Source organism: Scandinavium sp. UTDF21-P1B (assembly GCF_040750395.1).
Lineage (GTDB): Bacteria > Pseudomonadota > Gammaproteobacteria > Enterobacterales > Enterobacteriaceae > Scandinavium.
In genome coordinates, this window is record NZ_JBFLVD010000015.1 from 56,528 (window position 1) to 170,014 (window position 113,487).

111 protein-coding genes and 4 pseudogenes (2 of these 115 only partly in view) are annotated in these 113,487 nt (G+C 55.5%); 53 read left to right on the forward strand and 62 right to left on the reverse strand.

Annotated elements, in window-relative coordinates; translation table 11 throughout:
* The 9 genes from glsB to AB1287_RS12505 all read left to right on the forward strand — a co-directional run.
* A protein-coding gene (gene glsB / locus AB1287_RS12465) for a glutaminase B (RefSeq protein ID WP_409438232.1) crosses the window boundary here: on the forward strand, positions 1–104 show its 3' end. It extends 817 nt beyond the left edge of the window; only the last 104 of its 921 coding nucleotides appear in the window; its start codon lies off the left edge, out of view; the stop codon is at positions 102–104.
* Positions 104–463, forward strand: coding sequence for a DUF4186 domain-containing protein (locus tag AB1287_RS12470; RefSeq protein ID WP_312626431.1), 360 nt, complete (start codon positions 104–106; stop codon positions 461–463). The genes glsB and AB1287_RS12470 overlap by 1 nt, the downstream gene beginning before the upstream one ends.
* 115 nt (positions 464–578) lie before the next feature.
* Positions 579–2,015 (forward strand): GGDEF domain-containing protein, encoded by a 1,437-nt coding sequence (locus AB1287_RS12475; protein WP_312626432.1) that lies wholly within the window; start codon positions 579–581, stop codon positions 2,013–2,015.
* 194 nt (positions 2,016–2,209) lie between these two features.
* Positions 2,210–3,202 carry a diguanylate cyclase gene (locus AB1287_RS12480; protein ID WP_435618174.1) on the forward strand — a complete coding sequence of 331 codons (993 nt, stop codon included), beginning with the start codon at positions 2,210–2,212 and terminating at the stop codon, positions 3,200–3,202.
* Between the two features lie 67 nt (positions 3,203–3,269).
* Positions 3,270–4,250 carry a sensor domain-containing diguanylate cyclase gene (locus AB1287_RS12485; protein ID WP_435618175.1) on the forward strand — a complete coding sequence of 327 codons (981 nt, stop codon included), beginning with the start codon at positions 3,270–3,272 and terminating at the stop codon, positions 4,248–4,250.
* A 70-nt stretch (positions 4,251–4,320) separates the two neighbouring features.
* Positions 4,321–4,848, forward strand: coding sequence for a GNAT family N-acetyltransferase (locus AB1287_RS12490; RefSeq protein ID WP_435617965.1), 528 nt, complete (start codon positions 4,321–4,323; stop codon positions 4,846–4,848).
* Positions 4,849–4,964: 116 nt separating this feature from the next.
* Entirely contained in the window at positions 4,965–6,416 is a 1,452-nt protein-coding gene (locus AB1287_RS12495) for a tagaturonate reductase (protein WP_435618176.1), read from the forward strand.
* A gap of 334 nt (positions 6,417–6,750) precedes the next feature.
* Complete coding sequence (locus AB1287_RS12500) at positions 6,751–7,665, forward strand: bestrophin family protein (protein WP_435617966.1); 915 nt, start codon at positions 6,751–6,753, stop codon at positions 7,663–7,665.
* Positions 7,666–7,674: 9 nt separating this feature from the next.
* Positions 7,675–8,115: an N-acetyltransferase family protein gene (locus AB1287_RS12505; RefSeq protein WP_435617967.1), complete on the forward strand. Its 441-nt coding sequence runs from the start codon at positions 7,675–7,677 to the stop codon at positions 8,113–8,115.
* A 156-nt stretch (positions 8,116–8,271) separates the two neighbouring features.
* On the opposite strand, the gene tam is transcribed toward AB1287_RS12505, so the two are convergent.
* The gene (gene tam / locus AB1287_RS12510; protein ID WP_435617968.1) at positions 8,272–9,033 is read right to left on the reverse strand and encodes a trans-aconitate 2-methyltransferase; all 762 of its coding nucleotides are present in this window, start codon (positions 9,031–9,033) and stop codon (positions 8,272–8,274) included.
* 223 nt (positions 9,034–9,256) lie between these two features.
* Between tam and AB1287_RS12515 the strand changes: the two genes are divergently transcribed.
* Positions 9,257–9,871, forward strand: a complete 615-nt coding sequence (locus tag AB1287_RS12515; RefSeq protein WP_435617969.1) for a DapH/DapD/GlmU-related protein — start codon at positions 9,257–9,259, stop codon at positions 9,869–9,871.
* Positions 9,872–9,924: 53 nt separating this feature from the next.
* Here the strand turns inward: AB1287_RS12515 and AB1287_RS12520 are convergent, their stop codons facing one another.
* The gene (locus AB1287_RS12520; protein WP_312626439.1) at positions 9,925–11,199 is read right to left on the reverse strand and encodes a Glu/Leu/Phe/Val family dehydrogenase; all 1,275 of its coding nucleotides are present in this window, start codon (positions 11,197–11,199) and stop codon (positions 9,925–9,927) included.
* Between the two features lie 308 nt (positions 11,200–11,507).
* Complete coding sequence (locus tag AB1287_RS12525; protein ID WP_435617970.1) at positions 11,508–12,146, reverse strand: class I SAM-dependent methyltransferase; 639 nt, start codon at positions 12,144–12,146, stop codon at positions 11,508–11,510.
* Positions 12,147–12,265: 119 nt separating this feature from the next.
* Between AB1287_RS12525 and AB1287_RS12530 the strand changes: the two genes are divergently transcribed.
* Positions 12,266–12,703: an RrF2 family transcriptional regulator gene (locus tag AB1287_RS12530; RefSeq protein ID WP_312626442.1), complete on the forward strand. Its 438-nt coding sequence runs from the start codon at positions 12,266–12,268 to the stop codon at positions 12,701–12,703.
* A 1-nt stretch (position 12,704) separates the two neighbouring features.
* Here AB1287_RS12530 and AB1287_RS12535 read toward each other — a convergent pair whose 3' ends face one another.
* Both AB1287_RS12535 and AB1287_RS12540 read right to left on the reverse strand, forming a co-directional pair.
* Positions 12,705–13,343: a TetR/AcrR family transcriptional regulator gene (locus tag AB1287_RS12535; RefSeq protein WP_312626444.1), complete on the reverse strand. Its 639-nt coding sequence runs from the start codon at positions 13,341–13,343 to the stop codon at positions 12,705–12,707.
* A gap of 14 nt (positions 13,344–13,357) precedes the next feature.
* On the reverse strand, positions 13,358–14,557 hold the full coding sequence (locus tag AB1287_RS12540; protein ID WP_435617971.1) for a TCR/Tet family MFS transporter: 1,200 nt from the start codon (positions 14,555–14,557) through the stop codon (positions 13,358–13,360).
* A gap of 112 nt (positions 14,558–14,669) precedes the next feature.
* Here AB1287_RS12540 and AB1287_RS12545 point away from each other — a divergent pair, with 112 nt between their 5' ends.
* Both AB1287_RS12545 and AB1287_RS12550 read left to right on the forward strand, forming a co-directional pair.
* Positions 14,670–15,284 carry a class I SAM-dependent methyltransferase gene (locus AB1287_RS12545; protein WP_435617972.1) on the forward strand — a complete coding sequence of 205 codons (615 nt, stop codon included), beginning with the start codon at positions 14,670–14,672 and terminating at the stop codon, positions 15,282–15,284.
* A 184-nt stretch (positions 15,285–15,468) separates the two neighbouring features.
* Entirely contained in the window at positions 15,469–16,653 is a 1,185-nt protein-coding gene (locus AB1287_RS12550; protein WP_435617973.1) for a PLP-dependent aminotransferase family protein, read from the forward strand.
* Positions 16,654–16,715: 62 nt separating this feature from the next.
* Here AB1287_RS12550 and AB1287_RS12555 read toward each other — a convergent pair whose 3' ends face one another.
* Positions 16,716–17,063: a winged helix-turn-helix transcriptional regulator gene (locus AB1287_RS12555; protein ID WP_312626450.1), complete on the reverse strand. Its 348-nt coding sequence runs from the start codon at positions 17,061–17,063 to the stop codon at positions 16,716–16,718.
* 123 nt (positions 17,064–17,186) lie between these two features.
* Between AB1287_RS12555 and AB1287_RS12560 the strand changes: the two genes are divergently transcribed.
* Entirely contained in the window at positions 17,187–17,930 is a 744-nt protein-coding gene (locus tag AB1287_RS12560; protein ID WP_435617974.1) for an SDR family oxidoreductase, read from the forward strand.
* Positions 17,931–18,371: 441 nt separating this feature from the next.
* Positions 18,372–18,944, forward strand: coding sequence for a thioredoxin family protein (locus AB1287_RS12565; RefSeq protein WP_435618177.1), 573 nt, complete (start codon positions 18,372–18,374; stop codon positions 18,942–18,944).
* Here AB1287_RS12565 and AB1287_RS12570 read toward each other — a convergent pair.
* The 4 genes and pseudogenes from AB1287_RS12570 to AB1287_RS12585 form a co-directional block, all read right to left on the reverse strand.
* Positions 18,875–19,162 (reverse strand): annotated as a pseudogene (locus AB1287_RS12570) (DUF4354 family protein); the annotation flags it as partial. The gene AB1287_RS12565 and the pseudogene AB1287_RS12570 sit on opposite strands and share 70 nt — an antisense overlap.
* A 258-nt stretch (positions 19,163–19,420) precedes the next feature.
* Positions 19,421–19,666, reverse strand: a complete 246-nt coding sequence (locus AB1287_RS12575; RefSeq protein ID WP_312626457.1) for a DUF2543 family protein — start codon at positions 19,664–19,666, stop codon at positions 19,421–19,423.
* Between the two features lie 268 nt (positions 19,667–19,934).
* Entirely contained in the window at positions 19,935–20,966 is a 1,032-nt protein-coding gene (locus tag AB1287_RS12580) for a methionine synthase (RefSeq protein ID WP_312626458.1), read from the reverse strand.
* Between the two features lie 27 nt (positions 20,967–20,993).
* Complete coding sequence (locus tag AB1287_RS12585) at positions 20,994–21,974, reverse strand: DUF1852 domain-containing protein (protein ID WP_312626459.1); 981 nt, start codon at positions 21,972–21,974, stop codon at positions 20,994–20,996.
* A 335-nt stretch (positions 21,975–22,309) separates the two neighbouring features.
* On the opposite strand from AB1287_RS12585, the gene AB1287_RS12590 reads away from it, so the two are divergent.
* From AB1287_RS12590 to AB1287_RS12610, 5 genes are all read left to right on the forward strand, one after another.
* A complete protein-coding gene (locus AB1287_RS12590) occupies positions 22,310–22,585 on the forward strand; it encodes a hypothetical protein (RefSeq protein ID WP_435617975.1) in 276 nt (91 codons plus the stop codon).
* A 74-nt stretch (positions 22,586–22,659) separates the two neighbouring features.
* Complete coding sequence (locus AB1287_RS12595; RefSeq protein WP_435617976.1) at positions 22,660–23,223, forward strand: hypothetical protein; 564 nt, start codon at positions 22,660–22,662, stop codon at positions 23,221–23,223.
* A gap of 309 nt (positions 23,224–23,532) precedes the next feature.
* Entirely contained in the window at positions 23,533–23,958 is a 426-nt protein-coding gene (locus AB1287_RS12600) for a hypothetical protein (RefSeq protein WP_435617977.1), read from the forward strand.
* Positions 23,943–24,839, forward strand: a complete 897-nt coding sequence (locus AB1287_RS12605; protein WP_435617978.1) for a response regulator — start codon at positions 23,943–23,945, stop codon at positions 24,837–24,839. Before AB1287_RS12600 ends, AB1287_RS12605 begins: the two co-directional genes overlap by 16 nt.
* 114 nt (positions 24,840–24,953) lie before the next feature.
* Positions 24,954–26,141, forward strand: a complete 1,188-nt coding sequence (locus AB1287_RS12610) for a histidine kinase dimerization/phospho-acceptor domain-containing protein (protein ID WP_435617979.1) — start codon at positions 24,954–24,956, stop codon at positions 26,139–26,141.
* Here the strand turns inward: AB1287_RS12610 and AB1287_RS12615 are convergent.
* From AB1287_RS12615 to AB1287_RS12625, 3 genes are read right to left on the reverse strand one after another with little or no spacing between them, the layout of a single operon-like run.
* A complete protein-coding gene (locus tag AB1287_RS12615) occupies positions 26,060–26,692 on the reverse strand; it encodes a hypothetical protein (protein ID WP_435617980.1) in 633 nt (210 codons plus the stop codon). The genes AB1287_RS12610 and AB1287_RS12615 overlap by 82 nt on opposite strands.
* A gap of 53 nt (positions 26,693–26,745) precedes the next feature.
* On the reverse strand, positions 26,746–27,252 hold the full coding sequence (locus tag AB1287_RS12620; protein WP_435617981.1) for a CS1 type fimbrial major subunit: 507 nt from the start codon (positions 27,250–27,252) through the stop codon (positions 26,746–26,748).
* 22 nt (positions 27,253–27,274) lie between these two features.
* A complete protein-coding gene (locus AB1287_RS12625; protein WP_435617982.1) occupies positions 27,275–28,006 on the reverse strand; it encodes a molecular chaperone in 732 nt (243 codons plus the stop codon).
* Between the two features lie 262 nt (positions 28,007–28,268).
* Between AB1287_RS12625 and AB1287_RS12630 the strand changes: the two genes are divergently transcribed.
* Complete coding sequence (locus tag AB1287_RS12630) at positions 28,269–28,436, forward strand: hypothetical protein (protein WP_435617983.1); 168 nt, start codon at positions 28,269–28,271, stop codon at positions 28,434–28,436.
* Between the two features lie 2 nt (positions 28,437–28,438).
* On the forward strand, positions 28,439–29,104 hold the full coding sequence (locus AB1287_RS12635) for a hypothetical protein (RefSeq protein WP_435617984.1): 666 nt from the start codon (positions 28,439–28,441) through the stop codon (positions 29,102–29,104).
* Between the two features lie 149 nt (positions 29,105–29,253).
* On the opposite strand, the gene yjjJ is transcribed toward AB1287_RS12635, so the two are convergent.
* The 3 genes from yjjJ to fusA form a co-directional block, all read right to left on the reverse strand.
* A complete protein-coding gene (yjjJ, locus tag AB1287_RS12640; RefSeq protein ID WP_435618178.1) occupies positions 29,254–30,558 on the reverse strand; it encodes a type II toxin-antitoxin system HipA family toxin YjjJ in 1,305 nt (434 codons plus the stop codon).
* 181 nt (positions 30,559–30,739) lie between these two features.
* A complete protein-coding gene (locus tag AB1287_RS12645) occupies positions 30,740–31,033 on the reverse strand; it encodes a VF530 family DNA-binding protein (protein WP_435617985.1) in 294 nt (97 codons plus the stop codon).
* A gap of 167 nt (positions 31,034–31,200) precedes the next feature.
* Entirely contained in the window at positions 31,201–33,303 is a 2,103-nt protein-coding gene (gene fusA, locus AB1287_RS12650) for an elongation factor G (RefSeq protein ID WP_312626469.1), read from the reverse strand.
* Positions 33,304–33,515: 212 nt separating this feature from the next.
* Here fusA and AB1287_RS12655 point away from each other — a divergent pair, with 212 nt between their 5' ends.
* The 3 genes from AB1287_RS12655 to AB1287_RS12665 all read left to right on the forward strand — a co-directional run bounded on the left by AB1287_RS12655 (position 33,516) and on the right by AB1287_RS12665 (position 35,881).
* Positions 33,516–33,833, forward strand: coding sequence for an ArsR/SmtB family transcription factor (locus AB1287_RS12655; protein WP_435617986.1), 318 nt, complete (start codon positions 33,516–33,518; stop codon positions 33,831–33,833).
* Positions 33,834–34,113: 280 nt separating this feature from the next.
* Positions 34,114–34,464, forward strand: a complete 351-nt coding sequence (locus AB1287_RS12660) for a ProQ/FINO family protein (RefSeq protein WP_435617987.1) — start codon at positions 34,114–34,116, stop codon at positions 34,462–34,464.
* A gap of 85 nt (positions 34,465–34,549) precedes the next feature.
* Positions 34,550–35,881 carry a glycoside hydrolase family 10 protein gene (locus AB1287_RS12665; RefSeq protein WP_435618179.1) on the forward strand — a complete coding sequence of 444 codons (1,332 nt, stop codon included), beginning with the start codon at positions 34,550–34,552 and terminating at the stop codon, positions 35,879–35,881.
* A gap of 67 nt (positions 35,882–35,948) precedes the next feature.
* Here the strand turns inward: AB1287_RS12665 and AB1287_RS12670 are convergent, their stop codons facing one another.
* From AB1287_RS12670 to AB1287_RS12685, 4 genes are all read right to left on the reverse strand, one after another.
* Positions 35,949–36,506, reverse strand: coding sequence for an RNA polymerase sigma factor (locus AB1287_RS12670; RefSeq protein WP_435617988.1), 558 nt, complete (start codon positions 36,504–36,506; stop codon positions 35,949–35,951).
* On the reverse strand, positions 36,503–36,958 hold the full coding sequence (locus AB1287_RS12675) for a hypothetical protein (RefSeq protein WP_312626475.1): 456 nt from the start codon (positions 36,956–36,958) through the stop codon (positions 36,503–36,505). Before AB1287_RS12675 ends, AB1287_RS12670 begins: the two co-directional genes overlap by 4 nt.
* A 176-nt stretch (positions 36,959–37,134) precedes the next feature.
* The gene (locus AB1287_RS12680) at positions 37,135–37,650 is read right to left on the reverse strand and encodes a hypothetical protein (protein ID WP_312626476.1); all 516 of its coding nucleotides are present in this window, start codon (positions 37,648–37,650) and stop codon (positions 37,135–37,137) included.
* A gap of 117 nt (positions 37,651–37,767) precedes the next feature.
* Positions 37,768–38,673 (reverse strand): LysR family transcriptional regulator, encoded by a 906-nt coding sequence (locus AB1287_RS12685; protein ID WP_435618180.1) that lies wholly within the window; start codon positions 38,671–38,673, stop codon positions 37,768–37,770.
* A 125-nt stretch (positions 38,674–38,798) separates the two neighbouring features.
* On the opposite strand from AB1287_RS12685, the gene AB1287_RS12690 reads away from it, so the two are divergent.
* A complete protein-coding gene (locus tag AB1287_RS12690; RefSeq protein ID WP_435617989.1) occupies positions 38,799–40,223 on the forward strand; it encodes an MFS transporter in 1,425 nt (474 codons plus the stop codon).
* Between the two features lie 93 nt (positions 40,224–40,316).
* Here AB1287_RS12690 and AB1287_RS12695 read toward each other — a convergent pair whose 3' ends face one another.
* The 3 genes from AB1287_RS12695 to AB1287_RS12705 all read right to left on the reverse strand — a co-directional run bounded on the left by AB1287_RS12695 (position 40,317) and on the right by AB1287_RS12705 (position 42,524).
* Positions 40,317–40,856 carry an NUDIX hydrolase gene (locus AB1287_RS12695; RefSeq protein ID WP_312626478.1) on the reverse strand — a complete coding sequence of 180 codons (540 nt, stop codon included), beginning with the start codon at positions 40,854–40,856 and terminating at the stop codon, positions 40,317–40,319.
* Positions 40,857–40,997: 141 nt separating this feature from the next.
* On the reverse strand, positions 40,998–41,426 hold the full coding sequence (locus AB1287_RS12700) for an OsmC family protein (RefSeq protein WP_312626479.1): 429 nt from the start codon (positions 41,424–41,426) through the stop codon (positions 40,998–41,000).
* A gap of 51 nt (positions 41,427–41,477) precedes the next feature.
* The gene (locus AB1287_RS12705) at positions 41,478–42,524 is read right to left on the reverse strand and encodes an NAD(P)-dependent alcohol dehydrogenase (protein ID WP_435617990.1); all 1,047 of its coding nucleotides are present in this window, start codon (positions 42,522–42,524) and stop codon (positions 41,478–41,480) included.
* Positions 42,525–42,788: 264 nt separating this feature from the next.
* On the opposite strand from AB1287_RS12705, the gene sra reads away from it, so the two are divergent.
* The 4 genes and pseudogenes from sra to adhP form a co-directional block, all read left to right on the forward strand.
* Positions 42,789–42,929 carry a stationary-phase-induced ribosome-associated protein gene (gene sra / locus AB1287_RS12710; RefSeq protein ID WP_312626481.1) on the forward strand — a complete coding sequence of 47 codons (141 nt, stop codon included), beginning with the start codon at positions 42,789–42,791 and terminating at the stop codon, positions 42,927–42,929.
* Between the two features lie 205 nt (positions 42,930–43,134).
* A complete protein-coding gene (locus AB1287_RS12715) occupies positions 43,135–44,832 on the forward strand; it encodes an NAD-dependent malic enzyme (protein ID WP_435617991.1) in 1,698 nt (565 codons plus the stop codon).
* A gap of 328 nt (positions 44,833–45,160) precedes the next feature.
* The gene (locus AB1287_RS12720) at positions 45,161–46,879 is read left to right on the forward strand and encodes an ABC-F family ATP-binding cassette domain-containing protein (protein WP_435617992.1); all 1,719 of its coding nucleotides are present in this window, start codon (positions 45,161–45,163) and stop codon (positions 46,877–46,879) included.
* Between the two features lie 63 nt (positions 46,880–46,942).
* Positions 46,943–47,050: pseudogene (gene adhP, locus AB1287_RS12725) on the forward strand (alcohol dehydrogenase AdhP); the annotation flags it as partial.
* Positions 47,051–47,136: 86 nt separating this feature from the next.
* Here the strand turns inward: adhP and AB1287_RS12730 are convergent.
* The gene (locus AB1287_RS12730; protein WP_312626484.1) at positions 47,137–47,646 is read right to left on the reverse strand and encodes an RrF2 family transcriptional regulator; all 510 of its coding nucleotides are present in this window, start codon (positions 47,644–47,646) and stop codon (positions 47,137–47,139) included.
* A gap of 132 nt (positions 47,647–47,778) precedes the next feature.
* Between AB1287_RS12730 and AB1287_RS12735 the strand changes: the two genes are divergently transcribed.
* The 3 genes from AB1287_RS12735 (at position 47,779) to AB1287_RS12745 (ending at position 49,759) form a co-directional block, all read left to right on the forward strand.
* Complete coding sequence (locus AB1287_RS12735; RefSeq protein ID WP_435617993.1) at positions 47,779–48,981, forward strand: NAD(P)/FAD-dependent oxidoreductase; 1,203 nt, start codon at positions 47,779–47,781, stop codon at positions 48,979–48,981.
* Between the two features lie 209 nt (positions 48,982–49,190).
* Positions 49,191–49,469 (forward strand): type II toxin-antitoxin system RelE/ParE family toxin, encoded by a 279-nt coding sequence (locus AB1287_RS12740; RefSeq protein ID WP_435617994.1) that lies wholly within the window; start codon positions 49,191–49,193, stop codon positions 49,467–49,469.
* Positions 49,469–49,759, forward strand: a complete 291-nt coding sequence (locus tag AB1287_RS12745; protein WP_435617995.1) for a HigA family addiction module antitoxin — start codon at positions 49,469–49,471, stop codon at positions 49,757–49,759. The genes AB1287_RS12740 and AB1287_RS12745 overlap by 1 nt, the downstream gene beginning before the upstream one ends.
* A 39-nt stretch (positions 49,760–49,798) precedes the next feature.
* On the opposite strand, the gene fdnI is transcribed toward AB1287_RS12745, so the two are convergent.
* Genes fdnI through fdnG form a run of 3 tightly spaced genes read right to left on the reverse strand, consistent with a single transcriptional unit; the run spans position 49,799 to position 54,382 of the window.
* A complete protein-coding gene (fdnI, locus tag AB1287_RS12750; RefSeq protein ID WP_312626490.1) occupies positions 49,799–50,446 on the reverse strand; it encodes a formate dehydrogenase-N subunit gamma in 648 nt (215 codons plus the stop codon).
* Complete coding sequence (gene fdxH, locus AB1287_RS12755) at positions 50,439–51,323, reverse strand: formate dehydrogenase subunit beta (RefSeq protein ID WP_312626491.1); 885 nt, start codon at positions 51,321–51,323, stop codon at positions 50,439–50,441. The genes fdnI and fdxH overlap by 8 nt, the downstream gene beginning before the upstream one ends.
* A gap of 11 nt (positions 51,324–51,334) precedes the next feature.
* Positions 51,335–54,382, reverse strand: a complete 3,048-nt coding sequence (gene fdnG, locus AB1287_RS12760) for a formate dehydrogenase-N subunit alpha (protein ID WP_435617996.1) — start codon at positions 54,380–54,382, stop codon at positions 51,335–51,337.
* A 197-nt stretch (positions 54,383–54,579) separates the two neighbouring features.
* Here fdnG and yddG point away from each other — a divergent pair, with 197 nt between their 5' ends.
* Positions 54,580–55,458 (forward strand): aromatic amino acid DMT transporter YddG, encoded by an 879-nt coding sequence (gene yddG / locus AB1287_RS12765; protein WP_435617997.1) that lies wholly within the window; start codon positions 54,580–54,582, stop codon positions 55,456–55,458.
* Here the strand turns inward: yddG and AB1287_RS12770 are convergent, their stop codons facing one another.
* On the reverse strand, positions 55,459–56,949 hold the full coding sequence (locus tag AB1287_RS12770) for an MFS transporter (protein WP_435617998.1): 1,491 nt from the start codon (positions 56,947–56,949) through the stop codon (positions 55,459–55,461).
* 118 nt (positions 56,950–57,067) lie between these two features.
* Between AB1287_RS12770 and AB1287_RS12775 the strand changes: the two genes are divergently transcribed.
* The 6 genes from AB1287_RS12775 (at position 57,068) to narI (ending at position 65,980) form a co-directional block, all read left to right on the forward strand.
* The gene (locus AB1287_RS12775) at positions 57,068–57,643 is read left to right on the forward strand and encodes a TetR family transcriptional regulator (RefSeq protein WP_435617999.1); all 576 of its coding nucleotides are present in this window, start codon (positions 57,068–57,070) and stop codon (positions 57,641–57,643) included.
* A 185-nt stretch (positions 57,644–57,828) separates the two neighbouring features.
* Entirely contained in the window at positions 57,829–59,220 is a 1,392-nt protein-coding gene (locus AB1287_RS12780) for a NarK family nitrate/nitrite MFS transporter (protein WP_312628136.1), read from the forward strand.
* A 106-nt stretch (positions 59,221–59,326) separates the two neighbouring features.
* Positions 59,327–63,067, forward strand: coding sequence for a nitrate reductase subunit alpha (locus AB1287_RS12785; RefSeq protein ID WP_435618000.1), 3,741 nt, complete (start codon positions 59,327–59,329; stop codon positions 63,065–63,067).
* Positions 63,064–64,608: a nitrate reductase subunit beta gene (gene narH / locus AB1287_RS12790; protein ID WP_435618001.1), complete on the forward strand. Its 1,545-nt coding sequence runs from the start codon at positions 63,064–63,066 to the stop codon at positions 64,606–64,608. Before AB1287_RS12785 ends, narH begins: the two co-directional genes overlap by 4 nt.
* The gene (gene narW, locus AB1287_RS12795) at positions 64,608–65,303 is read left to right on the forward strand and encodes a nitrate reductase molybdenum cofactor assembly chaperone (protein ID WP_435618002.1); all 696 of its coding nucleotides are present in this window, start codon (positions 64,608–64,610) and stop codon (positions 65,301–65,303) included. Before narH ends, narW begins: the two co-directional genes overlap by 1 nt.
* Complete coding sequence (gene narI / locus AB1287_RS12800) at positions 65,300–65,980, forward strand: respiratory nitrate reductase subunit gamma (RefSeq protein WP_312628132.1); 681 nt, start codon at positions 65,300–65,302, stop codon at positions 65,978–65,980. The genes narW and narI overlap by 4 nt, the downstream gene beginning before the upstream one ends.
* Positions 65,981–66,092: 112 nt before the next feature.
* Here narI and nhoA read toward each other — a convergent pair whose 3' ends face one another.
* Positions 66,093–66,938, reverse strand: coding sequence for an N-hydroxyarylamine O-acetyltransferase (gene nhoA / locus AB1287_RS12805; RefSeq protein ID WP_435618003.1), 846 nt, complete (start codon positions 66,936–66,938; stop codon positions 66,093–66,095).
* Positions 66,939–67,092: 154 nt separating this feature from the next.
* On the opposite strand from nhoA, the gene AB1287_RS12810 reads away from it, so the two are divergent.
* Positions 67,093–67,665, forward strand: coding sequence for a flavin reductase family protein (locus AB1287_RS12810; protein WP_312628129.1), 573 nt, complete (start codon positions 67,093–67,095; stop codon positions 67,663–67,665).
* A gap of 77 nt (positions 67,666–67,742) precedes the next feature.
* Here AB1287_RS12810 and AB1287_RS12815 read toward each other — a convergent pair whose 3' ends face one another.
* The 12 genes and pseudogenes from AB1287_RS12815 to AB1287_RS12870 form a co-directional block, all read right to left on the reverse strand.
* Positions 67,743–68,570 (reverse strand): lysostaphin resistance A-like protein, encoded by an 828-nt coding sequence (locus AB1287_RS12815; RefSeq protein ID WP_435618004.1) that lies wholly within the window; start codon positions 68,568–68,570, stop codon positions 67,743–67,745.
* Positions 68,571–68,709: 139 nt separating this feature from the next.
* Positions 68,710–68,940, reverse strand: coding sequence for a tautomerase PptA (gene pptA, locus AB1287_RS12820; RefSeq protein ID WP_312628127.1), 231 nt, complete (start codon positions 68,938–68,940; stop codon positions 68,710–68,712).
* 48 nt (positions 68,941–68,988) lie between these two features.
* Positions 68,989–69,621, reverse strand: coding sequence for a glutathione S-transferase family protein (locus AB1287_RS12825; protein ID WP_435618005.1), 633 nt, complete (start codon positions 69,619–69,621; stop codon positions 68,989–68,991).
* Positions 69,622–69,668: 47 nt separating this feature from the next.
* On the reverse strand, positions 69,669–70,565 hold the full coding sequence (locus tag AB1287_RS12830; protein ID WP_436799835.1) for a transporter substrate-binding domain-containing protein: 897 nt from the start codon (positions 70,563–70,565) through the stop codon (positions 69,669–69,671).
* The gene (locus AB1287_RS12835; protein ID WP_435618006.1) at positions 70,562–71,338 is read right to left on the reverse strand and encodes an amino acid ABC transporter ATP-binding protein; all 777 of its coding nucleotides are present in this window, start codon (positions 71,336–71,338) and stop codon (positions 70,562–70,564) included. The genes AB1287_RS12830 and AB1287_RS12835 overlap by 4 nt, the downstream gene beginning before the upstream one ends.
* Positions 71,322–72,248 (reverse strand): amino acid ABC transporter permease, encoded by a 927-nt coding sequence (locus AB1287_RS12840; protein ID WP_435618007.1) that lies wholly within the window; start codon positions 72,246–72,248, stop codon positions 71,322–71,324. Before AB1287_RS12840 ends, AB1287_RS12835 begins: the two co-directional genes overlap by 17 nt.
* A gap of 9 nt (positions 72,249–72,257) precedes the next feature.
* The gene (locus tag AB1287_RS12845) at positions 72,258–72,767 is read right to left on the reverse strand and encodes a GNAT family N-acetyltransferase (protein WP_312628123.1); all 510 of its coding nucleotides are present in this window, start codon (positions 72,765–72,767) and stop codon (positions 72,258–72,260) included.
* Positions 72,768–72,777: 10 nt separating this feature from the next.
* Positions 72,778–75,050: pseudogene (locus tag AB1287_RS12850) on the reverse strand (NtaA/DmoA family FMN-dependent monooxygenase).
* Positions 75,051–75,084: 34 nt separating this feature from the next.
* Complete coding sequence (locus tag AB1287_RS12855) at positions 75,085–76,206, reverse strand: amidohydrolase (protein ID WP_312628122.1); 1,122 nt, start codon at positions 76,204–76,206, stop codon at positions 75,085–75,087.
* Positions 76,203–77,204, reverse strand: coding sequence for an MsnO8 family LLM class oxidoreductase (locus tag AB1287_RS12860; protein ID WP_435618008.1), 1,002 nt, complete (start codon positions 77,202–77,204; stop codon positions 76,203–76,205). Before AB1287_RS12860 ends, AB1287_RS12855 begins: the two co-directional genes overlap by 4 nt.
* Before the next feature lie 91 nt (positions 77,205–77,295).
* Positions 77,296–77,743, reverse strand: a pseudogene (locus tag AB1287_RS12865) (AAA family ATPase).
* A gap of 82 nt (positions 77,744–77,825) precedes the next feature.
* Complete coding sequence (locus tag AB1287_RS12870; protein WP_312628120.1) at positions 77,826–78,224, reverse strand: (R)-mandelonitrile lyase; 399 nt, start codon at positions 78,222–78,224, stop codon at positions 77,826–77,828.
* A 370-nt stretch (positions 78,225–78,594) separates the two neighbouring features.
* Between AB1287_RS12870 and ansP the strand changes: the two genes are divergently transcribed.
* A complete protein-coding gene (gene ansP, locus AB1287_RS12875) occupies positions 78,595–80,091 on the forward strand; it encodes an L-asparagine permease (RefSeq protein WP_435618009.1) in 1,497 nt (498 codons plus the stop codon).
* Positions 80,092–80,224: 133 nt separating this feature from the next.
* Here the strand turns inward: ansP and AB1287_RS12880 are convergent, their stop codons facing one another.
* On the reverse strand, positions 80,225–81,292 hold the full coding sequence (locus tag AB1287_RS12880) for a YncE family protein (protein ID WP_435618010.1): 1,068 nt from the start codon (positions 81,290–81,292) through the stop codon (positions 80,225–80,227).
* Between the two features lie 255 nt (positions 81,293–81,547).
* On the opposite strand from AB1287_RS12880, the gene pqqU reads away from it, so the two are divergent.
* A complete protein-coding gene (pqqU, locus tag AB1287_RS12885; protein ID WP_435618011.1) occupies positions 81,548–83,653 on the forward strand; it encodes a TonB-dependent receptor PqqU in 2,106 nt (701 codons plus the stop codon).
* A 61-nt stretch (positions 83,654–83,714) separates the two neighbouring features.
* On the opposite strand, the gene AB1287_RS12890 is transcribed toward pqqU, so the two are convergent.
* The 3 genes from AB1287_RS12890 to AB1287_RS12900 form a co-directional block, all read right to left on the reverse strand.
* A complete protein-coding gene (locus AB1287_RS12890) occupies positions 83,715–84,374 on the reverse strand; it encodes a GntR family transcriptional regulator (RefSeq protein WP_312628116.1) in 660 nt (219 codons plus the stop codon).
* Between the two features lie 261 nt (positions 84,375–84,635).
* The gene (locus tag AB1287_RS12895) at positions 84,636–85,673 is read right to left on the reverse strand and encodes an NADP-dependent oxidoreductase (RefSeq protein WP_435618012.1); all 1,038 of its coding nucleotides are present in this window, start codon (positions 85,671–85,673) and stop codon (positions 84,636–84,638) included.
* Positions 85,674–85,736: 63 nt separating this feature from the next.
* Positions 85,737–86,312, reverse strand: a complete 576-nt coding sequence (locus AB1287_RS12900) for a helix-turn-helix domain-containing protein (protein ID WP_312628113.1) — start codon at positions 86,310–86,312, stop codon at positions 85,737–85,739.
* Positions 86,313–86,669: 357 nt separating this feature from the next.
* Between AB1287_RS12900 and AB1287_RS12905 the strand changes: the two genes are divergently transcribed.
* The 3 genes from AB1287_RS12905 to AB1287_RS12915 all read left to right on the forward strand — a co-directional run bounded on the left by AB1287_RS12905 (position 86,670) and on the right by AB1287_RS12915 (position 88,761).
* Entirely contained in the window at positions 86,670–87,188 is a 519-nt protein-coding gene (locus AB1287_RS12905) for a GNAT family N-acetyltransferase (protein ID WP_312628112.1), read from the forward strand.
* Positions 87,185–87,634 carry a DMT family transporter gene (locus AB1287_RS12910; protein ID WP_435618013.1) on the forward strand — a complete coding sequence of 150 codons (450 nt, stop codon included), beginning with the start codon at positions 87,185–87,187 and terminating at the stop codon, positions 87,632–87,634. Before AB1287_RS12905 ends, AB1287_RS12910 begins: the two co-directional genes overlap by 4 nt.
* Positions 87,635–87,753: 119 nt before the next feature.
* Positions 87,754–88,761 carry a zinc-binding alcohol dehydrogenase family protein gene (locus AB1287_RS12915; protein ID WP_435618182.1) on the forward strand — a complete coding sequence of 336 codons (1,008 nt, stop codon included), beginning with the start codon at positions 87,754–87,756 and terminating at the stop codon, positions 88,759–88,761.
* Between the two features lie 89 nt (positions 88,762–88,850).
* On the opposite strand, the gene AB1287_RS12920 is transcribed toward AB1287_RS12915, so the two are convergent.
* The 5 genes from AB1287_RS12920 to AB1287_RS12940 form a co-directional block, all read right to left on the reverse strand.
* Positions 88,851–90,140, reverse strand: coding sequence for a TcdA/TcdB catalytic glycosyltransferase domain-containing protein (locus AB1287_RS12920; protein WP_435618014.1), 1,290 nt, complete (start codon positions 90,138–90,140; stop codon positions 88,851–88,853).
* Positions 90,141–90,152: 12 nt separating this feature from the next.
* A complete protein-coding gene (locus AB1287_RS12925; RefSeq protein ID WP_435618015.1) occupies positions 90,153–90,431 on the reverse strand; it encodes a hypothetical protein in 279 nt (92 codons plus the stop codon).
* A 47-nt stretch (positions 90,432–90,478) separates the two neighbouring features.
* Positions 90,479–90,745, reverse strand: coding sequence for a hypothetical protein (locus AB1287_RS12930; RefSeq protein WP_435618016.1), 267 nt, complete (start codon positions 90,743–90,745; stop codon positions 90,479–90,481).
* A gap of 425 nt (positions 90,746–91,170) precedes the next feature.
* The gene (locus AB1287_RS12935) at positions 91,171–91,404 is read right to left on the reverse strand and encodes a DUF2526 family protein (protein WP_435618017.1); all 234 of its coding nucleotides are present in this window, start codon (positions 91,402–91,404) and stop codon (positions 91,171–91,173) included.
* Positions 91,405–91,413: 9 nt separating this feature from the next.
* Positions 91,414–93,021 (reverse strand): ABC transporter substrate-binding protein, encoded by a 1,608-nt coding sequence (locus AB1287_RS12940; protein WP_435618018.1) that lies wholly within the window; start codon positions 93,019–93,021, stop codon positions 91,414–91,416.
* Positions 93,022–93,293: 272 nt separating this feature from the next.
* Here AB1287_RS12940 and AB1287_RS12945 point away from each other — a divergent pair, with 272 nt between their 5' ends.
* Genes AB1287_RS12945 through AB1287_RS12955 form a run of 3 tightly spaced genes read left to right on the forward strand, consistent with a single transcriptional unit; the run spans position 93,294 to position 99,741 of the window.
* Positions 93,294–94,622, forward strand: coding sequence for an SrfA family protein (locus tag AB1287_RS12945; protein ID WP_435618019.1), 1,329 nt, complete (start codon positions 93,294–93,296; stop codon positions 94,620–94,622).
* Positions 94,623–94,624: 2 nt separating this feature from the next.
* A complete protein-coding gene (locus tag AB1287_RS12950) occupies positions 94,625–97,606 on the forward strand; it encodes a virulence factor SrfB (RefSeq protein WP_435618020.1) in 2,982 nt (993 codons plus the stop codon).
* Positions 97,603–99,741: a virulence factor SrfC family protein gene (locus AB1287_RS12955; protein WP_435618021.1), complete on the forward strand. Its 2,139-nt coding sequence runs from the start codon at positions 97,603–97,605 to the stop codon at positions 99,739–99,741. The genes AB1287_RS12950 and AB1287_RS12955 overlap by 4 nt, the downstream gene beginning before the upstream one ends.
* Before the next feature lie 39 nt (positions 99,742–99,780).
* On the opposite strand, the gene AB1287_RS12960 is transcribed toward AB1287_RS12955, so the two are convergent.
* Positions 99,781–100,545, reverse strand: a complete 765-nt coding sequence (locus AB1287_RS12960) for an alpha/beta fold hydrolase (RefSeq protein ID WP_435618022.1) — start codon at positions 100,543–100,545, stop codon at positions 99,781–99,783.
* Positions 100,546–100,608: 63 nt separating this feature from the next.
* Complete coding sequence (locus AB1287_RS12965) at positions 100,609–100,782, reverse strand: GhoT/OrtT family toxin (RefSeq protein ID WP_435618023.1); 174 nt, start codon at positions 100,780–100,782, stop codon at positions 100,609–100,611.
* Between the two features lie 182 nt (positions 100,783–100,964).
* Here AB1287_RS12965 and yncL point away from each other — a divergent pair, with 182 nt between their 5' ends.
* Complete coding sequence (gene yncL, locus AB1287_RS12970; RefSeq protein ID WP_435618024.1) at positions 100,965–101,057, forward strand: stress response membrane protein YncL; 93 nt, start codon at positions 100,965–100,967, stop codon at positions 101,055–101,057.
* A gap of 54 nt (positions 101,058–101,111) precedes the next feature.
* Here the strand turns inward: yncL and AB1287_RS12975 are convergent, their stop codons facing one another.
* The 4 genes from AB1287_RS12975 to AB1287_RS12990 form a co-directional block, all read right to left on the reverse strand.
* Positions 101,112–101,360, reverse strand: a complete 249-nt coding sequence (locus AB1287_RS12975; RefSeq protein ID WP_435618025.1) for a hypothetical protein — start codon at positions 101,358–101,360, stop codon at positions 101,112–101,114.
* A 63-nt stretch (positions 101,361–101,423) separates the two neighbouring features.
* Complete coding sequence (locus AB1287_RS12980) at positions 101,424–102,011, reverse strand: GNAT family N-acetyltransferase (protein WP_435618183.1); 588 nt, start codon at positions 102,009–102,011, stop codon at positions 101,424–101,426.
* A 134-nt stretch (positions 102,012–102,145) separates the two neighbouring features.
* Entirely contained in the window at positions 102,146–102,370 is a 225-nt protein-coding gene (locus AB1287_RS12985) for a hypothetical protein (RefSeq protein WP_435618026.1), read from the reverse strand.
* 249 nt (positions 102,371–102,619) lie between these two features.
* Positions 102,620–103,045 (reverse strand): hypothetical protein, encoded by a 426-nt coding sequence (locus tag AB1287_RS12990; protein ID WP_435618027.1) that lies wholly within the window; start codon positions 103,043–103,045, stop codon positions 102,620–102,622.
* Between the two features lie 358 nt (positions 103,046–103,403).
* On the opposite strand from AB1287_RS12990, the gene AB1287_RS12995 reads away from it, so the two are divergent.
* Entirely contained in the window at positions 103,404–103,673 is a 270-nt protein-coding gene (locus tag AB1287_RS12995; protein WP_435618028.1) for a hypothetical protein, read from the forward strand.
* A gap of 177 nt (positions 103,674–103,850) precedes the next feature.
* On the opposite strand, the gene patD is transcribed toward AB1287_RS12995, so the two are convergent.
* The 6 genes from patD to AB1287_RS13025 all read right to left on the reverse strand — a co-directional run bounded on the left by patD (position 103,851) and on the right by AB1287_RS13025 (position 110,944).
* Positions 103,851–105,275: an aminobutyraldehyde dehydrogenase gene (gene patD, locus AB1287_RS13000; protein ID WP_435618029.1), complete on the reverse strand. Its 1,425-nt coding sequence runs from the start codon at positions 105,273–105,275 to the stop codon at positions 103,851–103,853.
* Positions 105,276–105,296: 21 nt separating this feature from the next.
* The gene (locus tag AB1287_RS13005; protein ID WP_435618030.1) at positions 105,297–106,103 is read right to left on the reverse strand and encodes an ABC transporter permease; all 807 of its coding nucleotides are present in this window, start codon (positions 106,101–106,103) and stop codon (positions 105,297–105,299) included.
* A complete protein-coding gene (locus AB1287_RS13010) occupies positions 106,093–107,034 on the reverse strand; it encodes an ABC transporter permease (protein WP_312628091.1) in 942 nt (313 codons plus the stop codon). The genes AB1287_RS13005 and AB1287_RS13010 overlap by 11 nt, the downstream gene beginning before the upstream one ends.
* Before the next feature lies 1 nt (position 107,035).
* Positions 107,036–108,049, reverse strand: a complete 1,014-nt coding sequence (locus AB1287_RS13015; protein ID WP_435618031.1) for an ABC transporter ATP-binding protein — start codon at positions 108,047–108,049, stop codon at positions 107,036–107,038.
* 16 nt (positions 108,050–108,065) lie between these two features.
* Positions 108,066–109,211 (reverse strand): putative ABC transporter substrate-binding protein YdcS, encoded by a 1,146-nt coding sequence (ydcS, locus tag AB1287_RS13020; protein WP_312628089.1) that lies wholly within the window; start codon positions 109,209–109,211, stop codon positions 108,066–108,068.
* A 317-nt stretch (positions 109,212–109,528) separates the two neighbouring features.
* Positions 109,529–110,944 (reverse strand): PLP-dependent aminotransferase family protein, encoded by a 1,416-nt coding sequence (locus AB1287_RS13025; protein ID WP_312628087.1) that lies wholly within the window; start codon positions 110,942–110,944, stop codon positions 109,529–109,531.
* Positions 110,945–111,091: 147 nt separating this feature from the next.
* Between AB1287_RS13025 and AB1287_RS13030 the strand changes: the two genes are divergently transcribed.
* Positions 111,092–112,486 carry a cytochrome ubiquinol oxidase subunit I gene (locus AB1287_RS13030; RefSeq protein ID WP_435618032.1) on the forward strand — a complete coding sequence of 465 codons (1,395 nt, stop codon included), beginning with the start codon at positions 111,092–111,094 and terminating at the stop codon, positions 112,484–112,486.
* Positions 112,486–113,487 carry the 5' portion of a cytochrome d ubiquinol oxidase subunit II gene (gene cydB, locus AB1287_RS13035; protein WP_435618033.1) on the forward strand. The gene runs 9 nt beyond the window's last position, so 1,002 of the gene's 1,011 nt are visible here — the first part of the coding sequence; the start codon lies at positions 112,486–112,488; its stop codon lies beyond the right edge, outside the window. Before AB1287_RS13030 ends, cydB begins: the two co-directional genes overlap by 1 nt.

Sequence of the window (113,487 nt, forward strand, 5' to 3'; positions counted from 1 at the left end):
CGATTGCGGTCTGGAGCCCTCAGCTCGATGCGGCAGGGAACTCCCTGGCGGGGATCGCGGTGCTCGAGAAGCTTTCCCAGCGTCTGGGGCGGTCGATTTACTGATGGTTTCTCTGGAAAGCTTATTCGGTCGACTTTCCCGTTCGCCGTTTCGTGCCCGCTTTCGTTTAGGCGAGAAAGAGCGGCAATACTGTTGGGATAAAGGCGCGGAAGTTATCGACCAGCACGCCGCCGATTTTGTCGCAAAGCGTCTTGCACCTGCCCATCCGCATAATGACGGCAAACAGACGCCCATGCGCGGTCATCCGGTATTTATCGCTCAGCATGCCACAGCCACCTGCTGTCGGGGCTGCCTCGCGAAATGGCATAACATTGACGCGGGCAGGGAACTCACTTCGCAGGAACAGCACTATATCGTCGGGGTCATCCACCACTGGCTGGTATTGCAAATGAATAACAAATAACTAACACGGAGAATTGTTAATACGCGCATTGTGATCAATAGTAGATACTATTACCGATCATTTACCTGTAATTCCCTGAATAATTGCCCCTCGCGATTATATGGAAAGATAATTAATGCGTTCGATTTCCGTCCCCCGGTTTACCGTATTCAGCGAAGCACACGCCCTGCGTAATGCCTTTTTCCTGTTTGTTATTACCACGCTGTTTTACGCCGTTGGGGCCATGCTTCGGCTTGTGCAGGAGCTGTCGCTATTCTGGCCGTTGAACGCAGTTATGGCGGCAATATTTGCCCGCTACGTTTGGCTGAACCGCTGGCATTATTACGCCATCTGCTATGGCGCGATGCTGCTCTTTGACGTGATGACCACGCAATGGGGGCTGGCGTCGCTGGTGATTAACGCCTCGAATATGGTGTTTATCGTTATGGTGGCGCAGCTGGTGATGCGCGATAAGCGGCAGGCGGGAACGGAGCCCGGGCCAATGAATGCGCTACGGCTGTTCTATTATTGCCTTATTTCAGCCGTCTTTTGTGCGCTGTTGGGGGCATTAGGATCCGAGGGGATCGATCGGCAATCCTTTATGCCGCTGTTTGCGGACTGGTTCAGCGAGCAATTTTCTACAGGCGTGCTGATTTTGCCTTGCGTAATGACCATGACGCTGCCGCATGAAATTCCTCGCATTCGCTGGAATCTGCTTCTTCCGGCGCTAACGCTGGTGCTTTCCGTGGTAGCGGCCATCGCCGTGGGCGGCGCGGGGAGCCTTGCTTTTCCACTCCCGGCGCTTATCTGGTGCGCCATTCGCTACCCGCTGCCGGTAACCTGTGCGCTGACGCTGGTGACGGGCGCAAGTGAAATCATCCTGGTGGCGAACTCGATTATCAACCTTGCGGTTTCCGGGCCCCTGCAAACCCCACAGCTGTTTTCCACGCGTCTGGGTATCGCCACGCTTGCGATTAGCCCGGTGATTGTCGCGACCAGCGTGGCGGCCATCAATAACCTGATTCGTCAGGTATCGCTACGTGCCGATTTCGATTTTCTGACCCGTGTTTATTCACGTTCAGGTCTTTATGAAGCGCTGAAAAACCAGTCGGGAAGCGCCGGACAGCACCTGACGGTGATGCTGCTGGATATCGACTTCTTCAAAAGCGTGAACGACAACTATGGCCATGAATGCGGCGATTACGTGCTGGCCGCGTTTGCCCGCCAGGTACATGATGCGGTCGGAGATGAGGGGCTGGTGGCTCGAATGGGGGGAGAAGAGTTTGTGATAGCGGCCAGAACCGACAATCCGCTGAACGGTTTTCATCTGGCAGAGAAAATTCGCCTGCGCATTGAGTCTTATGTCTTCCAGTGGCGACAGCAGCCGCTGCGCGTGACGGTCAGCATTGGTACCGGCAACGGAACGCAGGGAGACAGAGCGGTGATTGACGTCTTTAACGAACTGCTGGTGGAAGCCGATGAATACCTTTATCGCGCTAAAAAAGCAGGGCGAAACAAAACCTGTGCCCGACACCTCGCTGAAGAGGGTGTCCTGAATTCAGTCGCCTCCTGATGCAGGGTGACACTGTCACCTTCAGGCTTGATAATCGAGCCAAAACAGTCAACTATCTCAAGTGATAGCGTGTGGGCTCAGGTCAAAGAAAATACGATAACGCTGACCTCTCATCGGAAAAGTTGCATTCAATGAACGATTTTGACCAACAGAATACGAATGATAAGGTCCCCGGAATGCGGTTCGTTCGCCGTATGTATCTGATGCGCATTTTGGGTACATTTCTCTGTTTTTTCCCCATTCTTTCCACTCTCGATGAACTCGATCGTGCGCTCTGGCTGCGTGTGCTGCTGACCGTGAATGCTTTCGTCTGGCCGACGCTGGCTTATCTGCGCGCCCGCAATGCGCGCGTGCCGCTGGTGGCTGAACATCAGAATCTGCTTATCGAGGCCGGCGCGGGTGGGTTCTGGATAGCCATAATGGCGCTTAATCCTCTGCCTTCCGTAGTGATTGCCACGATCCTTCTCGCCGATCGCATGGCGGCGGGAGGCGTGGTGCTGATGCGTAAAGCCGCAGTGATAATGCTCAGCGTTTTCGCCGTTACCTGGCTCTGCACTGGAATGGACATTCGCCCTGACGTATCGCCGCGAACGATGTTTGCCACGCTGCCGCTGATCGCCATTTATCTGCTGGCGCTGTGCACATTAACGGACATTCTGGCGGCTAAGCTCAGACAAAAAAGCCAGGAGCTGGAGCGGATTGCGATGAAGGACCCACTGCTAGACATTGCCAACCGTCGTCTGCTGGAGAAACGTATCGCCTGGGAGCTGAGCCGCCTGCAAAATGCCTGCGGCGATTCGGCGCTGGTGTTTATCGATCTGGATAACTTTAAGGACGTAAACGATCGTTATGGTCATAAAGTGGGTGACGCGATGCTCCAGACGGTATCGCAGATTTTACACGTTGCCACCCGCAGCACCGACACGCCGGCCCGGCTTGGCGGCGATGAATTTGTGGTTTTGCTCCCTGATACCTCGCAGGAAGAGGCCGTCATGATTGCCCACCGCATTATGGAAGCGACCGCCGTCATTACCGTGCTGCCGGACAGCAAGCTACCGCTGACGTTGAGCATCGGTGTGGCCTGTGCGCGGCCGGATATGGAGGACGTCGACGCCTGGCTGAAAGCCGCCGATGACGCCCTTTATGAAGCAAAAAGACGTGGGAAGAATCAAATCTTCGCTCACTGATTTTCCGTTCCCGTAAAAACGATTCAATCCAGGCTAAGCTGTTAATACTTCTGCATGAGGAGAGATGATGAAGAGTCCAGATATCCCGGCAAATGAAGTCCAGCGCCTGACCTCTCTGCGGGAGTCTGGCATTCTCAATACGGGTGAACCGGCTCGTTTCGATCGCCTGACGCGCCTTGCCCGTCACCTTTTCAACGTGCCGATGGCGATAGTGAGCCTGGTGGATGCCGAATCGCTGGTGTTTAAGTCCTGTGACGGGCTGTGCTATGCCACATTGCCGCGTCAGCTCTCTTTTTGCGGCCACGTTATTCTCAGCGACAACCCGCTTATTGTGCCCGATGCAATGCAGGATTCGCGCTTCAGCGATAACCCGCTGGTGACCGGCGATCCGCATATCCGCTTTTACGCTGGCCATCCGCTGAGACTGCCTGACGGAGCCATGGTTGGGGCGTTCTGCTTACTCGGCCATGACGCACGTTCGTTTAGCGGCGAAGAACAGGCGCTGCTGCACGATCTGGCGGCGATTGTGGAAGATGAATTTAAGGCGATAAGCGAAGCCACCACCGATTCCCTGACCGGGTTATTCAACCGTCGTGGCTTCGAGCATCTGGCGAACTTCGCCATTGCCTCCGCGGAACGTCGCGCTGAACCGCTGACGCTCGGCTGGCTCGACCTCGACAAATTCAAACAGATTAACGATCGCTATGGTCATGCTGAAGGCGATTGTGCGCTGAGGGAAATGGCGAGGCTGCTGACTAAAGCGTTTCGTAATACCGATTTGCTGGTCCGCCATGGTGGCGACGAATTTGGGATTTTGTTTTCCGATACGGACGAAAGCGGGGCATGGATCGCGATGCAGCACCTGACTGAAGAAGCCAATGCGTTCAACCAGACGTCCGGCAAACCCTGGGAGCTGGCGTTTTCCTGGGGAGTGAGTGAAGTCAACCATGATGATGTTCGCGACGTATCAGGCCTGCTGCGCACGGCGGACAAACGCATGTACGCCATGAAGCAGCAGCATGAAGCCGACTTGCCGATGAATAAGTAATCCCTCTGGCTGAAACGTTGTGTTATCAAACTGTTAAGTAGATAGTGAGGGGTCTTCATAAGGAGCCCTCATGACCTCGTCCATTCGTCTGATTTCCCTTTCACAATCTGATATTTTACAGCGCCTTCCTGAACTGACCGGGATGCTTATCGATAGCGTTATCGGCGGGGCCTCCGTCAGCTTTATGCTGCCGTTCCATCCCGATAAAGCCGTGGCCTTCTGGCAGAAGGTTGCGCAAAGCGTTGCCGCCGGTGAACGCACGGTTCTTGCCGCTGAACAGGCTGATGGCACTTTGGTAGGGACGGTGCAGCTGATCACCGATCTGCCTGAAAATCAACCCCATCGGGCCGAAGTGGCAAAGCTGTTGGTCCACTCTCGCGGTCGTCGGCAGGGCATTGCCCGTAAGCTGATGGCTGAGCTGGAAGCTGAAGCAAAGCGGCAGGGGAAAACGGTGCTCGTGCTGGATACTTCAACCGGCAGCGGCGCGGAGCATTTCTATCAACAGTGCGGCTGGCAAAAGGCCGGGGAAATCCCACGCTATGCGCTGATGCCGGAAGGGGAACTCACCGCGACCTCGGTGTTTTACAAATTTGTTTAAACCGCGCAGAAAAGCTGCCGCCCTTTGATCAAAACAGGGTTTCCTGGTTTTAAAGTCTGCTAAGTTATTGGACCAATAACGAAAGCTGTATGACCAATAAATAAGGGAAACCCATGATGAAAACCGTTAACCGCCTCGACTTTCCCGGCGCTCAGTACCCTGAACGCATTATTCAGTTTGGCGAAGGCAACTTTTTACGCGCGTTTGTCGACTGGCAAATTGACCTTCTGAACGAACACACCGATCTCAACGCTGGTGTGACGGTGGTTCGTCCTATCGACAGCGACTTTCCGCCGTCGCTCAGCACCCAGGATGGCCTCTACACCACCATTATTCGCGGCCTGAACGAGCAGGGCGAAGCGGTCAGTGAGACAAGACTTATCCGTTCCGTTAACCGTGAAATCAGCGCTTACCGCGATTACGCCGAATTCCTCAGGCTGGCCCACAACCCGGACATCCGTTTCGTGTTCTCTAACACCACGGAAGCGGGCATTAGCTATCACGCGGGCGATAAGTTCGATGACGCGCCGGCCGTGAGCTATCCGGCAAAACTGACCCGGCTGCTGTTCGAGCGCTACAGCCACTTTAACGGTGCCGTAGATAAAGGCTGGATCATCATTCCGTGTGAACTGATTGATTACAACGGTGAGGCGCTGCGTGAGCTGGTACTGCGCTACGCACAGGAATGGGCGCTTCCGGCAGAATTTGTGGCATGGCTGAATACCGCTAATGCGTTTTGCTCCACGCTGGTCGACCGTATCGTGACGGGTTATCCGCGAGAAGAGGCTGCCCAGCTTGAAGCAGAACTGGGTTATAAAGATGCCTTCCTTGATACCGCTGAACATTTCTACTTATTCGTTATTCAGGGACCAAAAACGCTGGCCAGCGAACTGCGGCTTGATAAATTTCCGCTCAACGTGCTGATTGTTGATGACATCAAACCGTACAAAGAGCGCAAAGTGGCGATTCTGAACGGCGCTCACACGGCGCTGGTGCCGGTCGCTTATCAGGCCGGGCTGGATACCGTCGGTGAGGCGATGAACGATGCGCAAGTGTGCGCGTTTGTTGAAAAAGCGATTTGTCAGGAAATCATCCCGGTGCTGGATTTACCGCGAGATGAGCTGGCGTCGTTCGCCAGTGCGGTGACGGGGCGTTTCCGCAACCCGTACATTAAGCACCAGCTTCTGTCGATTGCGCTTAACGGCATGACCAAATTCCGCACCCGTATTTTGCCGCAGCTGCTGGCAGGGCAGGCTACAAACGGAAAACTCCCGCCACGCCTGACCTTTGCGCTTGCGGCGCTGATTGCGTTTTACCGGGCTGAACGTCACGGTGAGGGCTATCCCGTTCAGGATGACGCCTACTGGATCGAGCGCTATCAACAGCTCTGGATGCTACACCGTGATAAGCAAATCAGCACCGCATCGCTGGTTGAGTCGGTACTGGCGGTGAAAGAGCACTGGGAGGAGAATCTGACGCAGGTACCAGGGCTGGTGCAACAGGTCACCCACGATCTGGATGCAATCCTCACGCAGGGTATGCGGGAAGCCGTTAAGCTGCTTTGTTGATAACACACCCGGCCATCGTGCCGGGTTTAAAACAGAACTAATTAGTTACAACATACATTTTGTTTGCTTTACTATTACTCATCAAACTCCTCTGCAAATATTCGTCTGGAAGGGCGTCATGAACCGAATCGGCATTTTATTTGGCTCAGCCTGAAAAACGAATCTGATAGCGAGTATTACGCCCGCCGCCAGACAGTTTTTCGAGTAGCCCCTGTTACGGCAGAAAGTAAAAATTTATCTTGTTATTAAAATGTAGCGAAATGTCGATATAAACTTGAAAGAGTGATTTGGATCACGTTAAAGTAACGCGCTTCCTTTTTGCAGAACCTCACTCATGATCCTCAGACCTCAAGAACACTGGCTGTCACGCATCTTCGTCTGGCATGGCTCGGTGCTATCGAAAATTTTCTCACGCCTGCTGCTGAATTTCCTGCTTTCCGTGGCCGTTATTGCCATGCTGCCGTGGTATACCTCGCTTGGCGTGAAGCTGACCGTCGCACCGTTCAGTATTCTTGGTGTGGCAATTGCCATTTTTCTCGGCTTTCGCAATAACGCCTGCTACGCACGCTACGTCGAGGCCCGTTTGCTGTGGGGGCAACTGATGATCGCCTCGCGCTCATTGTTGCGTGAAGTGAAAAATACGCTGCCGGATAATACAGACTGCGGACCGTTTGTCAGGCTGCAGGTTTCTTTCGTGCATTCGCTACGTATGCAGCTCCGTCGTTTACCGCAGGAACAGACGCTGGCGAAATACCTGACGGACGAGCAGCTCGCGCAAGTTGTGGCGGTACAGTCACCCGCGAACCACATTCTTTTGTTGATGGGAAACTGGCTGGCGGAATACCGTCAGAAGGGCGCGCTGTCGGATATTCTTTTCCATAGCCTCAACAACCGCCTGAATGATATGTCAGTCGTGCTGGCGGGCTGTGAGCGTATTGCGAACACGCCCGTACCGTTCGCCTATTCGTTAATTCTGCACCGTACCGTGTATCTGTTCTGCATCATGCTGCCGTTTGCGCTGGTGAGTGACCTCCACTACATGACACCGTTTGTCTCGATGCTAATTTCTTACACCTTTATCGCGCTGGACGTTCTGGCAGAAGAACTTGAAGAACCGTTCGGCGTGGAAAATAATGATCTGCCGCTGGATGCCATCAGCAACACCATAGAAATCGATCTGCTGCAGATGAACAACGAAACCCATATTCCGGCGAAAATCCTTCCCGACAAATGCTATCAGCTGACTTAAGGACTTCCGATGGACGTTGTGATTCGCGAAATTCAGGCCGCAGATAAAGCTCAGTGGCGCACGCTGTGGAACGGCTATAACCAGTTTTATGCGTCAACCGTCAGCGAAGCGATCACCGAAAAAACCTGGCAGCGCATGCTGGATGAACGTTCATCCATTTATGGCCGGGTTGCGGTAGTGAACGGGGACGTGCAGGGCTTTGCCCATATTGTGCTGCATGAAGGAACGTGGGTCATCGCCCCCATTTGCTATCTTGAGGACCTGTTTGTTGCTCCTGAAACGCGCGGCCGCGGTCTTGCACGAAAGCTGATTCAGTCTTTGGTTGATGAAGGTAAAGCGGAGGGTTGGTCACGGCTGTACTGGCACACGCGGGAAAGTAACCCTGCCAGAAAGCTGTATGACCAGTTTACCGACGTTGAGGATTTTGTGCTTTATCGGATGAATCTATAGCCGTAGCCTTTAAGAAATCATTAAGATTTTCACTGTGTAATGGTCAACGGGCCATCAGGAGAATCATCATGGAAAAGAAAATAGAGACCGTCGTAAACATCATTATTTTTGTTTCCCTGTTTGCGACGGCCTGGGACCTCTCGTTAGTACGCGACTTTAGCTGGTAACCCGTCTTGCAATGATAAACAGGCGCGGGAACGCCAGCAGGATCTGACCGTTTTGTTGACGAGGATAGTGCTCTTCCAGCAGTTGCAGATAGCGCTTCAGAAACGCCTGCTGGCTGACGTTGTCCAGATCCTGCAAATAAGGCCGCAGTCCGGTTGCGCTCAGCCAGTCAATAATTGCCTGATGCGACGCCATCGGATGGAAATAGGTCGTTCGCCAGATATCCACCTCACAGCCGTTACTGCTCAGTAAATCGTAATACGTCTGCACGCTCTCAAGCGGAACCCTGCCGCGCGCCGGATGCCCCAGCTCGCTTGCCGTCTGCCGCATCGATGCGTGCGATGGCTCCTGCCAGTTATCCGGCATTTGCACCGCCAGAACACCTTCATCACCGAGCAAAGTGGTCAGGTGCGGGAACAGCGTTGAATGATCGCTCAGCCATTGCAGCGAGGCGTTGGCGTAAAGGACATCCAGAGGCTGCTCTGGCCGCCACTGATTGATATCGGCGTTGACGAACTGGCAGTCCGGGAGTGCCTTTTGCGCTTTTTCCAGCATCGCCGGAGAGTTATCCACGCCGGTTATCACTGCTTCTGGCCAGGCTGCACGCAGCAATTCCGTGCTGTTACCCGGGCCGCAGCCCAAATCCGCCACATATTTTGCCGCGGGTTTCGCAATGCGGGCGAGTAGCTCTGCCGCCGGGCGGGTACGTTCAGATGCAAACTGCAAATACAGAGAGGGATTCCAGTCGGCCATTTTCGTTCCTCGAGGCTTGTTGAGACGAAGCAAATCTTAGACCAGCGATGCTTTAAGATAGCCACAAAGTTTGCAGCACGCCGAAAGAATTCTGACCATTCAGGCGAAAAAACCTGAATCACCCTGTACGTCGACTGAGATCGGGCAAGGCGTGCTGCTTCGTCATTATCCGTTAATAAATGCGCAATAGAGTGGCTGTATTTGTTACCGGAGTGACCCGTTCATGAAAACCGTAAAACTGGCAGAAGCGTCTATCGACAGCAGCGTGCGTCTGCGTGAGTGCCGCATTGGCCAGCAGTGCGAAGTACTGGCGCACAGCGTAATGGAATATGCATCGTTGGGAGATTTTTCGTACGTCGGGGAATATTGCACGATTGCCGATGCGCAGATTGGTCGGTTTGTGGCGATCGCCAACCAGGTGCGTATTGGCGCGCCTAATCATCCGATGCAGCGAGCTTCACAGCACCGTATTACATACTGTCCGGAATACTATTCTCCGGATGCCACGCGCGACCATGATTTCTTCGCGGCACGCCGACAGGACACGGTCGTGATTGGCCACGACGTCTGGCTCGGTCATGGGGTCATTGTCCTGCCGGGCGTCACAGTGGGTGAGGGTGCCGTACTTGCGGCGGGAGCCGTAGTAACGAAAGACGTTGCGCCTTACAGCATTGTCGGAGGTGTCCCGGCTAAAGTGCTGCGCATGCGTTTTTCTGAAGAGATCGCTAAGGAGCTGCAGCGTATCGCCTGGTGGGACTGGCCGCTGGAGACAATTATCGGACGACTGAGTGATTTTCAGCAGGATGACGTTTCGCGGTTTTGTGAGAAATATCGCTGAGCGTCAAACAGAAGCGACGGTGAGCCGCAAAACGACTCACCGGTGTGCAGGCCTTAGCCTGGATAGATACCGCGATCTTTACGCGCCAGCAGAATACGCTCACAGGCCACGATATATGCGGCGGTACGCAGGGAGCAGGATTTTTCCGCCGCTTTTTCCCAAACGTGAACCATGGCATCGGTCATGATTTTGTCCATGCGCTCGTTGATCTCTTCTTCACTCCAGAAGAAGCTCGCCATGTCCTGAACCCATTCGAAGTAGCTGACGGTGACGCCGCCGGCGTTACAAACCACGTCCGGTACGACGATAATGCCGCGGCTGGCCAGTACGTCGTCGGCATCCGGGTAGGTCGGGCCGTTTGCGCCTTCGAGGATAAGCTTACATTTCAGTACTTCGGCACGGTGGCGGGTGATCTGACCCTCCAGCGCGGCCGGAATCAAGATATCCATATCCACATCCCAGAAAGCTTCGCTGGCGATGGTGTCCGCGCCCGGGAATCCGGCGATTTGTTTATGCTCAATCTGCCAGGCGGTGAGGGCGTTCATGTCAATACCCGTCGCGTTGAACAGCGTCGCGGTATGGTCCTGAATAGCCACCACGCGAGCACCGGATGCGGCGAACAGACGTGCGGCTTCGCTGCCGACGTTACCGAAACCTTGCACTGCCACGCGAGCGCCTTCTACCGGAATATTGGCACGACGCGCCACTTCACGACCGCTGATCCATACGCCACGGCCGGTGGCTTTTTCACGTCCCAGCGAGCCGCCGAGGTGAATCGGTTTGCCCGTTACAACGCCGGTAATGGTGGTGCCGTGGTTCATGGAATAGGTATCCATCATCCACGCCATAACCTTGCCGTTGGTGCCGACGTCCGGCGCAGGAATATCTTTTTGCGGCCCAATAATGATGCCGATTTCGCTGGTATAGCGGCGGGTCAGACGCTCCAGTTCACCTTCAGAGAGCTTGAACGGGTCGACGCGAATACCGCCCTTTGCGCCGCCGTAGGGCAGGTTCAGCGCCGCACATTTAATGGTCATCCAGGCAGAGAGCGCCATTACTTCGTTCAGATCCACATCCGGGTGGTAGCGAACACCGCCTTTGCCCGGGCCGCGGGAGAGGTTGTGCTGCACGCGATAACCTTCAAAGTGACGGATGGTGCCATCGTCCATCTGAACAGGAATATCCACAATCAGGGCGCGCTTCGGATGACGAAGCGTATCAACCCAGCGGGAAAGTTCGCCGAGGTGAGGGGCAACGCGCTCGATTTGTTGCAGGTAGGTATTCCAGGCAGATGTGTTGCTATCTGAAGCGTAAGATAACTTATCCATGATGAACCTTAGTTTTGTAAGTAATATGTTCTTAATTAGCCGTGGAGCATAGTGTTACTCACTATGTGAGTATAAATTTAACACTTTTTTAAAATTTAGCATCAGGCGAAACGCGGAAATGAGAGGGGGTGGAATTAATTTTTGACAGAGGAATTGAATAGTTATCCAGCCTGAAAAGGCGTTATAGCCCCTTTTCAGGCCCAAATTCATTCACTTTAAGTGCATAATAAGCGCTGGCGGCTATTTACCAGAAGTATGACGCACCTCAAAAAGTAAATATAATGATAATTAACTGTGTTGACTTTGTTTCACGATCGGCGAAGAGCCTGACGCCGCTTCAGCAGCAGCACGGTATCAAGAATCTTACCCGTTTCACCAGCAGGCCCGGTCGCCAGCCGTTCAATATTTCCGACAAAAACCGATTCCCATTCCCCGGCGTCAAGCTGCAGTTCCGCCAGTGCTTCTTCAGGTGTGGGGAAGGGCGTATGCCGATGGTCGGACCATGTTGCCGCCGAACCGTGAGAGGTGATGAGCAATGAACCCCCTTGTGCCACAAGGGCTGCGGCCTTTCTCAGCACCTGCGGACGGCCAAAGTCGACGGGAGATTCAAGAAACGAGGCGGTGACGAGATCATATTCTCCCTCTGGAAAAGTTTGTGAAAGATCGTGTTGTTCGAAGCGGATGCGTCCGGCGACCTCATTTCGACGAGCATTGTCGGCGGCATAGGCCAGCGCCTGTTGGGCAATATCGACCGCTTTTACCTGCCACCCTTGCTTTGCAAGCCAGACAGCATCATCGCCACGGGCGCAGCCTAATTCCAGCGCACGGCCTGCGGGGAGATGCTCAGTGAAACGCACCAGCACCGTTCCGGGTTTGCCGCTGGAATGCGGGGAAGCGCTGGCGTAGCGATCGTCCCAGAACCGGGCTGAGGTAAGTGATTGGGTCATGACGTTCTCCAGTTGCAGAGTGATTATTTCACGTGACTTATAAAATCACATGAGTTCTGACCTTGTCAATCTCACGTAGCATTGTAAGATACATGAAACGTTAACCGGAGGGACTGACCATGCGTCAGGACAACAAACTTTCACGCATGCTGCACGTTCTGCTGCACATGGCCAGAAACAACGAAGCGTACACTTCAGAACAGATCGCAATGATGCTCGGCAGCAACAGCGCGGTTGTCAGGCGCACCCTGGCAGGCCTGCGCGATGCGGGTTTTGTCGCGTCGGAAAAGGGGCATCATGGCGGCTGGCGAATTGCCCGCGATCTCAGCGAGATAACACTACTGGATATTTATCAGGGGGTCGGCATAAAGCAGCTTTTTGCCATCGGCCGTGGAGACGAACACCCGAACTGCGCCGTCGAAGCGGCGGTAAATGAAGAGTTGGGCAGCGTGCTGGCAGAGGCAGAACAGAAGCTACTGACGAAGTTCGGCGAAATTACCCTGGCGAACCTGGCTGAACGCTTTGATAAGCGTGCAGCATCAGAGTTCGCAGAGTGATTCAGGCGTAAGGCGTCCCAGCCAGAGCCGCTTTTTGTCCGGCGGCGCCTTTGTCTATCAGAGCCAGAAACGTGGCGGCGGCCTGTTCTGCATCTCGGCTTTCGCCGTACTCTGTATGGGCACGAGTCAGCGCCACGCTCCACGTTGCCAGCAGCAGGGCGGCGGCCAGCTGCGCGTCGGGGTCAGTTTCGTCCCGGCCTGCTCCGCGAGCCAGCTCTGCGGCAATGCCGTTCGCCACCTCATCTCGAATGGCCCTTGCTCTGGCTTTCAGGGTTTCGCTGGCGGTAATAATGGCAATAAACCCCTGGCTGTCTTCAGAGAACTGCAGGTAAGGGCGCTTTTCGGCGACCAGACGGTGTGCCAGCAGGCGCAGCGATTCCAGCGGCGATTCTGCCGGTTTTCGCTGATGCAGCGCTTCGGCAAGCGTCGTGCGGATCTCCTCGTCACGGTCGAAAAACATATCTTCTTTACGCGGGAAATGGTTAAACACCGTCATGCGTCCGACGTCGGCCGCGGAGGCGATCTGGTCGATGGTGACGTTATCGAACCCTTTTTCAGCGAACAGTTGCGTGGCGGCCCAGGAAATAGCCCGACGGGTTTCCAGGCGTTTTCTGGCGCGACGATCGGCGAGGTCACTCATCTTTTCTCCTTTTATTAAGCGACAGGGGCAGATTCCGCAGGTGGAGCCTTGCGGGTGCCAAGAATAATCAGCGGTACAGCCAGCGCATACACGCCGACCACGGAAAGCCAGATAGCGCCCGGCCAGCTCTGCTGAACCAGGTAGTAAATGGCTGAAAAACCGAGCGGGGCGACGATCGACGCCAGGCTGATAGCCGATCCTAACACGCCCTGGAATTGCCCCTGGCGATTTACGTCGACCTGACGAGTCGCGAGCGCCTGCAGCGCCGGTGTGCCAATCCCACCCAGCGCAAACAGCGGCATAATGGCAAACACAATCCAGCTTTGCTGCGTGAAGGCAAGAATGGTCAGCGCTACGCAGGAACAGGCAACACCAACGAGCACGGCACCGCGCTCCCCGAAAAGGCGGGCCGCAGGGCCGGGCAGAAAGGCCTGCACCAGCGCCTGACAGAGCCCAAAGGCACACAGCGACAGGCCAATCCACATGCCGTTCCACTGGAACGTGTCGGTTCCCCAAAGCGCCCAGCAAATGCCGTACACTTCGCCAATACCGCTCAGAATGAAAAACACGGCGACAAGAGGCAACAGCTTGCGCATCGAGAACGCCCAGCGCAGCGGTTTCAGCGGGTTGAATGCCGCCAGATGAAGGCTATGATGCGTCGGGGTGCGCGACTCCGGCAGAATGAACAGCGCCATCAGCAGATTCACGCCCGTCAGCACGGCGGCGACCAGAAACGGCAAGCGGATCCAGATATCCCCCAAAATTCCGCCCAGCACCGGACCGATAATAAAACCGACGCCAAACATGGCATTGAACAAACCAAAGCGGCGAGCGCGTTTGTCCGGGGGAGTAATATCTGTGATGTAGGCTGTGGCAACGGACATATTGGCGCTGGTGAGACCGGCGATGGCACGCCCGATAAACAAAATCCACAGCTGCGGCGAAAAGGCCAGAATCAGGTAGTTCACCGCGGCACCTGCCAGCGAAACCAGCAGGACTGGGCGGCGCCCGTGATTGTCGCTCAATGCACCGAGCACCGGCGCGAAAATAAACTGCATCACGGCGTAAAGCGCCGTCATAATGCCCATCCAGGGCGCAATGTTGCTGGCATGCACCACATCTTCCAGCAGGCGGGGAAGGATCGGAATGATGAGGCCAATGCCGACCGCATCAAGACAGATTGTTGTGAAGATAACAATCAAAGATTTATTCATAGGTGTCCCGAAAGAAGTAAGAAAGTATACTCAGAACAAAAATGTACTCAGTACAATTTAATTCTGTGCGATCGTTGACCGCTTGTCAACGCCAGTCTGAAAAGGGCAAACAATGGAACGCGATCATCCGTCGGCGGAAAACATCATCGCGCTGTACCACGAAGGGGCGGAAGCCTGGGACAGCGTGCGAAAGGGGAACTGTATCGAGCTGGCGTGGCTCGAACGCTACCGTGCCTTGCTGCCGGCAAAGGCACACATTCTGGATTTGGGCTGCGGCGGTGGCGATCCGATTGCCGGATATTTCGTGCAGCACGGCTATCACGTCTGTGGCGTCGACAGCTCAGCGCCGCTGCTTGCGCTCTGCCAGCAGCGTTTTCCCGATGCCGAGTGGCATCTGGCGGATATGCGGCGTATTGCATTGCGTAAAACGTTCGGCGGCATTCTCGCCTGGGACAGCTTTTTCCATCTGACGCGCCGCGATCAGCGCCACATGTTTTCCGTTTTTCACCATCACAGCGAACAGGAAACGGTGCTGATGTTTACTTCCGGACCCGACAACGGCGAAGCTATCGGCGAATTTATGGGGCAACCTCTTTATCATGCGAGTCTCGATCACGATGAGTACCGGCAGCTGCTGGCAGATAATGGCTTTCGCGTTTTGAGGCAGGTAACGGAGGATCCTGACTGCGGTGGGCGAACGGTTTGGCTGGCGCAAAGAGGGAAGTGAGGCTGCCCCGAATATTTCCAGGGCAGGCTCGTTAACGCCTGGGAGGTTTTATCATGTCAGGACAGGCCACTGCCGGGATCGAAAAGCACATCAGCACGGTTTTTTGCTTTTGTTGGTCAAAGGCATTGCTTATTCATTTGCGGGCTATGTATATTTCAAATGAATAAAAACCAGAGAAAACAATATGAGCAAGAGCAACCACCTCGCAGACCGTATCCAGCAGCTTCAGCCTTCCGCCATCCGTGAATTACTCAAACACAGCAAAATGCCGGGTGTCATTTCCCTGGCGGGCGGTATCCCCTCAGGCGAATTATTCGATAAAGAAGGGCTGGCAAGCGCCACTCAGCGCGTGCTTGATGAAAGCTTCGCCGACGCCTTCCAGTATGGCCTGACCGAAGGCAACGTTGGGCTTCGTGAGCAGCTGGTCGGGCTGTGCAAAGCGCATGGAATGACAACTTCGGTAGACCAGCTACTGATCACTTCCGGCTCGCAGCAGGCGCTGGATCTGCTTATTCGTGCGCTGGCAAATCCGGGTGATGTGTTCGTGGTTGAGCGCCCGACGTATCTGGCTACTTTGCAAATTTTAAGTCTGACAGACGCCACCGTTCAGTCGGTTGGCAGCGATGCCGACGGCATGATCGTCGATGAACTTGAAGCGCTGCTCAGCACCACGCGTATTAAAGCGGTGTATATCGTCCCCACCTTCGGTAACCCAAGCGGTACAACGTTAAGCGCCGAACGTCGTGAGAAACTGGTTAAACTGGCGGTAAAACACGACTTCGTGATTATTGAAGACGATCCGTACGGCGCCATCAGCTTTACCGAAGAGCGCCAGAAAACCCTGTTCCAGACCGCCGCTGAAATGGGCGATCGTGACAGCGTGGTGTACACCTCAACGTTCTCGAAAATTCTCGCACCGGGCCTGCGCGTGGGCTGGATTATTCTGCCGGAATGGATGAAGCAAAAAGTGGCGATCGTGAAGCAGGCCACCGACCTGCACGCGAACTCCTTCGCTCAGTCTCTGGTCGCGGCGTATCTCTCCACCAACCGACTCGAACCGCAGATCGCACTGATTCGCGAAGCCTACAAGCAGAAGTGCCAGGCGCTTTCCCGCTTCCTGAAGGCGGAGCTCGACGAGCACATCACCTTCAACCAGCCGCAGGGCGGGATGTTCCTGTGGGCGCAGTTCCGTTACGATTTTGACACCACGAAGTGGCTGCAGCAGACGCTGGAAAAAGGCGTTGTGTATGTACCGGGTGAATTTTTCTTCAGCGATCGTGCCGACAAGAAAACGCTGCGTTTCTCCTACGCAACCGCGACTGAAGAACAACTGTTTGAGGCAGTACAGCGTTTGAAATCGGCGCTGTAATCCCGATTGTCGTGTGGCCTGACTTTGTAGGTCGGGCCCGCGTCAGCGCCACCCGGCAAGATTTAGCCCATCTCACAGGCATTAACCCGCATCCAGTCGGCCAGTGAATCCAGCGTCGGACGCAGTGATTTTCCAAGCGTTGTTATCTGATATTCCACTCGCGGCGGGACCTCCGCATAAACCTGCCGATGAACCAGACCTCGCGCTTCAAACTGGCGCAGCTGTCTGGTGAGTTCTTTCTGAGTGATAGGCTCAACGGCACGCTGCAATTCGCTGAAGCGGACCGGTCTATCAATCATGATCAGACGATACAGGATTGGGATAGCCCACTTTCCGGCGATGAGGTTCACAAAACTCACCATCGGACATGCCTGTTCTGTACCAGGCATAAGAGAAATTTTTTTTGTCATTCAAACTCCCGCTATTCGGCAATGCATTCCACGATGCGCCTTAGTATCCAAAAGGTGCCTACTACCCAAAGGATACTATAGCGGAAATAATGCCTTCACCAATACAAAGTGAGAGAGGCAGCAATGGGCAGACTCAGCGGCAAATATGCATTAATCACTGGCGGCACCAGCGGAATCGGGCTGGAAACCGCGCGGCAGTTTCTGGCCGAGGGCGCAAAAGTGGCGATTACCGGTCGCAGTGAAAGGGCACTGGAGGAAATACGACAGCAGCTTGGCGATGTGCTTGTTTTTCAGAGCGATGCGGGGAATGTCTTTCAGCAGCAGGAACTGATTAAAACATTACAGGCGCAGTGGCCGAGGCTGGATATTCTTTTCGCCAACGCTGGAGACGTCACGCATCGCAGCCTGGAGGAGTGGGATGAGGCCGCCTATGAGCGACTGATGAATACGAACTTCAAAGGGCCACTTTTCCTCATTCAGTCGGCATTGCCTCTGCTGGCGAACCCGTCGTCGGTGATTGTTTGTGGCTCGGTCAGCGCCCGAATCGGGCTACCGCAGAGCAGCGTCTATGCGGCGAGTAAAGCGGCTATTCTGTCGCTGGCGCGTACGCTCTCGGCAGAGTTACATCCGCGTGGCATTCGCGTCAATGGCTTAAGCCCGGGCCCAACGGAAACGCCGGCGCTGGGGAAACTCGGCAACGGCGTGGAAGATGACAAACTACGCGAAGAAATCCGTTCACTGGTCCCGATTGGGCGGCTCGGCACCGTTACGGAAATGGCGAAGGCGGCCGTGTTTCTGGCATCTGATGAGTCGGCATATGTGGTCGGTACCGATTTACTGGTCGATGGTGGAGTAGGGAATTTGTAAGCCCATCGGCTATGCCCGCCAGTTATCACAAAAAAGTGATTATTTGGCGAGGATCCCGTAATCACTCTGCGGCTACAGTCAGGGCATCAACATCCCGTTGCCCTGACTGAGGCCTTTACCATGCTGGTTATTATCCTTGCTTATCTCGGCGGTCTGCTGACCATTGCCAGCCCGTGCATCCTGCCGGTGTTACTTTTTGTTTTCGCGCGTTCAGACCAGCCTTTTGTCCGTTCCGGGCTTCCGCTGCTGTTAGGCGTGGCGGCGATTTCACTCGGTCTTGATACTGGCGTGCTGGCGAGGCTGTCTACCGTGTCCACAGGCGGTATTGAGCAGACGTTGGTCGAAAAGCTGAAGCCACAGAGCACTCTTTCCCCGGCCGCGCCGCCGGTTTCGCTGGCAGCCGCCAGTTCCGATTCGCCGCAGTTGATTGATGCTGGCATGATGCCGCCACTGAGCGGAGCCGTGCAGTGGCTCAACTCACCGCCGCTGACGTCGGAATCGCTGCGGGGCAAAGTGGTATTGGTGGATTTCTGGACATACTCCTGCATCAACTGTCTGCGTACGCTGCCTTATGTTAAAGCCTGGGCTGAAAAGTATCGCGACCAGGGCCTGGTGGTGATTGGCGTGCATTCTCCTGAGTTTGCCTTTGAACGCGATATCAGCAACGTTACGAAAGAGGCCAAAAAGCTCGGCGTGACGTATCCGATTGCCATTGATAACAACTTCAGCATCTGGCAGGCGTTTAACAACCAGTACTGGCCTGCGCACTACTTTATCGACGCCAACGGGCATGTCCGCTATATGCATTTTGGTGAGGGGAACTATGCCGAATCGGAACGCGTCATTCAGGAACTGCTGCGCCAGGCTGGAGCAAAGAACGTTAACGATACAGAGTCATCGTCGCTGACGAACGAGACTTCGCCTTCTTTAGCACCTTCCTTCAGCGTTCCCAGCAGGTCTGCCTGCACCATACGCTCATCAAATTCCTTGCCTTTATCATCAAATGCTTTGTAGCAACCAACAAAACCAGTTAATTCAATCGGCTGTTTAATTTTAGTATATACAACCACCTTGAACGTTTTTTCGTATTTCGGATGCCCTTCAACTACCACCGTTCCCTCGGAGGAGGGGATGGCTTGTATGATCAATTTACTATGCAAATCTTCAGCCGCTACTGAAGAAAATGAGAGTAGAACAAGCGAAGAAATAAGAACTGTACATACCTTTTTCATTGAAAATATCCTTTTATGAGACACTGGTTATTTATTCCGCAACCAGATTACGTACTATAACCTAAATCAGAACTTAATGATTATTAAGTTCTGTAAGGCCCAACGTCGTCGAAAGTGGACAATCTTGAGCAGCTTCCTTCCGGATGAAATCGCCCGCAAACAGAAGGCAATGAAAGGCCTGCAGCCGCAAGGCGAAGCGACGAGCGCCCAGACCGGGGCCGTGATAGCCGCGGACGCCGGACGCACGGCAATCAACGTTTACTCATTTCCCCACTGATTCAGGAAGTTTGCAATATCGTCGATGCGGAAGTCAGCAATCCCGGCTTCGTGGGCAAGTTCGCCCTGGGTCTCTTCACTGATTTCTTCATTGTTGTTCAGGCGGGTGATCAGCGCCTGGAAATAATGGGCGAGCGCATCGCGCTCGGCGTCTTTCACCGGCGTGGCGGTCTCGTCTGAATATTCGTCAACGATGTCGTAAAACTTCAGCGGGATTGCATTGTTCATTTTCGCGTCCTTTTAAGGCGATTCAGCGGATGTGCGTGCTATTTTAGCATTGTTAGCAAGGCGGCAGCATCCCGTTGAATGAAAAGAGCAGGGCGGACCTTACTGCATCGAGGCGGGTAAAAACGCGACGGGACCCGTCAGCACATCCCGTAATACTAAGTGAGAGCCTGGGTCATGAAATGGCGATTGCGACCCGGCTCAGTTGAAATATCTGCTCAGAACCCAGGACTGATATAACGTATCAGCGCCGTTCTCTTATCAGGTGACATTATTTTCCTGACAGTTCCCGGCGAATAATGTCGGCGCCTGCGCTTAATGCATTAAGTTTTCCAGTTGCGACCTTTCGGGACAACGGCGTCATGCCACAATTGGTTGAAGGGTAGAGTTTATCAGCATCAACAAATTGCAGTGCTTTACGTAATGTATCCGCGACTTCCTCAGGGGTTTCGATATTATTCGTCGCCACGTCGATCGCTCCAACCATCACTTTTTTACCGCGAATAAGCTCGAGCAGGTCCATTGGCACTCGTGAGTTATGGCACTCCAGTGAAACAATATCGATATTGGACGTTTGCAGTTTAGGGAACGCTTCTTCGTATTGTCTCCACTCTGAGCCCAATGTTTGCTTCCAGTCGGTATTGGCTTTGATGCCATATCCGTAGCAGATATGCACAGCCGTTTCACATTTTAGCCCCTCAATGGCTCTTTCCAGTGCGGCAATACCCCAGTCATTGACTTCATCAAAGAAAACATTAAAGGCAGGCTCATCAAACTGAATAATATCAACGCCAGCTGCTTCTAATTCTTTTGCTTCCTGATTGAGGATTTTGGCAAATTCCCATGCCAGTTTCTCGCGGCTTTTATAGTGGGCATCATAAAGCGTATCAATCATCGTCATAGGCCCAGGGAGTGCCCACTTGATGGGTTTGTTGGTTAACTGACGTAAAAAACGAGCATCTTCAACGAATACCGGTTTTTGGCGTTCAACTGCACCAACGACCGTCGGCACGCTCGCCTCATAACGATTACGGATTTTAACGACTTCGCGTTTTTCAAAGTCGACACCGCTGAGGTGCTCGATAAAGGTCGTGACAAAGTGTTGACGCGTTTGCTCGCCGTCGCTGACGATATCAATCCCCGCGCGCAGTTGATCAAACAGGGCAAGGCTCAGCGCATCTTTTTTCCCGTCAATTAACTCTTCATTTTGCAGTTTCCAGGGGGACCAAAGTTTCTCCGGTTCCGCAAGCCAGGAAGGTTTCGGTAAGCTGCCAGCGGTGGACGTGGGAAGTAAGATTGTCATAATAAAGCGCCTTGTATTTCCGGTTAATTAAAGAGCGTAGTGAGTAGACCAGGACTCAAAAACATGCTTGTAAGGTTTAATAAAGTGCTCTTCAGTAAATTGTCCCTGAATAATTGCCAGCTGGCTGCGTTCTTCCCGATCGTAAACAATTTTTGTTAATGAATGATCCTGATGATTCAGGCTGGGTTGATAAACCAGGCCTGCCGCCGAATTAGCATTGTAAATTTCCGGGCGGTAGATCTTCTGGAAGGTCTCCATCGTACTGATAGTGCCGATCAACTCCAGTGAAGTGTAATCGTGAAGTAAATCACCGGTAAAATAGAATGCTAACGGCGCAACGCTGTTTTTAGGCATAAAATAGCGAACCTGCAGCCCCATTTTACTAAAGTATTGTTCAGTTAAAGATGCGCCTGTTTTTTGCTCATACTCGATGCCCAATATCGGATGTTCATTTCCTGTACGGTGATAAACCTCTTTGCTTGAAATACTCAGGCAAATTACCGGGGACTTTTTAAATCGCTGTTTGTACTCGTTTGAATGGATGAAATGTTTGAAGATATTGCCATGCAAATCACCAAAATCATCCGGGATGCTGAAGTCACGCAGGCCTTTATTGTGATCTAACAATAATACGCTGAAGTCATAATCACGGACATAGGAGGAGAAGTTATTACCGACAATGCCTTCAATACGTTCATTCGTTTTTTTATCAATGATGCAGGTTTGTAAAATTTCAATTGCCGGGAAACTTTCGCCAGTCTCGCCGAGATTCAGTTCAGCTGAAATAATATCAAGTTCGACGCTATAGCGATCGCTTTTAGGGTTATCCCAATAAGCTAAGCTGTTGAAACGATTGTCGATCATCACCAACGTGTTGCGCAGATTTTGCTGGCGGTTTTGTCCTCTGGCCAGATTCGCAAAATTGGTCGTAATACGCGTATTCTCAGAAGGGTTATAGTTCTCGTCGAAACGGCTGCTTTTAATCGTAAATGTGATATCTGTTTTCATGGTGACGCGGCATCCTGAGGATTAAACAGAAAATGGCGCTGGTTTTCTGCTTACCCGTACGTGATGGGAGCAGTAGCGCAATGTCATTTTCTTGTTATCAATTAATTAACATATGTCTTTTATGCCAGAGCCAGTGGCGGAGTGAAAGCGACTAAATTTCAATGCTGCATGAGCCAACTTCATCATGAGCAATGCGACGTAATGTGAGCGTACGGTTTGCCGCCGCAGAGATGGCGATGTAACCAAAGTACGCATGGTGTGTGACGAAAAGACGGCTCAGTATTTTATGAACGGAACAAGCAGTATGCTCGTCAGCACGTTCTGGCAAACGAAAGATGATGACAGGGCACGGGGGGATCCACATCGGGACGTCATCGTCTCCGGCCTCGGTGCTGAATCAGGACACGCCGGAAAAATCCGTGCCGCTCCAGTTCATGATGGACGGCGAGGTGGTGGCATGGCGGGTTAACCGCGATTACGCGGCTATCGAGTGTTACCAGGAACGCCCCCTGCACCAGTCCGGCACCTTTGTGCTGGTCAAATCGGTGTACAAACCCGACGAACAGGATGTATTGGTGAAAATGGAAGCCAGGCTGGTAAAACCAGCCTAGCGTCCAGTTTTGAGGCGTTAGAGAATAAAATTAAAGTCGAAATCACTCCGTGGCTAAAGGAATCGTTTGCCATTATGGAGAGTGAAAAAGCGTCGCTGGAGAGGGCGAAAATATCGGCCAAAGCGAAACTGGATGAAATAAATATCCGAGAGCGGGAAGCGAGTCGTGTCAGGAAACAACAAGCTGCTGAGGCACAGGCGAGGAATGCCGCCGCTCAGTACGCACAGTACGAGATAAGTAGAGAGCAGAAAATTGTAGCTTATGAACAGATGTCCCTGGAGAGGAAACTGCGTCAGCAGGAAAAAACCTCCCATTGGAAAGGGGCGGCATCCGTCGCGGCTGAATCCTGGGCCGCTGCAGCCCCAAAACAAAGCGGTGCTTCATCAGCCTCAGTCATAGCTCAACAGCCGACTGCCACTGGAGAACATCCGCAGGATAAGAACATGCAGGAACGTCTGGATGAACTCCGTTCATTTAGGAAAGATTATGAGTTGGAACAGAGGTGGAAGGCTCTTCATTCATTCGCTGGAAACCTTGATACAGAACATTTGCAGGAAAGGTTTAATCGACTTCGTGGCAGCGACGAAAGCAGGCAAACCCGAAGCAAAACACTCGCGCCGCCGCTCGAAAGGGACTGAGCCGTACAGGAAGGGCTGCGTTTGGGAACCGTACAATAGATAAGCAGGCCGCAGCGAAGCGGCCTGCTTACACAGAACGTTATAGTGCAAATCTCAAGTCTCAGTCATCGTCCGGTTCTGGCTCTTTTGCCAAAATAAATGTCGGTGCGCATAATGTATATTATGTTAAATGATATGGCACATGAGCAATAAGCTCATGCACTACATCCCGGTGACCAGAAATCATGCATTAAAATCCCAACCATATCGCCTCCTCCTCTGTAATAATGATAAGTATCAATGCGTTCTGATAAACCTTAAAGGGAAAGTATGTCTAAGTTTCCGCTGTTCATGTTGATCATGTTCTGGAGCCTGACGCTTCGGGCCGAGCCTCTGTTCACTCAACAGGAGCAGTCCTGGATAGCGGCTCACCCGCGCGTCTATTACACGGTCAAAGATCTGTGGCCCCAGGAAACGGTACGCAATGGTATCCACAACGGAATCAGCCGTGAAGTTCTGGATGCGGTTTCCCAGCGCACCGGCCTGACGTTTGTGTTTGTGCCGCCAGATAAAATGGCAGAAACGCCGGTGATGATGGTCAGTGCGGTTAACGATAACTTACTTACTGATGAAGAACGGAAAAAATGGCTATTCACGTTTCCGTGGGCCAATACTATGCCGATGATCGTCAGTAAAAAAGAGGCTGTTCAGAGGACACGGGAGCCGGTATCTCGCCAACGGTGCAAAAGCGTCTGATGCAGGCCTGGCAACAGGGTGAGCATCAGGCTGGCGGCAGCGGGCTTGGGCTCTATATCTGCCGATCGCTGGTAAAGCAGATGCAAGGCACGATGGAACTGGTGAGTGAACCAGGCAAAGGAACGCGCGTAGCAATCGTTTTACCTCTACAACACTGCACCACCCCGGACGATAGCGCAAAGCCGGACTCGATGACACTCCCTGATTTCGCCGGGCAATGTTCCATATTAGTGGTGGAAGATCACGCAGCCAACCGCCAGATGTTGACCGCTCAGCTGGCCCGTCTGGGGTGTCATTTTGAAACCGCCGAGGATGGAGAAAGCGCACTTTTGCTGCTTGAAGACGAAAACTACTACGACATTATCCTGCTGGACTGCGGCCTGCCGGGTATCGATGGCTATACCACTACCCGGAAGATCCGCATGCTTGAACAGCAACAAAACCGGGAGGCCATGATTGTGGTAGCGATTTCGGCGCAAAGCTCAGCTCAGCATCTCGCACGCTGCCTGGAAAGCGGCATGAATGATGTCCTCACCAAACCGATTCGACTGAACACACTGGCGGAAACCCTGCAAAAATGGTGCACGCCAGCGGGTAGCCAGACGGTACAGATGGCCACTCATTTGCCGATCGGGGAGGATGTCTGGCTGGCGCTTCAGGATGATACCCGGAAGTTTATCGCTTACACCGAGCAACAGGAGCTATCCTGGATGCTGCACCATATCCATCGTATTAAAGGCGTAGCGCAAATGTACCAGATTGATAACCTCGCGGAGTACGCCGCCTCCCTGGAAGAGAGCCTGCGGGCCGGGCTGCCACGCGAACACTGGCAGGCACAAACATGGGGGCTAATGCTCAATAAGCTGACAACTCTGTCCTAATAAGAGCTTTTGAGAGTGCTCTTGTGTGCTCTGCATGGCCATTTTCGTTCAATCCCATTCGCCCCAAGAGACTGGCTCGCATACCGCGACAGCCACTAGGATTGAAGAAAGGTCATGATGCCCTGGTATAAAACGATTCTGCTACTGATAAACTGCCTGCTCGTCTTCACCGTACAGGCAGCCCCGCTGTTCAGCGAAAAAGAACGCGCCTGGATTGCCGAAAATCCGGTGATTTTCTACGATATTATTGATGACTGGCCGCTCGATTATATCGATCAGGGCAGACATTTTGGCCTGAGCCGGGCGTACCTCGAGCAGATAGAAAAAATGACGGGGTTACGCTTTAAGCTTGCCGGTGAACAACAGTCACCCGCCTTTGTCACTAACATGCCGGCGGCCTTAATGACGGAGCCTGAGCGTACTAAATGGCATTGGGCCCAACGCTGGGTCACCGCCAATGCTCTGGTAGTGACAAGCCATGATTCTGATCATATCCGCACTCTCGACCACCTCAGAACAAAGCGTGTTGCCGTTCGCATGGGCAGCCCATATGAAAAGTGGCTAACCCACTATTATCCCGAAATCGAACTCTCTCCACAGCCGGATATGAGCAGTCTGCTACAGAGCGTACTCTCAGGGGAAGCGGACGCCGCCATTGGTGCGGATCTGGTATTACGCCCCCTACTGTACCGCCGTTACGCCCACAAACTGGTGGTGGCCGGTCAGTTACCTGAGATGGTTACCGGGTTACATATGGCCATCTCACCAGAGTGGGAGCCGCTGCGCAACATCCTTTCTAAAGCGCTAGCCAGTATGCCAGCCAGTCAAAGCGACCGGCTTTTCAGTCAGTGGGTGGGCGATTTAAAAACCGGAAAGCTCACCGCTGAATTAATTTTCGCCCTCTACCCAGTGGAGATCGGACTGATTATGTTATTGCTGTTAAGTCTAATTTGGGCCCTGCGTCGGGCGCTGGTTCATAAGCGGCGCGCCGTGCTCAGTGAAGAGCGGAAAAGCCAGTTTCTCGCCATGATGAGCCATGAGATCCGCACGCCAATGAATGCGCTGGTTGCCGCGCTTGAACTGCTTCGCCTGCCTGCCGCCGCCCAACAGCGAGAAGAGTATCTGGAGCTGGCGCTCTCATCCTCTAAGAATCTGCAGGGTTTGCTGAATGACATTCTCGACCACTGCAAACTGGCGCAAAATCAGCTAAAACTGGACAATCACTGCTTTCTGCGCGCCTGGGTCTCGCTCTCTTTCAGATCGCTGCGGCTAATCTGGCTGCTGGCCCGCCCGGTCCAGTGACCGATACTGCTTTCCAGCTGCAGGTTTTGATAACCGGACCAGGGCTGAAGCTCCCCGCCGGCCAGGTTCATTTGGTTACGCAGAATCATCCCAAGGCTACCCTCTTCCGGCAGCGCGATGGTTCTGGCTTTTCCTTTAGGCTCTTTTGCCGCCGTCGTGACAATATAAAGCGTGGCAGTGCTGAGGCTGTAGTACAGGCTTTGTAAGTCTCGCGGGCAGTCGCTTTCGCACTTACCTAAAGGAAAAGCATCACCCAGCGCTTTCGCCCACTGGCCACGGATGGCGGATGATATTGTACTGTTCTGAGTTTCGGTGAAATTCGCCAGTTGTACCGTTTTAGCGCGAGACAGTAAAATAGTGGCGTCCCCCAGGTACTGGCCATCCAGTTCTACTCTGGAAATGAGCGGCGCCCCGAAAATATGATCACTAAATCCTTCAGGCAAATTATCTGCCTGCATAAAAAGATCGTCCATGGGCATTGCAGCACACGACAGCGACGTCAGCACCATAGCCACAGCCAGAGCCAGCTGATTTTTACAAGGAAATGACATAGATTCATCCAGATTAAAAAAGGGCACAACGTGCCCTTAACTCTGCAAAAGGGTTAGATCTCGTAGTCAAACACCATATTGATCGTACCCTCGTAAGCACCCGCATCATAAGCTGATACTGTCCCTGGACTCACCACCAGAGGCAATGTCTGCTCCGTTGTTACCGCTGCAGCCAGAATTTCAGCCGGGGTGCCAGAACCCACAGGCAGGGTCACGGAGTTAATTTGGATATCCAGCGGAATAATCTTTAACGGATCAGTGGTGTGAACAAGCTGTGGTGCTGCACTCAGGTGAGCCGTGATCTTGCCGGCGGTGTTTTTCGCCTTCAGGTAGGTGCTCACGTTTTCCAGCGTTTCCGTATAGTTATTCCACGGCATGGTATGCGTGGTGCCAGAAAACGAAGGGTCGCTGAATACCACGTAATAACGCTCCACTGGAATGGTCGCTGCCAGGTCAAAAGTCAGCATTGACGGGTCAGCGGCCATTGCTGGCGTAACTGCGGTGGTCATGGTAGTTGCAAATACTGCTGCCATTACGGTTGTTTTAAAGTTCATCATCATTCCTTAACTTTACAGGACGGGGTTATCCGAAAGACTTCGGCGTTTTCTTTTTTCCTTCAAGCAACGTAAATTGCGTGACGGCGTTGATCTCTTTTTTCAGCTCATAGCGAGAGCCAGGTCGTACAATGGTATAAACGGGATCAGAGCACTTCTCCGATTTACACTGTTTAATATCTTCCAGGCTAACACTGCTATTGCCCTTGTTATGAACAATAATTTTATTACCCTGTGTTTCAAATACCGTTTTATACTGCGGGTTTTTAGGGTGCACAATAACCATCACACCATATCCCGTTAGCACACTGATACCGGCATTCACTTTCGCAGAATATTCGTCGAATTCTTTCTGCGACTGTCCAAATTCATTTTTATCTTTCGGCATGACCGGAATAAAACGTACGCGATAGTAGCGCTCACGGTCTCGATTGCCGGTAATAACCAGACGGCCAGACTGCATCCCTTTGGCCGGAATAATCATCCTTCCCGGGGTGAAAATAAGCCCGTCAATATTACTTTTCGCTGCATCCTGCGCATCGATGCGGGTTTCCTGTTTTTTACCATCAGGGCTGTAAGTCACTTCACGGACTTCTACTCGTACAAAGGCGGTGCTATCACCATTATTACGCACACGCTTGAGCTGCGTGCTTCTATCGCCATCGACTATTTCGTACATAGCGCCAACATTTAATACGGGAGCAGAATTCGCCGCCCAGGTAATACTCATTAAACAAATGAGAGCTGTTACTCTTAACATATTTTCCTCACACGCTGAAGTGCCTGTCTCAGACCTGACGTATGAAAAAGAGGCACGTAATTAACGAAAGCTAATATGCATCAAGACAAGAATGATCTCATACAAGACCACTCTCAAAAAATTCAGAGGGAAAAATAAAAATTCAACCACAACCAATAACATAACAATGAAATAACATTTTTTTATTATTTATTGATTTTTGCCAAGAGAGACCGGGGGGGACGTTGTGGATACCTTCCTTCCGCTATATCGGGGAGGTGTGGTGGGAACGGTTATCGAACCCGTGAGCTACGTTAATACAAATGGCAGCGTTGATTTTGTCGTCGGTGAACCGGCCAGCGCTCTGATGCTCGAACATTTAGGCTCAACCTGGCGAGGTGCCGCGACGCTGATTTTTGACTCTGAATTACCGTTTATTCCGGGAGCCTGAAAATGACAATACCGCTTTCCGTTAACGCCCCTGTAGGGCAAAGCGAATTGCTTGAGCGCCTCCTCCATCCGACCCCGCTCATCAAAGATTTCCACTACTGGCTCGATAGCCAGAGTGGTAAACGCGTGATATGCAGCGTCGAACTGGATGCGCTGTGCACAAAAATAAATACTCTCGAAGCAACCGGGCTGGAGCTGGTACTCAGCCTGCGGCTGCTGCAGGAGATAATCAGAATGGATTTACTGGAAATTACGCCCGTGATGCTCAGTATTACCGATGAGTGGCTCGCCTACCCCGACCTGCCGGAATTATTGGACAGAATTATCAACTTCAAACAGCTCACAAACCCCATACTCCTGCACATCATTCCTGAACAAAAGGCGTCTCTGGGCCGACATCTGAAAACCAATATCAAGAACCTGAAATCCCGGGGATGTAGCATTGTTATCGATGGATGCAGTCTCGACAGAACAGATAACCACATTATCAGGGGATGCGACGGCATAATGTATGAGATGGACGAACTTATCGCTAAACCAGAGAATCAGGAACAACTTCAAATTTATCGGAACGGGGGCAAGTTTATTCAGATTGCCGGCGTCAAGCCGGAGATCTTGCCGCTGGCAAGGCAACTGGCCGGAGATGATTTTTATTACTCATACCAGTAAGACGTCTCGCCGCTAAGACCTGACCACAGAGCTGACGACGCCTGATGATCCTCATCGGGCGTTTTTTTATTTAATCCATCGCAGAAACAAAAAAACCGCTTTAACACAGAGGCTGCACATTCTTTTGGCAAAGCTTAACCTCGGCGATATTACTCCAGGCGTGATATGCGTGACTTTGCTTCATCAAGATGGCTGCGTAACGCCACAAGACAAGGGGCAAAATTTGCAGACAGGCGGTTACTGTCACGGGCTAACGCCAAAAAGCTCTCGGCTAATTCGAGCGCTTCTCGCCAGATCTCCCCACTAATCACCTCAAGCAGCGTCGCTGGCCGAAGCGTATTCACAATTTCACCACCCGATTTAGGGGCAAAACCCATCGGCAGAATGTCATAGGCTGGCGCAAGCTGGTATGGACGACCATGACCGCTGATGAACGATAAATTACCGTGGTGCATGTCGGTATTGCCGATCAGCCCCCCAAATGCCCAAAGCCGCGCCGTGCCAACGGCGGCATCAGGATGAACACAACCCTGCTTAACCAGCTCATTAACCAGAATGGGCCATGGGTCCCTCGCCCGCCCGACAAATTCCGCCTCCAGCGCCCGCAAAGAAAAGAGACCAATGCGGCCCAGTTGGCCAGCACGGTCGAACCGGGGGATCTCGAGGAAACGCTGTCCTTCAAAATCAAATACTTCTGTTTCTACACCGAGTACTTTTAAGGCAAGATGCTCGGCCAGTAGCAGATCGCGCCAGCGCTCGCTCACGGGGTTATCGTCCAGAGCCGTGAATTTCACCAGCACATGGCCACGTTCTGTATAAGTACAAAATTTTGGTTGCTCACCGCCGGCAGATGAACCCGGCACCTCGCCAGAGCTGACAGCCCGCGCCAGCATAGGATAAGTTGTCGCGCGGTCAACGGGGCTGGGAGATGGCATATCCACGAACTGATTTCTTGCCTGTTCTCCTATCAACAGATTTCCTACGGCGTCGTGTCCATGAGACAACAAAGCTCTGATCACATCCGAATCGGTCCAGTTTTCAGGATTAGAAGATAAGCCAAGCCCGGCTGAATAGGTTGATGCATAAGCTCTTCCAAGATATCCCTGCGGTCGCATATCAAATAGCCACCATGGCAGGCCGTCGCTATGGAGGCATATTTTGTCATCCTGCTCCATGACAAATCCGTCCGGATAAACCGGAATGAGTTTGCCCAGCGGTTTTATCTGGCCTGTTTCGGATATGCGATAAACAGGGGCAGAACTGAACCCACGAAAAGCATCGCGTAACGCATATTGAATAGATGGACCTGAGCCGATCCGAACAATATCATCACCGAGTGTTCTTAGGGTACGAGACAACGTCGGCTGACTAATGCCAATTATATCAATAAGTTTCCTTGCAGGCATGGGCCCCTGGCGCAGTAACTGGCAGATCGTATCGGATCGATTTATCATGATGCGAATCGCTTTATGAATAGATGTGTGAATAGATAAATTAACAGTTAATTGCTGAGATGTCATCCGCGCAGGACGTTTCTCCGCCCAGTCAGGCAGAGAATCGGTGAACGGATCTCATTTCTTTTGGGAGCGTTGGGACAGGCGTCTGAAGGGGACTGCGAAGTCTTTGTTGTCGGTCTCAGCGCTCTGAGGGCTTTTTGCTCTGCCAGTTTGCCCACGGATTATCAGCCGGGGCTTTTTCTGCGTGCTGCACATCCTGCAGCGAATCGATATAGAGCGCTTCAACTTCTTTGCGGGCCCAGGGCGTGCGGCGAAGGAATTTCAGGCTTGATTTGATGCTCGGGTCGCTTTTAAAGCAGTTTATGTTGACATGCTTTGCCAGCTCTGCCCAACCGTAACGCTCAACCAGCGTCGTGAGTAACGCTTCAAGTGTGATGCCATGTAACGGATCTTTCGAAGGCTGGGCGGTCATTGTCGGTCCTGGTCGCTTATGAATTTGCGCACACCTTACTGACTCAGCAAGCGATGCGCAATACGCAGTGGCTCTGCCCCGCCCTTTACGTCATTTTCAGAGGCTGGCGGTTGATGTAACGACAGCCAAAATAACGGCAGGCTCCTTGCGGAACGCTGCCGTGTTGATTATGACTTAGCGCGTCGGGCGATGATCTCGTCCGCCACGTTGCGTGGCGCTTCTGCGTAGTGATGGAACTCCATGCTGTAAGTTGCCCGCCCCTGCGACATCGAACGCAGCGTTGTGGAATAACCAAACATTTCGGCCAATGGCACGTCAGCACGGATGATCTGACTGCCAAAGCGCTCCTCCATGCCCTGCACCATACCGCGACGGGAAGAGAGATCGCCCATAATGTTCCCGGCGTACTCCTCCGGCGTTTCCACTTCGACGTGCATTACCGGTTCAAGAATTATCGGATCTGCCCGTCGCGCGCCCTCTTTAAAGCCAAAGATAGCCGCCATGCGAAACGCCATTTCCGACGAGTCGACGTCATGATAAGAACCAAACGTCAGCGTCGCCTTCACGTCCACGACAGGATAGCCCGCCAGCACACCGGTGTTCATGGCTTCGCGCAGCCCTTTTTCCACCGAAGGAATATACTCGCGCGGCACCACGCCGCCCTTGGTGGCATCCTCAAATTTGAAGCCGCTTCCCGGCTCCAGCGGCTCGAGAGAGAGCACAACATGACCGTACTGCCCTTTCCCGCCGGACTGACGCACAAACTTGCCTTCGATCTCATTCACCGCTTTGCGGATCGTCTCGCGGTACGTCACCTGTGGTCGGCCAATGTTGGCCTCCACGCCAAACTCACGCTTCATGCGGTCGACGATAATGTCGAGGTGCAGCTCACCCATACCGGAAATGATCGTCTGGCCAGACTCGTCATCCGTATGCAGGCGGAACGACGGATCTTCCGACGCCAGGCGCTGCAACGCGATACCCATTTTCTCCTGGTCCGCCTTGGTTTTCGGCTCGATGGCGAGTGAAATTACCGGCTCCGGAAACTCCATGCGCTCAAGCGTAATCACCTTGTCCGGATCGCTCAACGTATCCCCGGTGGTAACGTCCTTCAGCCCCACGCAGGCGGCGATATCCCCGGCGCGCAGCTCGTCGACCTCATGCCTGTCGTTGGCATGCATCTGCACGATGCGTCCGATTCGCTCCTTTTTGCCTTTAACCGGGTTATACACGGCGTCACCTTTGCGCAGTACGCCAGAATAGACGCGAATAAAGGTCAGCTGGCCTACGTATGGATCGGTCATCAGCTTGAACGCCAGCGCCGAGAATGGTTCATCATCACTCGGATGACGCTCCGCCGGTTGGCCTTTTTCGTCCACGCCGTCGATAGCCGGCACGTCAAGCGGTGACGGCATAAATTCAACCACCGCATCGAGCATGCGCTGTACGCCCTTGTTTTTAAAAGCGCTGCCGCAAAGCATCGGTTGGATTTCCCCGGAAACCGTGCGGATCCGCAGCCCGGCGACAATTTCACTTTCGCTGAGATCGCCCGTTTCCAGATATTTATCCATCAACGCATCGCTGGCTTCTGCCGCTGCGGAGACCATTTTCTCACGCCACTCCTGCGCGGTTGTCAGCAACGTTTCCGGCACAGGCCCGTAGCTGAACGTCATGCCCTGAGTGGCATCGTTCCAGTGGATCTCGCGCATCTTAATGAGATCAATCACACCGGAGAAATGCTCTTCCGCGCCGACGGGAATCACAATCGGCACCGGATTGGCCTTCAGGCGGTCCTTCATCATCTGCACCACGCGGAAGAAATCCGCTCCCTGGCGGTCCATCTTGTTGACGAACGCCAGTCGTGGAACGTGATATTTATTGGCCTGTCGCCAGACGGTTTCCGACTGCGGCTGCACGCCGCCGACGGCGTCATAAACCATCACCGCGCCGTCGAGCACGCGCATAGAACGCTCCACCTCAATGGTGAAATCTACGTGGCCCGGGGTGTCGATAATGTTAATCCGGTGCGGTTCAAAATTACTGTCCATACCCGGCCAGAAAGTGCTGACCGCGGCGGAAGTGATCGTAATGCCGCGCTCCTGCTCCTGCGCCATCCAGTCAGTTGTTGCCGCGCCATCGTGTACTTCACCCAATTTGTGGCTCATTCCGGTGTAAAACAGAATGCGCTCGGTGGTGGTTGTTTTACCGGCATCGATATGCGCGGAGATACCGATGTTGCGATAACGTTCGAGAGGGATGGGTCGGGGCATGATGCGTCCTTAGTCTGTTGACTGTCAGTGAGCGACGGGTATTCGCCGCCCTGCTTTTAACGCCGTCAATAATAGTACAACTGTACGAGTATATTAGAACTATATTGCCTATCACAGGTATCGATGAAACGGCGGGAACGCGCGTGGCTTTCATTCAGGGCTTTCGGTATATTACCGCCCACCAGCGCCCGCTATGCAGACACAGGAACAGTATGATCGCCAACCATCCGGAACGTGAACAGATTCGCCTCGAAAATGTGCTCTTTGCGCTCGGGAATGCACTGCGTCTGGAGATAGTGAAAACCCTGGCCGACGGCAGCGAACTGAGCTGCGGCGCCCTGCGCCAGGACGTGGCGAAATCGACCATGACTCACCACTGGCGCGTGTTGCGCGACAGCGGCGTTATCTGGCAGCGTCCTCAGGGGCGGGAAAATCTGATTTCACTGCGCCGGGAAGATTTAGACGCCCGTTTCCCCGGTCTGCTGGACACGCTGTTAGAAGCCGCTCTTCGTAACAACTGGCAGGCATAACGGTATAAGTCCCCTATCATCCAGGCCACGAAGGCCCACAAGAGCCCTCTGAATATCCAACGATGATAGCGGTACTGGTGGCGTTCCCGCGCATGGCCTGCTCAATTCGATTATCAACATCCCTTTCCATTGATTTTCCCTAAGTTTTCCGCGTGACCGTCCGATACTGTTTGTAGCCTAAGCGATTTTGCGCATTACCGTTTTCGATTGTCAGCACAAAACGCCAGGTCTCACTATGTTTAATACTGATAAAGACAAACCGTAACGATGGATACTGACTTTGGACAAAAACCAACGCGCCAGGATGCTGCGTGAGAGCTGGCCTCTGCTCTTTGCGCAGGAACCGCTCAAGCCGATGAAAACGGGCATTATGCAGGACCTGATTGCCGATGCCGAAAAGCGACAAATTGATTTTTCGGGGCTGGACATTGGTAAAGCCCTGAAGCGCTATACGCGCACCATTCCTTATCAGCTGGCGCTGGCAAACAGCTCTCTGCGTTACGGGATTGATGGCCAGCCCGACGGCGTGGTGACCGAAGAGCAGCGTAAGATGGCGTTAACCTGGCTAAATAATAATCCGCACTATCCGCAGGATGCAGAAAAATTGCTGCCAGAGAAAGAGCCGCGCTGAGAACCGCACGAAGATCTGTTGCTCTGACTGGAGAAGAGGACGAAAATGACGTTCTTCGTTAACGCCTGATACCTGTAGGGACACCATCATCAGCTCACGTCGACTCCCGTTAGCCGCCCGATTCACCCGCGCTGGCCTTCTGATAGCCACCGCGCTGGTGCTCGCCAGCTGTGGCTCAAAACAACCCAAATCGCTGGTAACGCCGCTACCGCCGATTGCCAAACATCCGTTGCCAGATTCGTCTTCATCAGACCACCAGCCAGTGCGTGGCGTCTGGCTGACGACGGTATCCCGCCTCGACTGGCCGCCGATCCCGTCAGTGAACGTCAGCGATCCGGCCACCCGTGTCCGCATGCAAAAGCAGGCGCTGACCGATAAGCTGGATAACCTGCAGCGCCTCGGCATCAATACCGTGTTTTTCCAGGTGAAGCCGGACGGCACCGCGCTCTGGCCGTCAAAAATTCTGCCGTGGTCGGATATGCTGACCGGCACAATTGGCCAGGACCCCGGCTACGATCCGCTGATGTTTATGCTCGATGAGGCACACAAGCGTGGGATGAAAGTCCATGCGTGGTTTAACCCATATCGCGTGTCGACGAACATTAAATCTACTACTACCGCCGCGCTCAACGGTACGAGTTCCCTCCATCCGGCAAGCGTATTCGTAACGCATCGCGACTGGATCCGCACTTCTGGCGATCGCTATGTTATTGATCCAGGTATCCCGGAAGCCCGCGACTGGATAACCAGTATCGTGGCCGAAGTCGTGGCGCGTTACCCGGTCGATGGCGTGCAGTTCGATGACTATTTCTATACTGAATCGCCCGGTTCGATGCTCAACGATACTCAGACCTTCCGCGCCTACGGTCAGGGCTTTGCGTCGAAAGCCGACTGGCGGCGAAAAAATACGGAAGAGCTGATTGCGCAGGTCTACCGTACGATTAAACAGCTCAATCCAAACGTGCAGTTTGGCGTCAGCCCGGCAGGCGTGTGGCGTAACCGTTCGCACGATCCGGCGGGCTCCGACACCCGGGGAGCAGCGGCCTATGATGAATCGTTCGCAGACACGCGCTTATGGGTGCAAAAGGGATTGCTGGACTACATCGCGCCGCAGGTTTACTGGCCGTTTGCCCGCGATGCCGCCCGCTATGACGTGCTGGCAAAATGGTGGGCTAACGTCGTCAAACCAACGCACACCCGGCTTTATATTGGGGTGGCGCTGTATAAAGTCGGCGAGCCGTCAAGAAATGAGCCAGACTGGAGCGTTCAGGGCGGCGTGCCGGAGCTGAAAAAACAGCTCGATCTCAACGATACGCTGCCGGAAATCAGCGGCACGATTCTGTTCCGTGAAAACAATCTGAATCAGCCGCAGGCCCAACAGGCAGTGAACTATCTGAAGAGCCGCTGGGGAAGCTGATTAAGTGTACGGGGGCGTTCCGCGGGCGCGGGCCTACATGTCCGTAGGCCTGATAAGCGGAGCGCCATCAGGCAATTAAGTCGTCATACACGCTACGCAGGCGAGTACGAAGATAAAGCACGGCCTTATGCTTACGGGACAATAGCGCCTGCACGCTGTCACCGCTCTCTTCTGCCAGCGCTTTATAACTCAGCCCTTCAAGTTCGGTGCGCTCAAACACTTCTCGCTGCGCGTCAGGCAGCTCCGCCAGCGCATCGTTGAGCTCTTCCCAGAGCAGCGACTTCAGGTAATCCTCTTCCGGGGTCTGCGCCACGCCAAACAGCGTTTCGGCCAGCTCATCCTCCGGATAATCCCCTTCTTCATCTGCCGTAAAGAAGGATGACAGCGGCAATTCCTTTTTTTTGCGCGACCTGTCCGTCAGCTCATTGCGGGCGGCGCGAAACAGCCAGGCGGCGATGTTCTCCACCGGCTGTTCGACCTTTATCAGTTGCCAGGTGATCTCCTGCAAAACGTCGTCGGCATCTTCACGCCCCGCCGTTCGTCCACGGATAAATGCCGTGAGCCGCGAACGACAGGCGTTGAGCGCCGAGATAAGCAGTGAATCCCCTGTCACGTCAGATTTCATCCGCGTGGCTCGCTGTCGGGTGTGTCCGTTGTCGAAGCATCCGGCGCCGGACGAGGATCCATGCGTTCATCACGACGGCCGCGCCAGCCGCAATGGTCATGGTGATGATGACCGCGACGACCAAATCCCTCACGACGGTGCTGCATAAACGCTTCACGCTGCTCCGGCGTCATCTGCATCCAGCGCTCGTGCATACGGCGGCGCATGCCGAACATGCCCGGACGGAAGCCGAGACCGCCAAACAGAATTCGGCACAGAACCAGCAGCCCTAACGCCTGCCAGAAACCGATGGCTTTCACGCCAACAAGCGCGGGCAGCAGCGCATTCCACAGGGACATCACCAGCAGCCCCAGGACCGCCACAATCACCGCGCCAATGACCAGCGGTTTTGCCATCCGGTGGCTGCCAAAGCCGTGCCCACGACGGTGTTCATGCATATCAAAATCTCTCATGGTTTTTTCCTCATTACGTTGCGTACTGAGGTAGACGAATGAGATTGCGAAATATTGCTGAAAAAACGAAAAAAAGAAGATAGCTGGTCACCGACACTGGAGAAAACGTTGTGCTGATATCCCAGGCATCTGGTCTGCTACCTGAATATTGCCAGCCCGTTGGCGGAAGGATCGTCTTAATTCAGCGAACGTACCGGGGAAAAGTAGCACTGCAAATAGCGCGTAAACTTCCCAACAAAGCTTCCGGCAAAAATACTGCCCGCAATCACCGCCGCGGCGCTAACCGCAGGTTGCTGCATCGTCTGTGGTGAAACCGCTGTCAGCACCCCGAAAACATATTTAATGGCAAAGGCAATCATCATCAGCGGCAGCGCCGAATAGTCGGCCTGGCGGTTAATGGCCCGCGGCAGCGTCGCCCGGCTCACGCGTTCAGGCCGAATCAGCCAGAAGCCCAGCACCACGCCAGCCAACAGCCCGACGACCCAAAGCGCCACAATACCCGGCGTCAGATGCCGGTAAACCACCAGATCGTAGAGATCCCAGACGATAAATATCAGAGGAATGAGAGCCAGCCTTTCCAGCGTAACCGTCGCGGGCTGGCGCGCTTTTATGCCGCGCAGCAGTAAAAACACAAACAGCACGTACACCCAGACGGGCGTATCAGCCAACATATGCGCAATAAAATCGACCATTCGCAGTACCTGCCGGTGCATAAGCGGAGCCGTTGCTCCGCAATGAAAAAGCTTGGCACAACGGCATTCACAATGCGAATCAGCCCGTTCAGCGCTGCGATGCAGCGCAAAATATGGTTAAGAAGGATATTCCCCCTGACAGACAGCCAGTACCGTTTGCCTTAGCCAGCGATGCGCCGGATCCTTTTCCATACGTGGATGCCACATCTGCGAAACGGTAATGGTGCGGGTTTTAAAAGGTAGCTCAAAGAGATGCAGCGGCATCGCCGTCCGGCGTAAAAATGAAGCCGGAACCAGCGCAATCAGATCGGAGGCCTGCGCCACCGCAAGCGCGGAGGGAAACCCCGGCACCACGCTGACAATCTTCCGCCGTAGCCCCAGTTCGGCGAGCGCGTCATCCACGGGGCCCTGCGGCTGGCCGCGGCGTGAAGCCACCACATGTCCCCAGGCTATATAGTCATCGATACTCACCTTCTCTTTCGCCGCAAGCGGATGATCTTCCCGAACCACACCAATAAACCTGTCGCGAAACAGTGCCTGTAGCCTGATCTCCGGCCCCATGTTACTCAGCACGCCTATTTCCAAATCCACCAGGCCTTCACGCAGATGGCGGGCCGTTTTTTCCGGCTTCGGCGCAAAACGCAGGCAGACCTCTGGCGCCGCAGCCACCAGGGCGGCAATCAGCGGTGGGCCAAAGGATTCAATAAATCCGTCATTCGCGCGGACGGTAAAGATTCTTTGCAGCTCTGCCAGATTGAGAACGTCGGCAGAGGGTTGCAGAACCGCCCGGGCTTCCAGCACGGCGTTTTTTGCTCTGTCGCGCGTGGCCTGCGCGTAAGGCGTCAGCACCATATTTCGCCCCGCTCGCACCAGCAAAGCGTCACCTGTAACCTCACGCAAGCGCCCCAGCGTGCGGCTCATTGCCGAGGTACTCAAATTCAGCCGCCGCGCGGCCCCGGCGACGCTGGCTTCCGTCAGCAGCGCATCGAGCGCTATCAGCAAGTTAAAATCCGGATCGGTCATCATATTCTCCTTTCGCAGAGATAAGGCGTCTGATGCAACTATACTGTATCAATGCTGTGCCTTCCGCCTTCTTTCTGACAGGCCTATCCTTTGCCCATTCTGACAATTTCTGATGAGGCACTGAGATGACACTTTTTTCTGAACAACCGGGTGATGACGGCCTGCCTGGGCGTGCACGGGCGTTTGCGATGGCCGCGGTAATGACCTCAACGCTGATGGCAGTATTTGACGGCTCGATGGTGAATATCGCTCTGCCGCAGATGGCACACGCTTTACAGGTTACCACCTCCGTTGCCGTCTGGTTTGCCAATGGCTATCTGCTCTCTGCTGCTATGACGCTGGCGATTTTCGCGGCGCTGGCCACGCGCTTTGGCTTTCGCGCAGTCTTTCTTTTTGGCCTGACGCTTTTTACCCTGGCGTCGCTGGGCTGCGCGGTGGCTTCGTCTGCTGAGATACTGATTGCGATGCGCATCCTGCAGGGCATTGGCGGGGCTGCAACCTTGAGTATTGCTCCGGCAATACTGCGATCCGTCTTTCCGGGCAGGCTGCTTGGGAGGATCCTCGGCCTGAACGCACTGTTAATTGCCTCCAGCACCGCTATCGCCCCCGTCCTCGGTGGAACGTTGCTGGACGCGCTCAGCTGGCCATGGCTCTTTGCGGTGAACGTAATTCCAGGCTCGGTGGCCATTGCGCTGGCGTTGAAGGCGATTCCGCATCAGCCTGGCCTGAAACTACAGAAGTTTGATGCGGCAGGCGCCGTGCTTTCCGCCACGCTTTTAGGTTCCCTGATTATGGCGGCGAACAGCTTTGCAGAGCCTCATGCCACCACGCATGCCCTGAATACCGCCGTGTACGGCTGGAGTTTACTGGCGCTGGTCAGCGGGCTGGTATTTGTCTGGCGCATCCAGCGAGCTGCGGCACCTTTGCTGCCACCGGCCATCTTCACCTCTACGCGCTTTTCCCTTGCTGCACTGACGTCGCTGGCGTCGTTTATCAGCCAGGGGATTACGTTTGTCGCCCTGCCATTTCTGTTCCAGAGCGTTTATGGCTACAGCGCCTTTACCTCAGCGCTGCTGTTCACGCCATGGCCGGTGGGCATTGTACTGGTGGCGCCTCATGCGGGAAGGCTGGCGGACAAATACTCACCGTCGGTGATTTCTACTCTCGGACTGGGGGTTTTTGTTATCGGACTGGCGCTGCTGGCCATGTTGCCTGCACACGCTGCTTCCTGGGATATTGGCCTGCGCAGCCTGATTTGCGGCATGGGATTTGGCTGTTTCCAGAGCCCGAATAACAGGGAGATGTTGTCCAGCGTGGCGCGGGAATTCAGCAGCTATGCTTCCGGTGTGCTGGCGATCGTCAGAACGTTCGGCCAGTGTCTGGGGGCCGCGATTGTCGGGGTCATGCTGGCGGCGATGGTGTCCTCAAATCCTGTCACACAGGAGGCGCTGGCCGTGAGGATGAGTTTGTGGGCGGCGGTTATCGCATCAGGTGCGGCGATTGCGTTCAGCGTGAGTCGATTGCGCTATTTGCATCACGGTGTTGTCTGAGGGTTGCCTGATGGCGCTGCGCTTATCAGGCCTACAGGACCGTAGGCCCGGTAAGGCGTAGCTGCCACCGGGCAATAAATGCAGGTGACAACGTCACACATACCCCTTTAGCTTCGCTAACAAAAAGGCCGTGACTGATGTGGCATCGCTGATTTTACCTTCTGCTATCAGCGCTTCAAACTCTGCCACCGCCATCCTGCGGCAGGTCAGCCCGACCTCTTCCGCATCCAGGTTTTGCGTAGTGGCAACAAAATCCGTTGCCAGCCAGACGTGATAGCCCTGACTGGAATAACCCTGCGCCAGCTTCTGGTAACCGATTTGCGTCATGCTGTTTGCCAGTAATCCGGTTTCTTCCGCCAGCTCTCCGCGGGCGACGGCAATCGGGTCGGCGTCAGGGCTCAGCTCCCACGACCCCTGCGGCAGCTCAAGCGTCCGCTTGCCTAATGGATAGCGGTACTGCTCCACCACCCAGATATCGCCTTCTGACACCGGCACGATCACCGCGAAATCTGGCTTCTCGATAACGGAATAGACGCCGTGAGAACCATCGGCGCGTTCAATACGATCCTCTTTCAACCGCATCCACTGATTGCTGTAAATCTCCTGCGAACTCAGGGTCTTAATTTCACTCATAGCCACTCATTTTTACCGTTGTACGCAATGGCACCCCGGATGGGTTGTGGAAGTTATGCTGCCCTCGGGGCATGCGCTTGCATGAACCTGCTTGCATCAGTAGGCCGGGTAAGCGTGAGCGCCACCCGGCAATCGGCCAAATCAGTTCAGCGTATAATCCAGCGTAATTTCGGCCTTCAGCACCTGAGACACCGGGCAGCCCGCTTTTGCTTTCTGGATGATGCCATCGAAGGTGCCTGGATCGATATCCGGCACGGCAATTTTGCTTTGCAGCGCTACTTTAGTAATGGAGAATCCGGCGTCGGATTTATCAAGCGAAACGGTCGCTTCGGTGTCGATGGAGGTGGCGGTAAATCCGGCTTCGCTCAGCATCAGCGACAGCGCCATAGAGAAGCAGGACGCGTGCGCTGCGGCAATCAGCTCCTCCGGGTTGGTCCCTTTGGCGCCTTCAAAACGGGTGTTAAAGCCATAAGGCTGCTGGTTAAGCACCCCGCTCTCGGTGGAAACGGTACCTTTGCCGCGTTTCAGATCGCCTTCCCAATGGGCCTGACCTTTCTTATGGATAGTCATCTTTCACTCCTTTTTTTCCGTGGGCTGATAAGTATAGAACATGGGCCTGACTCAGGCCTGAAGTGATGCCATATCAATCACAAAGCGGTACTTCACATCGCTTTTTTGCATTCGCTCGTAAGCGTGATTGATATCCTGAATATTGATCACTTCGACGTCGGCGGCGATCCCCTTTTCGGCGCAGAAATTGAGCATTTCCTGGGTTTCAGCAATACCGCCAATCGCCGATCCGGCAATGGAGCGACGGTTGATCAACATCGGGATGGTATTGAACTCCGGCGTATCGCCGAGCAGGCCAACGAACACCAGGGTGCCGTCCAGAGAAAGCGTTGGCAGATACGGGTTGATGTCGTGTTCGTACGGCACGGTGTCGATAATCAGGTCGAACTGGTTATGTACCGCCGCCATCTGCTGTTCGTCGGATGACAGCACCACGTTATGCGCACCCAGGCGTCGGGCATCGGCTTCTTTACCCGGCGATCGCGTAAACAGCGTAACCTCCGCGCCCAGCGCATGCGCCAGCTTCAGGCCCATATGCCCCAGGCCGCCGAGACCGATCACCGCCACTTTGCTGTGCGGCCCAATCTTCCAGTGACGCAGCGGAGACCAGGTGGTGATTCCGGCGCACAGCAACGGTGCCGCGCCCTGTAAATCAAGCCCCTCCGGCACGTGCAGCACGAAATCCTGGCTTGCAAGAATGAACTGTGAATAGCCACCGTAGGTAGGCTGATGGTCATGTCGGTCGTGGCCGTTGTAAGTCTGGGTATTCCCCTCTTCGCAATACTGCTCCAGCCCCTCTTTACACGGCGAGCAAACGCGACAGGAATCCACCATGCAACCGATAGCAGCCAGGTCACCGGGCTTGAATTTAGTGACATTGTCACCTATAGACGTTACCCGTCCAACAATTTCATGTCCTGGAACCAGCGGATAGGTACTGAACCCCCAATCGTTGCGGGCCTGGTGCAGATCGGAGTGACACACGCCGCAGTACAGCACTTCAATCGTTACGTCGTCCGATCGTGGCGTGCGGCGTTCAAATGAAAAAGGAGCCAGCGGCGTAGTGGGATTTTGTGCGGCATAACCTAAAACTTTCATGGACAACCCTCACGATAAACAAAACGAAAAACCTCAGGGCGAAGCCTCAAGCATAGTTCAATGACATGGCGGTGTGATGACGGTCGCACAAAGGGTTAAAGCTCGGAGAGTTCCTGAAAGCGCCATCTTGTGTTGCTATTTCATTCAGAATGGTCAAGTATCAATCACGCAGGCAGACAGAGTAATTGCCCGCGCTATGGGGTAAATTTCGCCCGGATCCACCGGGAATGACCTTGAAACCATTCACAGGATTAAGGAGTCAGAATGAAATCGAACCGTCAGGCACGTCATATCCTCGGCTTGAACTACAAGCTCTCCAACCAGAAAAAAGTCCTTATCGAAGGCGATTCAGAAACCCAGCAGAATCACATTCATGCGACAGGCCGTAAGCGTCGCACCGAGTAACCCCGCGCCGTAAGGCTGCCGTTTCGGCAAAGAGGTTTCGATAAAGACCTACACCATCTTTAACAAAAGATGGTGTTTTTTTTACTTTCTCAACCGCCGCTTTTTCCCTTTTTATTAACACTTGCTTTATACTTTGCCCCGCCGAAGACCCAGCCAGCCCTGCACGCTCTGCCTGGTCGGGCCGTGATGACAAAGGATCAGTGAGATGTTACCCAACCCTAAAAATAACCGTTCTCTTTATATCCCCTATGCAGGCCCCGTTTTACTTGAGTTCCCGCTCCTCAATAAAGGCAGTGCGTTCAGCCTCGAAGAACGTCGCAATTTCAATCTGTTAGGATTATTGCCCGCGGTAGTCGAAACCATCGAGGAGCAGGCCGAACGTGCCTGGATTCAGTATCAGGGTTTCAAAACCGAAATCGACAAACACATCTACCTGCGCAATATCCAGGACACCAACGAAACGCTCTTCTACCGTCTGGTCGAAAATCACCTTGAAGAGATGATGCCGGTTATCTATACCCCGACCGTTGGCGCCGCCTGTGAACGCTTCTCGGAAATTTACCGTCGCTCCCGCGGTGTGTTTATCTCCTATGAGAACCGCCACAATATGGACGACATTCTGCAAAATGTGCCGAATCACAACATCAAAGTGATTGTCGTCACCGACGGCGAGCGCATTTTAGGCCTTGGTGACCAGGGCATTGGCGGGATGGGTATTCCTATCGGTAAGCTCTCGCTCTACACCGCCTGCGGTGGGATCAGCCCGGCATATACCCTGCCGGTGGTGCTGGATGTAGGCACCAACAACCAGCAGTTGTTGAACGATCCGCTGTATATGGGCTGGCGTAATCCGCGTATTACTGACGACGAGTATTATCAGTTTGTCGACGATTTCATCCAGGCGGTGAAACACCGCTGGCCGAACGTGCTGCTGCAGTTTGAAGACTTCGCGCAGAAAAATGCCATGCCGCTGCTGAACCGCTACCGCAATGAGATTTGTTCGTTTAACGACGACATTCAGGGCACCGCAGCGGTCACCGTCGGAACGCTGATTGCCGCCAGCCGCGCAGCGGGCAGCCAGCTCAGCGAACAGAAAATTGTCTTCCTCGGTGCAGGCTCTGCCGGGTGTGGCATCGCTGAGCAGATTATCGCGCAGACCCAGCGCGAAGGTTTGAGTGAAGAACAGGCGAGATCCCGCGTGTTTATGGTCGACCGTTTCGGTCTGCTGACCGATCAGATGCCAAACCTGCTGCCGTTCCAGACTAAGCTAGTGCAAAAACGCGACAACCTGAGCGGCTGGGACAGCGGTGAAGATGTGTTGTCGTTGCTGGACGTGGTGCGTAACGTGAAACCGGACATTCTGATTGGCGTCTCCGGCCAGACCGGCCTCTTCACCGAAGAGATCATCCGCGAAATGCACAAGCATTGCCCGCGCCCGATCGTTATGCCGCTCTCTAACCCAACGTCCCGCGTGGAGGCCACGCCGCAGGACATCATCTCCTGGACCGAAGGCTGTGCGCTGGTTGCCACCGGCAGCCCGTTCGCGCCAGTCGTATGGAAAGAGAAAACCTACCCGATTGCGCAGTGCAATAACTCGTACATCTTCCCGGGTATTGGCCTTGGCGTGATCGCTTCCGGCGCCACGCGCATTACCGACGAAATGCTGATGTCAGCCAGTGAAACGCTGGCCAAACACTCTCCGCTGGTCAATAACGGCGAAGGTCTTGTGTTGCCGGAGCTGAAAGACATTCACACCGTCTCGCGCGCTATCGCTTTTGCCGTGGGTAAAATGGCACAGCAGCAAGGCGTGGCGATTAAAACCTCAGCGGAAGCCCTGCAACAGGCCATCGACGACAACTTCTGGCAGCCGGAATACCGCAGCTACCGCCGCACGTCTATCTGATGCAGTTGCCAGATGGCGCTGCGCTTGTCAGACCTACGGATTTTCGTAGGCCCGGCAAGCGTAGCGCCGTCGGGAGATCTTAGCTACACTCTGCTCACCTGTTAACCTGCTGAATATAAAAGGAGGATCCCCATGCCGTACTGTGAAATGTTTGATATTTCACATACCTTTGGCGATCGCACCTGCTCAAGCGTTATCCGTACCGTGCTGCGATAACTTCGGCTTGAGCGAAGACACCAAAGTCTGAATCCCTTCCTCGGGCTTACCGGGTTATCGTCGGCGTTATTTGACGAGGCGTTTTTACGCCAGTAACACTTGAGTAAGTTCTATGAGCACACTACTGAATGCACAGGCTTTGTGCAGCGACACGGCCTTCGGCCCCCTGTTTATCAACCTCACCTTCACCCTGAAAAAAGGCGACCGCGTCGGGCTTATCGGCTACAACGGCTGTGGGAAAAGTACCCTGCTGAAGCTGCTTGACGGCTCGCTGTCCCCCGCGTCGGGCTCCGTTTCGGTGGCGAACCACTGCCTTCTGGCTCGCGTTGAGCAGCATTTACCGGACTCGCTTCACCCGCTTTCCATACTTGATGCTGTTCTGGATAAACTGCCCGTTGCAGAACGTGAAATTCAGCGCTGGCGAGCTGAGGCCCTGCTGGCAGAAATGGGTTTCGGCCCGGCAGAGAGGGCGTTAACCGCAGCAACGCTGAGCGGAGGACAGCATACCCGCCTGTTGCTCGCCCGCGCGTTGATGACCTCACCCGATCTCCTCCTGCTGGATGAGCCTGGCAACCATCTCGATTTGCCCACCCTGCTGTGGCTGGAGCGTTACCTGAACAGCTGGAACGGCAGCTTTATTGTCGTTTCGCACGACCAGCAGCTGCTGGACAACGTGACGAACACCAGCTGGATCCTGCGCGATCGCAAGCTGCACAGCTTTGCCCTTCCCTGTAGCGCAGCCCGTCAGGCGCTGGCAGAACAGGACGCCAGCGATGCGTTGCGCTTTAAGGCAGAACAAAAAGAGATAGACCGGGTGACGACCAGCGCCAAAAGGCTCGCTGTCTGGGGAAGCGTTTACGACAACGAAGCGCTCTCCCGCAAGGCTAAACAGATGGAAAAGCAGGTGGAACGGCTGAAAGAGAACCAGACCGACGTCACCGCGGGTAGCCAGTGGCGATTGCAGCTTCAGGGCGATACGCTGCGGGCCGACAGGCTGCTGGAGCTGGATAATCTTCCTGTTCCGCCAGCCTTCGGACTACCGCCTCTGTTTCGCACGCCGGTCGCTCGCCTGAAAAGCGGCGATCGGGTGGCGGTGATCGGCCGCAACGGCTGCGGGAAGTCATCCCTGCTGCGTCTGATCTGGCAGCACTATCAGGCAGGCATGCAGGCGGAAGATCTTAAAATTCACCCGCGCGTGGCGCTGGGCTATTACGACCAGACGCTGCATCAGCTGGCAGATGACGCAACGCTGTTTGAGGCACTGGAGCCGTTCGCGCCCGCTGCTGAAGAACGCAAAATGGCGCTGATTGGTGCAGGGTTTGCGTTTGCCCGCCACGGTCAGCGTGTGGCGTCACTGAGCGGTGGTGAACGATCGCGACTGCTGTTTATCGGCCTGACGCTGGCGCGCTACAGCCTGCTGATGCTGGATGAGCCGACCAACCATCTGGATATGGAAGGCAAAGAGACGCTGGCGGAAACCCTGCACTCTTTTGCCGGAGGTGTCCTGCTGGTCAGCCACGATCGTCATCTGCTGAAAGCAAGCTGCAACCGCTTCTGGTTAATCGAAAACGGCGCACTGGAAGAGTGGCACGATGCGGATGCCGCGTGGGAGCGATTGCGGGAACCGCTTCCCGATAGCCTGGTGGCGACCGATGTCGCACAGGATAATCTCGCGAACCACGCTGCGGACGATCTGCTGGAAAAACTCATCGAGCTGGAAACCCTGCTCGCAGACGATCTGGCCAGAAAACCTAAGCACCAGAAGCCCCAGCTTCAGGCGCAGTGGCAGCATGAAATCAGGTTACTTAACGCCCGGATTGAGTCTTTGTAGTTTTCGATACCGCCCGGCATTGCCGGGCGGCACTTCGTTTGCCCGGCCTACCGTTCGCATAGGCTGGTTGAGGCTTTCCAGTTTGCTGCTGAAGGCAAAGTGGTGCCCAAAGAGACAATGCGCCCGCTCCGCGACATCAACGCTACCTTCAAAGAGATGGAACAGGGGTAGCTCCGCGGACGTATGGACATCGACCTGCACCATTAATTGCGATTCAAATGACTAACGGCGCCATTGGGCGCCGTTTTTGTATTGGATTAAGCTTTGCTCCGCCTGTCGTTAACCCACTGTTTGACTTCAATGCTGAAGGTATCCGGCGCTTTACGGAACATTTTACGCGCCAGATCGAGCACGGTATGGCGCGCAAGCTCCTCTTCCATTCGCTGCTGAGCGCTGTCCATCACCGAACGTACGCCACATGGGCCATCGCAAACCCAGGCGGGCGGCTTTTCATCAAACAGCGCCAGCCGCTGGCGGATCTCTTTGCACTCAAACATCGACTTCTGTCCGTCAATGGCGTGGACAATGTCCAGCACGCTGATGAGCTCGCTGGCCCGCGCCAGCCGGAAACCACCGCCCTTTCCTTCCGTGCTCACCACCAGCCCCGCACGTGAGAGACGCGTAAAAATCTTTGCAAGATAGTCATACGGAACATTCTGCAGCTCTGCCAGTTCGCGCACGCTCATATCACGCGCGTCGCCGTTCGCATCAACCATGCTTATCAGGCTATGAATACCGTATTCCACGCCAGAACTGTAAAACGCCATTTTATGCTCCTGTGCTGTTTCTGCGGCAGATGATAACTCAGATACTCAGAAAGATCTTGTCGGAGTTAACTCCGACAAGTATAGTGGTAGTTATCGGGGCCGGGTGGCCCAAATATGCAAAAAGGAATCACCATGAAACAACGTATTCTTATCATCGGCAGCGGTTTTGCGGGCATGTGGGCCGCAGTCAGCGCGGCACGTGTGGCACATTTGCAGGGCAGCACTGACCTTGAAATCGCGGTGCTGGCTCCACAACCGGAACTGCGTGTCAGACCGCGTTTTTATGAAGCCAACGTCTCGACCTTAACCGCTGATTTACAGCCGCTGTTCGACGAACTGGATATTTGTTTTATCGCCGGACACGCAGAGCGTGTGGATGCCGCTGTAAACGGCGTCTGGTACAAAACGCCGGAATCCGAGTCGACGTTCATGCCCTACGATAAGCTGGTTATTGCAAGCGGCAGCCGCCTACACCACTTTGGCATTAAAGGCATTGCCGAATACGGCTTTGATATCGATCAGCTGGACACCGCTCAGCGTCTGGAAGATCACCTGAATGCGCTGGCGAGCCAGCCCGAAAGTGCCGCCCGTAATACCGTTGTGGTATGCGGAGGGGGCTTCACCGGGATTGAGCTCGCCACCGAGCTCCCTTCCCGCCTGAAATCGCTTCTGGGTAACGATACGAATACTAAAATAGTCGTAGTTGAGCGAGGTTCACAGATTGGTGGCCGCTACAGCGAAGCGCTGCGCAATATCATTCGTGATGCCTCCGACGAGCTCGGCATTGAATGGCGCCTGAACGCGGCCGTTGAAGTGGTCGACGCTCAGGGCGTGACTTTACAGGATGGCAGCCGCATTGATGCCGCCACCGTCGTCTGGACTGCGGGCGTTCAGGCCAGCGCGTTTGGCGAGAACCTCACCGCCAACCGCGATAGCCTGGGCCGTTTTGTGGTCACCGAAGAACTCCAGATTCCGGGCTATAACAATATTTATGCCACCGGCGATATGGCACACGCTAAAACCGACAGCCTCGGCAATACTGCGTTGATGACCTGTCAGCACGCCATTCAGCTGGGCAAATTCGCCGGGCACAACGCCGCCGCCAGCCTGCTTGGTATTGAAGGCCTTCCCTATCGCCAGGAAGTTTACGTGACCTGTCTCGATCTGGGCGCCTGGGGCGCGGTCTATACCGAAGGCTGGGATCAGGAAGTGAAAATGGTGCGGGAAGAAGCGAAAAAGCTGAAAATCGCTATCACCAATGAACTGATTTATCCGCCAAAAGCCGATCGTGATGTAGCCTTTGCTGCCGCAGACCCACTGGCGAAATTCGTCTAGTTTTGGCTTTTGTCCTCTGTAAAGGCCTGGTGTTATACCAGGCCTTTTTCTTTTGCAGCGAGGCTCGTAGAATCCTCCCGTTCCGCTTGTTGCCACGCCCCCGCCGAACAAAAATCCCTCCCGCCCCTTGTTACATGACGAAAAAATAATCGTTGCGTGAAACGCAACACTCATATACCGTTCCTCATGAAGGAACACGAGAGGAACCGATGATCGTGAGCTTTCGGCATAAAGGATTACGTAATTTGTTCTATTACGATGAAACTGCAGGTGTTCATCCCTGGCACGTTAAGCGCTTGAAAGAACAGCTAACGCTACTGCAGGCAGCCACCACCCCCAGAGCGATGGACATACCAGGTTATCGCCTGCATGAGCTGAAAGGCGGCCGTGAAGGCGTGTGGTCAGTAAAAGTTTCAGGTAACTGGCGTCTGACGTTTGAGTTTATTAACGGTGACGCTTACCTGTTAGATTATGAGGACTATCACTGATGAAAATGGCAAACCCCGTAAGCCCTGGAGAAATCATTCAGAATGCGCTGGTCGAGCTGAACGTCAGCCTGCGCGAATTTGCGCGAGCGATGGATATTGCACCATCCACGGCCAGCCGTCTGCTGACGGGGAAAGCGGCATTAACGCCAGAAATGGCTATCAGGCTTGAAGCGGTGATCGGCAGTACTGCGCAGACCTGGCTTAATGTGCAGCAGAACTGGAGCCTGGCTGAGGCGAAAAAACGCGTGGATGTATCGGGATTAAAGCCGCTCAAAGCGCACAAAGCATAAAAAAATGGCGCCGGTTAAGGCGCCATGCTTTTTCAGTTTTTAGTCGGTGGTTTTCTGCTGCGCTTCGCGCTGTTCCACCTCAGCGTACCAGCGAGGATGGTGTTTCCGCGCCCAGCGACGACTGACCTTACCTTCGATCATGCCCTTTATCGAACCTTTTACCCAGAACGCCATGTACATGTGAATCAAAATGGCGTGGATCAGGACAATGGCCGATGCAGCATGAATCAGCAGGCTGTAGCGAATCACCTGAATCGGGAAATAGTCAGCGAAATACGGCCGCCAGATAATAACGCCCGTCACCAGCAGCACAAAAATCATGCTCATGATGGTCCAGAACATCATCTTCTGTCCGGCGTTGTACTTGCCCACTTTCGCCACTTTATGCTCGTTGCCCTTCAGCACCTCAACAATCCCCTTCAGCCAGGGAATATCCTGCTTATCCGGGATGTTGTGCCGCACAAAGCGGAAGAACATAAACATCAGCACCACGAAAATCAGCACGCCGAAGAAGGGATGCAGAATGCGCCCCATCTGCGGCGTACCAAAGGTTTCGGTAAGCCATTTCAGCGTCGGGAAGAAAAACGAAATCCCGGACAGCGACACCAGAAAGAAGCACACCACCACCGTCCAGTGACAGGCCCGGTCGATAAACTTTGTGCGCACAATCATTTTCGATTTACTCATGGTCGCTCTCCTCGTCGTCGTCCACCTCTTTGTTCGGGCCAATGCCGATGTAGTGATACATCAGCCCGGCAAAGGTGGCGATAAATCCGGCGGCAGAAAGCGGCTTGAGAACGCCCTTCCAGAGATTAACCGACGTGTCGATTTTCGGATCCTTCGGCAGCTTGTGGTACAGCTCCGGCTGGTCGGCATGATGCAGTACATACATCACATGGGTGCCGCCCACGCCTTGCGGGTTGTATACCCCCGCGTGAGGATAACCACGTGCTTTCAGTTTTCCGACGCGCTCTTCCGCAACCGCCAGCATCTCTTTTTTGGTGCCAAAATGGATGGCTCCCGTCGGACAGGTTTTCACGCACGCAGGCTCCTGGCCGACGCTGACGCGGTCGACGCAGAGCGTACATTTATAAACCCGGTTGTCCTCTTTATTGAGACGCGGCACGTTGAACGGACAGCCCGCAATGCAATAGCCGCAGCCGATGCAGTTGTCCTGCTGAAAATCAACAATCCCGTTGGCGTACTGCACGATCGCGCCCGCCGAAGGACAGGCCTTCAGGCAGCCAGGATCTTCGCAGTGCATGCAGCCATCCTTACGGATGAGCCACTCCAGCTTGCCGTTCTGTTCGGTTTCGCTAAAGCGCATCACCGTCCAGGATTTGGCGCTCAGATCGGCCGGATTATCGTAAACGCCCACGCAGTGACCCACTTCATCGCGGATATCGTTCCACTCCGAGCAGGCCACCTGGCAGGCCTTGCAGCCCACGCAGGAGGAGACATCGATAAGCTTCGCCACTTCTTCTTTATAATCCCGCGCCCGGGGCGCAGGCGTAATATCGTTAGTGGCCGAGCGCTTGATGATGTCCTGTGTTTCCATTGACATAGCTTCGCTCCTTACGCTTTCTCGATGTTAACCAGAAACGCTTTGTATTCCGGCGTCTGAGAGTTGGCATCGCCGACGTTTGGCGTCAGGGTATTGGCGATATAGCCCTTCTGCGCCACGCCCTCAAAGCCCCAGTGCAGCGGAATACCGACGGTTTCCACCTGCTGACCGTTGACGTTCAGCGTATGCAGACGACGGGTCACCACGGCTACCGCGCGAATAAAGCCACGCTTGCTGCTCACTTTCACCTTGTCGCCGTTGGCAATGCCTTTGCTTTTCGCCAGCCCTTCGCTGATTTCAACAAACTGCTCCGGCTGCGCGATAGCATTCAGGCGCGCGTGCTTAGTCCATGTGTGGAAATGCTCGGTCAGGCGATAGGTGGTACCGACATACGGGAACTTGTCCTTTTTGCCGAGGCGCGCGATATCGTCTTCATAAATACGCACCACCGGGCTCGATACGACCTTCGGATGCAGCGGGTTAGTGCCAAGCGGCGTTTCCATCGGCTCGTAGTGTTCCGGGAACGGCCCTTCGGCGAGCTTATCGAGCGCAAACAGGCGACCCAGCCCTTCCGGCTGCATAATAAACGGCCCGGTGGCGCTGCCTGGTGCGGCGGTGTTGTAGTCAGGAATATCATTTCCCGCCCACTTTTTGCCGTCCCACTGGATAAGCATCCGTTTCGGATCCCAGGGCTTACCGTTGATATCCGCCGAAGCACGGTTGTAGAGCACGCGGCGGTTCAGCGGCCACGCCCACGACCAGCCGAGCGTATTGCCCAGTCCGGACGGATCGGCGTTGTCGCGGTTCGCCATCTGGTTGCCTTTTTCGGTCCAGCTGCCGGTGTAGATCCAGCAGGAAGACGCCGTTGAACCGTCATCACGCAGCAGCGCAAAGCTGTTCAGCAGTTCGCCTTTCTTCGCCAGCTGTACGCCGTTGGCGTCAAAGAGATCCTTCAGCGCATAGCCGTTGTTCTCTTTTGCCACTTCGTCGGAAGCTGGACTGTCCGGCAGCTTGTAGCCCCAGTTCATGCTAAGCAGTGGTTCCACGCCTTTGCCACCTTCTGCCGCGTACATTTCGCGCAGGCGATGGTAAATGCCGGCAAGAATTTCGCCGTCATTCAGCGCTTCTCCCGGTGGTTCCGCACCCTTCCAGTGCCACTGCAGCCAGCGACCGGAGTTGGCAATTGAGCCGTCCTCTTCCGCAAAGCAGGTGGACGGCAGACGGAACACTTCGGTCTGGATATCTGCCGGGGTGACGTCGTTCATCTCGCCGTGGTTCTGCCAGAAGGTTGAGGTTTCCGTCACCAGAGGATCGATGACCACCATGTACTTCAGCTTGCTGAGGCTCTGCACGACCTTGTTTTTATCCGGGAACGACGCCACCGGGTTGAAGCCCTGGCAGAAATAGCCGTTCACTTCGCCTTTGTCCATCAGGTTGAAATACTTGATGACGTCATAGGCCTGGTCCCATTTCGGCAGCCAGTCGAAGCCCCAGCTGTTCTCCTTCTGCGCCTTGTCGCCGTAGAAGGCTTTCATCAGGCTGACGAAGAATTTCGGGTAGTTGCCCCAGTAGTTCACCTGATCGGCCAGCGTCGCTTTTGGCGTATTGGCCTGCAGATAGGTTTGCAGATCGGTTTGCTTTTCAGACGGCAGCGTCAGGTAACCCGGCAGGCTGGTCGACAGCAGACCAAGGTCGGTCAGGCCCTGAATATTGGAGTGACCGCGCAGCGCATTCACCCCACCACCGGCCATGCCCATATTACCGAGCAGCAGCTGGATCATTGCCATGGTACGGATGTTTTGCGAGCCTACCGTATGCTGAGTCCAGCCCAGCGCATAGAGGAAGGTGGTCGTGCGATCGGCCGCGCTCGTTGAAGCCAATACTTCACAGATCTTCAGGAAGTCGGCTTTTGGCGTGCCGCAGATGTTTTCCACTACGTCAGGCGTATAGCGGGAAACATGCTGTTTCAGCAAATTCCACACGCAGCGCGGATCGCTCAGCGTTTCGTCACGCTTCGCAAAGCCGTTTCCGTCGAACTGATAGTTCCAGGACGATTTGTCGTACTGGCGCTTCGCTTCGTCATAGCCGCTGAACAGGCCCTCTTCAAAGCCAAAATCTTCGCGCACCAGCAGGCTGGCATTGGTGTAGTGCTTCACGTACTCCGCGTTGATTTTGTTGTTTTCAATCAGGTACAGCAGCACGCCGGAGAGGAACGTAATGTCCGTGCCGGAGCGAATAGGCGCATAGATATCGGCCACCGACGCCGTACGCGTAAAGCGCGGGTCGACGACGATAAGCGTCGCATCGTTATTGTTTTTGGCTTCCATCGCCCAGCGGAAACCGACGGGATGGGCCTCAGCGGCATTGCCGCCCATTACCATCACTACGTTGGCATTTTTGATATCCACCCAGTGGTTGGTCATCGCACCGCGACCAAATGTTGGAGCAAGACTTGCTACCGTTGGTCCGTGTCAGACGCGCGCCTGGTTGTCTACCGCCAGCATCCCGAGGGAGCGGACAAATTTTTGTGTCAGAGTGCCGGTTTCATTGCTGGCCGCCGAGGCGCACAGCATCCCGGTAGAAAGCCAGCGGTTGACGGTGGTGCCTTCGGCATTTTTCTCAATAAAGTTGGCATCACGGTCGGCTTTCATCAGCTTCGCAATGCGCTCAAAGGCTTCATGCCATGAGATACGCTGCCATTTGTCGGAGCCTGGCGCGCGGTATTCCGGGTAACGCAGACGGTTTTCGCTGTGAATGTAGTCCAGCAATCCCGCGCCTTTCGGACAGAGCGCCCCACGGCTGACCGGATGATCCGGATCCCCTTCGATGTGGTAAATCGACTCGCGCACGTTCTTCGCGCCGTCCCCCTGGCTGTACATCAACAGCCCACATCCCACGGAGCAGTATGTGCAGGTATTACGAACCTCTTTGGCACGCAGCAGCTTAAAGTTGCGTGCCTGGGCCAGTGCTAATTTGGGGGCAAACCCCAGCACCGCCGCCGTCGTTCCTGCCATCCCGCCCGCGCAGATTTTAAAAAACTTTCTGCGACTGACGTCCATGATTCCCTCATTATTAATCAGGATAAAACGGGGCGGAATTTAGCACCCACAGCAGGTCACCTTTTGAGTCAAATCAAACTCTTCGGTGTGCCGCCACCTAATAGTCATTGCCGGTAGTTTTTCGTAACCCTTAGGGGTTATTGTTACAAAGTGATATAACCGTAAGCTTCGCTTTTCAGCTTTTGATAAAGAATTTGATGACTAAAAACAGAGCAACGTCCATTGGCCTGTTGGCTATTCTTCTGTGGAGCACGATGGTGGGGTTGATCCGCGGCGTGAGTGAAGGGCTCGGCCCGGTGGGCGGCGCGGCAGCAATTTACACCCTGAGCGGAATTCTGCTGCTGTTCACCGTTGGCTTTCCCAAAATTAAAACGTTCTCTCCGCGCTACCTGCTTGCCGGATGCCTGCTGTTTGTCAGCTATGAAATTTGCCTTGCGCTCTCACTCGGGCTTGCCGCCACGCGTCAGCAGGCGATAGAAGTGGGCATGGTCAATTATTTATGGCCAAGTCTGACGATTCTGTGCGCCATTTTGTTTAACGGTCAGAAAGCCCGCTGGTGGGTGATCCCCGGGTTGCTCATTTCTCTGCTTGGGGTCAGTTGGGTATTAGGCGGCGATCAAGGACTGAACCTGGGAGAAATTAAGCAAAATATTGCCTCAAGCCCGCTCAGCTATATTCTGGCGTTTTGCGGCGCATTTATCTGGGCGGCCTATTGCACCGTGACGGCGAAATATGCCAAAGGGAAAAACGGGATTACGTTGTTCGTTTTACTCACCGGCCTGAGCCTGTGGCTCCACTATTTTTCCAGCCCTCAGCCCGCCATGATATTCAGCTGGCCGGTGATAATTAAACTTATTTTCTGCGCCCTGTCGCTCGGTTTCGCTTACGCGGCATGGAATATCGGCATTCTGCACGGCAGCGTCAGCCTGCTGGCCGTAGGGTCGTACTTCACGCCAGTGCTCTCTTCCGCGCTGGCTTCCTTCCTGCTGAGCGCCCCGCTGTCCTGGGCCTTCTGGCAGGGAGCCTGCATGGTGTGTGTCGGCTCCCTTCTGTGCTGGTACGCGACGAGAAACTAGTTACGCCGTCCGATGGGCTTTCGCAAGACCAAACCAGATCCCGACCGTCAGAATCAGCATCATGCCGCCCGCGCTGAACAGCGCTACGCTGTGTGAGGTAATGAAAGCGGATTTAGCGGCATGCACCACCGAATCCGCAAGCGTCGGGGTCAAAGTTTGTGCCAGCTGCATCGCCTCACCGATGGACGAGCCCGCCCGGCTGGCCGCCTCCGTCGTCAATCCTTCCGGCAGAAGAATGGATGACGTGTAGCTGCGGGTCAGAATTAAGCCAAACAGCGCAATGCCCAGGCCTGCGCCAAGTTCATAGGCCATGGTTTCAATTGCCCCGGCAGCAGCGGCTTTTTCCTTCGGCGCGGCGGCCATAATCGCTGCCGTTGAAGCCAGTAAGGCGCTGGCGGCACTGAAGCCTAACAGCGTCATCAGACCCCACGCCTGCCACTGCTGGGTGGTGAAATCGGTCATCGATAATCCGAGGAAGCTGAAGGCGCTGAGCGCCATTCCGCCCGTGGCGACCTGGCGCAATCCCAGACGAGAAACCAGCATCCCGGCAATCGGGCCGCTGAATCCGCTCGCCAGCATCAGCGGCAGCATAAACAGCCCGGCTTCAAACGGCGTTTTACCGTGTACAAACTGCAGCTCCTGCGCCATCAGCAGCTCAAAGCCAACAAGCGTGATCATCGCGGTGACGGCCATCATCACGCCGCTGAGAATAATGCGGTGCGTGAACAGACGCATGTCGATCATCGGCGTGCGGGCATTGAGCTGAATGCGCACAAAAGCGGTCAGCAGCGCCGCGCCGAACAGTAACACAAGGCCGATAATCCACACTGCCATCACGCCCTTCATCGCCGTTTTGGCACTCCACACCAGTAGCAGAATCGCCACAATCAGCATCAGCGCATGGCTGAAGTTCAGCGGCTGTTCGCGACGACCTGGCTGTGGCGGCACTACGCGGGCGCTAAGTGCCAGCACCAGCAGCACAATAGGCACGTTAATGAGGAACACTGCGCCCCACCAGAAGTGCTCGAGCACGACCCCGCCGATAAGCGGACCAAACGCCGCACCGCCGGAACCGACCGCCGCCCACAGGCCGAGCGCCATATTGCGGTGCTTCGCTTCGCTGAACGTATTACGAATGCCCGCAAGCGTTGCCGGAACGATCATCGCCGCACCGATCGCCAGCATGGCGCGGGCGGCAATCAGCCATTCCGCCGTCGGTGCAAAGGCTGCACACAAAGATGCCACGCCAAACAGACCGCTACCGGTCAGCAACAGGCGTTTAAAACCGATCCGATCGCCGAGCGCGCCCATCGGCAGCACCATCCCCGCCATCACCAGCGAGTAAATATCAATGACCCACAGCAGCTCGTTGCCGCTCGCACCGAGCGACACGCTCAGCGTTGGCGCAGCGACGTGCAATACCGTGGCATCAATGGCGACCGGGATATACACCAGCACGATAGCCACTAACGTTAACCATTGACGAAACATAACTTTTCCCTCTTCAGAACAATCCTGGACACCCGTCCAGATTGCGATCCTGCCTGAGAGTTGAACGCTCGTCCAGCTTTTTGTTATCATCGGTGCACTGCCACCAGGGACTGCAACTATGACCTATCTGAACCGGGAAGATCGTCGCGAAACCATCATGCGGGCCGCCATTGACGTGGCGCTGGAAGAAGGGTTCAGCGCCATGACCGTGCGTAATATCGCCAGCCGCGCGGGTATTGCCGCAGGCCAGGTTCACCACCACTTCACCTCATCAGGCGAGCTGAAATCCCAGGCGTTTGTCCGCGTGATCCGCGAAATGATGGCCCTGCCGCTGGTGCCGGAAAACGCCAGCTGGCGCGAACGCCTGTTTTCTGTGCTCGGCAGCGAAGACCGACGCCTTGAGCCCTACATTCGTCTGTGGCGTCAGGCTCAGCTGCTCGCCGACAGCGATCCGGAGATTAAAAGCGCTTATCTGTTGACCATGTCGATGTGGCACGGGGAAGTCGTCAGGCTGATCGTGGCCGGGCAGCAGGCCGGAGAGTTTACGTTCAGCGGCAACGCCGAAGATATTGCGTGGCGGCTGATTTCGCTGGTCTGCGGGCTGGACGGCATCTACGTTCTCGGCATGGCGGAAGTCGACGACGCCGCCTTCAGCCGTCATCTGCTTCGCGCCATTGCCCTGGAACTCCATTAACATTTACAATTAGTAACACTTAAGCGCGGCGATATCCGGAGCCTGTTCGCGGGGCTCCGCTTTTTTATCTATTCTTCTTTCACATAACCCTAAAAAAGTCCTTATCTTTTAGCGGAACGTTTTGTTCCGTCGGTCTTCTGTTGCTTATTTTCACCACGTACTGTACTGGCGCGAACGAGGGCAATATGTCACAACAAGATGAGAAGAATAATCATTACCTTTTAAATAACTGGAAGCCGGAGAATCCGCAGTTCTGGGAAAATAAAGGCAAGGGCATTGCGAGGCGAAATCTGTGGATTTCCGTGGCCTGCCTGCTGCTGGCCTTCTGCGTCTGGATGTTGTTTAGCGCCGTGACGGTCAATCTGAATAAAGTCGGATTTAATTTCACCACCGACCAGCTGTTTTTATTAACCGCCCTGCCTTCTCTTTCCGGCGCAATATTACGCGTGCCCTACTCCTTTATGGTGCCTATATTTGGCGGCCGCTACTGGACGGTATTAAGCACCGTCATTCTGATTATTCCCTGCGTCTGGCTCGGCATTGTCATTCAAAACACCGCTACCCCGTACTGGGTATTTATTATCATCGCACTGCTGTGCGGATTTGCCGGGGCCAATTTCGCCTCAAGCATGGGGAATATCAGTTTCTTCTTCCCGAAAGCCAGACAAGGTAGCGCGCTCGGCGTTAACGGCGGACTTGGTAATCTCGGCGTCAGCGTAATGCAGCTGGTCGCGCCGCTGGTGATTTTCATACCGATGTACACCTTTCTCGGCGTACAGGGCGTGGCTCAGGCCGATGGCTCAACGATGTGGTTGACCAACGCCGCGTGGATTTGGGCTCCGCTGCTGCTGATTGCAACCATCGCCGCCTGGTTTGGTATGAACGATATCGCCAGCTCCAAAGCCTCGGTTGCGGAGCAGCTTCCGGTGCTCGGACGGCTGCATACCTGGATCCTGGCTCTGCTGTATCTGGCAACGTTTGGCTCGTTTATCGGCTTTTCAGCAGGTTTTGCGATGCTGGCGAAAACCCAGTTCCCGGATGTGAATATCCTCAAGCTGGCATTTTTCGGGCCGTTCCTCGGCGCGCTGGCGCGTTCTGTCGGTGGGTTTATTTCCGACAAATTTGGCGGCGTGCGCGTGACGCTGATTAACTTCATCTTCATGGCCATTTTCAGCGCCCTGATCTTCTTCACCCTCCCCGGCGGCAGTTCGCCCGGTAACTTCACCACCTTCTACCTGGTCTTTATGGGTCTGTTCCTGACGGCGGGCCTGGGAAGCGGCTCGACCTTCCAGATGATTGCGGTGATTTTCCGCCGCATCACCGTCGATCGGGTCAAAGCCCAGGGCGGGAGCGAGGAGCAGGCCCAGCAGGAAGCGGTGACCGATACCGCCGCCGCACTCGGCTTCATTTCAGCCATCGGCGCCGTTGGGGGGTTCTTCATTCCGAAAGCCTTCGGCACCTCGCTTGCCATGACAGGCTCGCCTGTCGGGGCGATGAAAATCTTCCTCGTGTTCTACATCGTTTGCGTGGCGGTGACCTGGCTGGTCTACGGCCGCCGTAAAGCGGCGAAATCCTGATTTTCTGCCCGATAGCGCAAGCTTACCGGGCCTACAAGACCGCACAAATTACCTGTAGGCCGGGCAAACAACGTGCCGCCCGGCATCTGCAATATGGAGCAATGTCATGAGTAAATTACTGGACAGATTTCGCTACTTTAAGCAAAAAGGCGACAGCTTCGCTAACGGCCACGGTCAGGTCTACAACACCAACCGCGACTGGGAAGACAGCTACCGCCAGCGCTGGCAGTTCGACAAAATCGTGCGCTCCACCCATGGCGTAAACTGCACCGGATCGTGCAGCTGGAAAATTTACGTCAAAAACGGTCTGGTAACCTGGGAAACTCAGCAGACCGACTATCCGCGCACTCGCCCCGACCTGCCGAACCATGAGCCTCGCGGCTGTCCGCGTGGGGCGAGCTACTCGTGGTATCTCTACAGCGCCAACCGTCTGAAGTATCCGCTGATCCGCAAGAGCCTGATATCACTGTGGCGTGAAGCGCTGGAGCAGCACACCGATCCGGTCAGCGCCTGGAACGCCATCATGCACGACCCGGCAAAATGCCAGAAGTACAAACAGGCGCGCGGACACGGCGGCTTTGTACGTTCAAACTGGAAAGAGCTGAACCAGCTTATCGCCGCGGCGAACGTCTGGACCATTAAACACTACGGACCGGATCGTGTGGCTGGTTTTTCACCGATTCCGGCTATGTCGATGGTCTCTTACGCTGCAGGCACCCGCTATCTTTCGCTGCTCGGCGGCACCTGCCTCAGCTTTTACGACTGGTACTGTGATTTACCGCCCGCTTCGCCGATGACCTGGGGTGAGCAAACCGACGTGCCGGAATCTGCCGACTGGTATAACTCGTCTTACATCATCGCCTGGGGGTCGAACGTGCCGCAAACGCGCACCCCGGATGCGCATTTCTTCACCGAAGTCCGCTACAAAGGCACGAAAACCATCGCCATTACGCCGGATTTCTCGGAGGTGGCGAAACTCAGCGATCAGTGGCTGGCGCCGAAACAAGGCACCGACAGCGCGCTGGCAATGGCAATGGGCCACGTCATGCTGCGCGAGTTCCATCTCGATAATCCAAGTGACTACTTCATCAACTATTGCCGCCGCTATACCGACATGCCGATGCTGGTTCAGCTTGAAGCGCGGGAAGACGGCAGCTATGTGCCGGGCCGCATGCTGCGCGCCTCCGATCTCGTCGACAGCCTCGGCGAAAGCAATAACCCACAGTGGAAAACCGTGGCTATCAACACCGCAGGCGATCTGGTGGTGCCGAACGGCGCAATTGGTTTCCGCTGGGGCGAGCAAGGGAAATGGAACCTCGAGTCACTGGCGGCAGGCACCGAAACTGAGCTGCAGCTGAGCCTGCTCGGAAATCACGATGGCGTCGTTGGCGTCGCCTTCCCCTACTTTGGCGGCAATGAAAACCCGCATTTTCGCAGCGTGAAACAGGAGCCGATTCTGGTGCGTCAGCTGCCGGTGAAACAGCTGACCTTTGCCGATGGCACCTCGGGCCCGGTGGTCAGCGTCTACGACCTGATCCTCGCCAACTATGGTCTGGATCGCGGCTTAGATGATCCGCTGGCGGCCAAAGATTATGGCGAAATTAAGGCCTACACGCCCGCCTGGGCCGAACAAATCACCGGCGTACCGCAGTATCACATTGCCCAGATTGCCCGCGAGTTCGCCGATACGGCACACAAAACGCATGGACGCTCGATGATTATTCTCGGCGCCGGGGTGAACCACTGGTATCACATGGACATGAACTACCGTGGGATGATCAACATGCTGATCTTCTGCGGCTGCGTCGGCCAGAGCGGCGGCGGCTGGGCGCACTACGTTGGTCAGGAAAAATTACGCCCACAAACCGGCTGGCTGCCGCTGGCCTTCGCGCTGGACTGGAACCGCCCGCCGCGCCAGATGAACAGTACCTCGTACTTCTACAACCACTCCAGCCAGTGGCGTTACGAAAAACTCACTGCCCAGGAGCTGCTCTCACCGCTGGCGGACGCCAGCAAATTCACCGGCCATCTGATCGACTTCAACGTCCGTGCCGAACGCATGGGCTGGCTGCCGTCTGCACCGCAGCTCAACCTGAATCCACTGTCGATTAAGGAGATGGCGGAAGCAGCAGGCGTCACGCCTGCCGAGTACACCGCTCAGGCGCTGAAGTCCGGCGATATCCGTATGGCTTGCGAACAGCCGGACAACGGCAAAAACCATCCGCGTAATCTGTTCGTCTGGCGATCGAACCTGCTGGGATCGTCGGGTAAAGGCCATGAATATCTGCTGAAGTATCTGCTCGGTACCGAAAGCGGTATTCAGGGGGACGCACTCGGCGAAAGCGACGACGTGAAGCCAGAAGAAGTTGAATGGCAGGCGGCAGCCATTGAAGGCAAACTGGATCTGCTGGTGACGCTCGATTTCCGCATGTCCAGCACCTGCCTCTTTTCCGATATCGTTCTGCCAACAGCGACCTGGTACGAAAAAGACGACATGAATACTTCGGATATGCATCCGTTTATTCACCCGCTGTCTGCCGCCGTCGACCCGGCCTGGGAGGCCAAAAGCGACTGGGAGATCTACAAAGGCATCGCGAAGGCCTTCTCGGAAGTGTGCGTCGGGCACCTCGGCACCGAAACCGACGTGGTGCTGCAACCGCTGATGCACGATTCCCCGGCGGAACTTTCGCAGCCGTTTGAAGTGGCCGACTGGCGCAAAGGCGAATGCGACTACGTGCCGGGCAAAACCGGGCCGTCAATTGCCGTCGTGGAGCGCGATTACCCGGCAACCTACGAACGTTTCACTTCGCTCGGTCCGTTGATGGACAAGCTCGGCAACGGCGGCAAAGGCATTTCGTGGAAGACGGAGAGCGAGATCGATTTCCTCGGCAAGCTCAATTACGTCAAGCTCGATGGGCCGGCGAAAGGCCGCCCGCGTATTGAAACGGCAATTGACGCCTCTGAAGTTATCCTCGCCCTCGCCCCGGAAACCAACGGCCAGGTGGCGGTGAAAGCCTGGGAGGCGCTCGGCAAAATCACCGGCCGCGAGCATACGCACCTGGCGCTGAACAAGGAAGACGAGAAAATCCGCTTCCGCGATATCGTTGCCCAGCCGCGTAAAATCATCTCCAGCCCGACCTGGTCCGGCCTTGAGAGCGAGCATGTTTCCTACAACGCAGGTTACACCAACGTTCACGAGCTGATCCCCTGGCGCACCCTTTCCGGCCGCCAGCAGCTTTATCAGGACCACCTGTGGATGCGTGCGTTTGGCGAAAGCCTGGTGGCCTATCGTCCACCGATCGACACCCGCAGCGTCAGTCAGATGAAAGAGATCCCCCCGAACGGCTTTCCGGAGAAGGCGCTGAACTTCCTGACGCCGCATCAAAAGTGGGGCATTCACTCCACCTACAGCGAAAACCTGCTGATGCTGACGCTGTCGCGCGGCGGGCCGATCGTCTGGCTCAGCGAGACGGACGCCAAAGAGCTTGGCATTGCCGACAACGACTGGATCGAAGCCTTCAACGCCAACGGCGCGCTCACTGCACGCGCGGTAGTCAGCCAGCGCATTCCACCAGGCATGACCATGATGTACCACGCCCAGGAACGCATCATGAATATTCCGGGTTCCGAAGTGACCGGGCGGCGCGGCGGTATTCACAACTCCGTCACCCGCATCTGCCCGAAACCGACGCACATGATTGGCGGCTACGCCCAGCTGGCATGGAGCTTTAACTACTACGGCACCGTCGGCTCCAACCGCGACGAATTCATCATGATCCGCAAAATGAAAAACGTGAACTGGCTGGATGACGAAGGCAACGATCAGGTCCAGGAGGCAAAAAAATGAAAATTCGCTCTCAGGTTGGCATGGTACTCAATCTCGACAAATGCATCGGCTGTCACACCTGCTCGGTGACCTGTAAAAACGTCTGGACCGGACGCGAAGGCATGGAGTACGCGTGGTTCAACAACGTGGAAACCAAACCCGGCATTGGCTATCCAAAAAACTGGGAAGATCAGGGTCAATGGGAAGGCGGCTGGATCAGAGGCATCAGCGGCAAGCTCACCCCGCACCTCGGCGGGCGCATCGGCCTGATGGCCAAGATCTTCGCCAACCCTGTTCTGCCTTCTATCGACGACTACTACGAACCCTTCACCTACGACTATCAGGATTTACAGCGCGCGCCGGAAGGCAAACATCTGCCCACCGCCCGCCCGCGTTCGCTTATCAGCGGCGAGCGAATGAACAAAATCGAATGGGGGCCGAACTGGGAGGAGCTGCTCGGCGGCGAATTTGAAAAACGCGCCCGGGACCAGAACTTCGAAAACATTCAGAAGGAGATGTACGGCCAGTTCGAAAACACCTTCATGATGTACCTGCCGCGCCTGTGTGAGCACTGCCTGAACCCAAGCTGCGTCGCCACCTGCCCGAGCGGCGCGATTTACAAGCGTGAAGAAGATGGCATCGTGCTTATCGATCAGGACAAATGCCGCGGCTGGCGCATGTGCATCAGCGGCTGCCCGTACAAAAAAATCTACTTCAACTGGAAGAGCGGGAAATCCGAGAAATGCATTTTCTGCTATCCGCGTATCGAGTCCGGCCAGCCGACCGTCTGCTCGGAAACCTGCGTGGGGCGTATCCGCTATCTCGGCGTGCTGCTGTATGACGCTGACCGGATCGAAGAAGCCGCCAGCACCGAGCACGTGACCGATCTGTATGAGCGCCAGTGCGACGTGTTCCTCAACCCGCACGACCCGAACGTGATTGAAGAAGCACTCAAACAGGGTATCCCGCAGAACGTGATCGAAGCCGCGCAGCAGTCGCCGGTGTACAAGATGGCGATGGACTGGAAGCTCGCGCTGCCGCTGCACCCGGAATACCGCACGCTGCCGATGGTCTGGTACGTGCCGCCGCTGTCGCCAATACAGTCCTACGCTGATGCAGGTGGCCTGCCGATGTCCGACGGCGTCCTGCCTTCTGTCGAAAGCCTGCGCATTCCCGTGCAGTATCTGGCGAATATGCTGGCGGCGGGCGATACCGCGCCGGTACTGCGCGCCCTGAAGCGCATGATGGCAATGCGCCACTACAAACGCTCGCAAACCGTCGAAGGCGTCACCGACACCCGAGCCATTGAAGAAGTGGGTCTGACCGTTGAGCAGGTGGAGGATATGTACCGCTATCTCGCCATCGCCAACTATGAAGACCGCTTTGTGATCCCGACCAGCCACCGCGAAATGGCCGCCGATGCCTTCCCGGAGAAAAACGGCTGCGGCTTCACCTTCGGCGACGGCTGTCACGGCTCTGATACCAAATTCAACCTGTTTAACAGCAAACGCATCGACGCCATTGATGTCTCCGGCGTGCGCCACCACGGGGAGGGAGAATAATGCCGATCCTCAAACTCATCGCTCTGATGCTGGAATACCCGGACGCGTCGCTATGGGAAAGCCGCGACGAAGCTCAGGCGCTGGTCGCTCAGGAGATGCCCGCGCTCGCGCCCTGGGTGAACAGCTATCTGAGCGCTCCGCTGCTCGACAGGCAGGAAGCCTGGTGCGATCTGTTTGAACGCGGCAGTTCTATGTCGCTGCTGCTGTTTGAACATGTACACGGTGAATCCCGCGATCGCGGTCAGGCAATGGTGGATTTAATGGCGCAGTACGAACAGGCGGGCTTGCAGCTCGACTGCCGAGAACTGCCCGATCATCTGCCGCTGTACCTGGAATTTCTCAGCACGCAAACTCCGGAAGAAGCCAGAGAAGGACTGCAAAACGTCGCACCGATTCTGGCGCTGCTTGGCGGCAGGCTTAAGGAGAGACAGTCGGAGTACTATCAGCTGTTCGACGCCCTGCTCAGAATCGCCAACAGCCCGCTGAGAAGTGACAGCGTCACGCCACAGGTCAAAACCGAAGTGCGTGACGACACCCGCCAGGCGCTGGATGCGGTGTGGGAGGAGGAACAGGTGAAGTTTATCGAGGATAACGCCACAGCCTGCGACAGTTCCCCGCTGCAAAGCTATCAGAAACGTTTTAGTCAGGACGTCGCGCCGCAGTACGTGGACGTCCGCGCCGGAGGCCCGAAATGAGCCAGTACCTGAACGTCTTCTTCTACGATATTTATCCGTATATCTGCGGTTCGGTGTTCATCATAGGCAGCTGGCTGCGCTATGACTACGGCCAGTATACCTGGCGGGCAGGTTCCAGCCAGATGCTCAACAAACGTGGGATGGTGATTTGGTCAAACCTGTTCCATATCGGCATCCTTGGGGTCTTCTTCGGCCATGCCTTCGGGATGCTGACGCCACACTGGATGTACGAATCCTTCCTGCCAGTTTCAGTGAAGCAGCAAATGGCGATGATTCTCGGCGGCGTGTGCGGCGTGATGACGCTGGTTGGCGGCGCAGGATTGCTTATCCGTCGTCTGTTTAACCCGCGCGTTCGCGCGACGTCGACGACCGCAGATATCCTGATCCTGTCGATTCTGCTGATTCAGTGCATACTCGGCCTGTCGACCATTCCGTTCTCCGCCCAGCACCCGGACGGCAGCGAAATGATGAAACTGGTTGGTTGGGCGCAGGCGGTGGTGACATTCCACGGCGGTGCATCGACCCATCTTGACGGCGTCGCCTTTATCTTCCGCGTCCACCTGGCGCTCGGCATGACCATCTTCCTGCTGTTTCCCTTCACCCGCCTGGTCCACGTCTGGAGCGCGCCGGTGGAGTATTTCACCCGCAGGTATCAGGTAGTGAGATCGCGTCGCTGATTTCCCCTCTCCCCGGCCCTCTCCCAAGGAAGAGGGAGAAAGGCAAACGGCACCAAACCATTCCCTCTCCCTTTGGGAGAGGGTTAGGGAGAGGGAAACCCCGTAATCAAAATTACTTCCCCGCCTCCGGATGCGTATCAAACGCCGCCATCACCGCCGCTAAATCCGCCAGCGAAAAGCCGTTTTTCGGATCGTCAACGCCCTGCCCGAACTTGTCCTGAAGCAACAAATACAGGCTCTCCACATCGGGTAAATTAAGTTGTTCAACGGCATGGCCGTTTTCCTGATGGGTAAAGTGGAAATTCGTCAGCGTCAGCTTGCCGCCGTCCGGCAAATGACGACACATCAGCAGGTGATGGCGGAAGTGCGACTGCGGCCAGTGCGCCGACCAGAAGTTGCCGGCGACGTAATCGGAAAAGTATTGCTGCACCAAATCGAAGATGTACATCGACTGCCAGCGGTCGTGATGGCGGAACTGTAGCGTCCAGTCGTTGCCCTCATTCAGCAGACGATACACGCCGTGCGGCGTGGTTTGTTCTTTGTCGGCCTGTAAACGAATCGGTGCCGTCAGCGTCTGTCCACCGAAGCCCACGTCCGCAATCCAGCGCTCTCCGGCCAGTTCAACAACCAGCAGACGGTGCGTACGCGGGGGAAGCTGCGGCGGGTTAGCCAGAATCACTCGTCCCAGCACGCTGCGCACGTTAAAGCCAATTTCCCGTAGTACCCGCTCAAACAGACCGTTTTGCTCAAAGCAGTAGCCGCCACGCCGGGCCCCGATGAGCTTATCTTCCAGCGACTGATCGTCGAGCTGAATTTCACGCGGCAGAAGGACATCCAGATTTTCAAACGGGATGGTGCAGTTATGCCGCAGATGCAGCGCACGAAGCGTTTCAATATCGACCGCAACAGCATCGGACCAGTTAAGACGATTAAAATAAGCGGTTAAAAATGGGCTCATACGGCCTCCGTGCTTGAGATATAGTGTTTTTATAACGTATTTTTTTCACCCCATACGCGTTTTTGTGCGGTGACTTTTTCCGTTTGTGCGCGATACCTGTTTTCCGCATCCGGAACGCGCTTAAATGCAGCAAATAACCAGGAGAATTATTGCTATGAGCCGTTTTCGCCCCGTAGAACTGAGGCATGCCAGCCGTCTGCTCAATCACGGCCCGACCGTACTGATCACCAGCTATGACGAGAGCATTGACCGTCGCAATATCATGGCGGCGGCCTGGTCGATGCCGGTGGAGTTTGAACCGCCGCGCATTGCGATTGTGGTGGATAAAAGCGCCTGGTCGCGCGAGCTTATCGAGCGTAGCGGGACGTTCGGTATCGTCATTCCGGGGGTGGATGCCGCGAACTGGACCTATGCCGTGGGTAGCGTCAGCGGACGCGATGAGGACAAGTTCAACTGCTACGGTATTCCGGTGGTACGCGGACCCGAACTCGGCCTGCCCGTGGTGGAGGAAAAATGTCTGGCGTGGATGGAGTGTAAGCTGCTGCCCGCGACCGCCGCGCAGGAAAAATACGACACCCTGTTTGGCGAAGTGGTTGCCGCCGCGGCCGATGAGCAGGCTTTTGTCGCCGGACGCTGGCAGTTCAACGGCGATCGCCGCAACACTCTGCATCATCTCGGCGCGGGCACCTTTGTGACCAGTGGACGGATGATCAAAGCAGCGGAATAAAAAACCGCAGGTCATAAGCCTGCGGCTTTCAGATTGCCATTACGCCGCCGACCTCTTCGTTCTCGCTTGCCTGTTCTTCAGCTTATGTGCGGCAAGCGCTGCCACATCGGATAGGTGAAAAACAGCAAATGACAGAGGTTCAGCCCGACATGGAACAGCACCGCCACCCACAGTCTTCCGCTCAGCATCCAGGCTAATCCATAAATCAGCCCCGCCAGCGTCGCGAAGATGACCAGCAAACTCCCGCCAGCGTAATGCATTCCGCCAAACAGTAGCGAAGCGATAAGTAATGCCAGCACGGGATGCATTACAGAGGACAAACGCTGCTGAAGGTATCCCCGGAAAAGCGCCTCTTCCGCGAGCGACACAAAGAATATATTGGCCAGCACAAACTGGAACAGCCACTGTGGCTGGTGTAGCTCTACCTTCAGACCGCCCAGCGCCACCGCGACCATCAGCAATACCGGCACGGCAACGACTAACGCCATCCAGTGCCAGGGTTTGGTCCGTGGCCGGGTATCGGTGGTGAAAAGCGACTTCAGACAGATGAGCAATACAAACGGCACCAGCGCTTTATCGAAGTTGTAATACATCGAGAAGGGAGCGCTTTCCGGTCCCGCCCTGACGCCTTCCAGCACGCGGAGATTATGGAAACCGGGAATCAAATGCAGCATCAGCCCAACTGACGCCAGCACGAGCAGGATCTCAAGTAGCGTACGCGGCACCTTGCCGCTGAATTTGCAATATGCCCCGGCGATGATGGCTAACCCAGCCATAAACGTGAGGGCCCGCCAGTCAAGAACCTGGGTATATGCCCCAACCGCGGCGGTCACCATTAGCAGAATTACAGATATTTTTTTATTGAATTGAAGGACAAGAAGAGAGAGTGCCAGTAAATACCACATGTCGTTCCCTGAGATGATATAAAAAACCGGTAAACCGAGGTTTCATGAAGATAAATTTGCCCGGCGGCACGTTGTTAGCCGGACCTGTAAAACGCTGAATGTAGGCCGGGTAAGGCTTTGCCGCCACCCGGCACAACAGTTACATACTATAACCTGGCTTCTTGATAAGCGTCTCCATCTGCGGCGCAATTTCCGTATCCCAGACCTGCGTCTTCCAGGCATCCTGCTGGACCTGATTCAGCGCAACGCTGATCGCGCCGTCCTTACTGCCCAGATGGCGGGTAATGGCGGCGGCGATGTCGGCCGCCAGGGCGGTTTTTTGCTCGTCGTTCAGGTCACGGGGAAAGCATTTGATATCTACGTGCGGCATGGCGATCTCCTGTTATGTGTCGCTTAAAACTATCACCTTCTCAGCCACTTAATTAGCGTTTTGTGCAGTTAAAATACCGTTGTCGCCCAATACCTTTTGCAGCGCCGGAAGCTGTGCTACCCGATCGGCAATTGCGCTTAGCCGTGGCGTATGTTCAGCAAACCATACCGCACGCGGTCCCCAGGTGCGCATCACAACAACATAGGCATCGATTAACGTGACATTGTCACCTAACGCATACGGCCCCACCAGCTGCCGATCCAGCCATTGATAAAGCGTTTTACGAAACGCAATACAGCTGTTTTGCAGCTGTTCTGGCGCATCCGGGGCAAAGCGCTGTGGGTAATCGGCATAGGTAAACGTGGGATAGACGTTGGCAACAATCCAGATCAGCAGCCGTTGAAAGAGCGCCCGCTGCGGTGAGCCGGGCAGCGGAGCAAGATCGGGCCTCTCATCCAGGATCATCAGAGCAATGGCTGCGGATTCGGTCATGATGGTGCCATCACCCAGGCGAAGCGTAGGTACCTGGCACAGCGGGTTTATCTGTTCCAGCACGTCATGCTGCGGCCCCGGGGAATCAAAGCCGTCAACATCGACAAAATGATATGGCATCTCAGCCATCGTCAGCATCACTTCGCTGATAGCCGAGCCCCAGCCCGGCACGCCATAAAGCGTTAACATACGCAGTTCCTCCTTCAGGGCAGAAACAAGAGTATGGACCCGAATCCTTAATAGGTGATCCCGGGTGGGTTCACTTCGGACTGTCCTACGCCCTCACCGTCTTCACCCCAGCGGGCCAGAATGCGCTGCACTTCTCCGCGCGCTATACCGCCATTCAGCGCAGTTTGCAGGGCATACACCAGCCCGTTGCCTTTTTTGGTTGTCGTGGCCACAAAGGCTTTTTTCGGGCCAAGGCCGACAACTTTTGTTTTGCCCGTCAACGCCGCTTTATAGGCAGAAACAGACTGCGGCCCGAAGAACACATCGGCGCGACCCGACTGAATATAGAGATTGCCCGAGGCGTCATCGGTCAGATAGATCGGCAGCGCCGGCTTGCGTCCCGCCTGCTCATTTATGGCATTCCAGCCGAGTAAAATCCGTTCCTGATTGGTGCCGGAGCCGACTATCACTCTCTTCCCGGCGAGATCCGCAGGCCCGTTGACCGCCGTGATTGGGCTATCCGATTTCACCGAAAAGGCCAAGGAATCGACGCGATAGGTGGCGAAATCGAACTTCTCTTTACGCTGTTCCGTCACGGCAATATTGACCAGCGCCACGTCATAGCGTCCTGAAGAAATGCCCAGCGGCCAGTCTTCCCAGGCGGTGGGCACCAGCTTCAGCTTCAGCCCCAGGCTTGCCGCCAGCAGCCTGGCGATATCCGGATCGCTGCCGATACGCGTCCGGTTATCGCTTGCCAGCAACGCCAGCGGCGGTGAATTCAACGCCGAAATCGCCACCGTCAGCGTGCCCGGTTCAACAAACGCGTAATTCGTCGGGATCTTCGCAATGGCCTGCTCATCCCGCGTGACCGGCAGCGGCTGCTCATTTGCCCTGAGATCTATCTGCCCTTGCGCCAGACCAGCGCCTGCAACGAGCCATCCACCTAACAGCGTCCATTTGATCATGCCAGCACCTTTGATAAGAATTGCCGCGTACGCGGATGCTGCGGGCGGTTAAGTACCGCATCGCTTTCGCCCTGCTCAATGATTTTTCCATCGACCATAAACACCACCTGGTCGGCCACTTCACGGGCGAAGCCAATCTCATGCGTCACCACCACAAGCGTCGTGCCGGAACGGGCGAGCTTTTTGATGACGTCCAGCACTTCTCCCACCAGTTCCGGATCAAGCGCTGATGTTGGCTCATCGAAAAGCATCACGCGTGGCCTCAGCGCCAGCGCGCGGGCAATGGCAATGCGCTGCTGCTGGCCGCCGGAAAGGTGTCGCGACCAGGCATCGGCCTTATTCCGTAACCCCACCACATCCAGCAACTCATAGGCTCGCTCCGTCGCCTGTTTTTTGCTGAGCTGCCGGTGCGCCAGCGGCGCTTCAATCAGGTTCTCCAGCACCGTCATATGCGGAAACAGGTTAAAGTTCTGGAACACGTAGCCCACGTTTACCCGCTGGCGCAGGATCTCTTTTTCCTTCAGTTCATAGAGCCTGTTGCCCTGACGACGATAGCCGATATAGTCGCCATCAATCTGGATAAACCCCTCATCGACGCGTTCCAGATGGTTGATGGTACGCAGCAGCGTCGATTTCCCTGAGCCGGACGGACCTAAAATCACCGTCACTGTGCCGGGCTGAATCTCCAGCGACACGTTATCCAGCGCCTTATGGCGACCAAAATATTTACTGACGCCGGTAATCGAAATATGACCTTCAGGAGAGTTGGGCATGAACAGGCTCCGGGCTTGAAGTGGGCTGGGCGGCAGGCGTGACCGCCCGACCGCGTGCGGCATTGACGGCCGAGCGGCGCTCGCTGCGGGCAAGTGAGCGTTCAACCAGATACTGAATCACGGAGAGAACGCTGGTAATCACCAGATACCAAACCGCCCCGACCATCAGCAGCGGGATCACCTCCTGAGTGCGGTTGTAGATCATCTGGATGGTGTAAAACAGCTCCGGCATCGCCAGCACATAAACCATCGCGGTTCCCTTGGCGAGGCTGATGATTTCGTTAAAACCGGACGGCAGAATGGTTCGTAGCGCCTGCGGCAGGATGATGCGCAGCGTGCGGCGCCAGGCGGGCAGACCCAGCGCGGATGCGGCCTCATACTGGCCGTGATCGACCCCCAGAAATCCGCCGCGAATGATTTCGGCAGTATAGGCACTCTGCACCAGCGTCAGACCCACTACCGCCGTGGAAAACTGTCCGAGCACGTTAATTGTCTGATAGCTCGCCCAGTTAATGCCGGTAAAGGGGATGCCGATGGACAGCGTGTCGTAGAGGTACGAAAAGTTGTACAGCACAATCAGCACGACGATCAGCGGCAGCGAGCGGAAGAGCCAGATATAGGCCCACGCCAGGCCGCTCAACAGCCACGAAGACGAGAGTCGGGCAAGCGCCAGTACGCCGCCAAAAATCACGCTCAGCAGCGTGCCGAGCAGGGTTAACAGCAGCGTCTGCCCCAGCCCCTCCAGAATCACCGGGTCAAAGAACCAGCGGGCAAACACGCCCCATTCCCAGCGTGGGTTAAATGCGACCGACTGAACAACAATCGCCAGAATGAGCAGCGCCACCGCAGCACCCACTATGCGCATCGGGTAGCGTGCGGGCACGACTTGAATGGTTTCGTGATTTTTCATCGTCACTCCTCAGGCGCTTTTGCTGAGCGCGGGAACAGCCAGCGCTTTGGTAAACCGCAGGCGTCCGTCAAACGGCGGACGGCTGTACTCTTCCGGATCCCGGCTCAGATCGAACTGCGGCTGGTAGCCCTGGCTGAGATACAAACGAACCGCCTCCGGCTGACGGAACCCGGTTGTCAGATACATCTGGCCGTAGCCAGCAAGCCAGGCCCGGCGTTCAAGTTCAGCAACCACGCGCCCGGCAAGCCCCTGCTGACGCAGAGTTTTATCGGTCCAGATACGTTTGATTTCCGCCGTCTGCGCGTTCAGCGGTTTATACGCCCCGGTCGCGATGATGACGCCGTCGCGCTCCAGCACGATAAACAGCCCCTGCGGCGCGAGATACCATTCGGTCTGCTCCACTTCGGCATCACGCGAGAAATAGTCGCCGTAGCGCGCGGCATACTCGGCAAACAACCCGCTCAGAATGGGCTGTAACTCTGCATCTTCAGGCGAAACATCACGGAAACGTTCACTCATTGCGGGCTCCTTAATCGCCAAGACCGGCCGGGTTCACTTCAGATTGCGGAATACGTTCCACGCCCTCACCCCAGCGGTTGAGCACTTTGTCGTAATCGCCGTTCTTGATCGCGCCGTTTAGCGCCGTCTGCACAGGTTCTGCCAGACCGCTGCCTTTTTTCAGCGTCACCGCGATGTGTGCCGCCTTCGGCCAGCCGCCGTCCACGCTGCCGACCAGCTTCGTTTTGCCGTTCAGCGCGGCTTTCCATGCTCCGATAACGTTAGGGCCAAAATACGCATCAGCCCGCCCGGACTGCAACGCCAGGGTCTGGGCAGCGTCATCTTTGGTGTAGATCGGGGTAAACGGCTTCAGGCCTTTCTTGATGTTCTCAGCGTTCCACGCCAGCAGAATGGCCTCCTGGTTGGTACCGGATCCGACAATAATGTTCAGCCCGGCGATGTCAGGCGCCGTTTCGATTTTGCTGATGTTGCTCGTTGATTTGACGTAGAACCCTAGGGAATCCTTGCGGTAGGTGGCGAAATCAAACTTTTCTTTACGCTCTTTGGTGACGGTGATGTTGCTGACCGCCGCATCGTATTTGCCGGAGGCCACGCCAAGCGGCCAGTCCTCCCATGATGTCACCACCACGTTCAGCTGTAGCCCAAGACTGTCAGCCACCAGGCGCGCGATATCCACTTCGCTACCGAGCAGGGTTTTGTTGTCATCGGAGAACACCGTCAGCGGCGGCTGATTCAGCCCCGCCACCGCCACGGTGAATTTTCCCGGCACCGCCGGGGTAAATCCATTCGGCAGCTGCGCAATGGCCGTTGGGTTTTTAGCCGTATTGATTGGCGTCTTATTGGCCTCGACGCTAACCCCGGTCCCGTTGATGGTCACATCATTGGCCTGCACCAGCCCGGAAAAAGCCAGCGCAAGCGCCAGCAGCAGCGATGATTTTTGCATGGTGAAGTCCTTTATTATTTTGTAGTGGGTTTAACGAACTGATTCGCGGGTTGTGCAAGCCCCAGGCTTTCGCGCAGCGTGTGACCGGGATAGTCATGACGGAATAACCCTCGCGCCTGAAGCTCGGGCACGACCTGGTCTACAAAGCGCGGGAAGGTGTCCGGCGTACCGCCCTGAATGATAAAACCGTCGGCGGCGTGGCTTTCAAACCACGCCTGCAATCCATCGGCTACTTCCTGCGCCGTGCCGGAAAAGCGTGGGCGTGGGCTGGCCGCTTCGAGCGCCGCCTGGCGCAGCGTTAAGCCACGCGCCTTTGCGTTACGTTTGATTTCATCGGTCGTGCTGCGAAAGCTGTTTTGCCCCAGATCGCCAAGCTCAGGGAAAGGCGCATCCAGTGGATACTGGCTGAAATCGTGGTGCTCGAAGTAGCGGCCCAGGTAGTTCAGCGCGTCTTCCACCGACACCAGCGCGGCAGTGGTCTGGTACTGACGTTCCACATCGTCGGCATCGTCCCCGACGATCACGCTCACGCCCTGGAAAATATGCAGCTCATCAGCACGGCGCCCGTGCACTTCCAGCTGGCTTTTTACATCCCGATAAAAGGCCTGCGCTTCTTCAAGACTTTCGTGATGGGTAAAAATGGCATCGGCGTGGGTGGCGGCTAGTTTTTTTCCGTCATCCGATGCACCGGCCTGAAATATAATTGGCCTGCCCTGCGGCGTGCGGCCGATATTCAGCGGCCCGGCAACCTGGAAAAAATCACCATGATGATCGAGAGTGTGTAATTTTTTCGCATCGAAGAATTGTCCGCTGGTTTTATTACGCACGAAGGCATCCTCTTCCCAGGAATCCCACAGCCCTTTTACCACCTGCAAATATTCATCTGCGATGCGATAGCGTAAAGCGTGATCGGGATGCTGCGCGCGGGAAAAATTCTTCGCGGATCCTTCCAGCGGCGACGTTACCACGTTCCAGCCAGCACGCCCGTTGCTCAGGTGGTCGAGGCTGGCAAACTGACGGGCGGTAATAAACGGCTCGCTATAGGAGGTGGACAGCGTGCCAACCAGGCCCAAATGCTGCGTCACGCTCGCCAGCGCAGATAATACGGTTAGCGGCTCGAAGCGGTTTAAAAAATGCGGAATAGACTTTTCGTTAATATATAAACCGTCGGCAACAAAAATAAAGTCGAGCTTCCCTTCTTCAGCTTTTAATGCCGTCTGCCTGACGAATTCAAAATTAATACTGGCATCTGCCTGCGCCGCCGGATGTCGCCAGGCGGACATATTTCCTGAAGCGCCATGTAATATAGTGCCAAGACGCAGTTGTCGAACTGAAGACATAATAACCCCTTACCCTGCCGGTAAATAAAAAGAACTAAACGTTAAGTAAGGCTTTTTCGGCCAGCCGGGCAAAATAGTGCGCCGCAGGTGCGATGAGCCTTTCGTCCGGGTCAAAGGCCGGATGGTGCAGGCCAGATTCACTGGCGCTACCGATGCTGACAAAAGCACCGGGGATCTGCTGCAGGTAGACGGCAAAATCTTCGCCGCCCATATGCAGATCCGCCGTCGCGGTCTGGTATCCCGCTTCATCTGCTACCGCCAGGGCAAACTCCGCCCATTCAGGGGTGTTCACCAGCGCCGTCGGGCCAGCGTACCAGATGACGTCAATCTGGGCGTTAAACGCGCTGGCAAACCCCGCCGCAATCTCACTGACGCGGGCCTTCACCCGCTGTTGAACATCGGTGCTATGGGTGCGAAGCGTGCCTTCCAGCTCAACGTTTTCCGGCAGCACGTTCCAGGTATTGCCGCCCTGAATGCGGGTCACGCTCAGCACCACCGAATCAAGCGTATTGACCTCGCGGCTGGCTACGCTTTGCAGGATGCCCACCAGCTGGCTGGCAAGCAGGATCGCATCCTTACCTTCATGAGGGCGGGCTGCGTGGGCGCCCTTTCCATGCACCCGCAGTACGAAGCGATCGACGTTGGCGTAGAACGCTCCGCCGCGGGTGGCAAAGGCGCCCACCGGCAGCCCAGGTTCATTGTGCATACCAAAAATGGCGGAAACCCCTTCCAGCGCACCGGCGCGGATCAGCGTCTTCGCCCCGCCAAAACTCTCTTCGGCTGGCTGAAAAAGAATACGTACTCGCCCCGGCAGTTCAGCTTCTTTGGCCTTCAAAAGCAGCGCTGCGCCGAGCATAACGCTGGTATGAACATCATGTCCGCAGGCGTGCATCACGCCTGGATTTTGCGAACGAAACGCCACGTTAGCCGTTTCTTCTATTGGCAGCGCGTCAATGTCGGCACGCAGCGCAATCACCTTTTCGCCCTTGCCAATCTCGATGACTACGCCGGTTTTCAGGGCATACGGCAGAATGGAAAGCCCGGCGCTTTGCAGCCAGTCGCGAATACGCGCGGTGGTCGCCACTTCCTGTAAAGACAGCTCCGGGAACTGGTGCAGCTCGCGCCGCCAGGCAATCAGCTGTTGTTCGAAACTCATAAGAGCACCTCCGCACGGTTCAGCGCCTGTGCCAGTAAGCGAACGGACGCTAATCGGGCTGCACCTTCAGCAATGGGCGTGTCGATGATGAACTCATCGACCCCATACTCCTGGTGCAGCGCATCGAGCTGCGCGCGAACCTGTGAGGCGGTCCCGGCAATCAGCGATGATTCCCGACGCACGATCTCAACCGCCGGGCTACCGGCCTGATGGGCAAAGGCTTCGGCCTGCGGCTTGCTGGCAACGGTCACCCGCTGCCCGTTCGCCAGACGCACGCCCCAGACTTCAACCTGTGCGGTCAGGGCGGCGGCCTGCGCAGCATCCGGCGCAACAATCACCTGAACGGCGACCATCGCATCACGCAGGCTCCGCGCCCGCCAGCGCGATACCACATCCCGCAGCAGTTGCTTATCCCCGTTAAGGTGTGCGGCAAACACGAAATTCCAGTCGAGCTGTGCCGCCAGCTCTGCGCTCTCGAGGCTTGCTCCGAGCAAAAAACCGTCCGGGCGCTGGGGTGGAACCGGCGTCGCCAGTACCGTATCGCTGCTTTCCGCGCGCGTCAGGGACAGCCAGTTATCCAGCTGTGCCAGCTGATCGGCAAAAGTCCCCTTCTCCTCAGCATGTACTCCCTTTTGCAGCGCACGCGTAGAGTGAGGCAAGCCGCCAGGCGCTTTGCCAACGCCTAAATCAACGCGACCCGGAGCCAGTGACGCCAGCAGGTTGAAGTTTTCCGCTACCTTATATGGGCTGTAGTGCTGCAACATGACCCCGCCAGAGCCAATCCGGATACGTTTTGTCTGCCCCAGCAGCCAGCCAATTACCACTTCCGGTGACGGGCTTGCGAGCTGTGAGGTATTGTGATGTTCAGCAATCCACAGGCGATGATAACCCCAGGCCTCTGCCTGCTGTGCCAGCGTTAAGGTCCGCGCCAGCGCCTGCGTGGCAGTTTCACCTTCTGCCAGGGGGCTTTTATCCAGAAGACTGATTCGATAAGACATAGTGCAGACTCGTCATGAGAAACATGTCTGCATTATTAGAAGGGGTTGGCCGCGCTGAGAAACAATTTATTTACATTTGCTCTGCTGAAAATTAACTATCGATCGTCGCGCTAAGCCTAATTTTCGCAATAAAGTCTTCCGTTTCCGCCCGCGTGCGCAGCCGGACAAAAGTGAGTCCGGCAAACTGCGGATCCTGCATATCGGCCAGATACCACAGGCGGTTTTTATGCCAGGTTTTGGGGGCCCAGTGAATGATGGAATCCTGGCTGAAGAAAGAGAGCCGGAAGCTTTCCTGGTTGCCGGTACCTGGCCACAGCGCCTGCCGCGTGCGGTTGTAATTGCCATCAAGCACCCAGCTTTCCGTAGCGCTCAACGCCACATCCAGTCGTGCGAACAGCTCTTCGTCCGGCGTGCCCTGGCCAGTTTTTACGCCAGTAAAGCCTGTCCATTTCGATATAAGGCGCATTCAGTCGAGCGACCAGACGGCGAGCCAGAGTCGTTTTCCCGACGCCACTGGTGCCAACCACGTTAATTCTCATCATTCCCTCCCGTCATCCAGACAGATTACTCTGGCTGGCCTTTGTCTTTACGCCAGACGGAATGGCGGGAGGGAAGTGAAGGCTAACGTCCGGCGTACTCCTCATCCGTGACTTTTTCAAGCCAGGTGACGGGCGAACCGTTTTCCGCCTCGGCGATGGCAATGTGGGTCATCGCCGTTTGCGAGCTCGCACCGTGCCAGTGCTTCACCCCGGGCGGGATCCACGCAATGTCACCCTGATTCAGCGGCTGCGCCTCCTGGCCCTCTTCCTGTAGCCAGCCGCGCCCCTGCGTCACTATCAGCGTTTGTCCCAGCGGATGGGTGTGCCACGCGGTGCGCGCACCAGGCTCAAAGGTGACGGTTGCCCCACCCACTTTTGCAGGCTCTGTCGCCTGAAACGGCGCATCAATTCTGACGGTTCCGGTAAACCATGCTTCGGGCCCTTTGGCCGACGGCTGAGAGCCGCTACGGATAATTTTCATATCTCCTCCTGTTGATGTATTCAGCGTAGCGCGTAATAGCCGCGAGGAGGTGCGTAATGCTTTTTCTCCGCTGGCTGAAACGCTGCGTTTACGTTAACCAACTAAAATATCTGCCGATTATTTATGCTTCCCATTTCCGGTTATGCAGCAGATCTGACCACACAAAATGTTGCGACATCGCCCCACGGATTCGGCGTGTAACTTTTGCGTCGCTTCTCATTTGCAGGTAGGATGCTGCGCCATGTTGTGCCTTATCTCTACGTCAGAATGCTGAGAAAAGCAGAACAGTGTGCTGCCACGCAATCGTTTACCGCGGCGGCATTTTTTGGGCCCCGGATTAGGGGTAAAGACAGGTAATCGGGATACAACCATGAACACAAAACACGACAGCGCGGCGGAGCATCACGCAGCGAAACGCCGCTGGCTGAACTCGCATGAGGCGGGTTACAACAAAGCGATGAGCAACCGTCATGTGCAGATGATCGCTATTGGCGGGGCTATCGGGACAGGTCTGTTTTTAGGCGCCGGTGCGCGCCTGCAGATGGCGGGCCCTTCACTCGCCATCGTTTACCTGGTATGCGGCATCTTCTCTTTCTTTATTCTGCGCGCGCTTGGCGAACTGGTTCTTCATCGGCCATCCAGCGGCAGCTTCGTTTCCTACGCCCGTGAATTCCTCGGCGAAAAAGCCGCCTACGTGGCGGGCTGGATGTACTTCGTTAACTGGGCGATGACCGGAATTGTCGACATCACCGCCGTTGCGCTGTACATGCACTACTGGGGCGCGTTTGGCGACGTGCCACAGTGGGTCTTTGCCCTCGGCGCGCTGGCGATTGTCGGCACCATGAACATGATCGGCGTGAAGTGGTTTGCCGAAATGGAATTCTGGTTTGCGCTGCTTAAAGTGCTGGCAATCGTTATATTCCTCGTGGTGGGCACCGTGTTCCTCGGCAGCGGTAAACCGCTGGACGGCGGAATAACCGGCTTCCACTTAATTACCGATAACGGCGGATTCTTCCCGCACGGCCTGCTGCCTGCGCTGGTGCTGGTTCAGGGCGTGGTCTTCGCCTTCGCTTCCATCGAACTGGTCGGGACCGCAGCGGGTGAATGTAAAGATCCGCAAACCATGGTGCCAAAAGCCATCAACAGCGTTATCTGGCGTATCGGTCTGTTCTACGTGGGGTCCGTGGTGCTGTTAGTCCTGCTGCTGCCGTGGAATGCGTACCAGCCAGGGCAAAGCCCGTTCGTTACCTTCTTCACGAAGCTTGGCGTGCCTTACGTCGGCAGCATCATGAACATCGTGGTGCTGACCGCCGCGCTCTCCAGCCTGAACTCCGGCCTTTACAGCACCGGTCGCATTCTGCGCTCGATGTCGATGGGCGGTTCTGCGCCGAAATTCATGTCGAAAATGAGCCGTCAGCACGTGCCGTATGCGGGCATTCTGGCGACGCTTGCGGTATACGTGGTGGGTGTGTTCCTGAACTATCTGGTGCCTTCTCAGGTCTTTGAGATCGTGCTGAACGTGGCGTCTATCGGCATTATCGCCTCCTGGGCGTTTATCGTCGTGTGCCAGATGCGCCTGCGTAAGTTCATCAAGGAAGGGAAATGTGCCGACGTGAGCTTCAGGCTGCCGGGTGCGCCATTCACCTCGTGGCTGACTCTGCTGTTCCTGCTGGCCGTGCTGGTGCTGATGGCGTTCGACTACCCGAACGGCACTTATACCATCGCTTCCATTCCGCTACTGGCCGTACTGCTGATTGCTGGCTGGTTTGGCGTACGCAAACGCGTACATGAGATCCACAGCACTGCGCCTGTGCATCCTGATGATGAAAAACAGGATGCGCCGCTGGTTGAGAAGACGTCACACTGATTGAGTGCCCGGCGGCACTGCGTTTTCCGGGCCGACAGAATGCACTAATCTGCAGGCCTGATAAGCAAAGTGCTATCAGACACTCAAAAAAAGCCGCTCTTCTGAGCGGCTTTTTTATGCCTGAAATATGTGATTACAGCGTAATGCGAATCACGTCATCCGGCTGGGTGGCTTCTTTCTCGCGGGTTGATTCCTGCTTCACGCTGACGTAGAGCGTTTTGCCATCGGCAGAAAGCGCCAGGCTGTTCGGACGCGGCGGGGTGTCAAAGGTCTTCACCACTTTATCGGTTTTGGTATCCACCACGCTCACTTTCCCTTCCATGCGATGAGTCACATACGCTTCATTGCGCGTTGGGTTAAAGACCACCGCCAGCGATGCCGGCATGGCAATGGTATTCAGCACTTTGCCGTCGCGGTAGTCAACAACCAGCAGCTCCGGCTGTTTGAAATCAGTGATGTACGCGCGATGATTTGTCTTATCCAGCGCGATATTCAGGAACGCATGCTCTTTACCATCGTTCACCAGCTTCTGGCGACTGAGAATGCTGTTGCTTTGGGTGTCGATGGTCACCAGTTCACCCTCGGCGCTCACGGTATACAGACGCTGCGCGTCGTTATCCAGTGCCAGTGCCAGTGCCGTGCTGCGATTGCCGGTGCCGCTGATGGTCGCTTTCAGCTTCAGCGCTGCACCATCAATGACCCACACCACGCTCTCCTTGCCGACGCCGGTGACATAAACGGTGTTCGTTTTGTCGTTTACGGCCAGCTCACGCGGCTGAAGCGGCTTCACCGTTTCGCTACGCTTGCGCGAATCCAGCACCACTCGCCCTTTCAGATCGCCCGTTTTGCCATCAATCGCGGTAACCGTGCCGTTGATTGTGTTGCCAAACCACAGGGTTTGAGTCTGATTATCTACTGTTGCCCCGAACGGTTTCAGATCGCTGTAGATGGTCTGGGTCGCCTCCAGCGTCACCGGATCAAGACGGTACATCACCCCACCTTTATCGGTTTTACGGCTCTGCGAGGTAGCCACCCACAGCGCATTTTCCTGCTGGCTCAGCGCCATTTCGTAAACCCCTTTACCCACAGCTTTGCGCAGCATCTCATCTGCGGCATGGGCGCTGAACGATCCGGCAAGGAGTAAAGAAGACAACAGCAGAGAACGGCGAAAACGCGGCATGGATATTGAACGTAAGGACATGACGACTCCCTTTGAAATCAAAATGATGTACTGCCCGACATGCTTCCTGCTCGCGGCGTCGTGGCACCGCGCTATTTGTTGAGAATAATAATCATTAATTATCAAAAAGGGGAGCGTTAATTCTGCCGCTTCGCCAGTTTTGTGCCATTGTTAAATCAGCATTTAACGTAACGTGCCGTTAAGATTTTCAAATAATTTACAAAGGCATTAACATATTCACAGTTGTTCCATTTGCTTCATTATCAAGAGAATTGCATGAAAATCATTACTGTCCGCAGGGCTGCGCTGTCGGCAATGCTGCTGCCGCTCCTGCCTGCGCCCGCCGCCGCCGACGAGCAAACCATGGTCGTGTCCGCCAGCCCACAGGGCGTGTCAGAGCTGGATACGCCCGCGGCCGTCAGCGTCGTTAACGGTGAGGATATGCGCCACGCCGCTCCGCAGGTCAATCTTTCCGAGTCGCTCAGCAGCGTGCCCGGCCTGCAAATCCAGAACCGCCAGAATTTCGCCCAGGATTTGCAGCTGTCGATTCGCGGCTTTGGTTCCCGGTCGACCTTCGGCGTGCGCGGCATTCGTTTGTACGTCGACGGCATTCCGGCGACCATGCCGGACGGCCAGGGTCAGACTTCTAACATCGACATCACCAGCGTCGATAGCGTGGAAGTGCTGCGCGGCCCGTTCTCTGCCCTGTACGGCAACTCCTCCGGCGGCGTTATGAACGTCACCACGCAAACCGGCCAGCAGCCCACCACCCTTGAGGCGAACAGCTATTACGGCAGCTACGGGACCTGGCGCTACGGTCTGAAGGCCAGCGGTGCCGTTGGCGATGGTAGCCAGGCGGGCGACGTTGATTACACCGTCTCGACTACCCGCTTCGACACGCACGGCTATCGCGACCACAGCGGCGCGCGGAAGAATCTGGCGAACGCCAAACTTGGCGTGCGGATTAACGACGTCAGCAAGCTGACCCTGCTGTTTAACAGCGTGGATATTAAGGCCAACGATGCCGGTGGCCTGAGCTACAGCGAGTGGCGCGCCGACCCGCAGCAGTCGCCGCGAGGCGATCAGTACAACACGCGCAAAACCACCAAACAAACACAGGCAGGCCTGCACTATGAGCGTCAGCTAAGCGCGCAGGATGACCTGAGCGTGATGATGTATGCCGGGGAGCGCCAGACCACGCAGTATCAGTCAATCCCTATGGGACCGCAGCTGAACCCTTCCCATTCCGGCGGCGTTATCGATCTCGACCGCCACTACCAGGGCATCGACACCCGCTGGACTCACCGGGGGGAGTTACTGGTACCGGTGACCTTCACTACCGGGCTGGACTACGAAAACATGAGCGAGAAGCGCAAAGGCTATGAAAACTTTGTGCTCGACAACGGCGTGCCGGACTACGGCCAGCAGGGAGCGATGCGGCGTAACGAACGCAACCTGATGTGGAATCTCGACCCGTATCTGCAAACCCAGTGGCAGCTGACGCCGAAACTGACGCTGGATGCAGGCGTCCGCTACAGCTCGGTGTGGTTCGACTCCAACGATTTCTACGTCACGCCGGGTAACGGTAACGACAGCGGCAATGCGAGCTATCACAAATGGCTCCCGGCAGGCTCGCTGAAGTATGCCGTGACCGACGCATGGAACGTTTATGTTTCGGCGGGCCGTGGCTTTGAAACCCCGACCATTAACGAGCTTTCCTATCGCCCGGACAACCAGAGCGGCCTCAACTTTGGTCTGCAGCCGTCCACCAACGAAACGGTGGAAGTGGGCAGCAAAACGCGAATCGGCAACGGCCTGCTGACGGCGGCGCTGTTCCAGACCAACACCGACAACGAAATCGTCGTCGACAGCAGCAGCGGAGGACGCACCAGCTACAAAAATGCCGGGAAAACTCGCCGTCAGGGCGCGGAGCTGTCTCTCGATCAGCAGTTTGGCGAAAGCTGGAAGCTGAAAGCGGCCTGGACCTGGCTCGATGCCACCTACCGCAGCAACGTCTGTGATGACGCCAGCTGCAACGGCAACCGCATTCCGGGCATCGCCCGCAACATGGGCTATGCCTCTTTTGGCTATGAGCCGGAGCTTGGCTGGTATGCGGGCAGCGATATCCGCTATTTGAGCGACATCATGGCCAACGATGAAAACACCGCCAGAGCGCCATCGTGGACGGTCGTCGGGCTGAACACCGGCTATAAATTCGGCGTGGGGAGCTGGAAAATAGACATCTTTGGTCGGGTGGATAATCTGTTCGATCGGGAATACGCCGGCTCGGTGATCGTTAACGAATCCAACGGTCGCTATTACGAACCTGCGCCAGGGCGTAATTACGGTGTGGGTTTATCCATAGCGTATCAGTTCCGGTAAAGGATTGGCGTGCCGGGAGTTCCGGCACGCTATTACTGAAGGTACCGATTAATAACGGGAATTAATTATAATACTGTCGCAATAATATAGCCGACCCCTGATCGATAGCCCGGCACATGGCCGCCCCACTCTCTGCTTCGTCTTTTTTTTCCAGCGCGCTCAGTAAATCGTCGTAATAGCGATACTGTTTAAAAACCTCACAGGATTGTGGGTGCAAATAATTAAAGCAGGGGCCAATACGCACCCAAAGCTGTTCAATAAGCGCCGTCAGCGTGGGCATTTCCGCATAGTCATACAGCCGGAAACGGAAGCGGCAATTGGCCTGCAATGCGCGTTCCATATCACCCTGCGCTTTCGCCTCATGGAAGGCCCCCACGTAGTCGCGTAAATCCCGCAGCTTTGCTTCCGTCATCAATGCCGCCGCCGCAGATGCTGCCATCCCTTCGAGCTTCTTGCGGATTTGATTGACCTCGTTGTACTGCTGGAGCGTCACCTCCGGCACCAGAAAGGCCTGGGCGGGTGTCGCCTGCAATGCCCCGGATGAGACCAGGCGCAGCAGCGCTTCACGTACCGGCGTGATGCTGGTTCCCAACTGCTCGGCAAGATCCCGCGTTACCAGCCGGGCACCAGGCTTCAGCGCCCCGATAATCAGGGCACTTTTTAAATTTACTTCGACCTGCATGGTAAGACTCATACGCTGTGCTTTTTCAAAGTCGAGCATGGTTATTTCCTGTGTCCATAATCATTGTTCTCGTCACGGCCTGAGAGCAAACAACTGAGCACGACCCCAGGATATATCCTGTATCGCGGCGGTGTTGGAAATAACATGGATTAATCTGCTAAAAATAGTGATTTTTTAATTGTCATGTTGTTAATTTAGGCCGTGCACTTCATACAAATTGGCTATTGCACGATTAATTAAAGACGCTAATGGAATTTTTGCACGGAAATTTGCGGCGCTCGCGGCGCCGCAGCTTATTTTTTAGTCATCCGCATCAACGCGAATAACGACTTTACCGAAATTTTTACCTTTCAGCAGACCGAAGAAGGCCTCTGGCGCATTTTCCAGACCGTCGGTGATTTGTTCACGATATTTTATCGATCCGTCGCTTATCCACTGGTTCATCGCCGTCTGAAACTCGCCTATGCGATGGCCGTAATCCTGACCAATGATAAAGCCCTGCATGCGGATGCGCTTTTTCAGCAGTGTGCCCATCAGTAAAGGCAGACGGTCCGGCCCGGCTGGCAGTTCAGTCGCGCTGTAGCCGCTGACTAAGCCGCATACGGGAACGCGAGCAGACGTATTGAGCAGCGGCAGAACCGCGTCGAACACCTTGCCGCCGACATTTTCATAATAAACATCAATCCCCTGCGGGCAGGCTTTCGCCAGCTGCTGCGCGAAATCTGCGGCATGATGGTCCAGACAGACGTCGAACCCTAAGGTCTCCACGGCATAGCGGCACTTTTCTTCACCGCCAGCAATACCAACCACGCGACAGCCTTTGATTTTGCCGATCTGCCCGACCGTTGCGCCGACAGGCCCGGTGGCCGCGGCAACGACCAGGGTTTCCCCGGCCTTGGGCTGGCCGATATCCAGCAGCCCCATGTAAGCCGTAAAGCCCGGCATCCCGGCAATGCCAAGGGCCCAGGAGGGGTTTTCAGGACTTTCGCCGAGTTTCACCAGCCCTTGTCCGTCGGAAATCTCATAGTTCTGCCAGCCGCTGTAGCCCAGAACCCAGTCACCGGGCTTAAAATCTGCATGATTTGATTGCACCACGCGGCTGACGGTGCCCCCGACCATGGTCGCGCCAATCTCCACCGGCGGTGAATAGGACGGCGCGTCGCTCATGCGGCCACGCATATAAGGGTCAAGCGAGAGATAAACTGTGCGTAACAGAATTTGTCCGTTGCCAGGCTCAGGGATATCCCCTTCTTCAAGGCGGAAATTGGCGGCAACCGGTTCGCCGTGCGGGCGAGAGGCCAGCACCCAGCGACGATGACGTGACGCGTGTTGACTCATGATCTGCTCCTTCTGGAAAACATTCCCTGAGACTAGTCGCTCATCGTCACCCGTGCATTACCATTATGAGCCGGAATGGTTCAGCCGCACCACGAGGTAAATACAGGGCTTATCGGTCTGGTTCACAAAGCGACAGTCGTTCGGTGGGCCAAGCTCAAGGCAATCCCCCGCCTGCATAGCGTGCTGCGTATCGCCCTCAATGAACAGCAGTTCGCCCTGCTGAAGCCAGATCAGCTGCCGCGCCAGCGCATACGACGACGCGGGCATTGGGATGTCGCTGCCTGGCGGCAGCTCAACCTGCACCAGATCGATCGGTAAATCGCTGCGTGGGGAAACGTGACGGCGAAGATAGTGGGTTTGCGGATCGTGCCAGACCGGCTGATTTTCAAACCGCAGCAGCTTCCCTTCCTGCATTTCGGCGCGTGCAATCAGCGTGGACATGCTGATCCCGAACGCGCCGGAAAGCCTCCCAAGCATCGTCGCCGTCGGGCTACTGTCGCCGCGTTCAATTTTGTGGATCATCGCACGCGATACGCCCGCGCGCTCGGCCAGTTCGCTAAGCGACCAGCCGCGGGATTCGCGCTCGATGCGAATGCGCGCGCTGATGCGCTGATTGAGTGTGTCTTCGATAGTATTCATGGCGTAATACTATAGTGCATTGGCACGCTTTTCGAGTGGCTGGTCAGGAGCGATTCGCCAGAGTGGGTTTATTAAACTTCGAGTACGGTCAACGCTATGAGCAAAAACATTATTTTCTGTGCCGACGGCACCTGGATGTGGTGACGCACCTTAAAAGCACAATGCCATCCCGTGTAGCAAAGCAACAGGCTGTGGAAGAATCAACTGTATCGCCCGCAGGCCCTGAGGAAGTTTACCGCCCCGGACTGGCAGCTGCCCACCAGTTGCGTGATTGCCAAATAGGGCTGGCCTCTTGTCAAAGCCGGCAAAACTATAGTATCTATATCGTACTACTATAGTGAACAACCGAGGCCAGCCATGACCATTCGTTACGCCAGCAAAGAAGACTGTGCGGCAATCGCCGAGATTTATAACCACGCGGTGCTGCACACCGCCGCTATCTGGAACGATCAGACCGTCGACACCGACAACCGTATTGCATGGTATGAAGCCCGCCAGATTGCCGGGTATCCGGTATTAGTGAGTGAAGAAAGTGGCACCGTGACAGGGTATGCCTCCTTCGGCGACTGGCGTGCCTTTGACGGTTTTCGTCACACCGTTGAGCATTCGGTCTACGTTCACCCACTGCATCAGGGTAAAGGCCTAGGCCGTAAACTGTTAACGCAGCTTATCGCTGAGGCAAGACAGATTGGCAAACACGTGATGGTGGCGGGTATCGAATCGCAAAACCAGGCTTCGCTGAACCTGCACGCCGCGCTCGGCTTTGTAACCACTGCGCAAATGCCGCAGGTGGGCACTAAGTTTGGTCGCTGGCTGGATCTGACCTTTATGCAGCTGCAGCTCGACGATCGCCAGGATCCGGACGCCCGATCATGAACCAGTCGCTGACCCTCACCTTTCTGATTGCCGCCGGTATCGGCCTGGTCATTCAGAATACATTGATGGTGCGGATAACCCAGTCGGCTTCGACGATCCTTATCGCCATGCTGCTTAACTCGCTGGTCGGGATTGTGCTTTTCGTGTCGATTCTGCTGATTAAGCATGGCCTGAGCGGCTTTCAGGAACTCGCCTCCAGCATCAAATGGTGGACGCTCATCCCCGGTCTGCTCGGCTCATTTTTTGTATTTGCCAGCATCAGCGGCTATCAATACGTCGGGGCGGCAACCACCATTGCGGTGCTGGTCGCCAGCCAGCTGATCGGCGGCCTGGCGATGGACATCATTCGTCAACAGGGCATCCCGTGGCGGGCGCTGATCGGCCCGGTTTGCGGTGCAGTGATGCTGGTCATCGGCGCATGGCTGGTGGCCCGTCGTCAGTTTTGATCGCATTTTCATTCTCTGACGATAAGTCCTGTCGTTTACAGCGTGTTTTTCTGCTCAGGCTGCGCAGCTATGCTTAACCGGGTCAAACGATGAATCAGTTAGCCCTTTCGGAGACTCTAATGAAAGCCATTGCCATTACCCCTTCTGCTGCCCAGGGAAGCAACATTTCTGCGCTGACCGCCATTGAATTACCTGTACCCGTTGCCCACGGCCACGACCTGTTAATTGAAGTTAAAGCGATTTCCGTTAACCCTGTAGATACCAAAGTGCGTGCGGGTTTCAACGCCGACACGCCTCGCGTACTCGGCTGGGATGCGGTTGGCGTGGTGAAATCTATCGGCGACGCCGTCACCCTTTTCGCGCCGGGCGATGAAGTCTGGTATGCGGGCGCACTCACACGCCCTGGCAGTAACAGCGAATATCAGCTAGTGGATGAACGCATCGTCGCCCGTAAACCACATTCACTTGATAATGCCTCTGCCGCCGCGCTGCCGTTAACCGCTATCACCGCGTGGGAACTGCTGTTCGATCGCCTCGGCGTAAAAGAAAACGGTAACAACGGTAACACTCTGCTGATCGTCGGGGCCGCAGGTGGCGTCGGCTCGATCCTGACCCAGCTTGCCGCAAAGCTTACAAACATGACCGTGATTGGCACGGCTTCCCGTCCGGAAAGTCAGCAGTGGGTTCGCGATGCGGGAGCAGATCATGTCATCGATCACAGCCAGCCGTTAAGCGATGAACTGGCGCGAATTGGCATTCCGCACGTCACACACGTAGCCAGCCTTAACGGTACAGAAGCGCACTATGCACAACTTATTGAATCCCTTGCGCCACAGGGAAAGCTGGCGCTGATTGACGATCCGGAAACGTTGGACGCTCGTCCGCTGAAGGTAAAAAGCATTTCACTGCACTGGGAGTTCATGTTCACCCGTTCCATGTTTGAAACGGACGATATGATTGCCCAGCATCACCTGCTCACCCGAGTAGCGAAGCTGATTGATGAAGGCGTGCTGAAAACAACGCTCGGCGAGCATTACGGCACCATCAGCGCCGAAAATCTGCAAAAAGCACACACGCAGCTCGAAACTGGCCGCGCGGTCGGGAAAATAGTGCTGGAAGGATTCTGACATAATGCCGGAGCCGGAGCGCTCACGCTCCGGTTATTAAGGCTCGTTTTGGAAACAGCAACGCAAGATGCTTTGAAAAACGGATTATATTAACTTCGCCATGTGGAAGAGTAACCATCGGGCGTATCTAAATTATGTTGATATAATGCGATGCCATAATGTTCATTCTGGAAAAATTCAGCCACACAAGCTGGGTCGACGTCATCCAGATCCAGTAACTGGTACGCCAGGCCTAACAACACTTCCAGGATTAGCCCTGGCCCGGTTAAGGCAGAGGTGACACAATAATTTTTAGTCATCAACTCAGTTCGCCATGTCAAAAGGCGGGAAAGGTACTCCCCCTCTTTTCCCCCACTACAGCATCCGAAAATACACGCATTCTTTTCCAGGAACCTATATCGCTTCTTCATAACGCGCAGGATCATACGTACGGATTTTGACTGAGGGTGTGATGCCATAAAGTGATTAAAATAAATCCCTTTTAATCGCCGGAGCGAACCGAGTGCCAGCAGATTCCTGTAAACGCCTATTTCGCCTAATGGCCTTATTTTTTCGAAAGTAAACTCTGCCATATCGAGCTCAATCAGGCGTTTAATTTCTTTATGCTTATGATTGCCATGAGTGATTTTAGACTGAGACGATGTATTATTATGACCCCGAAGATGCTCACCATCAGCAGGCACAGATTGGGAGAGTTTTTTTAAAACCGCCAGGGTTTTCATTAATAGCAAAGTATCATTTTGTGCAATTTCTTCGCATGCTAAAAAATGATTAAGCCTGCTAAAAGCGTTGTCGATATAGGGCAACGTATCTGTGTCTATATAAATACCGCCATGCAAATAGAGTATCAACAACCTGACGATATCACTGGCGCTGGCCAGGTTTCCCCTGAGAATCATTTCATAGTAATAAAAGCGCTTAAAGTCATCAAATTGAGGCGTAAACAGCTCCGAAATCCTTTTGATCACTATACCGCTGGCTTTAAATCGCTCATTCAGGGCCTGGCTGGCTGGCGCTCCCTGATGGAGGTTGTAGCCAGATAAAAATTCGATGACCAACCGGTCAAAGGGATAACCTTCCTTTAGCTTCGGAAACATATCTTTAAACGCACGGTTTTTTATGCTTATTGCTTCATGCGTATGATTTTCAGTTATCGTGTTACAAACATAGGCTTGAATAGATTCGTGAAAATAGTGGCATAACCAGCTACTCTCATCCAGCCAAAGGTATATCAGTTTGCTTTTATTAGCTTTACGCCATATATCAATATAGTCAACATTCAGCCGACTGCTGTCACCTACCCAGACAAAATGTATAATGTCAGGAACGGCTACTTTTTCTTTCGCAGAGCGTTGTAATGCTGACAGTTTGTACTTCATTACAGTACCCTGTCAGGAGAGCAAGTAGACCAAAGCCATGATAACAACCACGCAAGAAATGATAACGATGCTTCCGGAGAACTCACCGAGCGAGTTTAAGTAGCCATTATTATGTTCATTTAATTTTGCAATGGCTTCTGGTTCACTTTCAGCATCGACTTCAACAAAGTGTTTTCTGAAACCTTGCTTTTTCATTTCCTGAACGATTAAATGTGTGGCTTCCGCTTTGGGAAATGCTTTTGCAATGGACTTTGACTCATCATTTTTAATGAAAACAACATACTTAACCATTTTTACCACCATGAAAGCGCGCTTTTAGATCTTATTTTTTCAGCTAATTAACGGTTCGTTCCGATGTGATCACGTCCTCCCCATAACCCCCCGTTACTGTTACCGTTGCTGGAGTTTCCCCAGTAGCCATTCGCGCCAGAGCCACTGCCGTATGGCGAGTTTTGCGAGACAAATGACTGGAAACCACCATTACCGCTATTCCCACCGCCTGAAGCGGAACCACCGTTCGTGGAAGACTTACGTCCGCTCCCGTCCTGATCCTGCCAGCCACCCGATACAGTATCATACTGGCTGCTTAAAATTTCTTTCATCATCGTTCTCCATGTATTTGTTTAGCTATTATTCCCATATCCTCAGGCCTTTTTTTCACGCCGTGGGATACACCAGACAATACACAGAATATTTTGATATTAAAATAGTTGAACGATTAACTCCGGGGCATAACTGACCACTATGCATTCATAAGGCAAATGATAAATATCCAGATAACCTGAACCACTTATCATTCCTGAGTTTCCTTCTCAAAAAATAATGACTATAAATATCTATTTCTAACTAAGAGTTAAGGCAAGCTCGAGTGTTTTAAAGCATAATTTACATTATGCCTGACGGTGCAAGGTAGTACATATTCAATTAATAAAAAATCTGTTTATTTTTATTAATTGAATGAAGATAAAAACAGAAGAGTGAACGTCCATTCAGCGTGGCGCTTCCCCTTCAAAGAGGAAGCGCCGTTCATTCAGAGGATGGAGCCGCCTTTGGTCAGGCTCTCAAGGCGAGCCTCCTCCGCTTCCTTATTATGACGCCCGTGATGTGCGATAGTCGTGCGCAGGCGCTGCTTCTGGGTGAACCGATCTTCACGGCTCAGTTCTGCGTCATCGCTCAGCTCTACCAGCAGCTCATTCATGCTGGTAATGGAACCAGTGGCAATGGCGGCATCCACTCGTTGACTTACCTCATCCAGATGCGACATCTCTTCTCCTTAATTCAGCTTCGCTTTTGAAAAATCACTGCCCATCAGGCTGACGCTGAAGCCACTCACGTTGCTGCGGGTCGCGAAGAAGGTTTTGCCGTTAGCCAGCGCAATCCACGGCGCCTGCTTATAGAAAATCTCCTGCGCCTGCTGATAGAGCTTCGCGCGTTTCGCCGGGTCGCTGGTCAGTTTGGCCTGTTTCACCAGACCATCATATCCCTTATCACACCAGCGTGCGGCATTGGAGCCGGTTTTGATGCTGTCGCAGCCGAGCAGCACGTCCGCGAAGTTATCCGGATCGCCGTTGTCCGACATCCAGCCAAACAGCGCGGTGTCGTGCTCACCTTTACGCATGCCGGAAAGATACTCGCCCCACTCGTAAGTGGTGATTTTGGCTTTAATGCCTACCTTCGCCCAGTCGCTCTGGATCATTTCAGCAATGCGGCGGGAGTTCGGGTTATAAGGGCGCTGCACCGGCATCGACCAGAGGGTTACCTCGGCCCCCTTCTCAAGCCCGGCCTGCTTCAGCAGCGCTTTGGCTTTTTCCGGATCGTAGCCGTAATCCGGCAGATCTTTGTTATAGCCCAGCATGTTAGGCGGCAGTGGAGATTTTGCCACGGTGCCAGAGCCCATAAAGACAGCATTCACAATGGCTTTTTTGTCCGTGGCGTAGTTCAGCGCCTGACGTACCAGCACGTTATCGAACGGCTTTTTCTCGGTGTTAAATGCAAGATAGCCGACGTTCAGCGCATCTACCGCATGCAGCGCCAGATCTTTATTGTTTTTAATCACGTCAAACTGAACCGGCGACGGCGCAGGGATAATCTGGCACTCGTTGGTTTGCAGTTTCGCCAGGCGCGTTTCCACGTTCGGCGTGATGGAGAAGATCAGGTGCTTCGTCGGCACTTCGCCATCCCAGTAGTTCGGATTCGCGATATAGCGGATTAACGAATCCGCCTTGTATTGCTGCAGCACATACGGCCCGGTGCCGATTGGCCAGGTATCAACGTATTCCGGCGTACCCTTTTTCATCATCGCATCGGCGTATTCCGCAGAAAGAATGGAGGCGAAATCCATTCCCCAGTCGGCCAGAAACGCGGCGTTTGGCTCATTGAGATCGAACTGGACGTGGTAATCATCAATCTTCTTCACGTCCTTAATCAGCTTATCGAGGCCAACGTCGGTGAAGTATTCATAGTTGCCCTGAGAAACCTTATGGTACGGGTGATTTTCATCTTTCTGCCGCATTACCGAGAAGATGACGTCGTCAGCATTAAAATCGCGGGTTGGTTTGAAATATTTGTTGCTGTTGAACTTCACGCCCTGGCGCAGCGTAAAGGTATAGGTTTTACCGTCCGGGGAGATCGTCCAGTTGGTTGCCAGCGAAGGCACCGGGGTGTTGGTTTTCGGATCGAAATTGATGAGGCGATTGTAGAGCGTCTGGGAGCTGGCAACAAAGCTCGGGCCAGAGCTGGCAATCTGTGGGTTGAAGGATTCCGGTGACGCTTCAGAGCAATAAATCAGCGTATCGTTATTTGCCGCCATCGCGGCCCCTGCCGGTAAAAGTGCGCTGAGAGCCAGCGCCAGCAGCGTTTTTCCTGCCGTGGAGTGAAACATGGTTATAAGCCTTATTGTTTTATTCTAAGAGGGATAATCACAGCACAAGGCGCTTCTTCTGGCAAATAACCAAACCGCATCAGGTTATACTTAAACGTCGATTATCGCCGTTTTATTCGCCAGAAATTTCACTTAAGAACTTTCTCAGAATGCAAGCTTTTCGCGCAAATTCAATAGACGGAGTATTTGCCTTTTTTGCCTTTTCCTCGCCCGTTTATCGCCTTCGCCTCTGCGTTAGAGTAGCGGCGTGAAAAAGTCGATGGGATAAGAACGTGGCAAAAACTTTATTACGCAGCGGAAGCCTGGATGATTTCCAGTCCGTGGGCGGCGGCGGGCAGGCCGTCTTTGCGTCTGCCCTGCAGATCCGCGAAACGCTGCGGTTACGCAAACAGCAAACGCTGGTGGAGTGCCTGGCGATTCCACAGGTCAACGATGACGGCGACCGCGTGGACTGGTATTCACCGATTGAAGGTGACGTTCAGCCGTGGAAAGCGGCCGAAGAAGAGGTGCGCGAGCGCGCCCTGCATCAACTGGAAACTCTGGCCGACGGCGCATTAAGCCTGGCCCGCAGATGCCAGCAGTCAGAAAAAACCGCCCAGCAGCTGTTTGGCGCATTACTGGAAAAAGCGTTGCAGTTTCCGGGTGAAAACCACGTGTTCCTGGTTGGCGGCAAGCCGGTTATCACCTTCTGGGGCTTCGTGAACCTCAACGAAAGCGCCCGTGAGGAGCTGTTCGGCTGCCTGCATTTTGCGCCCGTTCCTGAACCGCTTATCGACGACGAAGATGAATTTATTGACGATGAACCGCTGATTGTCACCCTGAGTCACGCCGACGAACCGCTGCTGACTGCGCCGTTGACGCTGGCTGCAGAACGTGAGCCTGAAGCGGCACCTGAAGCAGAAAGCCCCGTCGAACCTGAAGTCACCGAAATTCCCGCGCCTGCTGCTGCCGTGAAAAAATCCCGTCGCGTGCCGCTGTGGAGCCTGCCCGTTGCCGCCGTTATCGTGGCCGCCATTGCAGGGCCTCTGCTGTGGCCACGGCAGACCCCTTCCGCAGAACCGGCTGTCGCACATGTCGATCCGCAGCCAGCCGTGGCTGAGCCTTCTGCGCCATTGCTCCCTGCGCTCACATCCACTCTTCCACTACATCAGGCAAGCGTCACCGTGGAGGAAAAAGCAGAACCGGTCGCGAAACCCGTCGTCATCGCCGCTATCCCAAAAGATGCGCTGGTGATGGATGCCGACCAGATGCGTGCGGGCACCACAAAATTTCTCAACGGCAATTGGCGAGTGCTGATAGACGTCAAAGATCCGGTCAGCGGCAAAGCCCTGTCGCTGCGCTATCAGATCCTGAATAACAAAGGCAGCGCTCGCCTGGTGCACGGCGCAAACGTCGTCTGCAAAGCAGATATTTTCTCGGGCCTGCATCAGAACGGCGAACTGCTGGTGAAAAGCCGCGGCAATGCGCGGTGCAGCGACGGTTCGCGCTACCCAATGCCGGAGATCTCCTGCAAAGCTGGCACCAGCGATGTCGCTGAATGCACGGGCCGCTACGACGCCAAAACGGTCGTACCGCTGACTTTCCGTAAGGTGGGAGCATAAACATGCTGGTGACTCTTTGCGATTACCAACAGAGCGTAACGCTCATCGCCAATAGCGGCGTGCAGTTCCTCGACTTCGGACTGACGCCGCAGGATTCCCTGAACAACGGGCGCTTCGTGCGCAAAACCGCAAACGGGCCGCTGCTGCGTCTGGACTACGACATCGTTAACAGCCGCTACACGCTGCCCGCCATCGACGGCCAGCAGGCCGAAGTGGTTAAACCTGAAAGCACGCTGCCGCTGGAGTATTCGCTGGCCATTCTGGACGGCGTCTGGCTCCCACTGCCTTTCCTGCGTTTCAACCCACCCCGCACCTTTGTCGAAGGTCCGGACAACTGGGCGCGGGTGCAGATCCGCAAGCTGCCGGAGCCGGACAGCGCCGGGAACACCCATCGCGTAACAATTGCCCTCGACAGCCAGATCCGTGACGATGCGCCGATGGCGCTCGCCCCTGTGGCCAACGACTTACTCAACGGCACCCGCTTTGCGCTGGCCTGGCGCGACAGCGAAGTGGCCGACTTCCTCGATCAGACCTGGATTGATGGCTGGCTGCGTGAAGTCTTCAGCCACTACGCCAGCCTGACGGAAAACCGCAGCGAGCGCGACGTTGCCCAGGCAATGCGCAGCTTTGAATATCAGGGCCACTGGCTGAATCTGCTGGCGATGCTGGGCGAACAGCTGAAAGTGCCGGAGGTGAAAATCGCCACGGCCACCGTCAGTACGCCTGCTATTCCGGTTGATTTGATCCTCGACGTCGGCAACAGCCATACCTGCGGGGTGATCATCGAAGATCATGGCGATGCCAACGATGGCCTGCGCCAGACCGCAGAATTGCAGGTGCGTTCGCTCAGCGAGCCGCAGTTCCTTAACGCCCCGCTGTTCACCAGCCGCCTGGAGTTTTCAGAGGCGCGCTTCGGCAAGCAGCATTTCTCCGTGGAAAGCGGACGCGAGGATGCGTTCGTCTGGCCGTCTATTGTGCGCGTGGGCGACGAAGCCCGTAAGCTCGCTATGCAGCGCGTTGGCACCGAAGGCAACAGCGGTATTTCCAGCCCGCGCCGCTACCTGTGGGATGAAACGCCAACCGTGCAGGACTGGCGCTTCAGCCAGATGAACAGCCGCACCCAGCGCGAACCGCTGGCGGCCGCCTTCCCGCTCTCCTACCTGATGAACGACGACGGTCAGCCGCTGTTTACCCTCTCGCCGGACGAACGGATGCCGGTCTTCTCGCCGCAGTACAGCCGCAGCACGCTGATGACGCACATGCTGTGCGAAATTCTGGCGCAGGCGCTGGGGCAGATTAACAGCGTGGCCACCCGCCAGCGCCTGGGCTTTCCGTCTTCACCACGCCAGCTGCGCACGCTGATCCTGACGCTGCCTTCCGCCATGCCAAAACAGGAGCGCGAGATTTTCCGCCGCCGCATGTTTGAAGCTATTGCGCTGGTGTGGAAGTCCCTCGGCTGGCATCCGCAGGATGACGACTTCAGCAACCCGAAACAGCAGGATAAAAGCGTCGTACCGGTCCCCAACATTCATATGGAGTGGGACGAAGCCAGCTGCGGTCAGCTGGTCTGGCTCTACAACGAAGCGATGTCCCATTTTGGCGGGCAAACGGAAGCTTTCTTCGCCGCACTGGCGAGACCCGATCGTGAACCGGAACCCGGCACCCGGCCAGGACGTGCTCTGCGCGTGGCGGCTATCGATCTCGGTGGCGGCACGACGGATATGGCGATCACCCATTACCGCCTTGATGAAGGGACCGGCAGCAACGTCAAAATTACCCCGCAGCTGCTGTTCCGCGAAGGCTTCAAGGTGGCGGGCGACGATATTCTGCTCGACGTCATTCAGCGCTGCGTGATGCCTGCCCTCCAGACGCAGCTCCAAAAATCCGGGATCGCCGACGCATCGGCCTTGATGGCTACGCTGTTCGGTGATTCCGGCCGCATTGATACGCAGGCCATCCTGCGCCAGCAAACGACCCTGCAGCTGTTTATGCCGATTGGGCACGCCATTCTCGGCGCGTGGGAAACCAGCGACATCAACGATTCTCTGGCCGGGCTGCACACCACCTTTGGCGAACTGCTGACTCAGGCTCCTACCCGCAACGTGATGAACTACGTTGGTCAGGCCATCAGCCACGCGCTGCCCGCGGATGCAGAACCGTTTGATCTGCTCGCCACGCCGCTACAGGTCAATTTCCGCGATCTGCATGAAGCAATGCTGGCGGGCGATTTCACTATTGCCGCCCCGCTCCATGCCGTTTGCGAAGCTATCTCTCATTATGCCTGCGACGTGCTGCTGGTGACCGGGCGTCCTGGCTGTCTGCCTGGCGTCCAGGCGCTGATTCGTTACCTCCAGCCCGTACCGGTTAACCGGATGGTCTGGATGGACAACTACCACGTTCATGAGTGGTATCCGTTCAGCCAGCAGGGACGTATCGGTAACCCGAAATCGACCGCCGCCGTCGGCGCAATGCTGTGCAGCCTGGCGCTGGATCTGCGTTTGCCGCGCTTTAACTTTAAAGCCGCCGACATCGGTGCGTACTCCACTGTTCGCTATCTCGGCGTGCTGGATAACACCGTTAACACGCTGCGTGAAGAGAATATCTGGTATGCCGATCTGGATCTGGACAAACCAGGTGCGAAGGTCGATGCCCGTCTGCACTTCCCGCTGCGCGGCAACGTTACCCTCGGATTCCGCCAACTGGCGAACGCCCGCTGGCCCGCCACGCCGCTCTACACGCTGAGCATCAACTCCCCGGAGGTGGCGAAAGCCATTGCCGGAGACGGCGTACTGCAGGTTCGGCTGCAGCTGACCGGCGGTAGCCGTCAGGAGGGCCCGGAAGCCTTCGTCCTGGCAGAGGCAAAATTGCAGGATGGCACGCCGGTGCCACCTGATGCCCTGACGTTGAAACTGAACACGCTGGCCGACCGCCGTCACAGCGGCAGCCACTACTGGATTGACAGCGGGAGCGTCTACCTGAAATGAGCCGACTTCAACCTGTAATTGACTGGACGCGCGCGACCCGTCAGACCTCCGCCCTTTTCGACACCGATGCCGATGCGTTGCTCACGCGCCTGCTGATGCTGAAATCACAGGAGACGGCGCTGTGCGAAGCACAAACCGCCCCGACAAGCATCGGCCTGTTTGGCCATTCACAAGCTGCTAAAGCCCACCTGCTCGGTGCGCTGTGCAGCAGCGGCAACGGTCGCCTGCTGGTGCAAACCGGCAGCAAAACGCTCGACTATTTCACCCATCTCAATCCGGGCCATGCTCTGACAAGAATGGCGCTGCGCTTCAGCCATACGGCTGCGTCTCCGGACGATGCCTTCCCGCTGCGTTTACGTCTGATGTCGGAAGCAGAACTGGTGCAGGTGTTCCTCGCACATACCTTACGGCAAAACAGCACGCACCCGGTGGCAAAAGCAACGGTCGCCGCACGACTGAAAAGCTGGCAATCGTTGCGCCAGACTCAGCCCGTACCGGGTCTGAGCGAAGAGGATGTGGCGGCCGTCGCCAGTTTCTGGCAAGCGCATGTTCCTGCTCGTCAACAACAGATCGACGATAATTTGTGGCAGCAGCTTATTCAGCTGCTGCCCTGCCTTGACCTCAGCGCCCGCGCCACGGCATGGGCGCTTCTCTGGGGCGAGCAGCAGGAGCTGACACGCCAGTGGCTGGAGCTTGCGCACGTGATCCAGCAGTGCGGCAACGTTCGTGAACTCGCCGCGCCGCTGAGCCTGCTGGTTGACAGCTTTACGCTCCCTGCCGAAGGTTTTCTGACGCCGGAAAACGAGCCCGATGGCGAAACCGTGGTGCACCCTCTCCTCGCCGACCGGTTGCAGAATGCCATCAGCCTGCCGTTGAGCGCGCTGGCGCTGCTGACCGTCGAGCTGGTGCTGCCAACGGAAAACGGTGTGCTGGATAACGTCGATGTGATCGACATTCCTCACCCGGCGCTAACCGACGACGCGCTGTGGGCCAGCAAATGCCGCTGGCTGCTGGAAAGCTATCGCCAGCAGCATCAGCCCGATCTGTTGCTTGTCTGCAACGCAGCGTCCAGTCGGGGACAAATCGCTGACAGCGCCCGCACGCTGGCAAAATGGGTCACCGATACCCAGCCGCAGCACGACGGTGTGCTACCGGGTCTGGTGTGGGCGATCACCCCGCAGGACGACCGCTTTGTGCGCAAAGTGAATTATGATGAAGCCGTACAGCATCTCATCGAAAAGCCCGGCCAGCGCTGGGGCACCCTGCAGGCGCTCGATGGCAGCAGTCTCCAACGACTGATCGAATGGCTTTCGCAGGCGACCGTACCGGCATTACGCAGTGCGCGTTTACAGCGGCTGGCCGATCGCCTGCGATTGCAAACCCGACAGCTGCTGTCCAGCTGGCAACATGGCAGCAATGCCGACCCGGCTGAACAGCGCCGTCAGGCGGAGCAGGTGGTGCGGGAGCTTCAGGGCCGCGCGGCCATCCTCGGCGAGCTTCTGGAAGGATTATTACCGCCGCTGGCAAGCTTTGAGCAACCAGGGCAAGTTCAGCAGCAGCGCGAAGAGAAAGTCAGCGGCCTGTTCAGCGAGAGCGTTGATCTGTTCGCCCAGACCGAAGAAACGCAGTCCGGCCAGCATGCTTTGCAGGATAGCGGTACTCGCGCCCATGCGGTGTGGGTCAACTATCTGCGCCAGTGGAGCCGCAGCGAAGCCAGTGCTCAACGCTATGGTCTCAGCACCGCCGTGCTGCAACAGCTGGCGGACATGCTGATTATCACCAGCTATCGCCTTGATCTGCCCGCTCAGCTGCAGGCCATTACCCCTGACGAACGCGCCAGCGCGGCCCATTTGCGGGCCACCATCAGCAACTATCTCGCGTGGCTCGGCTATGCGGATATGCCTGTCGCCGCACGGCCGCAAAGCCGTGTGGTGAAAGGTAGCACGCTGTTTGCGCCTGCCGCCAGCAGCCTTGAGCGCCTGACGCAGCTCGGCGAGCGCCCTGCTCATGCCGCAACGCGTTACGTTTACGACTGGCTCGTCGCACTGTTCACGCGCGCAACGGAAGCGCCGGACTATCGCCATCCGCAGGATGTTTCCCCGAAGTCACGCAAGCAGCTTTCAACGCTGCTTTAACGTCAGGATGGGTCTTCTCTTGCCCGGAGGCGCTTGCGCTTACCGGGCCTGCAGAACGAAGATCTCACCCAGCACCGCTGCCAGCACAGAGGGGTTTTCCCAGGACAGGGAGTGTCCGGCATCCGGAATGATGTGAAGCGGTATTCCGGCACCTGCAACCGCTTCAGCATCCGCATCAGGCAAGGAATGTGCGCCAAAAATAAGCGTTTTTTCACAGCGGAGGCTGCGAAAACGATCCATCCATGACGGCGCAATGCCCGTGACAAGGCTGGTTGCTGCACGCCACAGCGCCCACGGGGCGGTCAGCTGCAGGCAGCCCTTCCAGGGACTCTCTTCCTGCGCCACGATTTGCGCAAAACCTTTGGCAGTAAATTCTCCTTCTGAATACGCCGCTATCTGACGGCTGAAGAATCCTCCACCGGGATAGAAATTGGGTTCAGAAACCGCAAGCGTATGCACCCGCTCACCCAGCATATCCGCTGCTTCAATCGCGATACTGCCACCCATGCTGTGGCCGTAGAGATCGCAGATGGCTATCTTCAGGGAATCGAGAATCTCCACGACGACGGCCGCCTGTTGAGTCGTGGTGTAAGCGTAGCCGCGAGGCTTATCGCTGAATCCACTGCCGGGAAGATCGATCAGGATCGCGCGCCGATTGCCAACGGCGGAATCGGCAACAATGCGAGGATATTCGTAGGAGGCAGCGCAGCCCAGGCCGTGGATAAATACCACCGGCAGGCCGCTGCCGGGGAGATCGTGCCAGCGCACCGTGGCACCCGCAGTGGCCGAGAAGAGTGAATTCATGGCATCGCCCTTCAATTGTTTTTATATACAGTAATAAAAGTACGAGGGCGAGTCCAGTCTGGTTTAAAACATCGACAGCAGCAATGCAACGGGGAAACTGAAAGGCCAGGTTGCGCCAATCAGAAAGGTGGCAATCAGGCGGATGCGCTTGCTCTCTTTAGTGAGGAACCACGTAATAAAGGCACTAATGGTGGCCATGATGGCGTAAAAAATCAGCATATGCTGGTACAGCGTCATGAAAAAACCCGATCCACGTCAAAAAAAATCGTGCGCACTATGCCACTAATTTTGACCTGCATCAAATCTTTACAAATGTGACGAAATAATCACGAACCAAATGCAAAAACCCCCTTTGTCTGATGGCGAACCTGTGGACGAGAGGCTATATCAGTAGAGGCCAACTAAAAGAGGATGGTGTTATGGAAGTATCCAGTAAAACCGTGTTTATGATTAATCTCTTTGCTGCCGTTGCCCTGATTAGCCTTTTATCGTTTCGTTTTGGCTGGGTTTAGATCGGATTACGCACAACAAAAAAGCAGCCACCTGGCTGCTTTTTGCTTTTAGATTCAGTCGGATGCACTTTTCACTTTGGCGGCATTGGCATTGTAGGCTGCCTGCAGCGCTGCCGCGTTATCGTAGTTTGTCGGATCGTACTTCGGCAGTGGGTTAACTTTCTCATAATCCCATTCGGCCGCCGTACAGGCTGCTTCCGTTCCCCCCTTATTTTCACACTCGGCGATGCGATGCGCCGGAGAATTTGTACAACCACTCAAAAAAGCCAGCGCGGCAAAAGCGCAAATAAACAGTTTCTTCATAACAACGTAAGATAATGACCAAGTTTGAAAGCGGACGATCCTCGCATATCTGCTTTCAAGCTGTCAAAACCCGATTAATCCGGAAGTGGGATGTCGGAGCATCTCTTGCCGGTGGCGCTGCCACTCATCAATATTCAGCGCGTAAAACAGGCTCGGCATGGCGTTGGCCACATCGGCAACCTGCCCGCGCAGCACAAGCCCCGCTTTCAGCAGCACGCGCTGCGACGCCAGATGGTTTGAGCGCACCACGGCCGTCACTCTCTGCAGCTGACGCTCGTCGAAGGCGTAATCCAGCATGCGCTGACAAAACTCGGTAGCGAACCCTTTTCCCCACGCTCCGGTCGCAAAGCGATAACCGAGATTGTGTGTGAGTTCTTTTTCCAATGGACGCAGGCTGATGCCGCCAAACCCGACAATCTCCTGCGGCCGTTCAGCGTCATAAATCGCCATTTGCCCAATACCGTCCTGATACCAGCCGTCCAGCCACTGCGCCAGACGCGTTTTTGAATAAGCGAGATCGGGATAAGGTCCGGCGGGATTGAACGTATTGGTGGCAGGATCGCCGTAGATACGAAATAAATCACCTGCATCAGCGGCGCAAACCGGGCGGATGATCAGGCGTTCGGAGAAGAGAGAGTGCGTGTCGATGATGTCATCGCTCCATAATCAGAGAAACCGGCCAGACCGATCAAGGTACCCTGAATTATGGACAGTTTTGGCGGGTTTGCTCAGATGCTCAGGAATAAAAAAGCCGCCTTAAGCGGCGGCCTGATGCGACGTGGACCTTACGCGTCCCCTTCCAGCGCATCCTGAATCGCGTCTGCGAGAACAGAAACTTCCTGCGCCACGTTACGCAAATCCATCTGGCTGCGGATCCCGGCATTCGCCGTTGAGGCTGAAACTGACGCCTTAGAAATCTCTAAAGCCGCCTGCACCGCCAGCAAACGCTTATGGTTTTCGGCAACGTCGGCGCCCGTGGCGTTATCGTGATCGAAATACCCTTCTAACATCGCGCTTTCCTTATAAAGTTGTTGAGTCGGTCGTGCAGAGCAGGATACTGAAAATGCTGGCATAAGCCCGCATTGTTGAGAATTGGACCGCCACCGAGGCCTCGAACCTCGTACACGACAACATAAAAATGTTATTTGCTCTTCCAGCTGAGCTAGTGGCGGTTTGGGCGATCTATTCTACGCGTGAATGAATAACATTACAAATAGAGGGACTAATGGCTGTTTGAACATTAATCAGTTTTGCTTACGCTATTTTGCGTAGCCCATAAACACACCGTTTTTCATCACCGCCACCTTGCCTGTTTTATAAGCAATAATGGTGTAAAGCCCTTGTGAATATACCGTCGCGTCTGCGTTAGTCTCGTCCTGAGCAGCCGGTTTGCCGTCAACGGTAACAATACCCAAAGCATCCCGCTTGATAAGCATTCCGTCGTAATGGCGAGTGAACGCCATGGATTTTTTGGCCGACTGCGCCTTTTGCGGATAGAGTGCTTGCGCATTTTCCAGAGACTGTTTTTCTGCCGCACTGTTAATGGCCGACTGACGATTTTGTTCCGCCAGGTAGCAAGCGTCACGACTCACACCCTGCGCCTCACACTCAGCCATACGGGAGGAAGTGCTGGAGCAGCCCACCAGCATCAGCAGCGGCAATGCGCAGATCATTACTTTATTCATACATCCTCACAACATTTTAATTGTATTCACTATCATCATTCGCCGGCAGGCGATAATCGCGGCCAATATCCGCGATCTTCTCCCATCACCATTTGATTTATGTCATGCCTTTTCATTGTGCTGATTAGGAAATTTCTGGAACCATGATTTACCGGTTAAGTAACGCTTGCCGGACGCACTCTATCATCAGAATGATTGAACGCCCGTTGAGTAGGCTGAGCAAGCGAAGCGCCGCCCGACGTTGGGTATTGGGTAAATATCGGTCATCAAAAACCTTCTTATCCACTACGGGCTAAAATAAAAGGGATGCTTTTAGCCATCGATCTGAATCACCCTCTTCACATCTCCAGGAGTTAAAATGACTGACTTAAGTGAACGAGTTGAAATGCTTGAAAAAACCATTGGTGAGCTCACCTTTAATCTCCACGTATCTAAGGTTGCCATCACCGTCTTGTCCGGCGCGTTAAGCGATATGAGTAGTGAGCCAGGTATGCTTGTCAGTTCGTATGAACAAGTAAAAAGTTCAGCTCCACTGGTGACATTCAACCATCCCGACCAGCAAAACTATGAGGAAAGGCTTAGGAAGAGCGTGCTGGCACTGCTTTCAAAACCCGACCTGACGTCTTAATCGGTCCGTGTCTCTACAACAGGATAAGAGGAATATCCTCTTGTAGAGATATCAGAATGACGCTGCCACTACGATGATGCTATCCGGCAAGGATCATCCGTAATGGATGCCCCTGGCGGCCCCATAAAAAAATGACTGCAACACAGTCATCCTGCATTACAGCCATTTATCACCTCATCAGTGCTTAATCATCACATGCCGCACCACGGTGTAATCTTCCAGGCCGTAGACTGACATATCTTTGCCATAGCCGGAGAGCTTCTGACCGCCGTGCGGCATTTCGCTGACCAGCATAAAGTGGGTGTTGACCCAGGTGCAGCCGTACTGCAGGCGAGCGCTCATGCGGTGTGCGCGGCCCACGTCTTTGGTCCACACGGAAGACGCCAGGCCGTAATCTGAGTCGTTCGCCCAGCCCAGCACCTGCGCTTCGTCGTCAAAGAGCGTGACGCTCACCACCGGGCCGAACACTTCGCGCTGCACGATGTCGTCTTCCTGCTTCGCACCAGCCAGCACCGTGGGCTGGAAGTGATAGCCGTTGCCCGCCGCCTTTTCACCACCGGTGACGACAGTGACATGGCTCAGGGCTTTGGCTTTGTCCACCGCTACGCTCACGCGGTCCAGATGCGCTTTCGAACTTAGCGGCCCCAGCTCGGTAGATTCATCGTCCGGTGAGCCCATTTTAAGGGTGGACACTGCCGCGCCAAGTTTTTCAACCAGCGCATCGTAGATGCCCTTCTGCGCGTAAATACGACACGCAGCGGTACAGTCCTGCCCGGCGTTGTAGAAGCCAAACGTACGAACACCTTCAACAACAGCGTCCAGGTCAGCATCATCGAACACAATAACCGGCGCTTTTCCGCCCAGCTCCATATGAGTGCGCTTAATCGACGGCGCGGTGTGGGAAATGATGTGCTCGCCAGTGGCGATGGAGCCCGTCAGGGAGACCATGCGCACCTTCTCGTGGCCCGTCAGCGGATCGCCGACGGTTTGCCCGCGCCCGAACAGCACGTTAATCACGCCTGCCGGGAAGATATCTTTTGCCAGCTCGGCGAGCTTCAGCGCCGTCAGCGGGGTGATTTCAGACGGTTTGATAACAACGCAGTTACCCGCCGCCAGCGCCGGGGCCAGCTTCCAGGCCGCCATCATCAGCGGGTAGTTCCATGGCGCAATCGAGGCCACCACGCCAACCGGGTCGCGGCGAATCATTGAGGTATGCCCTTCCAGGTATTCCCCCGCCGCCAGCCCGTTCAGGCAGCGCGCCGCGCCCGCGAAGAAACGGAAGACGTCGGCCACTGCGGGCAGTTCATCGTTGATCACGCAGTGCAGCGGTTTGCCGCAGTTGAGGGATTCGAGCTTCGCCAGCGTTTCAGCATGCTCGTCGATAACGTCGGCAAGTGCGAGCAGGCATTCAGCACGTGCTTTTGGCGTGGTCTGTCCCCATTCAGCAAAAGCACGATCGGCGGCCAGCACGGCCTCATTTACCTGCGCCGCCGTGGCTTCGGCGATTTCAAGAATCACTTCACCAGTGGCCGGGTTATAGACCGGCTGTTTTTCGCCTTTGCCTGCGACCAGTTCACCGTTAATCAGTAAGTTGTGTTGCATATCCTGCTCCATCATTTTCAATTATTTACCGCTTCCGGCGACCGTTTCGCCGTCGCGTGTCAGCCACCAGGCCCCCAGAATCGGTATAGTTGTCACCAGCATCACCAGCAGCGCCACCACGTTGGTCACCGGCACATCGCGCGGGCGACCCAACTGGTTCAGCAGCCACAGCGGCAATGTGCGCTCGTGGCCTGCGGTAAAAGTGGTGACGATGATTTCGTCAAACGACAGCGCGAACGCCAGCATACCGCCCGCCAGCAGCGCCGAGCCCAGATTCGGCAGCACTACATAGCGAAAGGTCTGCCAGGTGCCGGCGCCTAAATCCATCGAGGCTTCCACCAGGCTCCAGGAGGTGCGGCGGAAGCGTGCAATCACGTTGTTGAAGACCACCACCACGCAGAAGGTCGCGTGCCCGACCACAATAGTGAAGAAGCCTGGTTCAAGGTTGATGGCCTTAAACGCCGTCAGCAGCGCCAGGCCGGTGATGATCCCCGGCAGCGCAATCGGCAATAACAGCAGCAGTGAGATGGCGTTCTTGCCGAAAAATTCACTGCGCCATAACGCCGCTGCAGCCAGCGTGCCAAGTACTAATGCAATAACGGTCGACAGCGCGGCAATCTGAAGTGACAACGTCACTGAATCAAGAATATCGCTGCGCCCCGCCGCCACGCTGAACCAGTGCAGCGTCAGGCCTTTCGGCGGAAAGCTGAACGCCGCGTCTTCCGTATTGAAAGCATAGATGGCAATGATGGCGAGCGGGAAGTGAAGGAAAATCACGCCGCCCCAGGTCGCCAGCTTCAGGAACCACGGTGCTCTTTCAGAGTGCATCGAATGCTCCCAGACGTTTCACGAACGCCAGATAAAGGGCGATTAACACAATCGGTACGAGGGTAAACGCCGCCGCCATCGGCATATTGCCGATAGCGCCCTGCTGTGAGTAAACCATCTGCCCGATAAAGTAGCCCGGCGGCCCCACCAGCTGCGGCACGATGAAGTCACCGAGCGTCAGCGAGAAGGTGAAGATCGACCCCGCCGCGATACCCGGAATAGCTAAGGGCAGAACCACATAGCGGAACGTCTGACGTGGATAAGCGCCTAAATCGGCAGACGCCTGCAGCAGCGACGGTGGCAAGCGCTCCAGTGCCGCCTGTACCGGCAGGATCATAAACGGCAGCCAGATATAGACGAACAGCAGAAAGCGCCCAAGCCCGGAGGTGGAGAGCGTATTGCCGCCCACTGCCGGAAGCTGCAGAAAGTCGTTCAGCAGCCCTTCCAGTCCCATATGGGTGAGAAACCACTGGGCAACGCCGTCTTTTGCCAGCAGCAGCGTCCAGGCGTAGGCCTTGACGATGTAGCTCGCCCACATCGGCAGCATCACCGCAATGTAGAAGAACGCTTTCCATTTCCCGCTGGTGTAGCGCGCCATGTACCACGCCATCGGAAACGCGAGGATCGCGCTGGCGATAGTTACGGCAATCGCCATCACCAACGTGCGCACGATAATGTCGTAGTTCGCCGGGTTGAACAGCGCTTTCAGGTTGGCGAGCGTTAAATCAGGCGTCACCGACATGGTGAAGTCGTCAAAGGTATAGAACCCTTGCCACAGCAGGGTCAGCAGCGATCCGAGATAGACCACGCCGAACCACATCAGCGGCCCGAGCAGCAGCAGGAACAGCGCCAGCGACGGCCTGCGCCAGAACAGACCGGAAAGCCGGTTAGCGCGCGGTTGAGAAGGAAGCGGTGCGATACTCATGGCCATCTCACCTCCCTCCGTCCAGCGGCACCATCGCCTCCCGCGACCAGGACGCCAGCACGTTCTGGCCGGGCGTCGGGCCGTCCGGCAGCGCGCCGCCGCTGAAATTCCCCTGGCTCACCAGCAGCTTTTCCCCACCGGGCAGCCGAATTTCATAGCGTGTCGCCGCCCCCTGATACTGCACCGCCTGCACGACACCATTGACCTGTATCTCACCCGAGGTATCCAGCCGGATATGCTCCGGGCGCAAAGACCATTGACCCGTCATACCGCACAGCTTTTCGGTCATACCGGTATCGAACACGTTCGAGGTGCCAACAAATCCGGCCACAAACGGCGTACGCGGGCGCAGATAAAGCTCACGCGGGGTATCTATCTGCTCGATACGACCATTGTTAAACACCGCCACGCGGTCAGACATCGACAGGGCTTCGCCCTGATCGTGGGTGACGAAAATAAAAGTAATACCCAGATCCTGCTGAAGCTTTTTCAGCTCAAACTGCATCTGTTCGCGCAGCTTGAGGTCAAGCGCGCCCAGCGGTTCATCAAGCAAAAGCACGCGCGGTTTGTTGACCAACGCACGGGCAATCGCCACGCGCTGGCGCTGGCCGCCGGAAAGCTGTGACGGTTTACGCGCCTGTACATGGCTCAGGGCAACCTTTTCCAGCGCTTCCTGCGCCATCGCGTGCCGCTCTTTTTTGCCGATGCCTTTGACCATCAGCCCGTAGGCGACGTTATCGATGATCGACATATGCGGGAACAGCGCGTAGTCCTGGAAGACGGTATTGACGTCGCGCTGCCACGGCGGCAGCTCGCTTGCCTCTTTACCGAAGATTTTGATTGCCCCGCCGGAAAGTTGTTCGAATCCGGCGATGAGCCGCAGGCAGGTGGTTTTGCCGGAGCCTGACGGCCCCAGCATGGAAAAGAACTCCCCATCATTGATGGCGATACTGACGCCATCCACCGCACGAACATCACCATACAGACGCGAGACATCCCGAAATTCTACTGCGTACGTCATGCTTCACTCCCGGGCGTTAACGACCACCCATGATGGCGATGTAATCCTGCGTCCAGCGGCTGTACGGCACATACTTACCGCCTTCGGCAACAGGCGTTTTCCAGAAAGCGATTTTGTCGAAGAAGCTGTAGCCGTTGGTTTCGCAGCCTTTGTCACCGAGAAGCGGGCTGGCTTTGCAGCCTTCCGGCACAACCGGCAGCGAGCCGAACCAGGCAGACACATCGCCCTGCACTTTCGGCGTAAGCGACCAGTTCATCCACTTGTAAGCACAGACCGGGTGCCTGGCTTCGGCGTGCAGCATGGTGGTATCCGCCCAGCCGGTGACGCCCTCTTTCGGGAAGACGGTGGCGACGGGCTGGTTGTCGGTTTTCAGGCCGTTAGCCTGATAAGGCCAGGAGCTGGAAGCCACCACGCCTTCGTTTTTGAAGTCGCTCATCTGGACGGTGGCATCGTGCCAGTAGCGGTGGATCAGGGCATGCTGGGTGCGCAGCACTTTTAGCACCGCGGCATACTGCTCTTCGTTCAGCTGATACGGGTCGGTGATGCCGAGCTGCGGCTGGGTGGCTTTGACGAACAGCGCCGCATCGGCGATGTAGATCGGGCCGTCATAGGCCTGCACGCGACCTTTGTTGGATTTGCCATCGGGCAGCGTTTGCTCGACAAAAATCACCTTCCAGCTGTCCGGCGGCGTCGGGAAAGTTTTCGTGTTGTACATCAGCAGGTTTGGGCCCCACTGGTACGGCGTGCCGTAGACTTTGCCGCCCACGTTGAACCATGCGCCTTTTTCCAGACGCGGATCGAGGGTTTTCCAGTTCGGGATAAGTGCGGTGTTAATCGGCTGAACGCGTTTGCCCATGATCAGGCGCAGTGAGGCATCACCGGAGGCGGTGACCAGGTCATAGCCACCCTTCGCCATCAGGCTGACCATCTCATCAGAGGTGGCGGCGGTTTTCACGTTCACCGAACAGCCGGTGTCTTTTTCAAACTGGGTCACCCAGTCGTAGTTTTTATCGGTCTGGCCGCGTTCCACGTAGCCCGGCCAGGCAATAATATCGAGGCGGCCTTCCGCTTTGCCGAGCGACGCTGGCGGTTCGGCGGCTTGTGCTGTCATGATAGTCAGGCCCAGCGCGCACAGGCTGCTGCGGGCAAATTGCTTGCTCATCGTGTTGTTACTCCTGTCGGAATTAATCTGGCGGCAGCCGTGCCGTAAAAATATGTCCCCTAATAACCGTAGACGGCGTAATGCACACGCACCCGTGAGATTGGGGAAATTTCACCAGGTTGTGACAAAGGGCGCATTACGCTGAAAATCCAGTGATATATCTGAACTAAACAGAGTATAGACAAGGCGTTACGGCGCTTAGCCAGGTATGCATATTTCCTATGAAAACAGCAAAAGAAATAACCCGCTTATTATCAGAAAAATAATAAGCGGGTTATTTTCAATTTGAGAAAAAGGTATTCAGAAAATAAGAATGGCTATTCGTTAATCATTTCACGAATAAGATTCCCCAGGGTTTTTACCCCCTGCTCTTCGCGATCGCTCCAGCCCCAGGCGGTGTTAAAACGAAAGAACGACGCCCAGCTGTCGGTGGTTGAAAACATTTTGCCAGGCGCGATGCTAATTTTATGCGCCAGCGCCCGCGCGCCAAGCTCTCCGGCGTCGATGCCAGCAGGTAGCTCCAGCCATAAAAAATAGCCGTTATCGTTGTGGTGAATTTTCACCTCCGCCGGTAAATGGCGCAGCAATGCCTGCCAGGCCTGATGCTTGCGTTCCGCCAGCTGGCGACGAAGCCTGCGCAGATGCGAGTCGTAACGTTTGGTGCCAAGGTAATCCACCAACGCCATCTGCATGGGCGAGCTGGTGGAGAGCGTGCTCATAAGCTGCAAATGCTGAATGCGCTGCGCGTGTTTGCCGGCGGCAACCCAGCCGATACGAAACCCTGGCACCAGACATTTGGAAAACGAGCTGCAGTGCAGCGTCATGTCATCGCGATCCCAGGCCTTAGCAGGCAGCGGTTTCTCGCGGCCAAACCAGAGTTCGCTGTAGACGTCGTCCTCAATCAGCGTCACGTTGTGCGCAGTCAGTAGCGCGATAAGCTGTGCTTTTTTCTCCGGGCTCAGGGTAAATCCGAGCGGATTCTGGCTGTTGGTCATCAGCCAGCAGGCTTTGACCGGATACTCCTGCAACGCCTGTTCCAGCGCCGCCATATCAATGCCTTCTTTCACGTCCGACGGCACCGCCAGCGCCTTGAGCTTCAGCCTCTCCAGCGCCTGAAGCGCGCCGTAGAAGCAGGGGTTCTCGACAATCACCCAGTCGCCCGGCTCCGTCACGGCCTGAAGGCTCAGGTTCAGCGCCTCGAGTGCGCCCGCGGTGATCACAATCTCATCCGGCGAGATATTCATCCCCTGCAACGCGTAGCGCCGGGCGATAGCGTGGCGCAGCTCCGCGTTACCCGGCGGCAGATTTTCAATCACGCTCATGGCGCTGGCGGTTTTGCTGACCTGCGCCAGGGAGCGATTGAGCTGCTGAAGCGGAAAAAGTCGCGGGTCGGGAAACGCGGAGGCAAAAGGCAGCACTGCCGCATCCCTGCTCGCCTGCAGCACGCCAAAAATATAGGTATTAATGTCTACGGCTTCGTCGCGCATGACCTGCGCAGGCGGCGTTGCCTTAAGCGCTTTCACCGGGCGCGGCGCAACGTAGTAGCCCGACTGCGGACGGGCGATGATTCGCCCCTGGCTTTCCAGCAGCTGATACGCATGGCCGACGGTCATAAAGCTCATCCCGCTGATGGTCACCTGCTCACGCAGAGACGGTAGTCTGTCGCCGGGCTGCCAGACGCCAAGGGCAATCTGCTCGGTGATCTGCTGCGCCAGGCGCTGGTATTTTTTCATCGCTGCGGCCTCTGCCGAATATAACAGTGTCAAAAATTATCATATTTACTGTAACTGTTATACATAAATAAGCCCCGACTGTCTCTGCTACTCCCTCGCGGCAATCCTTACCATGACTGCGAGCACCGTTTTATGTCGAGGTTGTCCATGTTCGGTTTAGACGCATTCCACCTGGCGCGAATACAGTTCGCGTTCACCGTCTCGTTTCACATTATTTTCCCTGCCATCACCATCGGGCTCGCCAGCTATCTGGCGGTGCTTGAAGGGCTGTGGCTGAAAACCAAAAATCCTGTCTGGCGCTCGCTGTGGGCGTTCTGGTCGAAGATTTTCGCCGTCAATTTCGGTATGGGCGTGGTGTCCGGCCTGGTGATGGCCTACCAGTTCGGCACCAACTGGAGCGGCTTTTCGCAGTTTGCGGGCAGTATCACCGGCCCGCTGCTGACCTATGAAGTGCTGACGGCGTTCTTCCTCGAGGCGGGGTTCCTCGGCGTAATGCTGTTCGGCTGGAACAAGGTCGGCCCCGGTCTACACTTTTTCGCCACCTGCATGGTCGCGCTGGGGACGATCGTTTCAACGTTCTGGATCCTCGCATCGAACAGCTGGATGCAGACGCCTCAGGGTTTTGAAGTCGTTAACGGCCAGGTGGTGCCGGTAGACTGGTTCGCTGTCGTGTTTAACCCTTCATTCCCGTATCGGCTGGCCCATATGTCCATGGCGGCGTTCCTCAGCAGCGCCCTTTTCGTTGGTGCCTCTGCGGCATGGCATCTGCTGCGCGGTAACAATACGCCTGCCGTTCGTGCGATGTTTTCTATGGCGCTGTGGATGACGCTGATCGTCGCGCCGCTTCAGGCGTTGATTGGCGATATGCACGGCCTGAACACGCTCAAACACCAGCCTGCAAAAATTGCCGCCATCGAAGGTCATTGGGAAAACAAACCCGGTGAACCGACGCCGCTGCTGATTTTCGGCTGGCCGGACATGAACCAGGAGCGCACGCGCTACGGCTTAGAAATTCCGGCGCTCGGCAGCCTGATCCTGACCCACAGTCTGGAAAAGCAGGTTCCGGCGCTGAAAACGTTCGCCAAAGAAGACAGACCAAACTCAACGATTGTGTTCTGGTCATTCCGCGTGATGGCAGGACTTGGTGGCCTGATGCTCCTGCTGGGCGTGCTGTCGCTGTGGCTGCGCAAGCGCCAACGGCTCTACACTTGCCGACCTTTTCTGCGCTTCGCGCTATGGATGGGGCCAACGGGCCTGATTGCCATTCTGGCAGGCTGGATAACGACCGAAGTTGGTCGTCAGCCGTGGGTGGTATATGGACTGCAACGCACGAAGGACGCGGTTTCCGCGCACGGTGATTTGCACATGAGCGTGAGCCTGCTGGCGTTCTTCATCGTCTATTCATCGGTCTTCGGCGTGGGCTACAGCTATATGATTCGCCTGATTCGTAAGGGCCCGCAGAACTTTGTTCCCGACGCACACGGCACGCCTGCTCGTCCGCTTTCGGCGGCCATCGACGTTAATCAGCAGGAGGTGCGCTAATGGGCATCGATTTATCGGTTATCTGGTTTGTGCTCATCGTTTTCGCCACGCTGATGTACATCGTGATGGATGGCTTCGATTTGGGTATCGGCATTCTGTTCCCGTTCGTGCGCAAACCCGAAGAGCGCGACGTGATGATTAACAGCGTTGCCCCGGTGTGGGACGGCAATGAAACCTGGCTGGTGCTTGGCGGTGCCGGGCTGTTTGGTGCGTTTCCGCTGGCCTATGCGGTCATCATTGATGCACTGACCATTCCGTTGACGTTAATGCTGATCGGGCTCATTTTTCGCGGCGTCGCGTTCGAGTTTCGCTTTAACGCCACCCCTTCGCACCGTCCATTCTGGGATCGCGCATTTCTCGGCGGCTCGCTGCTCGCCACGTTCTGCCAGGGGATCGTTGTGGGCGCGGTGCTGAACGGTTTTCCGGTTCACAACCGCGCTTTTGCCGGCGGCCCGCTTGACTGGCTGACGCCGTTCTCCCTGTTCTGCGGTTTCGGGCTGGTTGTAGCCTATGCGCTGCTTGGCGCGACGTGGCTGGTGATGAAAAGTGAAAATCCGCTCCAGGCAACAATGCGCCGGGTTTCGCACGGATTGCTGCTGGCAATGCTGATTATCATTGCCGCCATCAGCCTGTGGACGCCGCTCGCACATCCGGCGATTGCCGCTCGCTGGTTTAGCCTGCCGAATCTGTGGTATCTGCTGCCGGTGCCCGTTCTGACGCTGGCTGTAGCCGTCGTGCTATGGCGAATGCTGGGCAATGTATCCTGTCACGCAGCGCCGTTTATGCTGACCCTGGGCCTGATTTTCCTGGGCTTCAGCGGGCTTGGGATCAGCATCTGGCCGAACCTGATCCCACCCAACATCACGATATGGCAGGCGGCAGCCCCGCCGCAGAGCCAGGGCTTTATGCTAATTGGCGCCCTGCTGATTGTGCCGATCATTCTGGTCTACACCTTCTGGAGCTACTACGTATTTCGCGGAAAAGTGCAGACCGGCGAGGGT

Bases quoted from the DNA above. Each gene is read 5' to 3' on its own strand.
- AB1287_RS12785 (WP_435618000.1), top strand. From the start codon at position 59,327: ATGAGTAAATTACTGGACAGATTTCGCTACTTTAAGCAAAAAGGCGAC.
- AB1287_RS12825 (WP_435618005.1), bottom strand. From the start codon at position 69,621: ATGTTAACGCTTTATGGCGTGCCGGGCTGGGGCTCGGCTATCAGCGAA.
- AB1287_RS12585 (WP_312626459.1), bottom strand. From the start codon at position 21,974: ATGAAAACAGATATCACATTTACGATTAAAAGCAGCCGTTTCGACGAG.
- AB1287_RS12990 (WP_435618027.1), bottom strand. From the start codon at position 103,045: ATGAATAAAGTAATGATCTGCGCATTGCCGCTGCTGATGCTGGTGGGC.
- AB1287_RS12730 (WP_312626484.1), bottom strand. From the start codon at position 47,646: ATGGCGTTTTACAGTTCTGGCGTGGAATACGGTATTCATAGCCTGATA.
- fusA (WP_312626469.1), bottom strand. From the start codon at position 33,303: ATGCCCCGACCCATCCCTCTCGAACGTTATCGCAACATCGGTATCTCC.
- AB1287_RS12890 (WP_312628116.1), bottom strand. From the start codon at position 84,374: ATGCTCGACTTTGAAAAAGCACAGCGTATGAGTCTTACCATGCAGGTC.
- AB1287_RS12580 (WP_312626458.1), bottom strand. From the start codon at position 20,966: ATGACAATCTTACTTCCCACGTCCACCGCTGGCAGCTTACCGAAACCT.
- AB1287_RS12470 (WP_312626431.1), top strand. From the start codon at position 104: ATGGTTTCTCTGGAAAGCTTATTCGGTCGACTTTCCCGTTCGCCGTTT.
- AB1287_RS12705 (WP_435617990.1), bottom strand. From the start codon at position 42,524: ATGAAAGTTTTAGGTTATGCCGCACAAAATCCCACTACGCCGCTGGCT.
- AB1287_RS13015 (WP_435618031.1), bottom strand. From the start codon at position 108,049: ATGACGTACGCAGTAGAATTTCGGGATGTCTCGCGTCTGTATGGTGAT.
- pptA (WP_312628127.1), bottom strand. From the start codon at position 68,940: ATGCCGCACGTAGATATCAAATGCTTTCCCCGTGACCTGAACGACGAG.
- AB1287_RS12555 (WP_312626450.1), bottom strand. From the start codon at position 17,063: ATGACAAAAAAAATTTCTCTTATGCCTGGTACAGAACAGGCATGTCCG.
- AB1287_RS12830 (WP_436799835.1), bottom strand. From the start codon at position 70,565: ATGATCAAATGGACGCTGTTAGGTGGATGGCTCGTTGCAGGCGCTGGT.
- AB1287_RS12615 (WP_435617980.1), bottom strand. From the start codon at position 26,692: ATGTCATTTCCTTGTAAAAATCAGCTGGCTCTGGCTGTGGCTATGGTG.
- AB1287_RS12855 (WP_312628122.1), bottom strand. From the start codon at position 76,206: ATGAGTTTCGAACAACAGCTGATTGCCTGGCGGCGCGAGCTGCACCAG.
- AB1287_RS12680 (WP_312626476.1), bottom strand. From the start codon at position 37,650: ATGGTCGATTTTATTGCGCATATGTTGGCTGATACGCCCGTCTGGGTG.
- AB1287_RS12540 (WP_435617971.1), bottom strand. From the start codon at position 14,557: ATGAATAAATCTTTGATTGTTATCTTCACAACAATCTGTCTTGATGCG.
- AB1287_RS12975 (WP_435618025.1), bottom strand. From the start codon at position 101,360: ATGAAGAAACTGTTTATTTGCGCTTTTGCCGCGCTGGCTTTTTTGAGT.
- AB1287_RS12490 (WP_435617965.1), top strand. From the start codon at position 4,321: ATGACCTCGTCCATTCGTCTGATTTCCCTTTCACAATCTGATATTTTA.
- AB1287_RS12610 (WP_435617979.1), top strand. From the start codon at position 24,954: ATGATGCCCTGGTATAAAACGATTCTGCTACTGATAAACTGCCTGCTC.
- AB1287_RS12675 (WP_312626475.1), bottom strand. From the start codon at position 36,958: ATGAGAGATTTTGATATGCATGAACACCGTCGTGGGCACGGCTTTGGC.
- AB1287_RS12735 (WP_435617993.1), top strand. From the start codon at position 47,779: ATGAAACAACGTATTCTTATCATCGGCAGCGGTTTTGCGGGCATGTGG.
- AB1287_RS12900 (WP_312628113.1), bottom strand. From the start codon at position 86,312: ATGAATACTATCGAAGACACACTCAATCAGCGCATCAGCGCGCGCATT.
- AB1287_RS12960 (WP_435618022.1), bottom strand. From the start codon at position 100,545: ATGAATTCACTCTTCTCGGCCACTGCGGGTGCCACGGTGCGCTGGCAC.
- yjjJ (WP_435618178.1), bottom strand. From the start codon at position 30,558: ATGATAAATCGATCCGATACGATCTGCCAGTTACTGCGCCAGGGGCCC.
- AB1287_RS12670 (WP_435617988.1), bottom strand. From the start codon at position 36,506: ATGAAATCTGACGTGACAGGGGATTCACTGCTTATCTCGGCGCTCAAC.
- AB1287_RS12815 (WP_435618004.1), bottom strand. From the start codon at position 68,570: ATGTGGTATTTACTGGCACTCTCTCTTCTTGTCCTTCAATTCAATAAA.
- AB1287_RS12500 (WP_435617966.1), top strand. From the start codon at position 6,751: ATGATCCTCAGACCTCAAGAACACTGGCTGTCACGCATCTTCGTCTGG.
- AB1287_RS12845 (WP_312628123.1), bottom strand. From the start codon at position 72,767: ATGAGTGAACGTTTCCGTGATGTTTCGCCTGAAGATGCAGAGTTACAG.
- AB1287_RS12930 (WP_435618016.1), bottom strand. From the start codon at position 90,745: ATGATGAAAGAAATTTTAAGCAGCCAGTATGATACTGTATCGGGTGGC.
- AB1287_RS12560 (WP_435617974.1), top strand. From the start codon at position 17,187: ATGGGCAGACTCAGCGGCAAATATGCATTAATCACTGGCGGCACCAGC.
- AB1287_RS12695 (WP_312626478.1), bottom strand. From the start codon at position 40,856: ATGAGTGAAATTAAGACCCTGAGTTCGCAGGAGATTTACAGCAATCAG.
- narI (WP_312628132.1), top strand. From the start codon at position 65,300: ATGAGCCAGTACCTGAACGTCTTCTTCTACGATATTTATCCGTATATC.
- AB1287_RS12485 (WP_435618175.1), top strand. From the start codon at position 3,270: ATGAAGAGTCCAGATATCCCGGCAAATGAAGTCCAGCGCCTGACCTCT.
- AB1287_RS13010 (WP_312628091.1), bottom strand. From the start codon at position 107,034: ATGGCCATGAGTATCGCACCGCTTCCTTCTCAACCGCGCGCTAACCGG.
- AB1287_RS12950 (WP_435618020.1), top strand. From the start codon at position 94,625: ATGCTGGTGACTCTTTGCGATTACCAACAGAGCGTAACGCTCATCGCC.
- AB1287_RS12905 (WP_312628112.1), top strand. From the start codon at position 86,670: ATGACCATTCGTTACGCCAGCAAAGAAGACTGTGCGGCAATCGCCGAG.
- AB1287_RS12780 (WP_312628136.1), top strand. From the start codon at position 57,829: ATGTCACAACAAGATGAGAAGAATAATCATTACCTTTTAAATAACTGG.
- nhoA (WP_435618003.1), bottom strand. From the start codon at position 66,938: ATGAGCCCATTTTTAACCGCTTATTTTAATCGTCTTAACTGGTCCGAT.
- AB1287_RS12480 (WP_435618174.1), top strand. From the start codon at position 2,210: ATGTATCTGATGCGCATTTTGGGTACATTTCTCTGTTTTTTCCCCATT.
- AB1287_RS12995 (WP_435618028.1), top strand. From the start codon at position 103,404: ATGACTGACTTAAGTGAACGAGTTGAAATGCTTGAAAAAACCATTGGT.
- AB1287_RS12935 (WP_435618017.1), bottom strand. From the start codon at position 91,404: ATGTCGCATCTGGATGAGGTAAGTCAACGAGTGGATGCCGCCATTGCC.
- patD (WP_435618029.1), bottom strand. From the start codon at position 105,275: ATGCAACACAACTTACTGATTAACGGTGAACTGGTCGCAGGCAAAGGC.
- AB1287_RS12595 (WP_435617976.1), top strand. From the start codon at position 22,660: ATGGAGAGTGAAAAAGCGTCGCTGGAGAGGGCGAAAATATCGGCCAAA.
- AB1287_RS12840 (WP_435618007.1), bottom strand. From the start codon at position 72,248: ATGAAAAATCACGAAACCATTCAAGTCGTGCCCGCACGCTACCCGATG.
- AB1287_RS12590 (WP_435617975.1), top strand. From the start codon at position 22,310: ATGATGACAGGGCACGGGGGGATCCACATCGGGACGTCATCGTCTCCG.
- ydcS (WP_312628089.1), bottom strand. From the start codon at position 109,211: ATGAGCAAGCAATTTGCCCGCAGCAGCCTGTGCGCGCTGGGCCTGACT.
- AB1287_RS12910 (WP_435618013.1), top strand. From the start codon at position 87,185: ATGAACCAGTCGCTGACCCTCACCTTTCTGATTGCCGCCGGTATCGGC.
- AB1287_RS12925 (WP_435618015.1), bottom strand. From the start codon at position 90,431: ATGGTTAAGTATGTTGTTTTCATTAAAAATGATGAGTCAAAGTCCATT.
- AB1287_RS12985 (WP_435618026.1), bottom strand. From the start codon at position 102,370: ATGTTAGAAGGGTATTTCGATCACGATAACGCCACGGGCGCCGACGTT.
- AB1287_RS13025 (WP_312628087.1), bottom strand. From the start codon at position 110,944: ATGAAAAAATACCAGCGCCTGGCGCAGCAGATCACCGAGCAGATTGCC.
- AB1287_RS13005 (WP_435618030.1), bottom strand. From the start codon at position 106,103: ATGCACTCTGAAAGAGCACCGTGGTTCCTGAAGCTGGCGACCTGGGGC.
- AB1287_RS12870 (WP_312628120.1), bottom strand. From the start codon at position 78,224: ATGAAAATTATCCGTAGCGGCTCTCAGCCGTCGGCCAAAGGGCCCGAA.
- AB1287_RS12620 (WP_435617981.1), bottom strand. From the start codon at position 27,252: ATGATGATGAACTTTAAAACAACCGTAATGGCAGCAGTATTTGCAACT.
- AB1287_RS12550 (WP_435617973.1), top strand. From the start codon at position 15,469: ATGAGCAAGAGCAACCACCTCGCAGACCGTATCCAGCAGCTTCAGCCT.
- AB1287_RS12895 (WP_435618012.1), bottom strand. From the start codon at position 85,673: ATGAGTCAACACGCGTCACGTCATCGTCGCTGGGTGCTGGCCTCTCGC.
- narW (WP_435618002.1), top strand. From the start codon at position 64,608: ATGCCGATCCTCAAACTCATCGCTCTGATGCTGGAATACCCGGACGCG.
- sra (WP_312626481.1), top strand. From the start codon at position 42,789: ATGAAATCGAACCGTCAGGCACGTCATATCCTCGGCTTGAACTACAAG.
- AB1287_RS12600 (WP_435617977.1), top strand. From the start codon at position 23,533: ATGTCTAAGTTTCCGCTGTTCATGTTGATCATGTTCTGGAGCCTGACG.
- yncL (WP_435618024.1), top strand. From the start codon at position 100,965: ATGGAAGTATCCAGTAAAACCGTGTTTATGATTAATCTCTTTGCTGCC.
- AB1287_RS12690 (WP_435617989.1), top strand. From the start codon at position 38,799: ATGACACTTTTTTCTGAACAACCGGGTGATGACGGCCTGCCTGGGCGT.
- AB1287_RS12625 (WP_435617982.1), bottom strand. From the start codon at position 28,006: ATGTTAAGAGTAACAGCTCTCATTTGTTTAATGAGTATTACCTGGGCG.
- AB1287_RS12565 (WP_435618177.1), top strand. From the start codon at position 18,372: ATGCCGCCACTGAGCGGAGCCGTGCAGTGGCTCAACTCACCGCCGCTG.
- AB1287_RS12525 (WP_435617970.1), bottom strand. From the start codon at position 12,146: ATGACCCAATCACTTACCTCAGCCCGGTTCTGGGACGATCGCTACGCC.
- AB1287_RS12940 (WP_435618018.1), bottom strand. From the start codon at position 93,021: ATGTTTCACTCCACGGCAGGAAAAACGCTGCTGGCGCTGGCTCTCAGC.
- AB1287_RS12545 (WP_435617972.1), top strand. From the start codon at position 14,670: ATGGAACGCGATCATCCGTCGGCGGAAAACATCATCGCGCTGTACCAC.
- AB1287_RS12530 (WP_312626442.1), top strand. From the start codon at position 12,266: ATGCGTCAGGACAACAAACTTTCACGCATGCTGCACGTTCTGCTGCAC.
- fdxH (WP_312626491.1), bottom strand. From the start codon at position 51,323: ATGTCAATGGAAACACAGGACATCATCAAGCGCTCGGCCACTAACGAT.
- pqqU (WP_435618011.1), top strand. From the start codon at position 81,548: ATGAAAATCATTACTGTCCGCAGGGCTGCGCTGTCGGCAATGCTGCTG.
- AB1287_RS12835 (WP_435618006.1), bottom strand. From the start codon at position 71,338: ATGCCCAACTCTCCTGAAGGTCATATTTCGATTACCGGCGTCAGTAAA.
- AB1287_RS12965 (WP_435618023.1), bottom strand. From the start codon at position 100,782: ATGACGCTGTACCAGCATATGCTGATTTTTTACGCCATCATGGCCACC.
- AB1287_RS12700 (WP_312626479.1), bottom strand. From the start codon at position 41,426: ATGACTATCCATAAGAAAGGTCAGGCCCATTGGGAAGGCGATCTGAAA.
- AB1287_RS12475 (WP_312626432.1), top strand. From the start codon at position 579: ATGCGTTCGATTTCCGTCCCCCGGTTTACCGTATTCAGCGAAGCACAC.
- AB1287_RS12915 (WP_435618182.1), top strand. From the start codon at position 87,754: ATGAAAGCCATTGCCATTACCCCTTCTGCTGCCCAGGGAAGCAACATT.
- AB1287_RS12575 (WP_312626457.1), bottom strand. From the start codon at position 19,666: ATGAACAATGCAATCCCGCTGAAGTTTTACGACATCGTTGACGAATAT.
- AB1287_RS12740 (WP_435617994.1), top strand. From the start codon at position 49,191: ATGATCGTGAGCTTTCGGCATAAAGGATTACGTAATTTGTTCTATTAC.
- AB1287_RS12685 (WP_435618180.1), bottom strand. From the start codon at position 38,673: ATGACCGATCCGGATTTTAACTTGCTGATAGCGCTCGATGCGCTGCTG.
- AB1287_RS12775 (WP_435617999.1), top strand. From the start codon at position 57,068: ATGACCTATCTGAACCGGGAAGATCGTCGCGAAACCATCATGCGGGCC.
- fdnI (WP_312626490.1), bottom strand. From the start codon at position 50,446: ATGAGTAAATCGAAAATGATTGTGCGCACAAAGTTTATCGACCGGGCC.
- AB1287_RS12955 (WP_435618021.1), top strand. From the start codon at position 97,603: ATGAGCCGACTTCAACCTGTAATTGACTGGACGCGCGCGACCCGTCAG.
- AB1287_RS12645 (WP_435617985.1), bottom strand. From the start codon at position 31,033: ATGACCGCCCAGCCTTCGAAAGATCCGTTACATGGCATCACACTTGAA.
- AB1287_RS13030 (WP_435618032.1), top strand. From the start codon at position 111,092: ATGTTCGGTTTAGACGCATTCCACCTGGCGCGAATACAGTTCGCGTTC.
- yddG (WP_435617997.1), top strand. From the start codon at position 54,580: ATGACTAAAAACAGAGCAACGTCCATTGGCCTGTTGGCTATTCTTCTG.
- AB1287_RS12655 (WP_435617986.1), top strand. From the start codon at position 33,516: ATGATCGCCAACCATCCGGAACGTGAACAGATTCGCCTCGAAAATGTG.
- AB1287_RS12535 (WP_312626444.1), bottom strand. From the start codon at position 13,343: ATGAGTGACCTCGCCGATCGTCGCGCCAGAAAACGCCTGGAAACCCGT.
- AB1287_RS12720 (WP_435617992.1), top strand. From the start codon at position 45,161: ATGAGCACACTACTGAATGCACAGGCTTTGTGCAGCGACACGGCCTTC.
- AB1287_RS12770 (WP_435617998.1), bottom strand. From the start codon at position 56,949: ATGTTTCGTCAATGGTTAACGTTAGTGGCTATCGTGCTGGTGTATATC.
- AB1287_RS12515 (WP_435617969.1), top strand. From the start codon at position 9,257: ATGAAAACCGTAAAACTGGCAGAAGCGTCTATCGACAGCAGCGTGCGT.
- AB1287_RS12810 (WP_312628129.1), top strand. From the start codon at position 67,093: ATGAGCCGTTTTCGCCCCGTAGAACTGAGGCATGCCAGCCGTCTGCTC.
- AB1287_RS12860 (WP_435618008.1), bottom strand. From the start codon at position 77,204: ATGTCTTATCGAATCAGTCTTCTGGATAAAAGCCCCCTGGCAGAAGGT.
- ansP (WP_435618009.1), top strand. From the start codon at position 78,595: ATGAACACAAAACACGACAGCGCGGCGGAGCATCACGCAGCGAAACGC.
- AB1287_RS12495 (WP_435618176.1), top strand. From the start codon at position 4,965: ATGAAAACCGTTAACCGCCTCGACTTTCCCGGCGCTCAGTACCCTGAA.
- AB1287_RS12745 (WP_435617995.1), top strand. From the start codon at position 49,469: ATGAAAATGGCAAACCCCGTAAGCCCTGGAGAAATCATTCAGAATGCG.
- AB1287_RS12520 (WP_312626439.1), bottom strand. From the start codon at position 11,199: ATGGATAAGTTATCTTACGCTTCAGATAGCAACACATCTGCCTGGAAT.
- AB1287_RS12505 (WP_435617967.1), top strand. From the start codon at position 7,675: ATGGACGTTGTGATTCGCGAAATTCAGGCCGCAGATAAAGCTCAGTGG.
- narH (WP_435618001.1), top strand. From the start codon at position 63,064: ATGAAAATTCGCTCTCAGGTTGGCATGGTACTCAATCTCGACAAATGC.
- AB1287_RS12880 (WP_435618010.1), bottom strand. From the start codon at position 81,292: ATGTCCTTACGTTCAATATCCATGCCGCGTTTTCGCCGTTCTCTGCTG.
- AB1287_RS12920 (WP_435618014.1), bottom strand. From the start codon at position 90,140: ATGAAGTACAAACTGTCAGCATTACAACGCTCTGCGAAAGAAAAAGTA.
- tam (WP_435617968.1), bottom strand. From the start codon at position 9,033: ATGGCCGACTGGAATCCCTCTCTGTATTTGCAGTTTGCATCTGAACGT.
- AB1287_RS12635 (WP_435617984.1), top strand. From the start codon at position 28,439: ATGACAATACCGCTTTCCGTTAACGCCCCTGTAGGGCAAAGCGAATTG.
- AB1287_RS12715 (WP_435617991.1), top strand. From the start codon at position 43,135: ATGTTACCCAACCCTAAAAATAACCGTTCTCTTTATATCCCCTATGCA.